Below are 115,343 nucleotides of genomic sequence, written 5' to 3' on the forward strand. Positions count from 1 at the left end.
TGGACCATCGCCGCTTGGGGGACCAGGCCGACGATCTCGCTGCCGACCACCTCCACACCTCGCTGTTCCGCCTGGGCGCTGACTGCCTCAAAGGCGGTTAGCATGGATGTGATGGTGTGATCGGTGAGATTCATGGCCACTTGCACCATCTTCTTGCTCGCGAGCGGGACGCCGATGGCTTTTAGGTGAGACACGCCGCCGTTCGATTGCCGGATCGTCGACGCGATCGACTTCGCCACGTCGAGATCGGTCGTCCGGAGGTTCACGTTGAAGGCAATGAGCGGAGGGCGGGCTCCGATCACAACAGCACCTGCCGTCGGGTGCAGATGCGACGGGCCACAATCCGGCGCCCAGTCTGGGTCGGACTGCATCCGAAAGGCCAAGCCATCGAGCCCGCCACGCCGAACCGACTCCAACGATGCATGATCGCGATGCGTCGCAGCCTGCTCATAGAAAAATACCGGGATGTCGAGTTCGCTGCCCACCCGCTGCCCTACTTGCTTGGCCAGCACCACGCATTCCTGCATGGTCGTTCCCTGAATCGGCACGAACGGCACGACGTCGGTGGCTCCGATTCGCGGATGCACACCCTGATGCTTCCGCAGATCGATGAGGTCGGCTGCGACGCGAATCGCGCGAAACACCGCTTCGGCCACGGCGTCGGGTGCGCCGGCAAATGTCAGCACGGCTCGATGATGGTCGTGATCTTTGGTATGGTCCAACAGCCAGACTCCCGGAACCGACGTCACGGCATTCATGAGGGCATGGACGGTCGTGAGATTCCGACCCTCACTAAAATTCGGAACACATTCCACGATTCGATCCACATTTCCCTCGTTCTAAACGACAAAGCCGGAGGTTGGCCTATTACCCCTCCGGCTTCCTCAGTCTCTATCTACTCCGCGCTGTTCGCGGTCGTTATTTCGTCTTTTTGACAAACGCCTTGTAGATCGGCCCGGACTTGGCCTGCTCTTCTTCGAGTCCGACCATTTGATGACCGGTGGTGTCGCACCAGGCCGGCATGTCTTTCTTAATGCCTTCATCGTCAGATACGACTTCGAGCACCTGCCCCACGGCGAGCTCTTTGATTTTTTTCGAGGTCATGATAATCGGCATGGGACAGAAATATCCGAGCGTGTCGAGCTTCACATCGGCTTGCATTATGAATAAATCCTTTAGCTGAACGCTGACAGCTGACAGCCGTCAGCTATATAAACAGATTGACGCTGCCTTGTTTCGCTTCGGCCAAATAGGTTGTCACACCGGCGAACTGATCAATCCCCTCGATCAACGTGTCCTTGGTGATTCCCATCAGGCCCATCGTCGTCGTACAGGCGATAAAACGTACGCCGAGATCCAGCGCGGTCTGCATGAGTTCCGGCACACCGGGCATGCGATTCTGCTTCATGACCTTTTGCATCATTCTGGTTCCGAGGCCCCCAAAATGAAACCGCGAGAGTGGCAGGCTCTCGGCACCGCCTTTATTGAGCAGGCCGAACATCCTGCGGAGCCAGTCCTTCGCCGCACTCGTCGCTCCTTTTCGGCGGATGGTGTTTAGACCCCAAAACGTGAAGAACATCGTGACCTGCATTCCCATCGCTGCAGCGCCGGTCGCGATGATAAAGGCTGCCATCGCACGATCCAAATCCCCGCTAAGCAGCACGATTGTGACTCGTTCCGGTTTGGAGGCCTGGAGATCGGTCAATGCGGCTGCGGGATCCAGTTGTGTGGTCGTCATCGTAGCCTCGCTTTGCTCAGTTGCGTGTCAATTCGTGCATTTCGAGACTTTTTGACTATAGTCTCCACATCTTTTTCTTGTCAAGAAAGGGGGGGCGGGAGCAGCCCGATTATCCTTCTTGCTCGCAGAACGCGCACGATAAGACAGTGCTCGTTCGATGCGCGCAGTCAAGTCTAGTCGGGCTGCTCCCTTCTAAAGAGGCATTGGGGGGAAACCAAACAGGTTTTGCCAAGAGGAGAATGAGGCTCGCTTGACGTTCAAAAACCTAGTCGTTATATTCACGAGCAAGCTGCTTCTGCAGTCTAGGCTGGTCCTTTCGCGCACGTCCTTCCCCTGTCAATGAGCACCGACCTCATTACCGAAATCAAACCCTCCAAGAATGCGCCGCTGCTTGGATTCTGGTACCCCGGCTGTTTGAGTTCAGACCTCCGCGCCGGAGCTCTGAAGGGTATCGTGCTGTTAGGCCTTCCAATCGTGGTGTGTCGGACCTCCCAAGGCGAGGTTGCGGCCCTGCGCGACATCTGCCCGCACCGCGGCATGCCACTTTCGTTTGGAAGGATGGAGGGGGACTGCGTTGAATGTGCGTATCACGGCTGGCAATTCGACAAGACCGGTCGATGCCGCAGCATTCCAGCGCTGGTCGAGGATTCACCGATTCAGCCCGAAAAGATCGGGATCATCAGCTATCCTTGCCGTGAACGTGACGGCTATGTGTGGGTCTTCATTCCTGACGGTCAGCAGCCCAACCAGATCGTTCCGGATGTCCCGCCGCTCCCGCTGCCGTCTTCCCCCTACAGGAAAATTCACATTTCGACGATCCTGGACTGCACGATTGACGACGGCATCGTCGGCTTGATGGATCCGGCCCACGGCCCTTTCGTCCATCAAAGTTCGTGGTGGCGTACGAAGGCGAGTATCCACGAAAAGGCCAAGACCTTCGAACCGCTGCCCCGCGGCTTTCGCATGGTGCCGCATGAGCCCTCGAAGAACAGCGGCCCATACAAACTCCTGAACTTCTTCTATGGCGGTCCCTTAACGACGACCATCGACTTCGTTCTGCCCAATCAGCGATTCGAATTCGTCCAGTGCGGCTCGCTCTTTGTCTCCACGCGCGCGACCGTGACGCCGATCACCGAACAGCAATGCCGCATCGATTTTACCGCGGCCTGGAATTGTTTTGGCTGGATGCCATTTTCCAAGTCACTGTTCCGCTACTTCGCCAACATCTTCATGACGCAGGATCGAGAGGCGATGGAACGCCAAGCGGTGGGCTTGCGATATAAGCCGGCCTTAATGTTGATCGATGATGCAGACACGCCGGCGAAGTGGTATTACAAACTCAAGGCCGCCCATCTGGCCACAATCCAAACAGGCCAGCCCTTCGATCATCCCCTCAAGGAACGAGTCACGCTGCGCTGGAAAAGCTGACGCGCGGGGTTCGGCGGGTGTTTTGAACCGACTTATTCGTCTCCGGTCTCTATCAACAGACCCATTGCCCGCCTGATTTGGGCCCTCGATCCCAGCAAGACCAGGATATCACCGGCCATCAGCCGGGTTTTCTCCGACGGGTTCGATTGGGTGACGCCGCTCCGCGTCCAAGCAATGACCGACACGCCGGTCCGAGGGCGAATCGACAACTCAGCCAAGGTCTTTCCCTGCGCCGGTGAATCGTCATCGATCCGGCAGGTCTCGACTTCCGCGTCAGTTAATGTCCCGCCGCGCAAATGATGCGCGAGTTCCGGCATTTCGCTGCGGCGGAGCAAGGCGTAACCCTCTCGGCGAACCTGCTCAGCCTTTCGCATGACGAAGTCCTGCGGCAGGTTATACGTGCGGAGCACCAAAGCGAAAATTTCGATCGACGTCTCGAATTCCTCCGGTACGACGTCGTCCGCGCCCAGCTGATGTAACTCTTCCAGCTCGCGTAGATAGCGGGTCCGGACAACGATGTGCAGTTTAGGGTTCAGACCTTTCGCAATCTGCACCGCCCGTCTGGTGATAAAGGGGTCGGAAATCGCCACGACCAGCACTTTCGCATCGTCGATCTTGGCGTGCCGCAAGACATTCGCGTTGGTCGCGTCCCCGTAATAAATCGGGACCCCGTGACGGGCTTCGCGACGGACCGTATCGCCGTCGAGATCCAGCGCTACAAAGGGAATTTCCGTCTCGCTCAAGACCCGGGCAAGGTTCCGCCCGTTTAACCCATACCCGGCGATAATGACGTGATCTTTGATACGAATCTGTTTCCCTTCACTTTGCAAGATGTGGGCGGTCGTCCGGCTCGGCAGCCAATGTCGCAGTCGTTGGACCGCCTCAATGCGACGAGCAATGTCCGGCGACCACTGCATGAGGAAGGGTGTGATGATCATCGACAGGACGGACACCGCCAGGAAGACCTGATAGGGATCGCCCCGCAGGAGCCCGCTCTCCTGCCCTTGCTGCGCCAGCAAGAAACTAAATTCCCCAACTTGGGCCAGGGCAATCCCTGCCATGAACGCGGAACGAGGCGGAGCCTCCACAATTAAGGCCGCACCGGCCCCCGTGACGAACTTCACTAGGAGGATGGCAGGAAGGAGGCCGGCGACCACGAAGGGATGCTCGACCAACACACGCCAGTCCATGAGGATGCCGATCGATACGAAGAACAGACTGTTGAAGCTGTCGCGAAACGGCAACACTTCAGCCATGGCCTGATGACTGTACTCCGACTCTGAAATGACGAGTCCGGCAATAAACGCTCCGAGCGCCAGAGAGAGACCACCCAATGACGTCAGCCAGGCGATACCCAAGCAGAGCACGATGATCGTCAATAGGAACAGTTCACGGCTCCGACTGCGGACGATATGCTCCAGCAGTCTCGGCACTACATACCACGCCGCTCCGACGACGAGACCGACGAGGAGGACGGAGATACCCAGCGTGACAAGGATCGAGAGATTTGCGCCTTCCCCCTGGCTGGCTAGAATCGGGGTCAGAAGCATCATGGGAACCACCGCGAGGTCTTGGAAAATGAGGATCCCGATGGTAACTCGGCCATGAATCGAGTCACTGTCACCTCGATCAGCGAGGGCCTTCAAGACAATGGCGGTACTGCTCAATGAGAGTAAAAATCCCCAGAAGATCCCCTGGCGCCACGAAAGACCGGCTAAGGTCGCCCCGAGCCAAGCTACGGCCAACACCCCGCCGACCTGAATCGGTGCCGCAAGAAATAGGAGTCGCCGCAACGAGGCCAGTTGGACGAGTGAAAACTCGATGCCGATAGTGAAGAGCAACAACACCACGCCGATTTCCGCCAGGACTTGCACGGTGCCGATATCGGCGATGAGGTGCAGCCCATTTGGTCCGATCAAGGCACCGGCGACGAGAAATCCTGCGATCGACGGGAGACGAAATTGGTGGAAGAGAAATACGACTGCGATCGACACCGTAAAGATGACGAGCAAGTTGCTGAGGACACCGTAATCAGTCATGCTGATCTCAGTACGGACTAAGAAGTGAAGGGTGGGGCGAGAAAATTCTGTGATCGCCTAACGTTTCACGCCTCACGTTTCATCGGTTCAGGGCGGAGAATACCCCAGCGGAAGGAATCGAACAAGGCAAAGCTGCTTGTCCGGCCCTCAACCGTTGGGTAGAGTCAGGTTCAGGAGGTGGCCGGGGCGAGTATGATTCGAGCGATCATTTTCGATTTCAATGGCGTCATTGCCGACGACGAGACGCCACACCTCATCTGCTTCCAACAAGCATTGGAGGAGCATGGGCTTTCGATCTCGAAGGAGGAGTATTACGGAGCTTATCTGGGGATGGACGAGCGCACCTGCGCGGCCGCCCTGCTTGCTGCAAGGGATGGTCACTGCGAGCGACAATTGCTTCAGACCATAATCGACCGAAAGGCGGAATTATTTAGGGAGTACACGGTCTCGCACCGACCACCGCTGTTTCCCGGAGTGATTGAATTCGTGAGACAAGCCGGAACGAGGTATCGACTGGCTATTGCCTCGGGCGGTCGTCGGGAACAGATTACGGACGCCCTGCGAGACACGCCGATCGAAGGGGACTTCGCGGTCATTGTCTCCGCGGATGATTGCGCGGTTGGCAAGCCGGACCCGGCAATCTATTCCTACACGCTCAAACTGCTCAATGCGAAAGAACCCCGCCCCCCTCTCGTCACGGCAGCAGAGTGTCTCGTCGTGGAGGATTCGATGGCCGGGATCCGGTCGGCGAAGGCAGCCGGCATGGGGGTCCTTGCGATCGCGACCACCTATCCCCTTGAAAAGCTGAGCGAAGCTGACCTCGTCCTTCCGGCTCTCAACGGAGCTGCACTTGGTCAGGTTATGGATCGCTTCTCGTCAAAGTAGCCACGGGAGCCATTTCACAGCAATCACCCCACAGAGCTATCCCCCCCGAAAGAAGAATGGAAGTATTTCTGCTTGGTGGCATAGCTTGTCACCACCATTAGTTAGTAGGATAGATGAAAAGCGGCGCGACGATGAAACGATTACCCATCCTCCAATATCGCGTGAGGTGTTTTATGTGGCCAACCCACCGAATTCTGCCGTTCATCATTATTGCGCTCCTGGTTTCTGCAGCACCAGCGCTCGCCGATACGACTGTGAAGGTCGACCCGACCAGAATGTGGGAATGTCCTCAAGCTGACGGGACCTCTCTCTATACCAACAAAGAACTGAATGGCTGCAAGCTGATGACCCTGAAGGAGCTGTCAGTTGTGCCGTCGCTCGAGCACATGCCGACCTACGTTTCTCCCTATCCTCCTGCGGCCCCGGTATATGAAGGAATTCCCATGGCAGCTGGCGGTGGCACCCAAGTGCCGGATTGGGCAAAGGACTGGCGAGCAAGCACCGCCTCGACCGGGTCGGTGTATACCAAAGTCTGTTCGATGTACGGAGAGTGGCTTGAGTTGAACGAAAAGACTCGAGGCGGGTTCTTCTTCGGATCGGATCCGTCATACGGAGGAGATCTGTCGCAGAGAAATCAGCGGGGTGCGAGTTACTCGTTCTATGACAACACTCGCTATCGTGCTTTAGCAGCGATCTTCGGAGCAGGATTCGTACCGATCGGCTGTCAGTAATCGGCGGTCAGAACATACGAGAAGGGGCGCCGGGCTTGCCAACAGGTTCGGCGCCTCTTACTTTTTGTAGAACTCGCGATACCACTTCACAAATCGCCCAATCCCTTCCTCTATCGGCGTCGCCGGTGCAAATCCCACGTCTCGCATAAGATCATCGACATCGGCATAGGTGGCGGGAACGTCACCGGGTTGGAGAGGCATTAACTTCTTTTCCGCCTTCTTTCCCAATGCCTGTTCCAGCACCTCGATAAAGCGCAAGAGTTCGACCGACTGGTGATTCCCGATGTTGTAAATCCGTGCTGGCGCAGAACTGGTTCCCGGATCTGGTCGGTCCCCCGACCATGTTGGGTCGGGCATCGCTGGATGATCGAGCGTCCGAATGACACCTTCGACGATGTCGTCGATGTAGGTAAAGTCGCGTCGCATCTTTCCGTGATTGAAGACCTCGATCGGCTTGCCGTCCAGGATCGCTTTCGTAAAGAGGAACAGCGCCATATCGGGCCTGCCCCAGGGACCATAGACGGTAAAAAACCGCAAACCGGTGCAGGGAATTCGATACAAATGGGCATAGCAGTGGGCCATCAATTCATTCGCTTTCTTACTCGCTGCGTAGAGTGACACCGGGTGGTCCACATTGTCGTGAATCGAGAACGGCATGTGCGTGTTTCCGCCATAGACGGAGCTTGAAGAGGCATAGACGAGATGCTCTACCTTCGCATGCCGACACCCTTCTAAAATGTTCATGAACCCTTCGATATTGCTGTCTGTGTAGGCGTGCGGGTTAACCAGCGAGTACCGGACGCCGGCCTGTGCTGCGAGATGGACCACGCGCTTGATCGGGTGCTTCGCAAAAAGCCTCCGCATCCCAGACCGGTTGGCCAAATCGAGTTTCGTGAACAAGAAGGACCGAAACGGTTTGAGCTGCGCCAGCCGTGCCTTCTTCAATCGAACGTCGTAATAGTTGTTGACGTTATCCAGCCCGATGACCCGATCGCCTTGTTCCAACAACCGCTTCGCCACATGAAACCCGATAAAGCCGGCGACGCCGGTTACGAGGATAGGGGCCTGTGCCATAGGTCGTCTTGTCATGGCTCGTCCGTACGATGATTTCGACGGTTATGTGCGGGCGCCCGATTTTAGAAAGGGAGGGTCGCCGTGGTCAAGCCGATAGAGTGTCATTGGGGCCAAGGTCTCACCGGTGGGAAGGTAATCGACATGTCCATCGGTCGTGACTCGATAAATATCGAGGGCCTGAGCGTAATGATAGCCGCATCCCTGTCTGCTCAAAAGATCTTTCAGCTTTTCCGGGTGTTCCCAATGCGCCGTCAGCAGCGCCGTCCTGGCTGGATTGCGCACACTGAACATGAACGAGAGATGGTCGGGATACCACTCGGCTCCGCCGGTGGCATACGACACGAAGAGCTTGGCCTGAGCGGCAGCACAAAGGTCAGCGAGGTAGGCGTTGGTGAGATAGCCGTTTTCTCCGACATCCAGCCATTTCCCCGGATGCGAGAGCGCCGCGTGGGCTGCATGGCTCCGCACTTCCAGCAATTGCTGTTGCGACGCCAGCACGAGCGGGATTGGTCCATGCTTCTGGACCAGCTGCTGGACGATGCCGTCTTTTAGCGGCGATCTCCCACTATTTGTCGGTCCGCTGTCCGCATGGACGAGGACGTTGTGGCCTCGATCACTAATCAAATAACAATTGCGAGGCATCTCGAGGTCGCAGGGATCCTCGCCGTAGAACGGCACCGCGTGGACAGCCCCGCCGTCGAACGACCACTGTTCGCCATGCGCCAGCTCGATGATGCGGCCAAACCCGAGCTCGCGCAAGAGAGAGAGGTAGTCATAGAACAGTGTGCGTCGGTTCCGGCGACTCGGCACGATGATCGGTGTGTCTTTTGAGAAATGCAGCAATGTGCGCGGATCGACGTGGTCGTCATGATCATGGGTTAAAAAGATGGCCGCCGGTCTGGGAATCAGCAGACCCCAGAGCGACGGGACCGAAGACTCAGCAAACCACGGAAGCAGCCAGGGATCGAAGAGCAACACATTGTCGCGCTGGCGATAGAGAACCGCGGCATGTCCGAGATGCACCGTATCGCGATCCTGAACGGTCTTCAACCAATGAGCCTTGACCGAGGAGCGACTCGAGCTCACCAAACACTCGTACTGGTGCAGGGATTCGATCAATCTGGTCAGTACGCGCTCCGCATCACGCCCTGAGGTAGTAACCACGGTTTTGATTTCCTCGGTCAGATGCGTACCGTCCAAGAATCCCAAGACCTTGCCGACTATCGGACCCAATGGACGTTGGTCGAACCCGATTGGAATTGCCTGACGCTTGACCGAATGAAAAATCCGAAGTCCCCCGTTGCTGACCATGGCGGATTTCGTCGGATCAGTTGGAAATTCCCAATGGAATGTCCCCTCCGCTTTCCGCCCGCATCGAATATGCTGTTTGAGATATGGTCGTCCGTTAACGAGTTCGGCATAGGCATCTTCCAGCCGTCGATGCCGATCCGGATCATCCAACGGAGCACGTTTGGAAAACACATCACTAATCGCCGTATCGATCGAGCTTGCCAGGAGACTGTGCGCTTCGTGGAGACTCGCCACGACTTCCGGGGCCACACCGGCAACGAAGGGAAACGGGCCAGGCGGCTCAGCGCTCTCCAGCTGCACCCAGCACCACGGCGCCAGCGCGAGGTATTGATGGCGCGGCAGACTGTCCCAGATCTTCATGATCGTGACCCGTGATACGTGACACGGGACGCGGGACACGGAAACGTTGGTTTTTCTTCCAACTGGTCACCCGTCACGAGTTACCCGCCACTTCCCATGTGAGCTTGCTGATCGCTGGTTCGTACAAGGCTTGGATGACGTTGCCGTCGGGATCGCAAAAATAGAACGAGTAGCTTCCGTCACGATGCTGTTTCGGTGGTTGAGCAATGCTGCCGCCAAGGCGACCAATCGCCGGCTCAACGGCCCGATACATCTGATCCACTGCTTGCGGGCTCTCCAGAATCACGCCGACGTGATCGAGCAACTGCGGTTTCAGCGGCTGGTAGTCGGCAAGTTCGTGCTTCGCAATCTGGTGGAGGGCAAGATTGTCGGTCCCGGAACTGAAATACACGTTGTCGGCATCCGGTTCCCAGACCACCTTCATTCCAAGCAACTGTTCGTAGAATGCGCGTGAACGGGCCAGGTTCGTCACGCGGAGCGCGAGGTGACGAAGACCACGATGGAGCTGGGTTTCCATACACTCCTCTGCAGTGACCGTATAGTAGGTGGCTCTTCGGACTCCCGTCAATTCGAATTTCCATGCAAGGAGCCGGCTGTGGTCCTTGTTGGAGCTATGTTAGGATGGGAGTCGATCCGATCGTGTGGAAAGGAGCCGTCGACCATGCGCCGCTTGTTCGCTGTCATGCCGCTCATCTTCACGTTTGGTTTATCACCTCAGCTCCAGGCTGCAGAATCTCCTTCCCATTCAGACCCTAAGACCATAACGGGGAACGATGGAGCACCCATGGTGCTCATTCCAGCGGGACCCTTCCCCATGGGCGTTCCACCCGGCGATCGAGACGGAGGCCGCGACGAATATCCCCGCCACGAGGTGCGGCTGGATGACTATTACATCGACAAATTCGAGGTGACGAACGGACGCTACTTGGAGTTCGTGAAGGCCACGAATCACCGCGTGCCGCAGAATCCCAGGAACCCGACCCGCAATCTCTGGGAAGGAGTCGCTATACGGGACTCCCTCGTGGACCGTCCTGTCGTCAACGTGGATTGGGCCGACTCCGACGCCTATTGTCGATGGACCGGCAAGCGTTTGCCGACCGAAGCCGAGTGGGAAAAAGCGGCCAAAGGCAATCACGATTGGCGCTTCCCCTGGGGAAACGTCGAACCCACGAACAAACATCTCAATTACAATCAGCAGTGGATCGGTGAGAAGACGTTGATGCCGGTGGGAAGCTACGAAGCAGGCAAGAGCCCCTATGGCGTCTATGATATGGCGGGCAACGTCTGGGAGTGGGTCACCGATTGGTATGATGCCAACTATTATGAAAAGAGCCCAGCTAAGAATCCCAAAGGCCCGGAAACCGGCACAAAGCGAGTGCTTCGCGGATCGGGATGGCAAAACGAAACCCCGACCGTCCGCATCTTCACGCGGGTTGACAGTGACCCTGCCATTCGGAACGAATCGACCGGATTTCGCTGCGCCAAGGATGCGAAATAGTCGTTTCCAGTAAGCCCGTTTCTGACCGGTATGGTACAACCGGTTCATGACCGATTCCGAACAGACGGAACAGCTCAGGACCAAGGCGAAACACTTCGCGATCGGCGTCCTCAAGCTCTTTGGCGGTCTGCCGAAAACCCCCGAAACTCATGCGATCGAAGCTCCGCTCGTGAAGGCCGCTACGACGTTAGCGGCTAACTGCCGGGCCCTTGCGCGGGCTTGGTCTGAAGACGACTTCCTCACCAAACGCGGTGTTGCGGCGGGAGATGCGGACGACTGCGTGTTTTGGCTCGAATTGCTGAGCGCCGCCGCAACCGACCATGAGCAGCCAGTTCATACACTGCTCGAAGACGTCGCGGAGATCGTCGCGCTCCTCTCGATTTGCGGCGAAGCGGACCCGCCTGCCTCGCCAGTCGCACCGGCCGATCCCCCCTCTGTCCCGGTTCAAAGCGACCCTCCACCGCCGCCTCTCCCCACCGATTTCCATGGCCTACGCGTGCTGTCGTTCGAGAGCCGCATGGCCACCGAGATGACGAAGCTGATCGAACGGCAGGGAGGAGTCGCGGTCGTGGTCCCCGCATTACGAGAGATTCCGATTCCCCTGCAGGACAACGGGGCTGTGTTCCGCTTTGGTGTGAGACTCATGCTTGGGCAAGTGGATATTCTGATTCTGCTGACCGGCACCGGTACCAAAGCCCTCTTCGAGGTGTTGCAAACCCGATATCCGATGGCGGAGATCGCAGCCGCCTTAAAGAAGGTCCTCGTCGTCACACGAGGGCCCAAGCCCCAAGCAGTGCTCAAATTACTGGGCCTCGAACCGAACATCACCGTGCCGGATCCCAATACCTGGGTAGAGGTTGTGTCGACGCTCGACGAGTACCGCCCCGTCAAGGGGTTCCGCGTCGCAGTTCAGGAATATGGTATGTCCAACCCGGATCTCTTGGAGGCTTTGAAGCAGCGAGGTGCGGAGGTCTTTCCCGTCCCAATCTATCGCTGGGCTCTTCCAGAAGAGGTGGGGCTGCTGAGGCATGTGATTAGCGAGCTGGTCGATGGGAAGATTGATGTGATGCTGATCACGAATGCTGCTCAGCTCGACCATGTGATGCAATTAGTCGAGCAGGAAGGGAAAACGGAGCTTTTCAAAGTGGCGTGCAAGAAGGTGGTGGTCGCCTCTATTGGCCCAACCGCCAGTGAACGTCTCCGTCACTACGATCTCCCCATCGACTTCGAGCCCTCCCGCTCAAAGATGGGCGTGCTCGTGAAGGAGGTCAGTCAGAAGGTCCATGCATTCCTGCAAATAAAACGCCCCTAATACCAAGCCTCTCTTCTCTCTTTCCTTAGCCTTGTGTGCCCGACGTTTCTATTCTATGACATCCCGTGCACAGCGGAATCCCAGCCAGTTCATTTTTGTGCTGGGATCAGTCCCGTTCCGCTGAGCAGGCCGCACAGAGGGTGTACTGTCAATCCATCCGCCGCCACGAAAGGCCTTCTGGGTTCCCTTCTCAAGCCCCTTGGGATTCCGGTTCGGTGCCGTCTTGTAATAGTCCGGGTCGTACCAGTCGGCCGTCCATTCTGCGACATTGCCGGCCATCTGAAAGACCCCGTACGGGCTGACGGCGTTTTCGTACTTGTCGACAGAGATGATCGGTGGATACAGCAGCAGCCGCTCCGGTCGGTCACGCACCGGCCCGGACAATCCCGTGCGGCCGAAGTTGGCGCGGCTCAATCCCGCCGGCTGGTTCCCCCAAGGATAGATGCGTCCATCCTCACCTCGCGCTGCCTTCTCCCATTCCGCCGAGGTGGGTAGGCGCTTGCCGGCCCATCGACAGTACGCATCGGCGTCGAACCAGGAGACGTGCATGACCGGATGGTTGGCCATGGTTTCCTGAAAGTTCCCACCGTCGTATTGCCAATCGATCAGCGGCGGGAGGTCCTTCGCCAGGACAAACTTCAGGAATTGCACGGTGGTTACTTCGTATTTGTCGATCTCATATGCATCCAAGTACACCTTTCGCTGCGGCAACTCCGGCTGGTAGGCGTTGCGATCGACTTTTTTATCGCTCCCCATGATGAACGAGCCCGCCAGGATGCGGACCATTTCGTCATGGGCCGGTAATTTGATGCGCTCAGCCGCAAGCTTCTTCCCTTCAGGCGTCCATTCCCTGGTCACGTCAGCGACATCCAACGCCGATACCAAGCCATTGATGCTCACCAACGCTGTGATGATCATACTGCCCGCAATTCCTGCCCTTCGCACAGCCTCCCTCCTTGTCTGCTACATCCCTTGTTCTTTCGGTTGCACACTTGGCTCTTTTTTAAAGTCCTCCAGCGGTTGGAAATTCACCGGCAATTGAAAGAGGTAGTCCGAGACCGACCGTAGCTTCACATGCTGGTATTCCACAATCCAACTGCCGTCCTTTTTTGCCAATTTCATCGGAAAATGAATGTCAGTGGCCAACCACTGGTAATAGACCTCGGTTCGTTCGCCCCGTTTCGTCGTCACTTCATAGAGGGTCGTCGGATGACCTTCGCGCGTTTCCGTTCCGATCTCTTCCCTCGACACCTCCCCATCCAGCTTCTCGGTCACCATAAGGTCCTGGTCGGCATCGTAGGGCACGGTCTTGAAATGTTTCATCCGTGACAGCAGCAGCCATACCACCTGTTTGTCCTTTCGCACGATGCTGACGTTGACGGGGCCCATCGAATGGTGCTCGATTCGCCACATATTGTCGCGATAATAGATGACGGCTTTTCTGGTACGGCCGTCGCTCTTCGTGATGCGATCGGCCGTGAATTCCAGGGCCTCGGCGGACAAGCCGACCACGAGCAGGCTGGAGACAACCATGAGAGCGAGGCCAAACTTTCGCATGACGGTGCATCGTAACATAGCCATCTTCGAACTTTCCTCTGTGGGGATTTACGAAACGGTCAATACGCCGGCTCCACTGTAGCGACCGGCCTTTAAATCCTGAAGGGCACGGTTGGCCTCGTCGAGACGGAACGAAACAGTGCGGGGTTTGATCGGGATCGCTGCAGCTTCGCGGAGTAGATCGAGTCCATCTTGCCTCGTATTCGCCGTGACACTGCGAATCACGCGCTCGCCAAAGACCTCGCGATCGTAGTCAAGTGACGGAATCGGCGACATATGAATGCCCGCGAGCGCCAGGGTCCCACCTCGTTCGAGCGCGCGCAGGGCGATCGGAACGAGTTCGCCGGCCGGAGCGAAAATAATCGACCCGTGCAGCGGTTCCGGGGGCCGATCGTTGACACCGCCGACCCATCTCGCACCCAATTCGCTCGCCAGCTGTTGATGCTCAGGCTTGAGAGAACTGACATAGACGTCACAACCCCAATGGTGCGCAATCTGAATCGCGATGTGCGCGGAGGCACCGAAGCCGTATAGGCCGAGCCGCTGGCCTGGCTTAATCCCGCTCATTCGCAGGGCCCGGTATCCGATAATGCCAGCGCAGAGCAGCGGGGCAGCTTCCTCATCGGAAAACACCGACGGAATTGGATACGCAAACTTGGCAGGAACGATCGCATACTCAGCATATCCTCCGTCGACTTGGTAACCGGTGAACCTTGCCTGGTCGCACAGGTTTTCCCGTCCACTACGACAAAATTCGCACCGACCGCATGTTCCCTGAAGCCAAGCAATGCCGACACGGTCCCCGACCGTGACTCCGTCGACCTCAGCTCCCTTCTCACTGACGATTCCCACGGCCTGGTGGCCTGGGATCAACGGCCGCTTTACATCCGGCAATTCTCCTTCGACCACGTGGATATCGGTCCGACAGACGCCGCAGACACGGATTCTGACCAACGCCTGGCCCGAAGCAGGAACCGGTAGAGGTACCTCGCGCGGCTGGAGCGGATTGGTGGAAACTTCTCCCTGCTTCGTAAGGACCATCGCCTTCATAGGCTCTTCTTATCCTGGCTGGTCTGGTCGGCCCCGAGGTGGATCCTGAGCGCTTCCCCGCCTGATTGCCTCCGCCCCATATCATCAGATGCTGGCTACGGTGTTTTTGCTTTGATGCATTCGATATCGAGCCGGATCTGGACCTCGTCACCGACGACGAGTCCCCCGCTATCGAGCGTTTTGTTCCAAACCATGCCGAAGTCTTTGCGATTGAGCTTCCCCTCGGCATTAAAGCCGGCTCTGGTATTGCCCCACGGGTCTTTCGTCGTTCCATTGAAATTGCCGGTCAACGTGATTTCCTTGGTCACGCCCTGCAGGGTGAGGTCTCCGATCGCGGTATAGCCTTCGCCGGTTTTCTTATAGCTCTTCATCCTGTAGCCCATCGTCGGGTACTTCTCCACGTCGAAGAAATCGGGATTTCGCAGGTGGGCATCCCGCTTTTCATGGACGGTGTTTACTGAGGCGGTTTTGATCGTCGCCTCGATCGCTTTTACAATCCCAGCTTCCGTATCCATGTCGATAAAGCCGGTATAGTCCATGAATCGGCCGGTGGTCTTGGAGACGACCATATGTGAGACGCGAAATTCGATCGTTGAATGATCAGGATCGACATTCCAGCGAGCCAACTCAGCCGGCGCCGGGGTAGCAGTCCAGATCAGTGTCTGGCACAGCACCGCCAGAACCCCTGCACACCGATATGCTCTCAACATTGCAGTCATCTCCTCCTGAAGAGACCTGAGAATTGATGGACGCCTGGTTACTTCTTGGGTGGGCTCTCAGGAGCATCCGGTTTGGCGGTAGGACTTGTGACCGACTGTACGTCGCGCTTCTTCGGCCGGAGGCCGGTGCGCATCCGAACATGCACGTCCACGGCATCCTCTCCCAACTCCGGCGGAAACGGAGGGAACGGTTGTGCGCTCACGACCGTGTGGATCCCTGCTTCGTCGATTTCGCGCGCGCCCGACCCCTTTTCGATCTCGACCAATTGTGCCCGACCGTTCGGGTAGAGCTTGAACCGAACTTTGACCGTTTCTCCGCCCGGCGTGTGCCGAATCCCCCGTACGTGACGGCTCCAGCTCCGACTGACCAGATAGCTGATTTGCTTCCAATAGGCTGTGCCCTCACCCGGAGAAGGAAAGGGCATCAGGTCCTCCTCAGCCATTTTCCCTATCGACACCGGTTCGACGTCCGGTTGAACTTCATCGATGGCCACATCCTCGTTGCGAGATTCGTCCGGCCGAGCCGGCGGCGGATCGGATGAATCGCCAGCCGGCTCTTGTGGATCCAAAGTCACATACACAATTCGCCGCATGATCCGTTCGGGCTTGTCTTGCCGGGATCGGGCAAAGGTGACCTGAATCCGTGCCACTTTGTGCGGCACCGACGTTCGGCTCGGGGGGATCGGCTCAAGAGTCACGGTGCCTTTTAGGACCATCGGCACCGTATCCGGCTCGAGCGTGATCGTCTGCGATTGAAAGTGGACGGATTCACAGATGGCCACGATGGGGGTGGACCCCTGCGCCACACCCCCGAGAGTCACCGTCAGCGTGATGGGTTTTCCGGAAAGAATGTCGGCGGCGGACTCTTCCTGGTCCAGATCGAATTGGACCCACCGTTTCGAGGGCGAAGAGAGAGGCGCTGACGAGGGAGCAGCGGGAAACGCGATCGGTTCAAAGGCCCACAGACAAACCGCGAACCCCAGCATCCCGATCCAACATTCGAGACATCGGAACCCTGGAGCCTTCATACTGTGCATCCTACCCAGCCCGTTAGCTTTCGCGCAACCCGTTTTTCTCGGATAAAGGTGCGCGATTGAGCGGTATAAGATAGAATGAAGCCATGCGTGCCCTCGTAAAGACCAGTGCCCAGCCTGGATTAACCTTGACGACGTGGCCCGACCCGACGCCTGCAACCGTCGATGTGGTGATTCGCGTGAAGGCCACCTCCCTCTGCGGAACCGATGCGCACATCTACAAGTGGGACGAATGGGCTCAAAGCCGCGTCCACCCTCCTCGGATTATCGGCCATGAGCTGTGCGGTGAGGTCGTCGAGACGGGATCGGAGGTGACGCTGGTGAAGAAAGGCGATTATGTCGCCGCGGAATCGCACCTCACGTGCGGAACGTGTTTTCAATGTCGCACCGGTCAGGCCCACGTTTGTAAAAGCTACCGCATCCTGGGAATCGACCGAGACGGCTCCTTTGCCGAATATGTCAGCTTGCCCCAGAACGTTCTCTGGAAAACCCCCCACGATATTCCACTGGAACACGCTTGCGTTCAGGAGCCATTGGGCAATGCCGTTGACGCAGCATTGGCGGAAGGGGTCGCAGGTCGAACTCTGCTCATCACGGGCTGCGGACCGACCGGACTGTTCGCTGCCGCCGTCGCGCGCACATCCGGTGCGGCCACGATCATCGCCTCGGACGTGAGTGAGTACCGTTTGGACCTGGCGAGGCAAGTGGGCGTCGATCATGTGCTCAACGCCAAGACCGAAACGGCGGAATCCCTCGCCGAGACCGTTCGGACGATCACCGCCGGTGAAGGCGTCGACGCCGCACTGGAAATGTCGGGCGACCCGACCGCCTTGCATCATGTCTTTCGGGCAGTCAAAAACGGAGGGCGAGTCACGCTATTTGGCATTCCTACCGGATCAGTTTGCTTCGACCTGCCGAATGAAATCATTTTCAAAGGAATCCGCGTGTACGGCGTCACGGGCCGGCGCCTTTTTAGCACCTGGTATCGATTGGCCGGGCTCTTCAAGGCCGGTCTGAACATCAAACCCATCATCACGCACACCTTGCCCATGACCGATTTCGCCAAAGGCTTCGACTTGATCAAATCGGGCCAGTGCGGCAAGGTAGTTTTATTTCCTTGAGACCGGCTAGAGGCCAAAGGCCAGGGACGAGCCGTTTGATAAGAAACCTTCCAACCCCTTGCCCCGAGCCCCTTGCCTAAATCTATGGCCTACAATTCCCTCAAGAAAATCCTCGACCAACAACTGGCAGAAATTCGGGCTGCGGGTCTGTACAAGACCGAGCGGCAGATTCTCAGTCCACAAGGCTCGGAAATACGGGTGACGCAAGGCACCGTACTGAACCTCTGCGCGAACAATTACTTGGGACTGGCGAACCATCCGGAGATCACGCGGGCGGCAAGCGAGGGGCTGAAGGACCATGGCTATGGCATGGCGTCCGTTCGCTTCATCTGCGGCACGCAGGATCTCCATCGACGTCTTGAACAGGCGATCAGCACGTTTCTCGGCACATCCGACACCATCCTCTATAGTTCGTGCTTTGATGCCAACGGAGGACTGTTCGAAGTCCTGCTCGACGAACGGGACGCAGTGATCAGCGACGCCTTGAACCATGCAAGTCTGATTGACGGGATCCGGCTCTGCAAAGCGCAACGCTTCCGATACATCCACTCCGATATGGCGGATCTTGAGGCGAAGCTCGCGGAGGCCAATGGTTTCCGATTGCGTCTCATCGCCACCGATGGCGTTTTTTCAATGGACGGTGACCTCGCCAAGTTAGATCACATCGTGGAACTCGCCGATCGCTACGATGCAGCAGTCGTGGTGGACGACAGCCATGCGACCGGGGTACTGGGCCCGCGAGGACAGGGGACACCAGCTCACTTTGGCGTGGCGGATCGTGTGGAGATTGTCACTAGCACGTTGGGCAAAACACTCGGCGGAGCGGCTGGAGGGTTTACGTCGGGACGGATGGAACTCGTCGAGCTCTTGCGGCAACGGTCTCGCCCATATTTGTTTTCGAATGCGTTGCCTCCCGTCATCGCCGCTGCGGCGCTGCAGGCGGTGAAGCTCGTGGCCCAAGGCGATCTCCTGCGCGCCACCCTGCGCGAAAATGCTGCCTTCTTTCGTGCGGAACTGACCGCTCTCGGATTCCGATTGATTCCCGGAGATCATCCGATCATTCCCATCATGTTGGGTGAGGCAACGCTTGCCACGAGGATGGCCGATCGGCTCTTGCAGGAAGGGATCTACGTGGTGGGGTTCAGTTACCCTGTGGTGCCAAAAGGACAGGCGCGCATTCGGGTCCAGATGTCCGCGGCGCACACGAAATCCCAACTGGAGCGGGCCGTGGACGCGTTTGCCAAGGTTGGCAAAGAACTCGGCGTAATCACGTAGACACGTTTGTCTGGTTTATCTCGTTTGTTTGGTCAGAGGTTGGACGGGGGAGAATCTTCCGATTGTGTCGATCGGATGAACTAGGGAAGCCGCTGGACCAAAGAAACCAGCTAGACCAGACGAACCGAACAAACCTTCCTTTCCTACTCGCGAATCGCTTTGGCGCGACTCTGCAAATAGGCGTTCCGGACGGCGGTGTATAGGTCTAGCGTCGCTTCTTCCACCCCCTGAAACTTTTCGAGATTGCGCGAGCGTTCATTGACGATTTCTCCAACGCGGGCTCCTATCTGGACGAACGTGGTGGTTGTTCGATTCTTGTGGGCGATGGCGGACGGGACGTTATTGACTTCGATGATCGGAGCGACGAGCCAGTTCACCGGATTGAGGAAAATATCGCCCATATATCCTACAAAATCACGGGCCGTAAAGGGCGGCAGAAACGGCAGGACGAGATAGGGGCCCGGTTTGACGCCGTAGTATCCAAGAGTCTGACCTGTGTCTTCATCAGGCGTGACCAGTTCGATCCCCGTCGCCACATCGACGAAGCCGGCTAACCCGATACTGGAATTGATCAGGAACCGTCCGGCTTCGATGCTGGCTCCTTTGATCTTCCCCTGAAACAAATTGTTGAGAAGACGTGGAGCGAACCGGATGTTGTCGAACATGTTGCTGATCCCGACTTGGACAAAGTCCGGCATGATGAAATTGTAACCCTTCGCGACCGGTTTTAAGATCCAGCGGTCCACCTGGCGATTGAATTCGAAGACCTTGGTATTGAACGATTCCCAAGGATCATACTCCTCGCCGACCGTCTCTTCAGGCTTTGCGAATGGATCGAATGGCTCCTCCGGCGTCGCCGGTACCGGGGCTTCGGCAGCTGCTGTCTTGTTCTCCGCCACACGGTGCAGAAGTGGGTTGTCCGGATGAGCTGCCCCGTTTGGGAGGGCGACATCCTGGGCAAGTACCGTCGACGAGATCCCATTCGACACCGATGCATCGGTGAGTGAGTCCGTACGGGAGGAGTTCCGGTCTTCGGCACAGCCTACCAACAACAACGCGGTGATTCCGAACGTCCCCAACGCGAAGCGACGCCATGATCTTCTCACCCGGCCCTCCTTGGTTTCCGGCGGTCGTCCGCACCCTCCTACTGGACGTACCGCAGGTATATGGCCGCGCACTGTATCAAAAGTCTCGGCCCGCGCCAATCTTTTCTTGCAGGGTCAGCCGGCGGAAGGGGAAATCACGAACCAATGGCGGATCGGACGAATTCCGCGAAACGATGAAAGTACGGCTCCCCGCCAACGTGATAGGTATTATTGTGATCGGCGCCCTTGATCACATAGAACGATTTGGGTGGCTTGGCTGCCTCGAACACCTGCCGACCGAGTTCGAGCGGAATAATCTCGTCCTGATCGCCGTGCACGACCAGTTTCGGCAGTGAGAGTTGGGGCAATCGATCGATCAACCGGAATTCGGCGCCGAGCAGCCAATGGACCGGCAAGCCTCCATAATGAAACTTGGCCACCGCCTCGATTGAGGGGAACGGTGATTCGAGAATAAGCCCCGCGGCCGGCTTATGCGACACCACCTCTGCGGCGACCGCTGCTCCGAGCGAGCGCCCGAACAGCACGATCCGGTCGGGTCGGATCAAGCGAACCCGTGTGAGGTAGTCATAGGCACCAAGAGCATCCTGGTAGAGCCCCTCCTCTGAAGGAGAGCCTTGGCTGCGCCCATAGCCACGGTAATCGAAGAGGAACACCGACAGACCGAGCCGGTAGAGTTCGCGAAGATTCTCGAGCCGGTTAATGATATTGCCCGCATTCCCGTGGCACCATAGGATCACAGCCGACGTTGCGGCCTGCTCGACGTACCAGCCGAAGAGCTTCGTGCCGTCGCTCGCATGAAACCAAACCTCTTCAAGCGGAAGGCCGCTGCGGGCCTTCCAGTCCTGATCGATCCACGGGTTCGGATGATAGATGAAGAACTGGTCGAGTAGGCTCATGATGGTCGCGGCACCATGACAGGAACCTTATAGCGTCAGTCCCAGAGAACATCAAATTGGCTCGGCTTCCCCTCATTCGTGGTATTGCTTGCCTGAGAATATACTTCTATAAATATCTGTCTTCCAACGTATGTGGGTCTGCAACGATGGCCCTTCCTAATTCCCCAGAAGGCCGCCAGTTTATCACCCAAGAAAGTCCACTATACGTTGCTCATTCCTGCTCCGTTCAATCCCGCAGCACACCAGGCGCCTTCGAGGAGGTCGCTATGGCAGCACAAATCATGACAACGATGTGCGGGCTCTCTGCGATGCTGATTCTATCGGGCTGCTCCATTGCGATGGCACTCCACGGAAATAAGGAGCCTAATTTCGAGCACATTACAGTGGGTGTCCCCAAAGAAGAGATCGACTTTGAGTTCAATCAACCAGGTACATCAAAAGATCTTGGTGATGGCAAAAGCGAGGTGACGTACAAATACGAGATGGGGAACTCTCCCAATCCTGCACGCGCGACTGTCTACGGCTACATTGACCTAGCCACTATAGGGCTGGCAGAGCCTATTCTGACGTTCATTGAATGGCTCCAAGGGCACGATGAAGAAACTCGAATTGTCTACGGCCCTGACAATAAGGCCCTGGAAGTCCTTGGCTACACCTCTCCGCCAATTTCCGCCCAGATGAAAGTGGCACAGGAGGAGCAAAACAAGTTTATCCGCAAACGGCCGGCACCCACGTCGTCTGATCAGACAAGAACACCTCTGCCTCCAAGCGCTCTCACTGTTTCTCCCTCGCCTCAACCAAGCGACGTGGATGTTTTGCCGGTCACACACATGCATGCGAGAAAGAATGCGCACGCGGTGGTCGTCGGGCTAGAGCGGTACCGAAACGAGTTGCCTCGGGCCAGCTATGCAGAACAGGACGCGCGAGTGGTGGCCCGCTATCTCTCTGGAACGATGGGATTTGAAGAAGCCAATGTTGTTCTTCTTCTCAACGATCGAGCAACAAAAGGCGATATGGAGAAATACTTTGAGACCTGGCTGCCCAACAGGGTGGAGAGTGAGGACACGGTCTTCGTATACTTCTCCGGCCACGGAGCACCGAACGCAAAGACTGGTGAAGCGTATCTCGTACCCTACGATGGCGACCCTCTGTATCTTGATAATACGGGCTACCGGCTTTCCAGGCTTTATCAGAGCCTATCCAATCTTCCCGCCAAAGAAGTGGTCGTCATCCTGGATTCATGTTTTTCCGGCGCCGGTGGACGCTCAGTTCTGGCTCAGGGCTTGCGACCGATCGTCACCGAAATGAAAAGTCCTCTGTTGGAAAATGGCAAGACCGTCGCTCTGGTAGCGAGTAGCGGGCAACAAGTTTCCAGCACCTATGAACAGAAAGCACATGGTCTTATGACCTACTTCTTCTTGAAGGGCCTGCAGGGGGAAGCAGATACCAACAAAGACGGGAAAATCGATATCACAGAGTTATTCGATTACCTGCGTCCTCAGGTCGAGCGAGTAGCGCGGCGAGATTTTAACAATGAACAGACACCCTTGCTCCTCGGCAACACGGACGTGCTCGCACGTGGCCTATATCTAACGCAATAGATGGTTGCCATCAGATCCGAAATCTTCCTCGCTCTTGGGTTGACGATTACTGCTGCCTTCCTCAATGCCTGTTCCCCGGTCGAGCACAGAAACCAAGATGCCTCGAGAACGACTACGCTGAGTATCGTTCAGAAGGATGCGCTCGCAGAGACCAAGATCCTCGAGACGGATCCCGATGGGTGTACGTGGGTGGCTGCAACGGGGAGTGTAAGATTTGGCGATCAGGACACGAAGCATCAAGCGTATGCCCAAGCGATAGCTGAAGCAAGGCGCAAAGCGATAGACACACTCCTGGGTGTGAGAATTGATCACCGTTTCATGGATTTTCAGGGCGAAAATACCCTTCGCGGGGAATTCGTGCTAACGGAAAAACTTTTGCGTGCAACGCAACTGGGTCGGGCGGTTAAAGAAAACGTGCTGTACGTTGGCCCCGTGGATGATCCTGGTTGTATAGCCTGTCGGGTCGAAGCTCGGATTCAGACTTGTCTGGTGCCAGAGCGAGAAAGAGGAGACAAAGATTTCCACGTACACCTGCAACTCAACAGATCTAGCTATCAGAATGGCGATGAAGTGATTATTTCCGCGACATCAACACGTGATTGCTATCTCTACTTTTACAACGTTGACATGGATTTCCGTGCCGCCCTCATTGCCCCAAACAAATATGTCCCGAGTGTGACGGTCAAAGCCGGGGAAGTGTGGGTGTATCCGAGCGACGACCTGCGCACCAAGGGTCTTCGTGCGACCGCACAACTTCTGCCGGGTTCATCCGTTTCCGCTGAAACCGTTCGCGTTGTCGCGTCAAAAGCCGCACTTCCTAGTTCGCTCGTCTCACTTACCACTCAGGGAGAAACTACCCGCCCGTCATTTTTTGAGTTCCTGCGCGCGCTTATCAGCACGGACGTTGAGTGGGTTGAAGACGTACAGGCCTTCACAATACGCCAACACTAGCCCCACAAACTCTTCTTGCCTCATTCCGTTGTCGCGCACTAGTGAATTGCGCGCTGGCATACATGGAAACGAGGGGCCGGCATATTCAGTTGCGCGCGTCTCCGTTAAAAATACGCCTGCACCGAAAACATCACGTCATTATCGTGGTCGCGGTGGTTGTATTCGATACGGAGCGCCCAATTCTGGCTCAACGTATAACGTTGACCGACAAACCAACGGATATCATCCGACTTATCGCCCAAGGCGTAGCGCAAGTATGATCCGGACGCCATCAGCTTCCATCGGTCGGTCAGATCCGCCAATAACCCGACGGATCCCCCGCCGCCGACACGATGGTTTTCTTCATAGGCATGGCTGTAATTAGCCTCTGCCTCCGCGAAGGCGAAGAAGACCTCCCGTTTCAGCCAGTGAGATTCTACCGCTGCGCCGATGCCACCATTGGCCACACCGTTACTGCAGAGCTGACAATCGCCGAATCGAATTGTGTTCATTCCCACATTGACCTTCCAGGACGGTGCATGGAACAACGCATCTATCGGCGAAAGCGACAAGACATTGGCAAAAGTTGCCCGCTCGATCCTGGTCTGATCGACGCGGTTGTAGTGACGCAGGCTGATCGAGGCCAACTCAATTTGCGCGTCCGGGGTGTACCCGATTTCCGGATCGAGCAGGTCGTGATACCCCGCTCGCACGGTGAATTCTTCGAACGTATCATTGTTCCTCCATCCGGCTCCCAAAGTGGCCCGTGAGGTCTTGTGACCAAGTTCCGGTTGTTGGGCGAACGGAACGACCGAGAAGGGTTCAGAGGGAATGCGGAGTTGACTGCGCGCCGTCAGCACCGCCCGATTGCGGTCTTTGAGTTCCTGCGGAGGCGAATCGATTGTCTCGATTCGGTACCTCAGATAATCCGACGCCAGGTCCAGGAGAAACGCCTGCCGTACCTGGCTCAAATCGGTAAATTCTCGAGACGTGATCTCCGAGACATTTGTCGCGATCCGTGCGGAGAGGTTCCGCTCTTTCGCTGGTAACGATTCGCGCTTCCGCCGGATCATCGTGCTGCGCGAAGGACGATAGGCGATGTCGCTGACCAGACCAGGTTGGGCGGCGATGAGTCGCACGGTGTCAGCCGGGACGGTCCAGAAGGTGAACTGATCGGTGAGATGGAGCGAGGGGTTGGCATACTCCAGCAATGCCAGGAGATGGTAGGAGCAGTTCTCTTTGAAGAAAAAATAGTCGAAATAGGCATTGCCGAGTTCCCACGCATGCATCAGGAACCGTCGCAACTGAACTTCCGTGAAGTTAAGTCGATATTCCCAGATGTCACGATTCTCGATGTCTCGGTATTCCTGAACTTTGAGATAGTAGGGAATGGTCGAGAAATAGCCCTTGTAGAAGCCGAAGATGCCCTTAATCGGATAGGCGATTCCGGAATCTGTCGGTACATCAGCGGCATAGTTGATCGTGTAGGCTAGGATGCGTGTCTGTTCGGTCTGGCCCCTTTGGTCGACCCGAAGCAGTGTGTGGCCGAACATGGAGGCTGGATTGTTCATGAATGCGGATGGAAAGATGAGTGTAACCGACCGGACCTCGAAGTCAGCATACCACCGATCGAACCGCTCGCACGCGACGGGCGGAAGGCGTGCGTCATCAAAGGCTAGCCGTTCCTTCAACCAATGATAGCGGGCGATGAAGGCGCATTGCGCCGGTTGCTTTGACCTCCCGACGAGGTCCTTTGAAAAGAACTGAGCCAGCGTGGCATCGAGCTCAGCCTGAGGGTCGGTCTTCCCCTTCGGAGACATAAAAAATCCCGGATCATCCTGCTCGCTCTCATATCCACCAAAGAGGCGGGGACGATAGTGAAGGAGAAGACGCCACTCTCGTTCGTCAGCCAAGCGGAGTGATCGAGCTTGGTCTTGAAGATGTTCGAGGTATGGTCTCGCCGGCAGTTCTTCGGCGCTCACCCAGCTAACGACAAAGAGGAACACAAAAGCAGAAATGATTGGCAGTACCAAGGTGGGCGGGCGAAGACAGAAAAGGCCCTGGCCCATAAAGGCCAGGGCCTCTGAGATTGACTTATTGAGCAGAAGCTTTGGCGAGGACCGGATTGCCCGCCACAGCCTCATTCAATGCCTTGACCATCGCCACCGGGGACGTTTCGCCAGCTTTCACCAGAGAGGTGTAGCGCTCCTGTGTCATCGCAAAGAAAGCGCCTTGGTGTTCAGCTGGAATGCCCATCAGAGTCGCCAGTGAGGCAAGGTGTTCACCCTGGCCCTGGGCCATTTCTTGTGACAAGTTGTCGAAGTTCAATTCAGCGAACATGATCGTCTTGCTGTCGCCCATGACCTTGCCGTCATTGGTGCAGCCGGAGGTTCCGCTGCTGATCCCGAAGGTATTACTGCCGAAGGTACCGTTGGTGGTCGCCATCATCACTTGTGGTGCGATTTCCTTCTGTCCCTTATAATCGCTCCAGGCAAGCTTGCCAAGGCCGCAGCCTGGTCCTGTATCCGGATTGGCCGCCATCGCGAGACCAACCTGCGTCCCGACAAACAGCACCGCCACTGAAAGCATGAACAGTTTCTTCAACATAAACCTCCTCCTATAAAGTAAGGTGAAGTGCGCTGAGACATGCTCGTCGATCGACTAGCTGATTATACTCAACCCTGAGCAGATTGCTAGAAAAAAATTTGCAAAACTTTTCCGCAGAGGCACGCTAGTGAGTCGCGATGACTTGCGCGAGCACTTGGTGGTTGACCATCGCAGCGCTGAGCGCTTTGATCATCGCCGCCGGTGAAGTGTCTCCTGCACGAACGAGTTCCTGATACCGTGCTTGAGCCAGAGCAAAAAACTGCGGATGCTGCTCTGCCGGCACACCCATCATCGTCGCCAACGACGCCAAATGCTCTCCTTCTCCTTTAGCCATTTCGGCCGTGAGACTGTCGAAGGTTGCGGCGACAAACACATCGGCCCGTTCCTCCGCCCACACTTTTCCGTCGTTCGTGCAACCGGACGTGCCGGTGGAGATCCCGAACGTCTGGCTGCCGAAGGTGCCGTTGGTCGTCGCCATAAGCACTTGTGGACCAATATTCTTGGGCCGCTTAAAATCCGACCACGCCAGCTTGCCGAGACCGCATCCTGGTCCGTTGTCAGGATTCATGGCGAGAGCTTGAGAGATAGACGTGCTGATGAAAACGAGTGTCAGAACAACCATCGCGACGAGCTTCATGCCGTCCTCCTCTTTCCCATGACATTGTCCGTCACGCTAAACGGGTTGAACCTCTGTCTCGGATCGATCATATACTTCTTCCCCCACTTCGTGAAGAATTCGCTGCAATTACAGACCGCTTCTCCTTCTCTTTGTCTCCACCTCTTGGCTTGTTATCCAGTTGGACGTGCGCCGGAACGACACAATCGCCGGTAATCGTCAGAATCCCGATCGCCCGAGGAAGGGTAAACCGTCGAGGGCCGGCCGATCCTGGGTTGAAGAGGAGTGTGCGCCCGTACCGTTCGATCGTCGGACGATGGCTATGGCCGAAGATACACACATCTGGCTGCTCCTCATTCAGCCACCTTGTCGCGTCTTCCGTTAGTTTTCCTTTTTCAAACAGCACGTGGCGCACAGCGATAGTCTTGCCACTGCGACGGATCACGATCTGTCGAGGAAATCCGCTCCGCTCATACTCGTCAACGTTCCCCGATACGGCGACCACCGGAGCAATCCTTTTGAGGGACTGAATCACTGCTCGATCACCGATGTCTCCCGCGTGCACAATCGCCACTACGCCAGAAAAATGTTCACGGACCGCTGGATCATAGAGTCCATGCGTATCGGCAATGACTCCGATGCGAACGGCTTCGCGTTGCTTCATGGCGCGGCGACCGGTTGAACACCCAAGGACTCTTGAATCTGCTTCCAATCGAACGTAAACGGCTCCGGGGCCATCTTTGGCAGAGATGTCAGTTCGGCCTTGAGCCGTTCGGCACGGACCGTACTCATCGGATGCGTCGAGAGCCATTCCATTCGGCCCTGGTCTTTTTCCGACAGTCGCTCAAAGAATCGAATCATGCCGTCTGGATCGATCTTCGCCCGTTGAAGAAGTTGCACCCCTTTCAGGTCGGCTTCAATTTCCTGTGCCCGGCCGAACTTCAGCGTCACCAGTTCGAGACCGACCTGTTTCATCAGGCCTGCTAACCCCTGCGGATCGCCGACAAGGATTGTCACGACCGCCATAAGGCCTAGCGTTTTCACGATGCGCTCAAGGCCGTGTCGCTGCAAGACGTGATTGAATTCGTGGCTGAGCACGCCAGCGACTTCTTCGCCGCTCTCGGCCTTTTTCATAAGACCTGTAAAGACGACGATATAGCCGCCCGGCAATGCAAAGGCATTGACCACGTCGCTCTTCACGACCGTGATCTCAAACGCGTACGGATTGTCGACCACTTGGTTTGTCAGTCGTTGGGTCATTTCGTTGACCGCAACAACGGCCGGCCCTTCTTTGAGCACGTCCTGTTTTGCGAGAAAATCGCGATAGGCCGATTCCCCGAGTTTCTGTTCCCACTCCACGGGAATGCGACTCACCGCGAAATCGACGAGCCAATCGGAACCCAGCCAGAGAAGCAGCGCGATCGCTCCCAGCGAGCCGACAACAATCCCCCACATCCTCCGTCGGTGGGTGCGAGCCTGCCGAACCTTGGTCGCCGCGGCTTCAAAGTGATGGGTCAGTTCGGGCGGCGCCGCTTCTCGAAATGCCCTGATAAGGACCGCGTCCTTTGTGTACAGCGTCCGAGTCGATTGTCCCTTTCCCCATTTCACCACCAGTTGATCATGATCGAGTCCGCCAGAGGACAATGTCAGCGACGAGAAGGGCACCGTGGCCTCATCAGGTTGGAGTGGGTGGTCTTGGATCTTGAACATGAGGCCGCGCGATGAGACTTCGACGTGACAGGGCACACCGGTCGCGGGAAAGTCAGCACCGAAGCAGAGGGCGTTGGCTTGAAAGGTCATAAGAAGTCGTCACACGTCAATCGTCATTGGAGGACGATAAAGTTCTGTCGCGCTCTGTTTCCAGAGTCTACGATTGACCATTGACGTTTGACGAATGACGCGAGTCATCACTCGGAAACGGGGATAAATTGCCGAATCCAGGCTCCAAAGCCCCCCGGGTTGCGGCTTTGGATATACACGACGCCTGGACCATGGAAGCGACAGACAAACCCCTCGCCCGAGGTGAAGCTCGCCACCCAGCCTGCAGCCGCTCGCTCAATGTTGTAGGAAGTGGTCGATGACCAGGCTACGAGATGGCTATTGTCCACGATATATTCCTGCTCTGGTTTCAATTCAATTTTGTGGATCGCGCCAAAGCTGTTCAGAATCAACTGTCCGGTCCCGCTGATCTTCAGGATGAAAAACCCTTCGCCTCCCAACAGTCCCCGACTGAAGCTTTGCATTTGGCTCTCGATTTTCACCGTCTCGGCACCAGCCAGAAACCCATCCTTTTGAACCAGGTATTCGTTCACTCCATCGAGTTCCAAAACCACGATCTCCCCAGGGACCGTCGGCGCCAGCAGGACTTCACCTGGCCCTCGGCTTGCTTTCAGCGTTTGAAAGAAGAATTTTTCACCCGTGAGTAACTTGCGTGATAGGGCTCCTAGAAAACCTCCTTCCATTTTACTTTCGATATCAATGGTCGGTGATGCCGACACCATGGCGCCCGACTCCGCCTTGATATGTTCTCCCGCCGCAAGTTCGACACGCACCATGGGGAACGCCCCAGGATACAAAATTTCACTCTTCATGAGCTTGGTCTCCCGTTCGCCTGACTAAAAAGGGACAGCGAACCATCCCTCGTTCCCATTTCATCTCACCCATCCGTACAGCCTGTGACTCGGTTCCGGCCCCTCTTGCAGATAGCTCATCCTGATTTTGCCGAGATAATCTTTAGGCACCTCGGTCCGTTTCGTCGTGACGTCAACCCGAAACACGCGAGCTGCATTTAACCCGAATATCTGCTCCTTTACCTCGCGCGTGAGCGATCGGTAATGATGCTTCTCGACAAGCTGATCCGGGATCTGGAAGCGCCGAAATGCTTCGATCTGCCACTGCGGGGTTCCGTACCAGATGGAATCGGTGCCCCAGAGGACGTGGTCTACGCCGAATGTCTCAATGATCTGCCCGAGCAGATGGGCGCAAATCATGGGAGATGTCGTCACCAGTTGACCGAACGTTGATCCCAGTTCCATATAGATATTCTGGATCTTTGGCTCGCCCTTCTTCATGCGACAGAATTCTGTCGTCCAGGGAATCTCTCCCGTCTTGGCAAAAATATCGTCCACAGACGCCGCACTTTTTAGCCCTGAGTGATAGACAAGGAAGTCCATGTCGGGAAAGTCCTTGGCCGCTTGGATGAGATCCTTGGGATGGTTGTAAGCGGGGACCGGCCCGAGCGGCAAGCCCTTGTGAACACAGACCCGCCTGACGTTCAGTTTCCTGGCTTGCTCCAACATCGGATAGGCAATCTGTTCATCGTCCATCCACCAACCGTGCTCGAACCCTGTCGGGCACGAACCGGTGTAACACTTCCAGGCATCGATCTTCAGCGTCTCCGCTTGCATCGCCATGAACTCTAGGTCGGCTGGACCGAGCTGTGGCGTGGCCAGCCCGTGTGCAAGCATCCGTTGCGACCCGGCAACGCGGTTCACTTCGTCGCGAATGTGCGCCATCTCGCTCGGGGGAACAACGGCCTCCTGAGGATAGGGGCCCGGCGGTGTACTGATGAGGCCGATCGACGTTTCGCTATCCAAGAACACTTCTTTCACAAAGTTCTGCCATGAGAGATCGTCGATCGTCCCTCGATCTGCCGCCAGCTTTGGATTGAGTCCTGCCTCACGGATACGGCGTCGCAACGCAAGGAGTCCTGATTTGGAGACAGCGCCTTTTCTTTTGTCCTCGGCATCCGTCGGATCGAAGTGTGAGCCGACGTAGTGTGTTTGTACGTCGAAGATGAAGTACGGCGAGCCTTGTCGTTCGGCAAAAGCCGACGGTTCAAAAAGTTCACTCTCGAACACATCGAAGAAACGACCGAACACGGAATTCATCGCTATCAGCGCGGCAGCCATCCCGCCGGACGTTCGGAGAAAGTCCCGCCGGCTGACCCCAAGTCGCATCGCAGCCTGGTGGCTCAGCATAGAAACGGCTACTTCGACACGGGCCTGATCCTGGGTCTGAGGGAGCGGAGCAAACTCTTCGTTGGAGACGATCTGCGTTGGAACGGGCCCGGCCGAGATACTGGCCCGCCTGAACCCTCGCTTGATTCCCCATGATGCGCCAGCAGCCATCCCGATCTCCCTTCGCAGAGGTTAGTCCTGGGAGATTCTGTGGAATGCCGCTCGACGTGTCAAGCAAGCGACTCATGAAATGCGGAGCGGTCGACAAGCCTGAGGTCGGAATGCCGACTAGCGGGTTGAGCGAGGGGGGTGAGGTTGCCGGGGACCGTCGTTAGGCAACGGTCGGTTGTTTCCACCACCATACTCCTTGCGAAGCTGCCGGCGGAATTCACGTCTTTCCGCCTGACTCATGTTGCGCCACCGGTCTCGCATCTCTTGACGCTGCTCGGGTGGTAAAGAGCGAAACCACTGGCGGGCGTTACGGATGGCCTCCCGCTGTTCGGGAGGAAGCTGGCGAAACCTCTGGAATCGCTCACGAAGACGCTGCTGCTGATCCGGCGACAATTGCTGCCACTGCTGAAAACGCTGGTGAGCCTCCTCACGCTCTTGAGGATTCATATTCTGCCATTGCCGCGCCCCGTTCAGAAGCCGCTGCTGCCGTTCCGGGGGCAACTGATCCCACGTTCCACTGAACCGCTGAAGAAGCTGTTGCTCATCCTGGCCTAATTGGCTCCAGGGAACCCCTGCGACATCGGACTGAGCCCAGGCCGTTCCGCTGAGGGCTGCAAGGATGATCATGATCATTAGCACCGACTTCATGGCGTCACTTCCCTCCGTGGAGGTGGGGAAGCCGGTTGACTCTCGCTCGCGGATGGTTCCTGCTCCAATCGTTTTGATCTGGATTGATCAGGAGAATCTCTTTGGGTCGGCGTTGGTGCTGGTGCTGGTTCATTTGCCTCGAGCGCGGGCGAGTCGTCCACCTGAAAGGGATCGATCCATTTGTCGTCGCCGGTATGCCAGGAACCGAGAAACTCCAAAAAATCCGTGTCCGGTGGCGAAGCAGCATCGCGCGGCGCGGCTTGTACCTGGTTGATGAGTAACCCCATCGTTCCCAGTGCTACCAGCGTCCATCTACCCCGTCGTGTCGGCATCAGCCAGCCAATGGTAGAACTCAAGATCTTCTGCAAGGTCGACGTTCTCAGCGGAGGTAATCAACTCCATGTCGTCGAGCGCCAGTGTATGAGGCCGCTCATGGGCTGGCTGCACAAGCCACATGGAGAACGAGAGTGCTCCGATAGCCGTCATCGCGAGTCCGCCGACCCAGACTCTCCATCGGCTGCGAACCGGCCTCGCATCGAGTGCCTGAATTCGTGCACGCTGGAGGCGCCGTGTGACGGCCACATCGAGATCTTCGACACTGCGGTCTAGGAGCTGCTTGGCTCCCGCAACAAACCGCTCATCGTCCTTATTGTAATCGGTGTTCACGGCCAGTGTTCTCCCAACAGTTGACGCAGTGCGCGCACGGCACGAAAATAATGGGTCTTGACGCTCCCCTCTGAACATCGCATGGCTGCTGCTGTTTGCGCAACGTCCAGCTCTTCCCACGCCCGCAAGATGAACGCTTGTTGTTGCCGGAACGGCAGGGTTCTTAAGGCTTGATCGAGTGCGGCCATAGCACGCTTCCGGGCGAGCTGTTCATCGCCCAGCAAACTACCAGTGTCCGCCACGGATTCGAGCGGATCGTCCTGCTCGGTGTCATCCTCACGCCGGCTTAACCAGGCTCGCCAACGGTTCCGAACCTTTGCTCTCCTGTACCAGTCGCGAATCCGGCTCTGCAAAATTGTATGGAACAGCGGACCCCATTCGACTTCCTTACGTCCACCATACTGCTGGACCAACTTCAACATCGAGTCCTGAACGAGATCCATCGCTTCATCGGCATCGCCGGTGGCAACCTGCGCCATGCGAAACGCTCGACGTTCGACTCCGGCTAGAAACCGATCCAGGGCCTGGTTTCGATCTAGGATTGCGCTCCTCCCACCGAGACAGAGCCCGCGAGAAAACTCAAGTGAAGCAAGCTCATACACCGTCGCCGACATGCGTATTCCTTATGCTCGCAGTGTCGCTCGGTTTTCCTCGTACCGAGTCATTGTTGACCTAATCTCATGTACGGTCAAGTCGATTGGGCTGAGGAAAATAGTCATCCTCGGGAAATATCCGTTCACACACGGGACCATCTCCTTCATCCCTTGTTTAGCGATAACGCTAGAACGGGCTTGCGGTTGACAGGAGTGGGCTGGCGAGGCTGCTTGGGAGGCTGACCGAATCAGAGAGGGCTCAAAGGGTTATTTTGCCCTAGAGACGGATGCGGTTCGGGAAGATCCGCCTGCTTCGGATCGGCTCGGCGGAATTATCGCAACCACATCGTGGGCCGGATCGCCTTCTTGGTCTTTTCCATCTCGCCCGACGCTATACATCAGACCCTTCTGTGAATTGACCAGCATAGGAAGACCGGTGAAGGGATCATAGTGCGATTGACCGGCTTTCGCCAATCGAGTGAGAAATGCTCCCTCCTGTGGGCCTCGCCTGATCCACACCTGTAGGCTCGCCAGACGAAGCTGGGCATCCGTCTCTACCATACGCCCAATGTAGGGATCCCACGAAGGAAGCGGTTCGATTCCGATGACATGTTCGATAGGATTGATCAGATAGTCCATGGTACTCGTTGGCTCGGTTCGAATGAAGCCGGACATCTTCGGCAAGCTCAGATATCGACCTTCCGCAACCGCTCGATTCGCAGCCTCATAATAATTGGCATAGTCGTTGGCTCGTCGTTGAACGGGAAGAGACATGGCTGCTGCAAAGGATACGTGGAGAGGACGTTCCTCCGTCCGATCCTGTTTCAATGCTGTTTTCACCGTTTTTGTGGCCCACGTGAAGTAACTCTGCATCGGCCATCGGACGGAGAGTTCAGCCTGATCAAGCGGGCGGACAACTTTCCCCAGACGGCTGATTGATGCATCGTCGAGATCAGGCCTGATCAATAATCCTGAGGCAATCGCGACATCATCCAACACAGCATCGGCGGCGAGCATCTTGATCATGAGGGTTTTAGATTGAACCAGGACCGAACGCCACGCTTCCATGTCCGTCTCCAAACGTTCAAGGCCGGTGGCCAGGTCCTGACCGAACCCTTCGGCGAGGTAGAGACGGTGAGTCAGAAGAATATGGGGACAATTAGGGCTAACAATCTCTCCGAATCCCCAATCCTCGAACGGCAGTTTGAGCCACTGTTGATACCGACCGAGTGCCGTCGATTCTTGAGCTGCCCAGGAACGAATCGAGTCCGCTTGTCCCTTAAACCTTGCAGCCGGGTCTGAACTCTTCAACCAACCTTTCATCACGCTGGACGAAGCGCTCGCAGTGGCAAGACTCCTCGCTTCATCTTCGTCTTTGAAACACACACGCGCGGCAGGAAGGTCATTATCTCCGGCTTTCCGCTCGTATCCCGCTTGGATCGCGTCTCGGCCCCGGGGAGCCTCGAATCCCAAGAGGAGAAAATAACCGTTCTTCTTTCCGTCCGTGCTCGAGCGCTGAGGACCTGTAGTTAAATTCACATACGTCTCGCTTGGAGGTTGTTCCATGACTCTCCATGCCACTTCGGTAGCGACGACTCCCCCCATCGCCATCACTGCGCAGACGACGACGAGCGTCAGGAGTGAAATGATGATGGAACGCGTGGTGGCAAAACAGGAATAGACGAACGACACAAGCCCGATTCGTAACCGGTGCAGACGGGCTATAAAGCGAGGACGTGGTCTCGACGTGGCCAATCGGTCGTAGGTACGGACCTGGCTTCTTTTTCCCGTTGATTCGAACAACACATCAACAGCGGACGCTGCCGCTGAGACAACTGGCTCTGGTTCCGGCTTTGAGGCCGTGAATTCGCTGGGACCCTCATCCCAAGCGACGGGAGATTGAGGCTCTTGCCGAACAAATGTGATGGATTCGCTCTCACGAATCCAGTCGGGCCTCGTGTCTGCCTCCGGAGTGATCGGGGCCGAAGGTGTCGAGACAGCTTCGGGTAATTGAGCGACTGTTTCATCGACTGGCTCTGTAACCGTTTCCTGAGGTGCATCAATCGACGGCGCTGGGACTGACTCGGGAGCTCGAGGCTCGGTGATCTCTTTTTCCCACCGCCGCCTTTTTCGGGAGGGACGGTGGTGCTGGACAGCCACTTCCCCGGTGCTCCAATGGGACAGAGGTTCCGTTGGAGGGGGCAACGCCGGGTCTGTCGAAGTCTCCGACACCAACTCCTCTGACGCCGCTTCGGCCTCCTGTGGCAGCGATTTTCGTAGAGTGGTTTCTTGGACGACGGATGAGACTGCGTGCTCCGGGGGAATGATAGTGGTTGGAGGAGTCGTCTCTTCCAAGTCGGGTGGCGGCTGATAGTCTTCCTGCACCGGCACCGGTTCAACTATGACGCGTTCTTCCGAATGGGCGGAGGCGACATCCAGAGCTTCCGTGGGCGCTGCTGTCTGCAACTCGGGTTCCGGCGATAACTGAATAGGGGGAGCCGCTGCTTCCCAAACCGGAGTCACTGGCTCCGGTTCTTGAACAGACAGCGGCTCTGATACGGATGGCGGGGCCACTTCCTGTGTTGATCCGGACTCACGCAAGAGGAATGTCGGCTCCAAACTTGTTCGGGATGGAGTAGTTGACGTTTGGATCTCGGGCATCGTTGTGGGTTCGATGCTGTTCGATTCGGTCGGCGGGTCCTTGACCGCAGAAGTGCCAGCACTCGGAGCTGCAGACGACAGAATTTCATCCGACGATGATTTTGTCGAGAACGCCCAAGCCTTCTGGAAAATAGCCTCCCAGGAAAATGGAGCGGACGAAGGCGAGTCAGACTCTGCAGGAGTTGCGGGAGTCGAAGGCTCAACGGAAATCTCAGCGGCTGCTTGGACCGTTGCCTGCTCTCCAATCGAAGATCCCTCGGATGGGTCAGTGGTTATCACAGGAGCTGCCGCCGGCTCTGGCTGAATCGAGCTCGTCAAGATAACGTCTGTTTCGCTATTCTGTGCAAGGATAGAGCCCTGTTCAGTGGTCACAGAAGCTGGCGGTTCGGAATCTGCAATGGGGATGGTGGTTTCTTCCACCTGTTCCCACGGCATAGGCGAGGTTAGTGATGATGAAGCTGACGTGATCGGGGCTTGTTCTGAAGGGAGAGCCTCAGGCTGATCGGACAGAGGCGGAATTTGTATGGACTCGTCCGATGGTGACAAGGTCGAGAGGCCATCGGTTGTTGCAGCCTCATTCTCGGAGAGGGATTCAGGTACGGCACTTGCGGTCAGTCCCGGTTCATCAGTCACGGGTTGGGATGGACTAAGCGCCTCAAGAGATTGGCCGTCACTCGAGTATTGGATGTCTGATTCGACTGGAGGAACGGACGTTGCCTCGAACTGACTTTCTTCTGGATTAACAGAGAATGGAGACGATGTGGACAAAGAAGTCGTGACTGCCTGAGACTCACCAGGTTGTTCCCACGGCATGACCTCTGTGTTCGATTCGACAGGACGAGACGGCACCGCTCCTTCCGAACTGGGAGGAGTATGGTCTTGAACGGGTTGTTGAGCTGCTGGGTTGACAGGGGATCTGAGAAATTCGCCGGTTTGAATGTCGAACATCGAGGCCAAACGAAAGGCCACGGGACTAGCCGGCGCGACTTCCCGGATCTTGGCATAAAGCTGTCCAGGTTTTTGAGGGCTGTCCGGGTCCGGATCCTCAACGAGAATGTCGATGGCCTTACCAAGCTCAGCCACCGCAGCCATGGCATCACCCTTCCCTTCGAAGACGTGCGCCAGAAGTTCGAGAAAGGGGACACAGCGGGGGCCCGCGGCCAAATACTCCCGTAATAGAGACTCGGCCAGCCAGTAATCCTGCCGCTCGATCGCTTCGCGTGCGAGCGATTCGAAGGCCTGCCGCGCAGTGACAAGGCTGCCGAGTCGAAGATGGAGTGTGGCAAAAAGTCGCCGAGCCTCGGTGTTATGAGGGTCGAGCGCAAGAAGTTCCTTGAGAGCCGCAGAAGACCGGCCATACTTGCCGGCGTTCATCTGGGTGATGGCGTCCTCGAGTAACGCGCTCTTTTTACTGTACCCGACAACACCTCGCTTGTGCCCCCTGGAAGGGTTCTTTTTGTCGGATTTTATGAAGGATTTTTTGTCAGTCCGCACGTTACAACTTTAGCAGATCTTTCAGTCACGGAACGCCGCAGTTCTGGGTATTTCAGGCACGATGCGGGTTCCACGCAACTTCGCAAATTCTTAACTGGTTCTTTACGGGGGTGAAACGGGACAGACGGGTGCAAGCCCAATGCCATTGCAAGTTCTAACCGAAGAAAAATAATCCTTTATTTTTAGCTGGTTAGACGCCGATGACCTGGGAGCAGACCGTCCGATTTCGCCAAAATTGAACGAGAGCGCCAAGAATCGTGAGGCCCTGAGTGCGGTTGTATCAGCTAAGAGGCATGTGGTACCGTCATTCCTCATTCAAGAACGAAGTCTGACAGTGAGGCATATTTCTCGGCTGCATGCCCTAGAGGTTACCTCTCGATGAACCCTGTCTTGAGTCGCAGACTCGCCGTTGCTTGCCTGGTGGCCTGTGTAGGCTTGCTGCCGCCTTGTCTGCTTTCGGCGGAGGTCACTCCAGTATCCATTGGGCGGGTGGCGCTGGATTTCAATGACGTCGAGCTTCCCGTTTTTGTCCGCTTCATCAGCGAGCTTACTGGGAAGAATTTCGTACTGGACGACACGGTGAAGAAAACCGGGGGAAAGATCTCCGTGTTCTCTCCGACGAAAGTTACGCCAGATCAGGCGTATGCCATGTTTGTCTCTGCTCTTGAAGTGAGCCGCCTCGCAGTGGTCCCGAAGGGTGCTGTCTATCAAATCGTTCCGATGGGAGAGCTTCCTCCGGAGCGCGCGGTCTTTGTTTACAAACTCAAACACGCTAATGCGACTGATCTTGCGGCCGTCTTGACCAATTTGGTCGCCCGTTCGCAGACCGTCGCGCAGGCCGCGCCCGGCGCACGACCGCCTATGCGGCCTTTGACGGAGTTCGAGGCGCCGGTGCAAGTATTCGCTGACAAGCCGACGAATTCTCTCATCATCAGCGCGACTAAAACCGCCTATGCCAAGTTGCAATCAGTAATCCAAGGCTTGGACACCAGACGTAACCAAGTGTTTGTCGAAGCGGTCATCCTCGAAGTCGAAGTGGACCGGCTCAAACAGATTGGCAGCGACCCACTGCAGGTCATCGCGGCTGGGAAAAGCGGTTCTCTTCAAGGAATTGCTGGATTCAATCTTGCCCCCGAAAACGCCTCGACCCTGGCACAAACCATCCTTGGTACTGGCGCTGTTGCCGCTGCTGGCGCTGCGACCGGCGGAACCATATCGATCCTAAACACCGTCAACGTTCGCGGATTCTTGCAATTGCTGATGAGCCTCACGGATACCAACGTGCTCTCGACCCCGCAGGTCCTCGCGGCCGACAATCAGAAAGCCAAGATTGTGGTTGGCGAGAATGTCCCGTTCCCAACCGGACAGGCACAAGGCATTACTGGGGGAACCCTCGTGACGATCGAGCGCAAAGACGTCGGGGTGACGTTGGAATTGAGCCCACAGGTCTTGGAAGACGATCTCATTCGCCTCGAGATCAAACAGGAGATCTCTGCAATTGAGGCTGGCACGGCGCAGACGATCGGCACAGGAACGTCAAGCGTACCGGTCGGGCCCACCCTTACCAAACGCTCAATGGAAACCACCGCGATCGCCAAAAGTGGGCAGACGCTCGTGATCGGGGGACTCGTCCGGGATAATGTACTGCTGACCGAGAACAAAGTTCCATTCTTCGGTGACATTCCCCTAATAGGGTGGCTCTTCCGATCTCAATCCAACCAGACACAAAAACTGAATCTGTTAGTGTTTTTAACCCCTCAGCTGGTCAAAAATGAGATCGACATGGTCGAACTCAATGCTCGCAAGTCCGCCGAGTTGAGTACGTTGCAGCGGGAAAACCGGATCGAGGAACCCACCAGAATCAAGCAGGAAGTCCTGGAGAAACTAGAACGTCCGAACGGCTCAAACCGTCCATCCCCGCCGAACGCCGAACTTCCGACATCGGCGCAACCCTAGCCTCCACTCAGAGTTGGTATCAAACCACACGAGTTGTTCGAAGGAGCACTTGGGGTGAGTGACGGGCTTCGAACCCGCAGCCTCCTGAGCCACAGTCAGGCGCTCTACCCTTGAGCTACACCCACCACTAAGAGAAGTCGGAGTGAAAACGCTTGCGAGGGAATCTTAGCAAAGAGCGGAGAAGGCCCGCAACCACGGCTGGATCATCAGCCCCGTGCGTCGAAAGCCGCTTGCATCTCCGAAAGAATAGCCGCTGCCGCAGCGGCGGGATCTGCCGCATCCCTGATGGGACGACCGATGACCAGATAGTCCGCCCCGGCGGCGATCGTTTGGGTCGGCGTCGTCACCCGGGCATGATCATCCACGCCCTTCCCGGCTGGACGGACTCCAGGCGTGACGATCAAGAAGCGAGGCCCGACTTTGGGACGAAGCACACCGGCTTCCTCACCCGAGGCCACAACCCCGTCGCATCCGACCTCTGAAGCCAGCAATGCTCGAGCACTGACCAGTTCTTGCACGCTGTGCTGAATGCCCATGTCACGCAAGTCCTGACTGTCAAAATTCGTGAGTACTGTGACGGCGAGGAGTTTGAGGCTCGAGTTTCCCCGGCCCTGTACGGCTGCTGCGAGAGCTTTGCGATTTGCGTGCACAGTCAGGAACTCCACTCCCATGGCCGCGACGCGTGTGGTAGCGCGACGAACGGTTTCCTCGATGTCCAGAAACTTGAGATCCAAAAAGACGCGTTTCCCACGATCGATCACACGCTTCACCATGTCCGGACCAGCAGCCGTGTAGAGCTCCAGACCAATTTTGACGAAACCGATCTGGTCATGGACATGATCCAACAATCGATCTGCTTCGACACTGGACGGCACGTCGAGGGCCAGGATCAGGCGGTCACGTGCGGCGATTTTCGACACTGGTGATTCCTTTCTGAGGGAGACTTATCTTGACGCCTCAATCGGCCCTATGGTACAAATTCGCTCCTCTTTTGTATAGGAGCGTGCAATGCCTGTTATCCACAAGTCGACAATTCGTCGAGCTCGCCAAGCGGAAAAACGTCAGGAGCGCAATCGCGCTACATTAAGTGCCGTGAAGGGGCTTGTGAAGAAGCTCCAAACTGCCGTAGCCGAAAACAAAATTAATGAGGCCAAGGCTTCATTGCGCGAAGCGACATCGGCACTGAGTAAGGCTGTGACGAAAGGCGTACTCAAAGCAAACACAGCGTCTCGCCGGATTTCCCGCCTCACTCTTCGGGTCAATGCTTTGACCGCTTCCCGCTCGTAATCGTCCGGATATTGGATACTAGCTTCGTCCGTATTGCCTCTTTCGGCTGAGAACCAGCCGATGATGAAGCGCGACCCTCGCCCGGGGCACGATCACAGAGCCTCAGCAAGAGTTGTTCAACTATCCGAGCTGGTTTTCCTCCGCTTCCTCCTTTGAGTTTTGCGTCAACTTCCAGAAACCACCCAAGCGCCTTACTCAAGTGGGACTCGGAAAACTGCCCCAGAAAGGTGCGGATCTTATAGGGGTCCATCCGGAGCATCCGGGCCGCTTCGGATTCACGCCCCCCCTGTTTCAGGAGATCTTTGACCTTCCAAATACGGCGATATTGCCACGCGAGCGAGCCCAACATTCGCAGCGGAGCCTCGCCCGCTTCGAGGTTTCGTGCCAGGATGCCCATGACACGCCCGCGATCGCGCACCCCGATCGCTATCGCTAAATCGAACACCGATGCACCAGGTTCGATTCCGCGTAACGTCTCCACGTCGTTGGCTGTCGCGGCTCGTTCGGACGAAACATAGGCCGCCAACTTCTCCAACTCGCGGCGCGCCGAATAGAGTGATCCTCCACAGGTTTCTTTGAGCATCTGCAGCGCGTCATCGCTGAGCCGAACCCCCACACGCGCGGCATCCTCTTTGAGCCACGGAGTCAACTGCGCATCAGACGGAGTCGAACAATCGACTGAAACGGCAACGCGCGCAAGCGTCTGCGTAAACTTCAGGCGGCCGTCCATCTTAGGCGCGGCGAATAGGAGGGCGGTCATGTCATTAGGCGTCTGAAGATATGGCAACAACGCCTCACATTCCCGTGCAGGTAATTTATCAGCCGCCTTCACCACAACGAGTCGTCGAAGTGCAAATACCGCCACCTCCGAAGCACAGGCCACAATGTCTGCTCCGCTGGCTTCATCTCCGTAGAAAACATCGCAGTTGAACGTATCTCCACCTTCTCCAAGCACCGCGGTCTTGAGCGCGGCTACCGTCGTATCCCGCAGAAGATCGTCCTCGCCAACGACGAGGTACAATGGAGCGACGGCACCCTGCTTGAGCGAGGCCTGAAATTGAGTCGGCGTGACAGTCGATGGCATTGGCCCGCTCGTCCTAATTGATCCCTGTCGTAGTCGGAGCCGGAGTCGGTGTGGGTTTAGAGAGTTTGCCCGACTCTATCTGCAACAGAAAGCGAGACGCCAAGTCTGCGGCGATGAACCGTCCTGCTTGCTCCAAAGCACGATTCTGGAGCGCTCGATTAAATTGAAGATCCGTCGTCACAAAAAATTCCGACGCTCCCTTGGCCGTTTGCATCCATACCACTTTCTTCGTACGCGTCTCCTCAACTTTCACGAGGACGATGACCTCTGTCCGACTTTCGAGGGTCGTCGTCTGAGTAAAGCTCAGCGTTGGAACGTTGACCGACAGGATTTGACCTGTAAGCACCAAGTCCGCGGCTTCCGATTCGGAGACGATCTGAGCACCACTCCCCGATGAAAATTCATGCCGCAAATAATTCGTATAGCGTGTTTCCAGGTTGGGTTCGAAACTCATATTCTGCAACGTTCTGATCACCAGGCGTGGCGGCGGCTCTGATGAGGCGGGAGCAGAGGTTCCGCCGATTGTAGGGCCGGCTCCTTCGACACGAAACTGATAGCCGCATCCGGCCAGCAAGAGCAGCGATAAAGCCACGGCCGAAGACCAAGGACTCAGGACTGAGAGAGTTTGAAGACCCCGGGTTCGCATACGTGACAACCTATTCATTCAGTCCTCGTAGCTCAGACCCGCTTTGTTCACACCACGAAGTTGATGAGCTTCTTCTCAACGTAGATGACTTTTTGAGGTGTTTTCCCCTGCATCCATTCACCGATCTGTCCTCGCGCGAGACGCTCGACCTCTACTCGGGACGTGTCGACTCCGATCTCGATTTTTCCGCGAAGCTTTCCGTTCACCTGGATGGGAATCGTCAACCTATCGCTGATCGTCAATGCGGAATCGAAGCCGGGCCAGGGCTGTTGTGAAACACTGGCCTGTCCACCCAATTTTTGCCAAAGTTCTTCGGCCAGATGTGGAGCAAACGGCGAGAGGATCAATACAAACGGTTCCAACAATGTCCGTGGCCGCTGATCAATTTTCGTCAGCTCGTTGGTAAACACCATCATCTGTGAAATAGCCGTGTTGAATCGGAGTGTCTCGATGTCTTCCGTCACTTTTTTGATCGTTTGATGCAGGAGACGCAGCTGATCGAGACTCGGTGCCTTCATTACAACCGCGCTCGATATATTGCCTTCTTCGTTCACCATCAACCGCCACACTCGCTCCAAAAACCTTGTGACGCCTTCGACCCCCCTCGTACTCCAGGGCTTCATCGCCTCCAACGGACCCATGAACATTTCATAGAGCCGCACGGCATCAGCGCCGAACTGATCCATCATTTCGTCGGGATTCACGACATTGCCGCGAGACTTCGACATCTTTTGGTTATCTTCTCCGAGAACAATGCCTTGATGCACGAGCTTCTTGAATGGCTCCGGCGTACTCACAACACCGATGTCGAAAAGCACCTTGTGCCAAAACCTCGCGTACAACAAATGCAAGACAGCATGTTCACTGCCACCGATGTAGAGATCGACCGGCATCCAGTAGCGTTCCTTCTCCGGATCGACAAGGCGTTGTGGATTCGTCGGATCAATGAATCGGAGGTAGTACCAGCAGGATCCTGCCCATTGGGGCATCGTGTTGGTTTCCCGCCGAGCGGGCTTTCCGCTTGTCGGATCGACGGTGGTCACCCAATCCTGGAGATTTGAGAGAGGGCTTTCTCCCGTTCCTGAGGGCTTGAAATTGCTTGTTTCCGGCAGTACCAGTGGGAGTTGCTCTTCCGGCAGTGGACGAGATTCCTCGCCTATCCACACGACCGGAAAGGGCTCACCCCAATAGCGTTGCCGTGCGAAAAGCCAATCGCGCAACTTGTAATTGACGGCTTTGCGTCCCCTGCCTTGAGACTCCAACCAGGCCGTGATCTTGGGAATCGCGTCGACCGGCGTGAGGCCGTTGATCGAAAAACTTCCGTCGCGTGTCGTTGAGTTGACGACAGTTCCATTCTCGGTTGTCACGAACGCTTCCTTCTCGATATCGCCACCCGCGATGACCTCTCGGATCGGAAGGGAATACGTTCGAGCGAAGGCCCAGTCGCGTTCGTCGTGCGCCGGTACCGCCATGATGGCGCCGGTCCCGTACCCCATTAAGACATAATCCGCGATCCAGATCGGGAGCCGTTCCTGGTTTACCGGATTGGTAGCGTACCCTCCGGTGAAGACACCGGTCTTCTCCTTGTCGAGTTCCTGCCGCTGCAGATCACTTTTACGAGCGGCAGCATCACGGTAGGCCGTCACGTCGGCACGACGGTCTGTCGTCGTCACAACCTCCACTAAGGGGTGCTCTGGCGCCATGACCATATAGGTGGCGCCGAACAGGGTATCAGGCCTGGTGGTAAAGATACGAATCGTACCCTTGGCACCGGCCAGTTCAAATTCGACCTCGGCTCCGATCGATCGACCAATCCAATTCTTCTGCATCTCAAGCGTACTGGGTGGCCATTCGACTAACTTGAGATCATCCAGCAATCGATCGGCATAGGCAGTAATCTTCAATACCCATTGCCGCATCGGTTTGCGGACAACGTCAAAGCCGCCGACCTCGCTCTTGCCATCGACAATTTCTTCGTTCGCGAGCACGGTGCCCAGCGCCGGACACCAGTTGACCGGTACCTCCGCTACATAGGCGAGGCCCCGCTCATAGAGTTTCAAGAAGATCCATTGCGTCCAACGATAATAGGCGGGGTCCGTCGTACTGAGCTCTCGATCCCAGTCATAGGAAAGCCCGATGCGTTTCATTTGTCGCTTGAAGGTTTCGATATTCTGCGCGGTCGTCACAGCTGGGTGGACGCCCGTTTTCACGGCATACTGTTCGGCCGGAAGCCCGAATGCGTCCCACCCCATCGGATGCAGCACGTTGAATCCCTTCATGCGCTTGTAGCGGGAAACGATGTCGGTGGCGGTATAGCCTTCGAGATGACCGACGTGCAACCCGGACCCGGAGGGATAGGGAAACATGTCGAGGCAATAAAACTTGGGCTTCGATCGGTCGTCGGTCGCCCGAAACAGCCGCTGCTGTTCCCAATAGGCTTGCCATTTTGCCTCGATGGCGTGGTGATCGTAGGTTTTGCTCATAACATAATAATCGTGCTGGGAAGCCGTCAGCCTTCAGCACTCAGCTGGAATCCTTTCAAAAAGCTTACTGCTGAAAGCTGACAGCTAATGGCCTATTTTGCAACTTGTGAATCTAACACAGCCCGCAGAGGGTCACAAGATTCGCACAGGCCGTTCGCCTCGTCTTTGCTATACTGCGGCGGCATGGGACTCTATAGCAGCTACATTTTCCCCCGTCTGATGGATTGGGTCATGAGCGGGGAGGAATTTCATCGGTGGCGAGCCCTGCTGCTTCAAGACGCGCAGGGTGAAACATTAGAGATCGGTCTGGGAACGGGACTGAATCTCCCTCACTACCCTCAAACCGTATCATTGTTGCATGCCGTGGATCCGGCATCGCTCCTGCCCGATCGCGTGAGGCAACGGGTCAAGTCCGCGGCGTTTCCGATTCACATCACCCGAGTCAGTGCGGAAACGCTTCCGTTTGCTGATCGAATCTTTGATTGCGTAGTCAGTACCTGGACGCTTTGCACTATCCCCGACCCGATCACAGCACTCAAGGAAATCCGACGTGTGCTCAAACCGACCGGCCGTTACCTCTTTCTTGAACATGGCCGAAGCGAGAATGAGAGGATCGCTGCCTGGCAGGATCGACTCAATCCGATCCAGCGAATAGTCGGGTGCGGCTGCAATCTGAACCGACGGATCGATCAGCTCATCTTGCAGGCTGGTCTCTGCATCACGAACCTCGACCGGTTTCAAATGGAGGGCATCCCGCGACTTGCGGCAGAGATGTACCGGGGCGTGGCGTCCTCCTCCTAGCTACCGGGGTGTCCGTTCATAAGGACGGAAAAGTGTTCGACGGAGGTGAAGATGGACGAAGGAGCAGGCTCGAGCTGTGAACTGGATTTGGCACTATGCAACAGATGAGCGACACCAAAATCCTGGGCGGCGACCAGGCAGCATTCATCGTCATCGATGTAGAGTGAACGCTTTGGTTCGAACCCTACGAGCCGTTGGCAGTTGGGCCAATACTCCGATCGCATCTTTAAATAGCCCACCTCAAACGCATTTACCACACGATCTACACATCGATCCACACCAGTCCTCGCAGTTTTGATGGCTACGCCCGACTCGTGGGCGTTGGTCACAATCGTCACCCGCTTACCCATCCGTCGCAGATTTCCCAAGAACGCCTCCGCCCCTGGAAGAAATCCGATCAGGTGATCAAGTTCCTTTGTCATGGCCACAACGTCGATACCGATTCGCTTGGTCCAGTAATGGAGGTCGGTCCAGGCTAACTCACCTTCGACCGACCGGTACATCGACATGAGCAGGTCGCGGGCTTCTTCGAAGGTCGTGTCGTGTAACAAGGCGTAGCGCCTCGGTAATTCCTCTTCGAAGAAGAAATTATCGAAATGGCGGTCGAGCAACGTCCCGTCCATATCGAGCAGAACGTCATCGATTTGAGACCAATCGGGAATGAGCTGAGTGCTGAGTGCTGAGAGCTGAGTCATGGGTTAAAGTATATCGAAGGTTGGGCAAGAAGACGAGCCTGTTGTCTTTGTGAAAATCCCTGTGTTACGGTCCGCGCGAGGCCGTATGGCACGCGCTAAGCCCAAGACTTCTTCTGCCTCGACCCTGCCGATGGCCGAGACGGGCCACGTACCGATCGTCGCCATCATTGGTCGACCGAATGTCGGGAAGTCCACGCTCTTCAACCGTATCCTCGGCAGCCGGATTGCGATTGTCGATGACGTCCCGGGCGTTACGCGGGACCGCAATTATGCCGATGCCACCTATCGGGGCCGAAAGTTCCGGTTGGTCGACACAGGGGGGCTTGAACCCTCGGCAACAGAGGGTATGCTGGCGTTGATTCGCCGTCAGTCGGAGTTGGCAATTGCCGAAGCTGATCTCCTCATCCTCCTGATGGACGGACGGGCCGGCTTAACGCCCCCAGACCAAGAAGTAGTCCGCTTGTTACGGGGTACGACGAAGCCTTTGTTTGTGGCTGTGAACAAGATTGATACCCCCAAATCCGACCCGCTGGTGGCTGACTTTTATCAGCTTGGCACGGATATGCTCTATCCAATCTCTGCGGAACATGGCATCGGCGTTGCCGAACTCCTCGATGCCCTATACCCCTTGCTCCCTCCGGTCGAGGAAGGCGAAATGCGGAGCGAGACACCCCGCGTTGCAGTTGTCGGACGGCCGAACGTCGGTAAATCGACCCTCGTGAACACTGTCCTGGGAGAAGATCGGGTTGTGGTCAGCGACGTACCAGGAACCACGCGAGATACCATCGATTCGTTGGCCACCTACCAGGGCCGGCAATATCTGTTCACCGACACGGCCGGCATTCGCCGCCGGGGGAAGATTGACCGCGGGATTGAGGGCTATAGTGTGGCTCGTTCGCTTCGCGCGATCGGACGATCCGACGTAGCCGTGCTGTTGCTAGATGCCGTCGAGGGCGTCACCGAACAAGATACGAAGATCGCCGGCCTCGCCTTGCGACAGGGGCGAGCCTGCCTCCTATTCGTGAATAAATGGGATCTTCGCGAAGGTGACGCACAGGCCCGCCAGCAAACCGAGCAAGATCTCCGGCGTCGATTTCCGTTTCTCCCCTGGGCCCCCGTCCTCTTCGGATCTGCGCTCAAACCCGACTCCTTGCGCCGGTTGTTCCCGGCCATCGACGAAGCCTTCGCCTCATTCTCGAAACGAGTCCCCACCGGACACCTCAACCAGTTCTTGCAACAAATTTTGGCGACCCACCCCCTGCCCGTTCGAAAGGGGAAGCCCACGAAGGTCACGAAGTCAGCTTTTATGACCCAGGTCGCCACGAAGCCGCCCGTCTTCGCCTTGTTTGTCGGCCATCCGGAAGACGTTACGCCTGCCTATTTGCGATACCTCGAGCATCAGATCCGAGAGGAGTATGGATTTTCCGGCACCCCCCTTCGGATCCTCGCCAGGAAGAAATAATTCGAACAGTTTCTGAACGACCATGAGCATCTCTGTACACATCCGCTCGCCTGCATGAATCGCTATGCCGGAATTCCCGCTATTTTCGCCAGACAGACTTTCCATGCTCTCAGGTTCAACATTTGCACGTCCCGATGGCCATTTTCACTAGAGGATCGGCGTGAAACAATCCGACAAACTAGCAAGCGGCCCAATCACCGCCCCGACATATCCGACCCATCCCTCCTCTACTACTGAATCTGGCATGATCGTGTTCTCCTCACCAACGCAAATCCTCCATATGAATGGCCCAGCTCGCTCTCTCATAACCCTCTTTGGGGAATCGGGCAGGGCCTGGAGCCCCCCGACTCACGAATCGTTGCCGTCAATATTTACAGAGTTTTGCCGCGATGTGTTGGAACAACTCCGCGGTCGGATGGACCCGCACGACTGGGCCCAATTCGAAATGCGCCGAGTGTGTTACATGGTGACCCCGCCAATTCTTATCCGTGGGTTCGGTATCCCCGATTCGGCCACTAAGCACCCTCGCATCATTCTCACTCTTCACAGCCTCGGTCACGCGGAGCATCATTCTGCCCTCGATACCGATCTTCACCGAACTGCAGCACTCTCACAGGCAATCGTGTAGGGAACATTGTGGCCGCTCACAGGGGGTGAAGGCTTTCGCCTTGACACTCCCCCGGCATCGTGTTATTCGCACAAGTACTCCAGGCGCCGACAGGGGCGGATCTCGGGATGTAGACTCATGGAGGTTTGCATCACATGATCGCCTTCGTTGTTCCATCGAGACGACGTCATGATCAGGCATACCCATCCCTGCGCCGTTCACGTCCTGCACAGCATGAGTCTTCTGGTTTGTGGGCTCGCGCTCTCAGCAGCCCTCACCGGCGTGAGCGCAGCCGAAGAGCCGCCGTCACAGACGGCCATTCCACCCAACACCCAAGCCAATCCAGCAGCCGCTGCGACAGATGAGGCCGACCCTTCCATTGTCTTGCGAGGATCGGTGTGGCGAACGAAAGCGGGTATTGTCTTTCTTAAGACTCCGATCGGGATGCTCACATTCAGCTCAAAAACGACCTTGAAAGATCTCAAGGCCTCTCAGGAAGTCCGGTTTTGGCTGCACGAAACCAGCTCCGTAGTCGAGATCCACAAAAAGGGAGATGACACATTGGTCCATCGCTATTTGAGCGGGCCGATGAAATCAGCGACTGACTCGAGCAAACGATTGCTCTGGTGGACCCCCACCGGAGAACAGGCCGTTCACCCCGGCACACACGAGGAACGACTTGCGTCGCATCACGATGGAGACCCGCTGACCGTTGAAGTGGATGGGGCGGATACCGTGATCGGAGTCCACGACCTTCAGTTCGATCTCCAAGTGGGCCAAGCCCCACCGTCCGGATCTGATACACATGTGTTGCTCTCCGGCACGGTCTCGAAAATAAAGTCTAATTTTGTCTTTCTCCGAACACCGATCGGCGTGGTGACCATCAACACCAAAATCGGGGTTCACAATGCGAAGGTCGGGCAGCGCATGACCCTGCACATCGACCAGGGCCATGTCGGCGTCGATCTCGCCGCGGCAGGATCGAGTGGCACGCGTCCAACCCCTCGCGCAAGCACCGCACCATCCCCTTAGCATCTTGTCTGACACGTTTGCTTTGGGTAGCAACGTCTCCCAGCTTGACAGCCCACGACCGACCTCCTAGACTCCGCGCCACCGATGTCGACTCAGCCTCCCAAGAATCTTCGTAAGCAAGCCAACCGTGCCACCGACGACGAGCGTTCCCAATTTGATAGGATCTATCGAGACCATGTCGATCTGATCTATCGCTACGCTAATCGGCTCTGTGGAGAGGTCGAAGCGGCGAAAGATTTGGTTCAGGAAACCTTTTTGAATGCTTACCGGGGTTTCAAGGATTTTCGGGGCGATGCCCAGATTTCGACGTGGCTCTATACCATCGCCTCACGCGCCTGTCTGCGCATGCGTCGAAAAAAGAAGGGGGAGCCGGAACGGGAGCTGTCGCTCGATGAGTTCGTCCCGACCTCGGAGGGTGAATTCCGACTGCAAATTCCAGTCGACGGGCTAACCCCGGAAGAAGCGCTTCAGAACAAGGAGCTCCGTCAGGCACTCGATCAGGCCATCGGGAAGCTCCCGAGAAAATATCGGATGGTCCTCGTACTCCGCGATATGGAAGGGCTGAGCGCCAAAGAGGTCGGGACAGTGATGGGATTAAACGAACGGGCCGTCAAATCCCGGCTTCATCGAGCTCGCTTGTTCGTCAGGCGGGAACTCAGCGCCCGGGGGATTCCAGAAGGCCACTCGGACGATGCGCCTGCGGCGATACAGACGTCAGGAGGATACGACCGATGACGAAAAAACCGACACCGCGAAAGAAAGCTGAGGCGCAGGGAGGATCCGCTCACAAACACGAGACAGGCCGGTGTCTGCACATTTTGCAGCGATTGTCCGCCTACATTGACGACGAACTCGCTTCAAATGTGTGCGATGAAATCCGCCGCCATCTCGGTACGTGTCCCAACTGCGAGGTGTTTGTGGAGTCACTCCGTCATACGGTCGCCCTTTGTCGTCATCGCCCCATCCCGGCACTCTCGCCGGCCGATCGTCAGGCAATGCGGGAAAACATCTTGCGCGTCGCACGTACGCAGACTCGGTTATGACAACATGGACCACGATGACTCGTCAGATGTGGAGCGTGACGCAGCGGATGATCTTCCTTGCCCTATGTCTGAGTTGGCATGTGCCCCCGGCCAGGGCGGCAGAATCTCTTGTCGTCACCGTGGATATCCAAAGCCGCGTCTTCATACCTCATCGCGCTGTTCTTCATCGTGGACAGGCGACGACATTCGTCATCAGAAACCATGACAGCGAGCTCCATGCCTTTGTGCCTTCTGATCTGTTTACTGGTGTGAATCTCAACGTCACCGGCAATGGAGCGCCAGAATTCGGACCCCATGGATTCAAACGAGCCATCGTCCCCCCTGAAGGGTCGGTGGAGATCCATTTCACACCGGAGCAGGTCGGCGAATTCTTATACATCTGCGACATGCCGGGTCACCAGATGGCGGCTATAATTGTAGTAGAGTGACGGACTATGGAACATACCCCGCCAGGAGGAGGGCGAACAGCTTTGGCCACGATCGTCTCCGGCCTATTAGGGATTGGATTAACGTGGGTCGCGGCTCCGTCTGATCAAGCGAAATGGGAACGTGGCCGGATCCTCTATGAACAACGATGTCTCGATTGTCATGGATCCGAAGGCCGCGGAGACGGGCGCAATGCATTGTCTCTCTCTCCCCGACCGGGAAACCTGATTTCGGCCGCCACGTCGGCCAAATCCGATCAGGACCTATTAAAGATCATCGCGAATGGACGCCCTCGTACGGCGATGCCGGCATGGGAGGACGAGCTATCCGACGAAGATCAACAAGCAGTCCTCGCATACATCCGCTCGCTTGTTCGTTTTAATCGCCCGCTGACGCCACAACCGCCCGCCCCATGACCGCGGGGATCTCGACCCAAGCCCCTTTCGGATTCTTCCGAGGCCATGTTAGAGTGGTTTTTTTGAGTCTTTCATTGTTTGGGAGGGCAGGGACTCGTTATGGCATGTCGCTTCACACGAATTTCGAACATTACGGTTCTTGCCGGTATTCTGACGGTCATCACCCTTGGACTCACTGGCCCTCTGGCTGCGGCCACAGCGAAACAGCAGAAGCCCGCCGTCACAAAAAGCACCCCTGCCTCGGATACGGCGCGCCGTTACGCCGAAGCGATCGCCAAAGGAGACCGTGTGACCGTCGGTCAACTGGATTTTGCCTGTCAGTATAGAATCGTGGCCGCTTCTCCTGCGGCAGTGAAATCCTATCCGCCGGAAAACGACCCCTCTTACGACTCCTGCTGGCAAACCCTCAAAACAGCCCACGCACCCGTGCTGAAACGGGATGATGTAGCCATGACGGTCCTTTGGCCGAGCGCCGGGCTGCTGGCGTTCTTCGGCGACGAATTGCCTCGCATGCCGGCCTCCGCCTTCGTGATGGAGGAATTGGGGATTTCCCCGCCAGGAACCGGTCTGCACGTAACCGTGGCCAAGAGTCAATCCATTCCTTCTGGATCGTTCCGTCTCAAACCCAACGGCAAGGTCGTCGAGGTTCCCACCACCCTGGTATTCTTGACCGTGAGTTATCAGGATCTCCTCACCTCGCCGGTCACCTACGCAGCAGGAGTGGTGAAACGGGCCAACACGATCAAACGCGCACGGGCGGCGCTGAAGTCGGTCACAACCCAATGGGTAATCTTTACTGGTCTCAAGAAGCACGGGTTCCCCGGCGATGCTGCCGTCTTTAATTTACCTGTGAGCGCACGGCCCGAAACCCCTGGCGTGGTGCCTGAGCAAATCCCCTTTACAACCGAAAAGAGCCGGGCTCTTCCCGATTCGCTTCTATGGTGGGGACCGACTGATCAGCCTGGCACCCTGACGGCGGCTGCCGCTCGGGCCGCCACGTTTCCTGATCTGCGTGATCGGGTGGCGCTGCTCAATCGCATTCTCATCATCGATCCGAACCAGCCGGACGCGTTGACCGTCTTGACACGCCATCTGTATGCGGTGTTCCTCCGCGAAGGAAAGAACAGTCACCAAGTCATGGTTAAAGACCCGGCCCTGTCGCTGGTCGTCGACGAGTTTTACTGGAACGTCTATGCCCAATCGATCCGGATGGATCTGTCGAATGACATGGAAATGGGCGGACTGCCACAGCCGACGCCCGCGGATTATCTCTTTCGTATGTTGCCGGCGCTGGAAACCTTGGCCAAGGTCAGACCGGAACAACTCGACAATCGTTTCCGGCTCGGTGCGGCGTATCGATGGAACAACGAGCAACAGGCGGCGATCGACACGGACGAAGCCCTGGTCAAGGACATACCGGAAGGGCGTAAGGCAGCTAAGGCCGAGGCCATGCTCCAGCTTGCCTGGTCGCGTATGCACAAAGTGGCGTGGAATCGAATCCTGGACGATCCGGAAATCAATCGAGCCTACGGAGACGCCGAGGCATCTCTCGCGATGGCCGAACTCCCGATCGACAAGTTTCTCGCCGAATACACGATGGCCTACTGCATGATCTTCATGCCGAACTACGGCGACAAGGCTAAGTTGCTCCATCACTTGACGGAAGCGAAACGCTGGTTCGATGAAGTGCCGGGGAAAACCGACGAGGTCTGGCGTTATTTTCTGCACTCGGAACTGCTCAAGGCCGTCCTCGACGCCGATCCAAGCTTTAAGCCGATTTTGGCATCGGCAGAAGAGCACAAATCATAGAGACGGCGGAGCACCACATGGTGCTCCGCCTCGGACCCACCGAGATCGACGGACAGGCAGTCCACAGGCACTCGTTATAGTCTTTCCCTGCCGCCTGCGGTATCGTGCAGTAGCATGTTCAAACTGAACCAGCGCGGCGATGACCTGCGCTTTCCTCCGGTAGAACTGGCGTCGCCCGAGGGCCTGCTTGCCGTCGGCGGCGATCTGCGCACGGAGCGATTACTCGAAGCCTATCGCCATGGCATTTTTCCTTGGTACAACGACGACCAGCCGATATTGTGGTGGTCACCCGATCCTCGAGCTGTACTGTTTCCGGACAAGCTCCACATTTCTCGCAGCCTGAAGAGAAAGCTGCATCTCGGCGGGTTTACCGTTACGCTCGACACGAGGTTTCGCGACGTGATGCAGGGATGCGCGGGACCGCGGCTTCAGTATCCCGAGGGAGGAACCTGGATTACGGACGCCATGGTCGATGCCTACGGGACACTTCACGAACTGGGCTACGCCCATTCTGTTGAAACTTGGCGGGAAGGACATCTGGTTGGCGGGCTCTACGGCGTCGCGCTCGGCGGCATCTTCTTCGGAGAATCGATGTTCACGCGCGTGCCGGACGCCTCAAAGGTCGCGCTGGTCTCACTCGTGCGGCAGCTCCGGGCTTGGGACTTTCGGATCTTCGACTGCCAGCAATCCTCGCGCCACATCAAAATGCTCGGCGCCGAAGAGATCCCTCGGCACGAGTTTCTCGATCACCTTACCAAAGCGCTCACCCTGCCCGATCGATGCGGCCGATGGAAGTTCGACCGGGATTGAGTTCAGAATGTATTGCAAGATGAGGAGCAAATAATTCAGCGATTCGAAAAAGCAGCTAGTGTCACAAGTCCGCCGTCAAACTTTGGTTTCACCCTGCTCGGCATCTGATCCCATGTTCTTCCATCAAGGGTCCGGCCCGTTCTGCTCTTGAATACTCCACCCCACTGCTTAAAGAAGAAAGGCACCTTTGCGGCGATACATTGAGCCCTTATTTGACGAACCCACTGCGGTTTCATTGGCCGAGAATAGGGACCGGATTCCCCTCCAACAATAACCCAATTGATTCCATTCAAGTCGAGACGCGGCAACGGGCCCAATAGGGGTTCTAGGGATAGGAATTTGATTTTCGCGCTCGTTTTTTTAAGGTGATCGATCCTAAATAGGTAATCGCTGCTCTCGACGCTTACTCCCATCCAAACGTTGTCTCCCCATGTCAGTTGGTCATCTAGCTCTGCCACTCGTTCTGCACGCTTTGTAAGGATTTGGAATTGATGCTGAGGTGTTGCCCGCATGACACTAAAAACTCGCTTAATGAATTCAAATGGAACGTCTCTGTGAAATAGGTCGCTCATCGAATTCACAAATATAACTCTGGATTTTTTCCAGCTTAATGGTATTTCCAGTGCTTCAGGGTGAAGCGAAAGGATGAACCCATTCTTGTACTGAGACGTACCCGCCGCTCGCAATCGTAAAGCCAAGCGCTCGGCATAGCAGTTCTTGCATCCTGGACTGATCTTGTCGCAGCCTGTCACGGGATTCCACGTTGCCTCTGTCCATTCAATCTTCGTAGGACCTGCCATGCTCTAGCCTAAAGCCTCTTTTCATGTTTCTTGAAGATATCGTCGATGATCTCGAGAGCCACTGGCTTAGGAGATGCGAAGAAGAGGTAGTAAACAACAGCCTCCCGTGAGTTTCGCATGGCCAGTGGCCGAGACACATGTTTGAAGCCAGCGATTCGGAGCAATCGCTCTCGGAAAGCTTCTGTGACAGCCTCGTTGTCGGTTTTCTCTTGGTAGCCGAAAAGATTTCCAGCCGGTGAGTATGCTGCAGTTTTCCAACTTTCGTCGCCCCAGAATCGAGTCATCCTTTCCGCCTGGTCAGGTGGGACAGAGTCCGGATTGTGCTTTAACACATTCATATTCATATCCATAATTGGAAAGTTCAAAAATATCTCGATTGATTTCATCTGGCCAGCAGTATAGATCACTCGCCAATCAAGATGCAGCCCATACGGATCCAGCAGGCAGAGTCCGCGGCGATAGTTTTTGAACTGGATTTTGGGGAATACTTTCTCAAGAAGCACCTCGTTACAGTCGCCTTCGTGCACGAATACATTAGCCCGTTTTTCGGCGACTTGTTGAAGAGAGTCAATCCGTGCTTGGTTTATGTCAATGAAGTGATATTCCGAAAATGGCGGGCGCACATTCAGAGCATTGAGTGGGGAACCCGCAACAAACTCTTTTGTTGAGCGAGATATGTGTACTCCAGGTCCTGCAAAAGCATCAATGTAGACATGATGAAGCCTCAGCTTCTTTTGGCCAGAAAGTATTCGAGAGTAGGCCTGCGCGTACTCTCGTACGATGTCGAGTTTTACTTCAGACCAAGGACCAATCTCGTCAAGATCTGAACCTGCCACGAGGGCAAGCTACTTGCTTCAGAATATTACGTCAACTTTCCCTCAAGAGTAATACTGGTATTTTGCGGGCTGCTTTGCCATGCCTGCGAATGCCGCGGAGGATCGGTGTTTGTATTTTTGACCACTGCTCACTTCGATAGGGCGGCCTGGTTGATCCTCGAATGCTCGCGTCGAACGAGGCCCTTCTGAGGGCGCGCGTTCCGCGAGCAGGAGGACGACCAGGCTGCCCTACCCCTTCCCCATTGTCGCCAGCTCCGCGAAATAATGTGCGAAGGCTTTCATCCCGCCGGAGGCCTGACCCCAATCGAAATATTCGTTCGGGGCATGATACCCGTGTTCGGGGAGGCTGAGGCCCATAAAGAGGATCGGCACCTTCCAGGCTTCCTGCATCGTCACCACGGCGCCGATCGATCCTCCTTCCCGAATAAAAGCAGGTTCTTTGCCGAATCCCGCCTTGACCGACCGTTTCACGCATTCGACATAGGGTCCGTCGAAACTTCCTTTATAAGGATGAAGCATGCTCTCCCGTTCCACCTTCACATCGGGATTGAGCTTCGCCACATACTTCTTGAACAACGCAAGCGCCTTCTCCGGCGTCTGGTTCGGCACCAAGCGCATGCTGACTTTCAGCTCGCCATGACCAGGCACGATGGTCTTCAAGCCCGGGCCGTGGTAGCCGCCGGTGAGCCCATGGATCTCGAAGGTCGGGGCAGCCCAAATCCGCTTGGTGATCTCGGCCGGATCGTGCGTGCGAAGCGTGTGAAATCCGTAGGCCTCTTTAAATCGTTTCACTTGAAATCCCGATTTGAGAAAGCTTTTAATCTCGTCTTTCGATGGTTCAACGACATCGTTGTAGAACCCGGGAATCTTCACCTTGCCGGTTTTCGCCTCCACACAGGCATGTGCGACTTCCATGAGTTCCGCCAGCGGATTACGCGCCGCACCGCCCGTGACGCCTGAGTGAGCATCCTTGCTGCCGGTACGCAGGGTGAGCCGCGCGCCGAGCAAGCCACGCAGCCCGTATGGCATGGCCGGACGACCCTTCGCAATCCAGATCGTATCCGATACCACAACAGAATCCGGTCGCCGAATCGCCGCCTGATTCTTTACGCCGACCGCGAAGTGCGGGCTGCCGATTTCCTCCTCGAGTTCCCACACGAAACGGATATTGATCGGAATACCTTGCTCAATGGCATAACGCGCCCCCAACACCGCTGCGAGAGCCGGGCCTTTGTCATCGGTTGCGCCGCGACCATGATAGAAGCCACCGTCATTTTTAAAAACAAACGGCTCCTGTCTCCATTCCGGTTCCTGTGCCGGCTGCACGTCGAGATGGTTGTAAATGGTGACGGTCGGATGCTTCGCGCCGGTCATCCAGCCACCGGACACGATCGGATAGCCGCCGGTTTCGACGATCTGCGCCGCCGCACCTTGATCGATCAGAATCTGTACCGCAAGATCGGCCATTCTCCTGATGTCCCCAGCTTTAGCTGGGTCCATGCTGATCGACGGAATCTCCACCATCTGACCGAGCAGGTCTTCAAACCTTGGTCGGGTTTCCACCACATAGGCGTTGAGTTGTGGCGCTTGCACAGTCATCATGGTCCTCCATAAAGAAAGCCGCCGCGAATTATAGCGACTGCATACGTTCTGCGGAAGGGACTTCTGCTCTGACGTTCTGTAAAATGGGGCGATGATGAGACGGCTGGTGCAACTCTTGGCCTGTGTGTGGCTCGGATGGTCGGTCGGTTTCTCGTCGGCTGCGGCCGGTGAACCAGTCACGATCCGCCAGATCCTGGACGAACCGATGTCGTTCCACTTGCGGCAGGTCACGTTGCAGGGGACCGTTCGGAATGTGACACCGCTCGATCCCTACAAGTTGCCGGCTGGCACGGCCTGTTACGGAGCCTATCTGTTCTACCTGGAGGACGAGACCGGCGTGATCAACGTCGCCGTCTATGGCCTCTGCGGCATCCCGACTGTGAAGGATCCTGACGTTGAGGACGGCCAACGGATTGAACTCATCACCACAATCCAAGCTCCCAGTCACGGCGGATTCTATTTGAGTTTTGAGGGGATCAAGGTGGCGAGAGATCAGGAGGGAATCATCCAGGCTGTGGCGGATAGGATTACGCCCCTGCCAGACTAGTCAAGCGCTCGAATGATGACAACGCTACCCATCACGCCTCTCGGTACAAGTATCGGGTGGATCGGCACCGGGGTGATGGGTGCTGCCATGTGTGAACATTTGCTCAGGGCCGGCTACCGAGTGACAGTCCATTCTCGTACACGAGCAAAAGCTCAGCCGCTGATTGATCGAGGTGCCCGCTGGGCGGAGAGTCCACATGAGGCCGCCGCCACATCTGATGTCGTCTTTACCATGGTCGGATTTCCTCAAGATGTCCGGCAGGTCTATTTCGAAGCAGACGGACTCCTCGCTGGCGCTCGCCCGCGAACATACCTTATCGACATGACGACGACACAACCATCCTTGAGCCGTGAGATTGCTGACGCTGCCGAAGCCAAACGTCTCCACGCCATCGACGCGCCGGTGTCCGGTGGCGATGTCGGTGCGCGCAACGGCACACTCTCCATTATGGTGGGAGGCGAGAAGCCCGTGGTTCAGGTCGTGATGCCTTTGTTTGAAGTACTAGGGAAGAAGATTGTGCATCAGGGTGGGCCCGGTTCTGGTCAGCACGCGAAACTGTGTAACCAGATCGTGATCGCTGGGACGATGGTGGGCGTGTGCGAAAGTCTGCTCTACGGGTATCGAGCCGGTCTTGATCTCAATCGACTGTTGGACGTGATCCGAAGCGGAGCCGCGGCCTGTTGGACCTTGGAGAATTTGGCGCCGCGAATCCTCCAGCGGAATTTTGATCCAGGCTTCTTTGTCGAGCACTTCATCAAGGATATGGGTATTGCGTTGGAAGAATCGAGACGGATGGGACTCACGCTGCCGGGGCTTTCTCTCGTACATCGGCTCTACGAGAAAGTTCAAAGCTTAGGTCACGGCCGATCCGGCACCCATGCGCTGATGATCGCTCTCGAAGACCTCTCACACATCACGATCAGCACACCGGCCACATGACTGAGCCGCGCGTTATAGCTGTGCTCCTGTGCGTTCTGACCGGTTGTGCGAGTAGCCAAGGACTGGATCCGAAGCCGCTCAACGACCTGCTGCGTTATGAAGAAGAGCGCTTCATCGGGGAGCAGCCGATGTCCTCTCACGCGGCTCGCTCTTCGAGGCCTTCTGCTCTTAAGCTCGGGCTCTACCTGAAACCGACGGGATTCATCAAACGGGAATTTGATTGGACGGACGACGATCGTGACACAGTACTGGCTTGGGCAAATGGTCTCCGTTCAACGGGAGTCGTGTCCGGCTCGACTTTCGTGTCGCAATCTTCGATCAAGGGCAACACACTCACCGAGCTCCGAGAGTCCGCGTCGCGCTATGGCGCAGACGAGCTCCTAATTCTAGACGGGGCCGCGGCGATCGATCGGTACAATAACTACAAAGCGTCTCTTCTCTATTGGACGATTCTGGGAGCATATTTCGCCGACGGAACTCACAGTGATGCTCTGTGCCTTCTCCGTAGCTCTGTATGGGATGTCAAGACGGGAACTCAACTCCATACGGACGACGCGCAGAGCACCGCGAAGCAGGTTGGGCCAGCGACACAAATAGAGGATCGGGCAACAGTTTCACACGCGTGCCGGCAGGCACTCACGCAGCTCTTGGCTACCGTGAAGAATCGGCTGGTGCATCCTCAGAATCCTTAAGCGGACTCACGCTATGGGGAGTCGAAGGTCCAGAGAATCCCGAGTAACAACATCTGTTGGCCTGGCGTTAGCCCGATGACGCCGGGACTCACTTGGTTTCGTGTAAAGAACCCGCCTTGGGCACCGGTCGAATCGTCGTACCGATATTCGAGCCGGACAACCGTGTTTGTCCACATATAGGGGAACTTGTACTCAACGGTGGTGGTGATCGCCTTCACGAACTGCTGATTCCCCGTCCACCTTCCGTTCCGGTCCCAATAAAATTCTGGACGAAGGGCCACGCTCCAGGGGCCGGCGATATGCCACCTGCCTTGCAACACTCCGGCCATGACGAAGGTCCGGGGATTACCCACCTGATTGAGGATGCGTTCCGTGCCGATGTCATAAATTAGAGTGACCGTCACATCGTCCCCTTTCCATTCCACGCTGTTGTCGCTGAAGAGCCGCCAGAACTCCAATGAGGTACTCTGCTGGTCCGGCCCATAATAGAGGGTGTTCGTCACCGTGAACCGCTGAATCGGTTTCCACGTGACTTGTCCGCCATAGCTGGGTTGATCGTTGGGGGTCGACAGGTGATAGTAGTGATTGACGATGAACGCCGCAATCGTGAGATCCTCGTTCACCGGATACTTAGCGTTCACACCGAACATCATGTACGGCGTATTATCCGCTGCCCAGGACCGAGTGTAGTTGAAATTGTCCTTCGCGTAGAGCGACTCGTACCCGATCAAGCTGTTGAACAGCCCAGCGGTGACGGTCAGCCCGTTTCCGACCGGCGCCAGATACGACACGTTGGCGCGATGGATATGGCGCAGCGTATCGGCACCATCGACCTTGGGCTCATTGTTGAGAAAGGCGAAATCATCCGTGTCATACCCGAATTGGACACCCAGTTCCGTCCCCCAGCGGGAGGATTCCGTCGCGTCCTTCCTGACATAGACAAGCCCCATGTTGGGGGTCAGTTCATTGTTGCGCTCAGTCGTGGTTCGGCTGCGCCATCGGCGGTTCTCGGGAAAATTAAAGTTCACGATGTAGCTCAGGTCGAGATAGGCGCCATAGTGCCAGTCGTCTGTTGATGACTCGCTGGCTGTGGATGGAGGAGGCTGGGGTTTGGCTTGCTTCTCAGGCTCCTGATTCACATCCTGAGCCTCACTGACAGACACCGGTGCGACCAACGTCCATCCAACGACCAACCAGCAGAATCTGCTCAACCGGCGATAGGGCGGCTTCGGTGACAGGATTTCAGAAGGTTCCCTCTTACGTGTGCATATGTTGATCTCTCGCACAATGCTCTCCCGCTGAATATCCGGAAAGCTCTCCTCTGTTCGACCCTGCGAACTATACCCCGTCGCATTTCAAAAGGGGATGAAAACTGACAGTGTGAAGATGAAGGATATGCAGACGGTGAGGAAGTGAGGTCATTCCGTCCGGAGTCGATACCCGACTCCGAGTTCGGTCACCAGATAACGGGGATGGGCCGGATTGGATTCCAGCTTGTTGCGTAGCTGCCGCATGTACACTCGAAGATAATGCCCCTCGTCGACGTGGAGAGGACCCCACACTTCTTTCAGCAACTGTCGATGGGTGAGCACTTTTCCAGCGTGCCGAACGAGCGTAGTGAGGAGCTTGTACTCTATTGGCGTAAGATGAACCTCCTTGCCAGAAACAAATACCTGCCGTCGACCGAGATCAACTCGCAATCCACCGAACGAAAACACGGATTCACCGCCAGCCTCAGTTACTCGGGCAACGTGCCTGAGGGCAGTGCGCATCCTTGCAAGCAACTCATCGATCCCGAACGGCTTCGTCACATAATCATCAGCGCCGAGGTCGAGCGCCACCACTTTCATCTTTTCCTGATCTCGTGCCGAAAGCACGATAATCGGCGTGGCAGTCCATTCCCGCACCTGGCGAATCACTTCGTTTCCGTCAAGATCCGGCAGACCAAGATCGAGCAGGATGAGATCGGGATTTCGGGATTTGGCTTCGGTCAGACCGTCCCGTCCCGTCGTGGCCTCGTACAAGCGAAAGCCGTGCGCGGGCAAGGTCGTCCGCAGGAACCGGCGAATCTCCGGCTCATCCTCTATCACAAGGACTATGACTTCATGTCCGGACGTCACGCAGAGGCCTTCGACCATAAACCTTTCCCGGAGTCGATCAGACCGGCTTCGCTGCAGCCTGTTCCGATTCGACAGAGGGTTGACGCTCCATCAATGGGATCGTAAAACGGAACACCGCTCCCCCTCCACGGCGGTTCTCGGCCCAGATGCGCCCGCCATGCGCTTCAACGATACCCCGACAGATCGTCAGTCCGAGGCCGACTCCTCCTTCACGAGCGGGCTTGGCACGGTAGAACTTGTCGAAGATGCGGATTTCTTCGCCGACTGGGACCCCCGGACCTCGATCTGCAACTTCGACAACCACTTCGCGATCGGTCGCCGATGCGGACATATCGATCACACTTCCTGGAGGCGCGTACTTCACAGCGTTTTCCACGAGATTGATCACAACTTGTTCCAACAGCACTCCGTCCACGAGCACCAATGGCAGATCGGGAGGAAATGTGGTGTTGATAGCATGGTCGCGCAACCGTCCTTCCAACCTGGCCAGACCCGCACCGACGACCTCATCCACGGGGTGCCATTCCTTACTGAGTTGAACGGCCCCCGCTTCGATGCGCATCATGTCAAGAAGGTTCTTCAGCAAGCGATCGAGTCGATCAGCCTCCCGATAAATGGAACGCGACAGCTCGCGTCGCGCATCAGAGTCGAGTTCTCCCTGTTCTTCCACCAAACTACTGGCCGCACCCGTGATGGTCGCCAGCGGTGTCCGTAGATCGTGAGACACCGAGCTGAGAATGGCATTCCGCATGCGCTCCGTTTCCACCCGCACATGCGCCCGCTCTGCTTCCTCGGATAAACGCGCCCGTTCGATCGCCAATGCGACTTGGTTCACGAGAGAGTCGAGCAGATGTATCTGATCGGGCTCCAGGATTCGGCTGGATTCAGACGGCCGGACCGCCACAACACCTATCGGTCCGACTGACCCAACCAAGGGCAGGTACAGGGCGCTGGCCCCGGGCAGTGTATCGGTGCCTAGCCCGGCTCGCTCGTTATGTTCGAACACCCATTGGGCCACTCCGGCTTCTTTGGGGTCGAACTCAAAATAGAGCGCCTCCCCCCGTTGCAACTGCAGCCGTCTATCGGCATCAGCAAGAAAAATCGCGACCTGACTGTCGAACACATCACGAAGATGTTTCGCTGCAAGTTGAGCCAGTATGCTCGTCCCGCGATGAGTCGCGAGATCGCGACTCATCGCATACAGCACTCCCATTCGTTTTTCCCTGAAACGCGCCAACTCGGCTTGCTCTCGAGTACGGACGGCGAGATTGCTGATGACCAACGCCACAACCAGCATAACACCGAAGGTCAGCAAATATTGAATGTCGGAAACGGCAAACGAGAAGTAGGGCGGCACAAAGAAAAAGTCGAATGCCGCCACGCTCAGCACTGAGGCGAGCACCGACGGCCCGCGGCCCCAGCGAATAGCAACCACGACCACGGCAATGAGATAGACCATTACGAGATTTGTCACCCCGAAATAGGGGAACATCAGCCACGCAACCGCTGTAGCAATCAGGACTCCGATCGAGGCATAGCCATACCCTGACATGTCCCTTGTTTTGCGGAGACTCCGACGGACGAGCGATTGGCTTTCCCCTGCTTCCCCCGTAATGACATAGATGTCGATCTCTCCACTGTGATGGACAAGGTCCGACACGACGGAGCCGAATATCCATTCCTTCCACCACGACCGAAGCGGTTTTCCGACGATAATCTTGGTGACGTTCCGGCTACGCGCATAATTCAAGAGCTCCTGGGCCACATTGTCGCCGGTCAATGTCACCACTTCGGCTCCCAGCTGTTCAGCCAGTCGTAGAGTCTGCACCAAACGATCCCGCTCGGTCTGAGGTTGACGGAGATGCCGGGGAATCTGAACGTAGACCGCGATCCATTTGGCGTGCAGGCCGGCAGCCATCTGGCGCGCCGCCCTGATCAGGCGTAGCCCCCGCGGCTTCATATTGATGCACACCATAATCGTTTCCGCAGCCGGCCAGGTTCGGATGACCGCGTGGTCGCGCCGGTAAACTTCCATCTGCTGATCGACGCGCTCGGCCGTTCGCCGCAACGCCATCTCGCGCAGCGCGATCAGATTCCCTTTGGCAAAGAAATTTCGGATGGCGTGCTGGATCTGTTCCGGAACGTACACCTTTCCATCCTTCAGGCGCTGCAGAAGGTCGTCGGGTGGAAGGTCGATGAGCTCCACGTCGTCCGCCCGTTCCAGCACGGAATCCGGGACAGTCTCGCGTACACGCACACCGGTAATCTGTGCCACCACGTCATTCAAGCTTTCCAGATGCTGTACGTTGACCGTGGTGAAGACATTGATGCCAGCGTTCAAGAGTTCTTGGACATCTTGCCATCGCTTCGCGTGACGCATGCCAGGCGCGTTGGTGTGAGCAAGTTCGTCGATGAGGATGATGGTAGGACGACGCGCGAGTGCCGCATCGAGATCGAATTCCTGGAGGACCGTTCCTCGATAGTCGAAGGCGCGGCGCGGCAAGACTTCGAGGCCCTCCACCAAGGCTTCGGTTTCCACCCGCCCGTGCGTCTCGACGACGCCGATGACGACGTCTACCCCATCGCGACGTTGCTCGTGCGCTGCCTCGAGCATGGCGTAGGTTTTCCCCACGCCAGGGTTGGCGCCAAAGAAGATCTTGAGTTTGCCCTGTAGCTGCCGGGCTTCTTCGGCCTGCACTCGCTTGAGGAGCGCGTCCGGATCTGGTCGCTTCTGGTTCATCAAATATCCGAGTTCCGGACCACACGGTGTGGTCGAACGATGCTTACGACCCAACAAATCCTAGAGATTGGCCGGAAATCCGTCAATGGCGGCATGTCCTTCACCATCATGAATTTTTACAGAAGCTTTACAGGTAGCGGCTATCTTCTTACCACATTTTGAGGCCTTTCGCGTTATGTTGTGCCCTGGGCATACAAGGAGGTCCCGTTATGGAAGCCATCGACCTGGCAACGCTGATCGTAGGGGGAGTCATTGGTGTCGGAGTGATCGAGCTGATTATATGGCTTGTGGTCATCCTTAGACATCCCGGCTTCGACGATTTTCGACCCGACCCGGTTCCGGCTGCTTCCACTAAACCGAGTGTGGCCGGCAGTTATCGAGGAACCCGTTCTTCAGACATGGGACAATGAACCGCCCGAAGATCCGAGCTGAGACCCCGCCTAGCTCGGCATCGAGCTCCATTTAGCTAAGACCTCGTCGGGTAATGTATCGAAGGAAGTCTCCTGGTAAACCGAGCGGCTGCTCGATCCCCTGCTTCCACGACTACTGCCTTCTCTACAGTCAAGTTATCGGCCAGTGAAGGCTCGCCGATCCTCCTGGTTCTCTTCCAGGCGAGCCGGTCTTGTGCTTGGGGTTGAGTGGTACTCGAAGTCAACCGCGGGCATTTCTCTCTCGAAGGAGTAACAACGTTCGTATCAGTGGGGCCCTGGAGGAAAATCCGCGCTCGGTCACCGTAAGCGATGGGCGAGCAGGCGTCCTTCACCGCCAGGCAGGACCAAAAGCAGCGGGCTCGCGACGAAGACGGACGAGTACGTTCCGATGATCACGCCCCACAGCAAGGCCAGAGAGAAGTCGTGAAGCACTTTCCCTCCGAACAGCGCGAGGGGGACCAGTACCAGCACGACGGTGAGACTGGTTACGATGGTCCGGCTCAAGACCTGATTGATTCCATTGTTAATGGTGATCTCGATCGCCTCGCGACGTCGCACGCGCACATTTTCACGAATCCGATCAAAGACCACCACCTTATCAGTTAGTGAATACCCAGCTAGCGTCAGCAGCGCCGTCACGACCAGCAGCGTGATCTCTTTGTTCAGGAGATAAAACACGACGAGCACGTCGTGTACCATCGCCAGAGCCGCAGCAATGCCGAAGCGGAGTTCGAACCGGGCTGAGATATATAGGATGATTCCAGCTAGGGAAATGACTATCGCGATCAGGGCATCTTGCCGGAGTTTGTCGCCAATGGTCGGACCGATCTCCGCTGTGGTTTCCACCGTCACCTGATGGCCGGGAAAGGCGTCGCGAAGTGCGGAGATGATCCGATCGGTCATTTTCTCTTCGACAGACATCGACGATTTTATACGGACCAGCAAACGGTCGCTCCCGGAAAACTTCTGCAATTCAGCCTCTTGCAACCCCGCCTGTTCCAAAGCGCGCCGCGCGCCGTCAATCTGGATCGGCTGATTGAATTTCACCTGCACAGAGGTGCCTCCGGTAAAATCGATGCTGAGATTCGCCGCGCCACGACCGATTTGAATGAGCGCAAACAGTCCGGTCAGGACAAGAGCGCCTGAGAGTCCGAAGGCCACCCGGCGGGCACCAAGAAAATCGATGTTCGTCTTGCCGATAATTTCAAGCATTTACTGTCCTCCAGAATGGGAAAAAGACTGAGAGCGGTTGCTCGGATAAAACAGAGTTCGTAATTGGGACCGGGTGCCTGTGATCATGATGAATGATTACCCCGCTGTACAACCGTGGCCCGTCACAATCTTACTCGCTCTGCTGAATGGCTGATAGGAGCCACTTTCCTTCCCGATGTTTGACGAAAGTCCAGGCTTCAACAAAATCTCTCGATTCCCGGTCCTCATTCTCCCTCTCATAGCCTGGGTCACTTGACGGCTTGGCAAGAGATTGGGCACAGTCCCGTGCCTTCCATTGCAGAAGCACCGTCGCATACAGCCGAGTATCCTCCGCCCACGCTTCACGGATCTCCGCGCCCATCACGACAATGTCTTCGATTCGATTCTCGACTCCCACGCTGATATCCTCGGTGAGCTTTTCACTAAAATATTGAACCATCTCCGGTGTCGCGATCTGGCGCAAACTTTGAATATCCTGTCGACCCCAGGCCCTCTGGATTTGAACTAGGCGGCGGCGGAACTCTTCTTCATCAGTGACCGTCAAGGTGGGCTCTGATGCAGAAGGATGCAATAGCCCTGCAGAAGCCGGAACCCAGGCCGGTGGGTCGCTCCTTGGGACTGGGCCTGCGCTTCCAAACCTGGTAAACGACGGGCGAAGACCTCCATTGCGCCTCCTGTAAAGATAGTAAACGGCTGCCACCGATATAGCCATCACCATGACGAGCAGGCCTGCGAATGGCCCCAAGGAACCCGACGCATTGGGCTCCTCTTGCCGTGAGAGATCCCCCATGCCGTCCTGCTCGGCCGCGGGCGCGGTCGTCGTGCCAAAGAGCATATGGCCAATCCATGATCTGTCCAATCCTGCGGCAAGGCCGGACAGCATGGGGTTCCTCTGCAAGAAAGACGGCTGAACGGCCGGTGACGATGCAGAAATCGGGCGAGCGGTAGGTCCGGCAGCGTTCGTTGTCGCAGTAGCAGATGCAGGTGGTGTAGCAGAGCGCTCAATCGGTTTGAAACCGTATTGGTCGAAGGTTCGAATGCCGCGACTCCCGACACTGCTGGAAGACAAACCGCCGCCCTGTGAAGACGCTCGACCTCCGCGATATCCGCTTCCGGCCTTCACCAAGCTCAAAACCGGGGTTCCGAGGAGCGGCAACACGACACCGAGCGTGATCAGCCGTATCTTGTAGCCCTTCATGGTTCTCTTTTGTATTTCGATCGCTGGCAGCCAATAGGCTTCTTCAGAGAAGGTGGGCAATGGCTACCACCAGCATCACCGCCACCCATGCCATCAGGCAGATGACGTACACGTTGAGTACGATGGCACCATTGTCGCTTGTCACCTCGAGCCCTCACAATCTTGAGAGCCGAGCCTCGACCACAAATGATTACTGTATAGGCTGGCGTGTCAAAAGGGTGTAAAATCGACCGGAGTCAGGCCAGCTTGGGCGATGTGGCGAGGCCCTCCCGCAACGGGAGGATCACGATATAGGGAATAAGGATAGGAGCAATGGTTAAGTGGCCATGAGCAGATGCTCTACGATGGGTCCCAACGCAAGGGCGGCGAAAAATGTCCTCGGTTATGGGCTATGATGTGGTCCATACCGTTTGGAAAGCTCGATGTTGATTTCCAGCACGTTCACGATCTTTCCCCCAGCGAGCCCTCCAAACGGAGCCGAAGCGTTCTCCTGCAGCACCTGCTCGATCTCACTCCGGAGTGCTGCCGGGTCGCGTTCTAAGTTAGCGGCCCACTTGGTGGAGATCCGATCCAATTGGTGTTCGGCATTCTCAAGCGTGATGTGCGGGTCGAGACCCGAACCGGAAGTCGTCACCATGTCACCGGGAATCTCGTAAAGGTCCTCGTCAGGATGATCCTGCCTCCACATGTCGAAAAATATCGACTGAATCTCGGAGCCTTCCTTAATGGGTTTGACCTTCCTGTGGCTTTGAGGACTTAAGCCCGTGCCCACGGCGGCGGATGGGAACCTCCCTGGATTGTTCCGGGAAAAGTCTTCAAAGAACAGCATTGCCAGGTCCTCAGCCGTTGGCTGTGAGCTCCCCGGATTCATCTCGATCCACTCGGCTGCTACGCCTGGGTGCGTTCTTGCCCAATCCTGAACATACGCGCTGTGGCTCGGGTCGGCCGTAACCCAGGCCTTGGCCAGACCTTTGTGAAGAGTCGCCCATTGGGCAACGATGTGCGGGCGGCCCTGGTGGCGATCGTTCTGAAACCACGCTTCAACATCCGGCCCCACGAATTGTCCGGCCTTCGATCCACTTCGGTATTTCACGAATGGGCCCAATGCGCGTGCCACCCGATCCCGAAGCAAATAATTCGACGCAGCCAAGGTTGAAGACGCCGAGGCTGACGCGTCATAGGCCGCTGCCGAAGGGCGTGGATGGAAATATTCGTCCTTTGTGAAGGGTTGTGCAATCAAGCGTGAGCCCACTATGGCGCCATCGGGTCCTCGCAGCAGGCTGCCGTTCGCCTGGAAGGGAAGCAGGGTCTGACCGATTAGCCAAAGCAGCAGCGGATAGATCCCGCAGCAAATAACGACGCTGACTGACAGCAATACGATGCTCTTCGAAAGATAGCCCGATGCGTTCATGCCGTCGTTTCCCATGGAAAAGTCATTGGACCAAATGCAAGCCGACCATGATGAGATCGATCATCTTGATGCCAATAAAGGGGACGATCACGCCTCCCAATCCCCAAATCAGCAAGTTCCTGCGCAACAGGACATCAGCACCAAGCGCTCGGTAACGGACGCCCTTGAGCGCAACCGGGATGAGCGCAGGGATGATGAGCGCATTGAAGATCACCGCAGACAGAATGGCTGAGGTCGGTGAATGCAGATGCATGATGTCGATCGCCCCCAGCCACGGTAATGTGCCAGCGAACAATGCGGGGATAATCGCAAAGTACTTGGCCACATCATTGGCGATCGAGAAGGTCGTCAGGGCGCCTCGTGTCATCAGGAGCTGCTTCCCGATTTCGATGACCTCGATCAACTTGGTGGGATCGCTGTCCAGATCGACCATGTTCGCCGCTTCCTTCGCCGCCTCCGTGCCGGCGTTCATGGCCAGCCCCACGTCTGCCTGAGCCAGGGCAGGAGCGTCATTGGTGCCGTCACCCATCATGGCTACCAGTTTCCCTCCAGCCTGCTCCCTCCGGATATACGCAAGCTTGTCCTCTGGCGTGGCGTGGGCAAGGAAGTCATCCACGCCCGCTAGTTTGGCAATGGCCGCAGCCGTGAGAGGATTGTCTCCGGTAATCATGACAGTCCGGAGCCCCATATTTCTGAGTCGCTCGAAGCGCTCATGCATGTGGGGTTTTAGAATATCCTCCAGTGGGATCACCCCTATGACGTGAGCCGTATCGGCGACGACCAGAGGAGTTGAGCCTTTGGAGGCGACGCTATTGACCAAGGCGCTGAGCTCACCCGGCACGCTGCCATGATGCTTCTCGACAAATTTGATGATCGCATCCGGGGCTCCTTTTCGTATGCGCCGGCCATCCGGAAGATCTATCCCGCTCATGCGCGTTTGCGCGGTGAACGCCACGAACCGCGCGTCCAGTGGCACGTTGAGCGCCGTGCGACTTTGCCTCTCGAACAAGTTCACGATGCTTTTCCCCTCAGGCGTCTCGTCAGCGGCGGATGCCAGGGCAGCTAGCTGTCCCACGTCGGCAGCCGCATACCGTTCGACCGGCAGGAATGCGGTGGCATTCCGGTTGCCTATCGTGACCGTGCCAGTCTTATCCAACAACACGACGTCGATGTCACCAGCCAACTCCACCGCATTGCCGCTTTTGGCGATCACGTTGGCCTGGAGGGCGCGATCCATGCCGGCGATTCCGATGGCGGCAAGCAAAGCGCCGATGGTCGTTGGAATCAGGCAGACGAGGAGCGCAACGAGGGTCGGAATATCGGTCCCGAGGCTCTGCAAGGGCTCTTGCACACCCAGGTAGCCCATCATGTATTGCTCCGCATTTCGGGCCATAGGCCACAACGGAACGATGACGATGAAGAATGCCAGGGTAAATGCCGAGAGCACCAATGTCAGAGCGATCTCATTGGGAGTCCGCTGGCGGATGGCGCCTTCGACCATGGCGATCATCCGATCGAGAAAGGATTCACCGGCACCGGTGGTGATTTGAACGACGATGCGATCGGAAAGCACGAAAGTGCCCCCGGTCACGCCGCTTCGGTCACTGGCCGCAGCGCGAATGACCGGCGATGATTCGCCGGTAATCGCGGATTCGTCCACGGACGCTACCCCTTCGACGATTTCACCATCGCCGGGAATGGTCTGTCCTGTGCGCACCACGACACGATCGCCCGGTTTCAAAACCGCCGAGGATACTTCCTCGACGCCATCGTTCTCGGTCAAGCGATAGGCTACCGTCTCATGGCGGGCCCGTCTGAGGGAATCGGCTTGCGCTTTCCCACGAGCCTCAGCCAGGGCAGTCGCAAAATTTGCAAACAACACGGTCAAGAATAGCCATGCGTCAAGGGCGACAAAATACGTGATTGGTACTCGGCTTGTTGAGCGTCCCAGGGCTGCCTCGCCGACGTACAAGAGCGTCAAGAACGCGCCGATCTCCACCACGAACATCACAGGATTTTTCCATTGGATGTCCGGTCGCAACATGACGAACGCCCGCTTCAGCGCTTCCGTCGTCGTGTCCTTCTCCAGCAGCCGTTGAGGTTTCTTGCGGCGAAGATACTGTGGTTGTGGCAGAGGCTCAAATGGTGTCTGTACACCTTCTGCGAAATCAGATTCTTTATTCAGCATGAGCGATGCTCAAGGGTTCGGTCATCCACCGAACGGGATGGGGCCCAGGTGCTCCGCCACCGGTCCAAGGGCGGCGACCGGTAGAAAGAGAAGGGCCCCGATGATGAGAACCGTCCCGAGCAAGAGAATGCCAAAAGTGGTGCCGTCATCGCGCAGGGTTCCTAAGCCATATGGGCTCGCCTTCTTCGCCCCAAGCGACGCCGCCATCGCAATGGGGGCGATAATGGGAAGATAGCGGGCGAAGAGTATGACCATGCCCCCAGCAACGTCCCACTGCACGACAGTTGGCGCTGGATTCGGATTATCGTTGAAACCGTAAGTTACTCCCAGCCCGTTGAATGCCGAGCCGTTATTGGCGGAGGATGAAGAGAATTGATAAACAATCTGGGAGAGGCCGTGCGGGCCGGGATTACTGACAGCCTTCTGCCCCCAATCCGTGGCGGCAAAGAGGCCGCTCGGTCCGAGAATCAAGAGCGGATGAATCAGGAGGGCGATCATGGCGAGCTTGATCTCACGGGCCTCGATTTTCTTGCCCAAATACTCGGGCGTCCGTCCCACCATCATGCCGGCAACGAAGATTCCGATTACCACGTAGAGCAACATGTTGATCATCCCGACACCCTTGCCGCCGAAGAGACTGTTCAGCCACATTCCAATCATGGGCGATAGGCCGGCGATCGGGTTCAGGCTGTCCGCTTCGGCGTTCACGGCCCCACACGTCACGTCAGTCGTCACTGCTGCGTAGGTCGCGCCTGCCGAGATGCCGAATCGGAGTTCTTTGCCCTCGAGATTGCCTAGATGCTGATCCACCGGCAAGCCAGCGACCGGCGGCAAAGTCAGCACCCGTTTTCCGCCTGGTGCTGTTGCGCTGGGAATCTCGTAGGATCGTGCCACGGGATGGCGTGTCAACCCCGGATTAGGGTTCAGCGTGTCAAAGTATACCGACCACACGATGGTGCCGGCCATCATGGCCAACATCACCGAAAAGATGACGAGGCTGTGCCGTAGGCGACCGAGCATCCGGCCATACATCAGGACGAGCGCGTATGGGCCGATCATCATGGACAGCGTGTTCAAAAAGTTCGCCAATGCCGTGGGGTTTTCATAAGGGTGTGTGGAGTTCATCCCGTAAAAGCCGCCCCCGTTGGTGCCGAGCATCTTGATGGACTCAAAGGCCGCTACCGGCCCAACCACAATGGTCTGTTGCCTGGCTTCGCCCGTGTCCGTGTTTCCCAGAGCCCCGGGTTCGAGTGTCGGCACGTGATAAGAGCTCTGAAGGGTCATGGGGCTGCCTTGGTGCAGAAAAACGAGGGCTACCACAATGGCGCCCGGCATGAACACGTAGACCAAGACCCGCCACACGTCGACGAAGAAGTTGCCAACCGACGGGTCGCCGCGCAAGGCCCGGATGATCGCCGCGAGTGCGCTCATTCCGATTGCCGCCGACATGAATAGATTGGCGATGACAAAGACAATCTGACTGAAGTTCGACAAATGCACTTCCCCCGCGTAGTGTTGGAGGTCAGTGTTCGTCATGAATGAGAGGACGCTATGAAAGATGGTGCTCGGGGCCAGCATCCCCTTGCCGTCCGGATTCAAAGGCATCCACGGCTGGAGAGCGAGAATGACGAAGCCAAACGCAAAGAGCACCGTGTTGAAGATCAACAGGGAAGCTGTGTATTGCTTCCAGTTTTGTGGTCCGGTTGTGAGACGGTCCTCGAACCAGCGAAAGATTGGCCATGGCCGGTATTTCGCGTCTATGATCCACGCGAAATAGCGACTTAACGGGAACGCGATGAGGGTCGCCGTGGCAAGAAGCGAGAAGGGAAGCAACCAGGTTTGAGCGAACATTTTCGTCGCTCCTTTGACGTGCTCGGTTTCCTAGCCGCTCTTACTCAAAACCATTCCGGCCGTATGAGGGACACAACAAGGTAGATGAATAAGAATGCCGCGAGTGCTCCTGTCAGATAGATCATGATCGACATTGCCCCGCTGTTTTAAATTTTCTCGCACGCTTCCATAAACAGGTAACAGAGCCCCATGAGCACAATACCGAGAAAGAACATCGCTGGGAGCCACAATACAAGGTTCATTGTGGGGAGCCGAAGTTCAAGAGATGCTCGGCAACGGGGCCCAAGGCCAGCGCGGGTAGGAAGGTCATTCCCCCTATGCTCAGCGTCACGACCATGAGCCAAATAGCGAACATCGGAGTGTGCGTCGGCAGCGCGCCTGCACTGACATAGATGGTGGGCTTTCTGGCCAACGAACCTGCAAGCGCCAAGGTCGGAATGGCAATCCAGAAACGCCCCATCAACATCACCAACGCGCCGCCGACGTTATAGAAGAGGTTATTCGCGTTCAACCCAGCAAAGGTACTGCCATTGTTGTTCGCCATGGAGGTATACCCATAGAGGATTTCGCTGAACCCATGGGGACCAGGATTAAGAATCGCGCCTCTCCCGACATCCGTCATCGACGCGAGCGCAGTCGCGGCTAACGTCACGATTGGCATGACCAAGATGGCGATCGAGGCCATCTTTATATCATAGGGCTCTAATTTCTTCCCCAAATATTCCGGCGTGCGGCCGATCATCAGACCGGAAATAAACACGGCAATGAGGACGAGTATCACCATGCCGCTGAGTCCCGAGCCAATGCCTCCGAGAATCACTTCTCCGAGTTGCATCATCACGAGCGTGACAAGGCCCCCGATCGGGGTGAGAGAGTCCTGCATGCCATTCGGCGCCCCCGTGGACGTCGCAGTCGTCGCCGTTGCCACCAAGGCAGTTCGGGCGATCCCAAACCGGACTTCCTTGCCTTCCATATTCCCGCCTGTCTGCTGGTCCGTCATAGCCACGTCCACTCCCAGTTCGGAGATGTGTGGATTGCCGGCCGCTTCCGACTGGTGCACGATTCCCACGCCTAAGGCCAGGACAACGAGCATAACCGACAGGATCGCCCATCCCTGACGCGTGTCACCGACCATCTTCCCGTATGTATAGGTCAACCCGGCAGCCAGGACCGTTTGCACCAGCAGCAGCAGGAAGTCACTCAGTGGGGTCGGGCTTTCGAAGGGATGGGCCGAGTTCGCGTTGAAGAAGCCTCCTCCGGACGTTCCCAGATCACGCGCGATCACTTGCGACGCAGCTGGGCCAACCGCGACCACCTGCTCGGTCCCCTCAACACGGTCGTTCACATTCGATTGACCGCCGGGGCCCGTGACCGGATGCGCATCAATCGTGGATTGCAACCATGGGGTGGCCACGGAACCTTCGAGCGACTGAACGGCACCCTGAGAGACAAGCACGAGCGAAGACACAACCGCCAGTGGCAGCAGGATGTAGAGAATAGTACGGACCAGATCCACCCAAAAATTTCCCACCGTGCGGATGCCCCGACGGGCGAGCCCGCGAATCAGTGCCATCAGGACGGCCATGCTGGTCGCTGCCGCCATAAAATTCTGTGCCGTCAATCCGGCCATCTGGGTGAAATGACTCATCGTGGACTCACCGCCGTAGGCCTGCCAATTTGTATTGGTGACGTAACTGGCTGCCGTGTTGAAGGCGAGATCGGAGCGGAGTGGACCAAAGTGTTGCGGATTGAGCGGCAAGCTCTGTTGACACCGCTGTAAGACATAGAGCAACACCATGCCAAACGCGCTAAAGAGGATAAGGGAGGTTGCATACCTTTTCCATTCCATTTCCTCCTCGCTACGCAGACCACACAACCGATAGATTCCACGTTCGAAGGGGCCCAACAAGGCGGAGAGCCCTGGCGGGCGTCCCTCATACACCCGAGCCATATACACACCCAGTGGTTTTGTGAGCAGGAGAAGGAAGGCGAAGAACAGTGCGATTTGAAGGAGGGCGTTCAATGTCATGTCGGCCTGAAGTTGATGTTCACAGCTTACTGGAGGGACTTTGCATCGGACGATGCACCTTTTCGTCCGGCGGCTTCCATTGCCACAGTGCCCAAATGGTGAAAGCGATGGCCCAAAGAGTGCCTAGAAACACGAGGGATAGGAACCACATGTCAACACCATTTCATAGACAATGAAAACGGCAGCTCGATACTGAAGATCTATGCGTGAATACCTCTATACCACCCTCCGAACAAACCAGCGACGAACACGAGGACACCCAAGATCAAGAGAAAGGGTTGCGTCGCCGGAAGGGCCGGGTCGGAAGGAAGAGGCCACTCAACCATCAGCGAGAGAGCAATCAGCGCCGCTCCAACTCCCTGCAGCAATTTCCATCGGAGAGACAATCGGCGCGAGATCGCGGCGATTTGCTCGTCGGATGATTCAGGTTTCCGTTCCTTCTCTGACAAGATCATACCTCCGGGAGAACTCTTGGCCGGAACGGACTCATGGCTTCAAGGCGTCGAGCGCGAGATTCAGCTGCAGGACGTTGACGCGTCGCTCTCCCAGTAATCCGAACTGGCGCCCTTCCGTGTGCTGAGCAACCAGCCTCAGCACGCTATCATCATTCAGGCCTCGAGCGCGGGCGACCCGCTTCAGTTGATACAGGGCAGCAGCCGGGCTGATGTGGGGATCGAGTCCGCTTCCGGAGGCCGTGATCAAGTCAACTGGGATGGGCAACTCGTTGCCCGGATCCGCGGCTCGTAAGGCAGCCACCCGCACTTTCACTGCCTCGATGAGTGCCGGGTTCGTAGGTCCGAGATTCGATCCGCCCGACGCGGCGGCGTTATAAGGAAACGGCGAGGTCGCAGATGGACGGCTCCAAAAATATTCCGGCCTATCAAAATACTGTCCGATCAATTTCGACCCGATCACTTTGCCATTCTGAACGATCAAGCTTCCGTTCGCATGGTCGGGAAAGAACAATTGCGCCATCCCGGTGACTGCTAGCGGATAGACCAATCCCGTAAGAACGGTCAGGATCAGGAGCAGCGTCAGCGCGGGTCTTATCTGGTCTTTCATATGTCTCTCCTATGACGACCCAAGGATGAACAAAAAGGCCGATTGGCAAGGCCGCAAGCGACGCCAGCGGCCTTTTTCATCATCCTGCCTCAGACTAAATGCAACGCGACCAAGATCATATCGATCAGCTTGATGGCGATAAACGGCACGACGACACCGCCCAACCCGTAGATCACCAAATGACGCCGTAATAATGGTCCGGCGCCGATGGGACGATACTTGATTCCTCTCAAGGCCAGCGGAATGAGCGCGATAATGATCAACGCGTTGAAAATGACTGCGGAGAGGACCGCGCTCTGCGGGGTCGCCAACCGCATCACGTTGAGCGCATTCAAAGCCGGATAGGTCGTAGCGAAGGCCGCCGGAATGATGGCAAAGTACTTCGCCACATCGTTGGCGATGCTGAACGTGGTCAAGGCTCCGCGGGTCATGAGCAACTGCTTGCCGATTTCTACGATCTCGATAAGCTTCGTCGGGTTGGAATCCAGATCAACCAGATTGCCGGCTTCTTTCGCAGCTTGCGTTCCGGTGTTCATTGCCACAGCGACATCGGCCTGAGCCAGCGCTGGCGCATCGTTTGTCCCGTCGCCCGTCATCGCGACAAGCCTGCCTCCGGCCTGCATGTCCCGTATCAGCTTGAGCTTGGCTTCAGGCGTGGCCTGGGCCAGGAAATCGTCCACGCCGGCCTCCGCGGCCACCGCGGCAGCGGTCTGTGGATTGTCGCCGGTAATCATCACGGTCTTGATGCCCATGCGCCGCAGCTCTCCGAATCGTTCCTTGATCCCCCCTTTCACAATATCTTTGAGTGCGATGACGCCCAGCACATTCGGTCCCTCCGCCACAACGAGCGGTGTTCCGCCCTGGGTGCAGATGGCGTCCACGCTCGACTGGACAGCGACAGAGAATTTTCCCTCTCTCGCTGTGACATAGGACTCGATGGCATCGGCTGATCCCTTCCTGATTTCCCGGCCGGTCAGGTTAACGCCGCTCATGCGGGTCTGAGCCGTAAAGGGAATGAATGTGGCGCCTAACTCGTGAATCTCTCGCGCACGTAGTCCATACTTTTCCTTTGCCAGAACGACGATGCTTCGGCCCTCCGGCGTCTCATCCGCCAAGGATGACAGTTGGCACGCATCGGCTAAGGCTGCGTCGCTGACTCCCTCGGCCGGAATAAAAGTCGTAGCCTGCCGGTTACCTAACGTGATGGTGCCAGTCTTGTCGAGCAGCAGGACGTCCACATCGCCCGCCGCTTCGACCGCCTTTCCCGACACAGCAATGACGTTGGCTTGCACCATACGATCCATGCCAGCAATCCCGATCGCCGACAACAGCGCTCCGATCGTCGTCGGTATGAGACAGACCAATAAGGCGACCAAGACGGTGACTGTGACAGGGGAACCCTTGCCGGCAGCCGCCACGCTGTACAGGGAATACGGCAACAACGTGACAGTAGCGAGCAAGAAGATGATGGTCAGAGCCGCGAGCAGAATCGTGAGCGCGATTTCATTCGGTGTCTTCTGTCGCTTGGCTCCTTCCACCATGGCGATCATCCGGTCAAGAAAGCTTTCCCCCGGGCTGGCGGTCACGCGAATAACGAGCCAGTCCGACAGGACTTTCGTCCCCCCCGTCACCGCGCTCCGATCACCGCCGCTTTCCCGGATCACCGGCGCGCTCTCGCCGGTGATCGCGCTCTCATTCACAGAGGCCACACCCTCGATCACCTCACCGTCGGCTGGAATGAAATCTCCGGCCTCGACGAGGACAACATCTCCTTTTTTGAGCTGATTCGCGGATACCAGGCTGAAGGTGTTGTGCCGCTGAAACATCCCGCTCGTCACGACCACATAATCTGTCCCTGGCTCCACACCCCCGAGCTTCTTTGCCGTGAGTTCCTGCCGCGCTCGCCGGAGCGAGTCCGCCTGCGCCTTGCCACGCCCCTCCGCCATGGCTTCGGCAAAGTTGGCAAAGAGCACAGTGAACCACAGCCACAGGGTAATGGAGAGTATGAAGCCGGCCGGCGCTTCTCCGGTCCCCACCAACGCCTGCACAAACAGGAGAGAGGTCACGATACTACCGACCCACACGATGAACATCACCGGATTCTTGATCTGGTGACGTGGGCCCAGTTTCCGACAGGCATCGGAGATCGCGTGTCGGATTATGGTCGGATCGAAAAGAGAGTAAGTCTTGTGGGTTCTCACTTGTGTCATCATAAAACCTAGGCTCCGCGACTTTCGACTTGTCCCATCACATCAGCAAGTGCTCGATGATTGGCCCGAGGGCCAGAGCCGGCAGAAATGTGAGGGCACCGACCATAATGACCACACCGATCAAGAGCGCGACAAACAGCGGGTTGTGAGTCGCCAGTGTGCCGGGGCCAGCCGGCACCACCTTCTTGCGCGCCAGCGACCCGGCCAGGGCCAGGGTCGGAATAGCCAACCAAAACCGGGACATCAACATCGCAACGCCTCCCGTAAGGTTATAGAAAGGAGTATTGACGTTGAGCCCAGCGAATGCGCTCCCGTTGTTATTGCCTTGGGAGGTATAGGCATAGAGAACTTCGCTGAACCCGTGCGGACCGGGATTCAAGATGGATGACCTGCCTGCCTCGATGCTGACCGCGAGAGCCGTGAAGCTCAGAACGACGATGGGCATGATGAGGATGAGCAACGAGGCCATCTTCATTTCGTAGGGCTCGATTTTCTTTCCGAGATATTCGGGCGTTCTCCCGACCATCAGTCCCGCAATAAACACGGCGATGATGGCAAAGACGATCATGCCATAGAGCCCTGAGCCGACTCCGCCAAAGACAACTTCGCCAAACTGCATCAGGAACAGCGGCACAAGTCCGCCCAGAGGGGTATAGGAATCGTGCATCGAGTTCACCGACCCATTGGACGCGGCAGTCGTAACCGCGGACCACAAGACCGAATGGACAATGCCGAAACGCAGTTCTTTCCCTTCCATGTTGCCACCGGTTTGACCGGCTCCGACCTGCTGATTTGCGCCGACGCCGGTCAGCAACGGGTTGCCGCTTTGTTCAGCCCAGAGCCCGATTGGAACGAAACAGAGCAGGAGGATGGTCATGGCGGCGAGAATAGCCCAGCCCTGGCGGGTATCTCCGACCATCACGCCAAAGGTGTAGCACAGGGCGGCGGGAATCAAGACGATGGCCAAGACCTCAAGAAAATTAGAGAACGGCGTCGCATTCTCGAACGGATGGGCGGAGTTCACGTTGAAGAAGCCGCCGCCGTTGGTCCCCAGTTGTTTGATTGCAATTTGCGACGCGGCTGGTCCGACCGCAAGGATCTGCTCCGTTGACGTTGCGGATTCCGTCTTCGCTTTCCCCTGGTCATCCAAAACCGGTTGCCCGTTCGCGTCCGTGACCGGTTTATCGTAACTGACGGGTTGTGTCATAGCGGCGCTTTGATACGCGCCGAATGTCTGCACCACGCCCTGCGACACGAGGGCCACCGCCAACACGAGCGAGAGTGGCAATAAAATATATATCGTGCTTCTGGTGAGATCGACCCAAAAGTTTCCGATGGTCTGCGCGCTTCGTCGTGCCAAGCCCCTGATCAAAGCTACAAGGACGGCCATTCCCGTCGCAGCTGAGACAAAGTTCTGCACCGTGAGTCCCAACATCTGGGTCAGATAGCTGAGCGTCGTCTCACCACCATAGGCCTGCCAGTTGGTGTTGGTCGCGAAACTTACGGCTGTGTTGAAGGCCAAGTCGGAGCCGACGCCGCCGAGTCCCTGCGTGTTGAGCGGAAGCCACCCTTGGACGCGCTGCAGACCATAGAGCACCAACAGACCTGCTGCGTTAAACAACAACATAACGAGCCCATAGCTCCTCCAGTCCATTTCATCCGTGCGTTGGACGCCGCACAAGCGATAGATACCTCGTTCGACAAAACCCAGCACTCGATCCAGCCTACAGGGTTGCCCCTCATAGACTCTGGCCATGTACCAGCCGAGCGGCTTGACCAGCGCCAGCAAGACCACAAAATAGAACCCGGTCTGGAAGAAGCCGTTCATGGACATCAGAACCACTCCGCTTTCAGCAACGCAATCATGAGATAGACCAACAGACCTATCGACAGAATGCCGCCGAGCACGTACATCGCATTCATAGCCGTACTCCCTTAGAGTCGATCTAGCGCGGAGATAAGCCAACCAGAGAGGATGAAAAAGCCCACTGCGAGCAAAATGAAGACAACGTCCATAGTCACTCCTATCCGAGCAGACTAGATTACCAAAAGAGGGTGTAAAAAGTGTGTCAAAATCTGAGCGGGTTTCAGGTTCCTTACGCCGCTCGCCTCGGCTTGTCAGTCCCTTGGCCGATAAGTCGACGAGCGTCGTAGCGAGCCTTTAATCGTAGAAGTGCTCGACGGAGTTCTTCCTTGGTTTTGGGATGATTAACCTCGTGACCGCGCTGCAGCCGTTGATTGACGATGCGCGATGTATCCACTCGTGACAGGTCAACACTTCGCCATTCCCTTACGGTCCCTACGATTTTTGTGAACCTTGGGAAGATCTTGCCTTTGAAGGTCACCGCTGTCATGCCAACTCTCCTTGCATCTCTTCACCATCATATTCGTCGGCGAATCAAAATGCTGTTAAGATGCGTAGGCATGAGATAAGAACTCTGTTAAGACGGACACGGACGAGTAAGGGAAGAAGCAGGGATCCGTTTGATTATCTGAGCTTGATCGAACGATCTAGCGCGGCCAGTACATAATCACAGCAACCCCGAGCAGACAAATACCGCCGCCGAGAAAATCATAGCGGTCAGGCCGTATCGCATCAATACCCCACCCCCACGCAATCGACAGGACGACAAACCAGCCCCCGTATGCGGCGTACACGCGACCAAAGTGAGCCGGTTGATAAGTCGGAACAATACCGTATAACACCAGGATCATAGCTCCGATTGCGCCTATCAGCCATGGAGACCCGTTCCGCCACCATTGCCAAACGAGATAGCCGCCGCCGATTTCACAGAGACCTGCAACAAAAAACAGTGCAATCGAATGATAGATCGCGAGCATGGAGCCTCCGTATAGCCCTCAATGAGCCAAATGCAACTAGTCCTTGCCGTCCAGGTTCGTGCCACTTTTTCCTCCGGCGCTGGCAACGCATTAGCGATCGCTCCCTCTCCCTAGCTACTAACGTCCCGGGTTTGCCACGATACGTTACGACGCCTTTGGTAAGAGATACTCCTCTTCGAACCGATGACGCTCGCCGGAAAATCCCCACTCGAGCGCGAGCGCTTCTGCTCTCTCCTCCTGAGTTGTCGTTGAACTCACTTTGCATCGCCAGGATTGACCGGGTTCAGAAAGCACGCGGGTAAGCTCTCGTGCGAGGATCCAGCGCACGGCTTCGTCCGAAAGCGTGTCGAGGCAAGATGTGTAGAACGTTACAATCCACGCTTCGTCCGACTTGAACTGCAGCCGGGCAGCACAAGCGACGGCAGGCCGTCCCTGCGCGAGATCCAAAGTCTCTCGTGATTCTTCAAGCCGCACTACTCGGTTCGCATGCCAACCGGAAGGCAACCGGCGCAAGACTTCGTATGCCAGACGCTGATATCGTGTCGATAGCACCATGGAGATGTTGTTGTCATTCATGGAAGCCTCCTTGGGTTCGTGTAGCACTAACTGTTCCTCACTTTAGAACCGCAACGTCATGTCGGCACCGGCCATAAGCATGTCCCTTTCTTTTCCCAGATCGAAAGCCGGACCTGACCAATTCCGGTAATAGCCGATCTCTGGCCGGATCGTCACTATGTCGTTGAACTGGTGGCTCCACCCTAGCGTATTGCTGGAATAGTTACCGGCGAAGCCTGAACGAAATCCGGTTTCGTCCCGCCACCATTCGTTCCGGACAGTAATGTAATCCCGCTGAGTGATGCCAAACAGCGTGTAATTGACGAGGCCATACGCATGGGATGTTCCGGGAATGATGGGTCCTCGGCCCCCGCCGCCGCCGAACGGTTGGGCCGGTCCGATGCTCGGCGAGCCACCTACCGGCGCATCCACCTCCCACATGTAATAGCCTTCCAGCTTGGTATGGATCTCTCGCGTGAACCGGTGCTGCCATGTCCCGACGAGGTAATTAAAATTCGTATGACCATCGGGCTGACCGTCCACTTCAAAATTCCGGAACTTGGCATTGTTGATCGAATTCAACACGAGATAGACCGAATCGTTGTTGTCTAGGGCCACCCACCGGACACCCGCCATGCCCGTCGGTGTCGCGCCTTTGTACCAGGGCGCCATGTCGGTGCCGGAATGGACGCCGCCCTGAACGGACCATTGCTGGTTCAGCATTACAGTCGCCATGACGCCGGTCTGCGTGTATGTGTCATACGTGAACAAAATCGAGTGTGTCCCCAAGTAATTGTCCGGCGCGAACTGCGTTTCGATGTCGGGTGTCGCGACCCAACGGCCAACGCGCAGCACCAACCCCTGGACTACACCCGGAACATAGGTATCCACGTAGAGTTCGGTGGGATCGAACCCATAGCGAAAATTGTGTTTGTCGTATTGGTTGTAAAACCACCCTCCTGCCGTCATATATCTATAATCAATTCCGTACAGGCCTGTGGCACGAAATCCAAAGTCGACATGATCGGTCTGCACCGTGTCGACTTCCCGCTCCACTCGGAAGACGGCCTGGTTCAGGACAATGGAGTTCGGAACAATCCAATAGGACGTCGGCATGTTCGAATTCTTATTCGTGCTCCAGTTATAGGAACCGTTGACCCATCCGTAGGTCCTGATGCGGTTGTCCGTCAGCAAATTCCCGAACTGCCCGCCTTTGAGCGCCTTCTCCAACGGATACTCTTTCGTACTCAAAGGAATCCCTAGTACGGGCACTCCTTGATATTCGGACATCGGAAAGGGCGGCGCATCCCAAGGGGAAGGCAAGGCTCGCCTGGCCGGTTCGGGTGCTGGTTCGCCTGTCGAAGGAGGCGGATTGAATTCATCGATATATGCATTCAGCAGTCTTCTGACAAACCATGGGCGTTCCTCGTTTGATCGGCTATCCTCCGGCCGATTGATTGTGCCCTGAGTGCTGGCTTCTGTGGACTCGCGCGCCTGGAAGTCTGGGCCGACCGCCGGCTCCGCCCAAGCGATGGCGGAAAAACCCCACAGCACAACCGTGACACACACATTTCCGGCAAATCGTTTCCTGATGCCCATTCCCTGCCCCTTTCTTTCGAAACCTGCCCATTCGATTCTGCATGCATCCCCGCTGGCTCTGCTCACTCTATCGAATGTAGTATCAAAGCCGAATTAAACCGGAAGGACAGAGCGTCAAGAATCCGTAAAAACGGCGCTGGTCTAGCCACGTGCCCGACGGAGAGCACCAAAGACACTGTTGTGACTAATAGAGGTGGGATCGACTCCGAGGGAGGTAAAAATCTGCCGCATGAAACAGGATGAGATTGAGTAGGAGGTAAATCAGCCCTCATTCCTGTGGCCCATCACTCACTATCACAGGGAACGTCGCTCGAATTGGCGCTCTGCTGGGAGATTGGACTGTCACCATCAGGCTCCATTCTCCGGCCTTACTCAAGTAAAGTTTTGAAGAAAAAATACCGATGTCTGTATTCCGCAAGGGCGTCGTCATGGGGCTGACTGATGGTTCCTTATAGGTCAGAAGCACGTGAAATTCTGATAGGACTTTCTCGGATCCGGCCGCAAGTTCCACGAAGACGATGTTTTCGCCAACTCGCGCAGGACTCGGCACAGTCCAGAGCACGATACCGACACCTCCCGCGGTCTGTTCTTGCTTCTGGTCAGCCTTCACATAGCTTTCACGGTCAGACACGCATGAAACCAGACAACAAGCTAGGGGCAGGACCGTAGCCAGACGAATCGCTGATCCTCTTTTCCAGATTGCAGCCATCAGGCAAATCCCGACTTTCCCATAAGAAAAATACCTGCTGCTCTATTACAAAGGCATAAAATCTGAGACCGATTCCGTCAAAATGTTGTGAAGTCTGATGGCGAATTTCATTCTTTGGCTATGGAACAGTCAGGCACTCTGCTTTAGTGCAATGCGGTACCTGCATAACGTCGAAGCGCTAAAGAAGAATAGGCTGCGGTGTGGGACGCTATGTTTCTAGCTACGGGGAATCGTAGGTCCACAGAATGGCAGCAATCAGCAAATGCTGAGCTTGCACAAGGCCGGGCACGCCGGGGCTGACTTCCCCCCCTTTGAAAAACCCGCCTTGCGGGCCGGTCGAATCATCGTATCGGTACTCCAGCCTCAGTCTTGCGATGGTGGAGGCAACGGGCAACTTGTATTCGAGCGTCGTCGTGATGGCCTTAATGAATTGTTCCGCTCCAGTCATTCTTCCGTTACGGTCCCAATAAAACTCAGGCCGAATAGACGCCCCCCAGCGGTCGGTAATCTGCCACCACGAATAGATTGCTCCTCCCGTCCAGAAGGTTCTGGGGGACCCGGATTGCTCCGCGGCATTTTCTGTTCCGACGTCGTAGGACATCGCGAGAGTGAGGTGATCACCCTTCCATTGGACGATGCTGTCGGAAAAGAAACGCCAGTACTTCAGATCCGTATTGCTTTGATCGGGACCGTAGTAGAAGTTTTGGGTCAACGTGAGTTGTGAGTTGGGCGTCCAGCTGAATTGGGTTCCATAGCTCGGTGCGTCATTGGGCCGCGAAAGCCAGCTGTACCCGTTGATCACGTATAGTACATGTTTGACGTTCTCACTCAGATAATATTGCGCACTGACGCCCATCATGAAATATGGAGAGTAATCCGGCAGATACGTTCGGGTGTAATTGAAGTTATCCTTGGCGTAGAACGACTCATACCCGATAAAACTATTAAAGATCCCGGCGGTGAGCGTTACGCCGCTGCCGACGGGAGCCAGGTAAGACACGTTGGCGCGGGAAAAGTGCTTGAGCGTGTCTGCGCTGGCTAGTGGACGATCTCGACCCGGAACGTCATTCGGTACTTGGCCGTTCGGATCGTTGCCGCCTTGAACGGCAAGCTCCAGACCCCAACGCGACGATTCATTCACATCCTTCCGCACGTAACCCAGCACCATATTGGGCGTCAGCTCATTCATGTTCTGCGTCGTGACCTTGCTGCGCCAGCTGTGATTCTCCGGAAAATTGAAGTCAACGGGATAACTCAGATCCAGATATGCACCATAGCGCCATGACGAATTGAGCCAGGAGGGTAAGCTCAGCCCTGTCGAGAGCTCTGGCGGCTGCGATACGGGCGGGGTTGCTTCCTCGGCGACGGCAGGAAGAACTAGAGCCACTATCATCACCAACTGCCACAGACACTCCCAGCAAGCCAGATACACGCTTATCAACGCACGCGTTCTCTTCACTTCAGTCTCTTCTTCTCCCAGAGCCCTTGCTGTGCGACACTATACTTTCTCCCGTGCTTTGAGAAAAGCAGTTGCGTAGATCGTGCGTGCTGCCGATCGGTACCTGGGCTCCGTTCGCAGAACTTTCCATGCCGGGCCGCGATGTCGTCGTTGGGGTCAGGCGTGGCTATCCAGTGGATCTCAGATTTGATTTGGGGAACGATATCCGGGCGGCAACGAAGGATCTCGTTGAGGTGTCAAACACTCTTTGTGTAGAGTATGATGCTTCGCGAGCTGCTTAAGCGGTAATTGTCCGCTGGAAGATAAAAATCGATCTCTATGTCTGATCCGAACGCTCCTCATACCGATAAAATTGTTCGGCACTTCCGGCAGATCCTGCTCTGGCCCGTGCAGCTCATGCCCATCCGCGACGCCGCGCCGATCCAGAAACACTGGGAACTCCTGCAGACGATGGAGCGAGACAATCCCTGGCGGGCGTTGGTGGACGAGTTCACGGGTGACCCGAATCAATTCCAGGAGCGCCATTACAGCGAGTTCGTGACGTTTCTCCCCTACGTTCAGCGGTTCCTCTACGGAGAAGGGAAAGGGAGCGACGTGGACGTCCGTCAGGAATCCTGCATTCGCGTGTTTCGCCGTTGTGATGTCGCCAAGGTGCGGGTGACCTTCCCCGGCCCCCGCACTGTCCCCGTAACCTTTCGTGTGGCGCACGTCGATCTGTATTTTTTCTATGACATTGACGTGGCAATTCTCGTCGTGGAGGTCTATGCCGACGATCTGCCGTTGCCTCAGGCACAGAACGCGCTGTTCCGACTGGGCCGCTGTTATCCCACGTATTGGGAGCCGGACGGGCATGGCGGCCACTGTCCCAAGTTTGTGGAGTGGCTGTCTTCCGAGGACAAGGTGCTCGCGGTATCCGACTACGAGAACCAGGAGAAATATCTCTCCTTCGTCTGCCAGTATCGGTCGCCGAGTCTCGCCTCCCACTGGGAATTCTTGCTTGAACCGCTGGTGCTCCACCATTCTGGGAAGAAGGGCCTCATCCGGTACCGACAGATCGAATACCATCTGATGCCTGTGATGGCTTATCTGGTCATAGACGATCCGGGAGCGTTGACCCGCGCCGAATTCGTGCGGGTAGGGTTGGCCAGCGCGCCGGGTGCACCCGATGCCTTGCCCTATTCCGACCGCCATCTGCGCGACTTCGAAGAACGCTACTGTTACGACCGCTACTGGAACGGATCGGGAATGGATCCACCTGGGACGCGTTTCATGTGTACCGGGCGCGTATTCACGATGGTGGGGGATTGCGGCGAGCGTGTGTTCGTAGACCGCAAAACCGACCTCGAACAGTTTCGACACGAATACTTTCTGTTGTTCCTGATCCCGCACTTTCACAAGGCCGCCCTGCTGATGTTGGCGAACCGCCTGGTGGAAGCAACGAACCAACTGGATGTAACCCAGCGGGACTCCGTGCGGCAGTTCCGGCGCGTCATACGTCAGACGCTAGGGGTCTTTCTGCGCTTCACCCATCGCTATTGGTCCCATCAGGTCTCGGATCACGGGCAGGTGAAAGAGCTGTATCGAATGATCAGCGAGCATCTGGGCACGGATCGGCTCTTTGCCGAACTCAGGTCCGAGATCGAAGACATGAGTCAGTATCTCGACAGCGAGGCGCTGCGGCGCCAGGGCGAGACCATGGTGCGCCTGAGCGTCGTGGCCACGATCGGCTTGATCGGTGTCGCGACGACCGGTTTTTGGGGCATGAACTTGTTTGTGGTGACTGAGGAGCCGCCTCTGACACGGTTCGTCTATTTTTTGATCATCCTGACTCTGGCCATCGGCTTGACCTTCTACACGATGTGGAAATCCAGGCGACTATCCGACTTCCTGGAAACGCTCGCTGACGAGCGCCAATCATCGCGAGCAAAGCTTGCAGCATTAGTGAACGTCTGGAAAACAGCCGGGGATCTGGAGCGACAGCGTTAGTATCTTGACCCGAGGCGCGCCGGCATTCCAAACATATCCACAGCAATCTCTTCTTATTCTTGTCGATTCCGCACTGACGGATGTGTTTGCTATCTCACAATCGCTCACGCTGACCCATGGGAGGAAGAAAAAAGAAGGGCTCAGTTGGATGGATTAACCACCATACACCACATGCGACGGGTGCCGGATTTTTGATCCGCCACCGGTTTGTCGCTGAAAAAAATGACCTGCCTGGCAACGCTGTCGTTTTCTTGATCGGGCGTGGCCGTTCAGTGGATCTCAGATTTGACCTTGGGGAATGGACGTCCAAGCGGCCACGAAGGATCATGCCGAGGTTTCCAACGCCGTTGTCCTGGAGTATGATGGCTCCTGCTTTGGCTGGTGCAAGACCATCAAAGTGTTGCAGCCCATCCGTGAACAGGCAACCAAGCAACATGAGGACTATTTGAGGTAAGGTATGCCTCTCCCCGATGCTCTACCGTTTAGATCGACTGTGCAGGGTGTGGTGCCTATGAGCTGGCCTCCCCTGGTCGTCATCGTCGCGCTCTGTATGGGGGCTGTCCTTCTCGTCCTCGGCTGTGCCTCCACAGAAGATCGGCAGCGTACAGCACGCGCAGCTGACTTTAACCAATGGCTCGGGCAAGACAAACAAAGCCGGGTCAAACAGGCAGGCCCACCAGCCAGCTGCACCCAGACTGGCGGTGGCGAGCTCTGTGAATGGCACCCCGAGGGGAATACGTTGCGGTACCGCTATGACACCAAAGGGATCGCGCAAAGTTGGGCGTATACGAATCGGCAATCGGGCGTGATGGAACGGGCCGAGGATTCGGCAGCACAGGGGGGCGTGTGGGAGTCATTCACCGGCTGGTTTATGGAGCCGAAGCGCGCTCCTGGAGGCCCTAGTCAGTGATCGCTCTATTCCGCGGTTTGCACAGAAGGTGATGTGCGGCCTAGACAAACAAGAGAAGTTACACTTTTTGCATCCGTCATCATGACCATCCTCGTCGCAGTCGCTGCGGTGATAGGTGGGGGCGTTGGGGTCTGGTGGATTCATCAACCACTTCTTTCATCAGCGCTACCGGAGATCAACACGGCAACGGTGAGTGAGCGGACCACCTTATCTGGAATTGACCAATCGACAGGGGAGAAGATTGTCACTGAACGCCCCGATATTCGAATCGATGATCTCGTAGGGAAAAACATCATCCCCTGAGCAACCACCAACAAGATCAAGGGCCAAGTGGTAGCGAAGCAGAAGTAATTCGTATACAGTGCGCTCGGTGTGGCAACCGCGACGCGGCGACGTTCAAAGAGCCAAGAGACTCGGGCGATGAAGGTCAACCGGCTGATGGTTCTCATACTTGGCCTGACGATTGTGGCCAGCACCTCGGTCGTGGCTGAGCCAGGCCCAGGCAATCTCAAACAGGGTCAGGCCCTCTACCAGCAGCACTGTCTGCGGTGTCACGGCGCGAGGTTGGATGGGAAAGGGCCAGAGGCGGTGAAACTGAGTGTGAACCCTACCGACTTTCATCAATACCTCTCCCGCGTCAAAGGAGAGCTGGAATTGGAGGTCACGATCCGACGAGGCCGAAAGGCCACCGCGATGCACGAGTGGGACAGCCTCTTAACCGATCAGCAAGTTACAGATCTGATCGCGTACATCCGAAGCGCCGTTCCGCATCTAGAGGTGAACCCCTAAACCTCGCAAGCCCTGCGGGTTGCGTCTAGCTGTTTGACGACAACAAGATGAGCATCTGATGAAAGAGACGTCGCGAGTCCCTTCCGAGAGATGGACCAGAACCTAGACCTGTAGATGGAGCTTGACCATGAACGTTGCGCGTATTGGTGTGCTGCTCGTGAGTCTTGGAATACTAATCACCGTGGGGTGTGCGAGTCAGCCCCCCTTCCCCGAATCGTCTTTAACCGGAGGACTGTTTGAGGTCAAGATTGGTGAATCGGTGACGCCTCCGGTGGTTACTGCGAAACGAGGCGATGAAGTAAGGTGGGTCAATATGACGAGCGGCCCGGTCGACATCTTCTTGGTGCAAGCTCAGGATGATCTCATCTCTTGTCAGAAGGGATTTGCCTCAACCGGATGGGGCTATCTGTTCGGATCGCAGGCACACGAGACTATCTTGGTCGCCACGGTTCACCCGAACGACTCCGTCAGCCTTTGCTTCGCCGTCCCCGGGACGTACGACTATACGGTGCGTAGGCATCCGCCCATACCGGGCCTTGCAACCAAGCTCACCGGCACGATCACGATCCAGTAGTCTCTGCCGCGATCGGTAGGAGGAGTGACCATGTGATAGGGACAGGCCGCCAGGGCTTCAGTTTGCTCTCGGCCTCGCCTTGCTGCTCCTTCCGTCCTCGCTCCATGCCTGGGCACAGGAAGGCCATGAGATCATCGCCCTGATTGCAGAGCCACGACTTCACGCCGACGTGCGAGACATCGAGCGCCTCCTCGCGATCATGGAACGGATGCGGACCGAGCCGGTGACGAATGAAGAACTGAAAGAAACGAATACGGGTGGTCGAGCTGACGAGGGAAGAGATCCTGACCGTGAGCGAAGAATGAACGAACAACGCTGGCTGACGGATACTCAGAGCAGATCCAGACCTACTTTGCAGGTTGTCCGAGCACACACCACATGCGACGGGTGCCGGATTTTTGGTCTGTGACCGGCTCACCGCTGAAGAAGCTGACCTGCCAGGCGACAATGTCGTCTGTCGGATGCGGCGTGGCAGTCCAATAGATTTCGGACTTGATGTTGGAGAAGGGATGACCCGTTGGTAAGGCAGGGTCATGCTGAGATGAATCGATCAAGGTCTTGAGTTCGTCGACCGACGGAGCACGCCAGCCGGTTTTCCCCCCAACCGTTTCCGTCCCGCAGCGGGCCACGGAGGCATTCCACACATCATGGATGCGATCCGGCTCTTGTTCCCAGATGAGACCAGTCTGGTTGTCCTTTACGCCAGCCCCGTCCAGAACGACCGTAAATCGTTCTGGAGCGTCTGCGCCTGCCACGCCCCCGTACCACGCAACACATACGATCCCTGCAGTGAGCCCAAGGGCTCGCGATAAACTTTTCATCGTCGCCCTCCTCGTGAGGAAGATAGACGTATCCTAAGAGAGTCATCCAGACGGCGCAAGCGGCGGCTGTTCAAGAAGAGAGCCGGCGGTATTGTCGGATTAAGAGGAGTCCGCCCCAAAGAAATGAGACAAGCATGAGCAGGATACCGAGATTGTAACACAGATGCGCGAGCCGATGATCGTACGGAAGCCAGCCGAGCATACTCAGAATATTCTCCCAGTCGTGTCCGTCGGTTTCTTTACCCGTCACGCCACCCAACAGCATTAAATCCAGCGCTCGGGCATCGTTGACATATGGAGCGATGTCCATGAAATTTTCCGCCGTCCACCAGAGAGCCACCGAGGCCCCGAACGGATCCCGCGTCTTGAGGAGAAACGTCGCGAGACAAATGAGCGGCATCAGGATCTGTCCCAGAGTCCCGCCGAGAAACATCATGAACCGGCCAAAGGGCATGAAGAGCAGGTGGCCGGCTTCATGGAACGGCAAATTGATGAGATGAAGAAACGACTCGCCTGTGTCGTTCGTTTCAAGTGGCGTCGTGATGAACTTCCAACCCCACCACAAGAGCAGAAGCAGGACCAGGCCGCGGCCGGCGAGGGTCAGGGCATCATCGGCCTGATCGGACTCGATGAACCACTCTTTCACGAACAGTCTCCACTGCGAATGATTCGAGATCGATGTCCGATGCTGAAGCTGAATGCCCATGTCGACCGGTCGATACTTGGCAAACACGATTCCACATTTCGGGCAGTCCACTGCTCCATTCTGTTGCTCAAACTGACATTTGGGACAAACAACGGTTGCTGTCGCCGGAGTTGCCATACCTCACCCTACGAAGGAAGGCGAAATTGGGCAAGGATTTGACTAGATTCCTACCGCGAAACGGAGGGCACTCATTAATGGAAGGAAAAGGGAACCGGCGCAAACGTGACAACGAAAACGATGAGCGCCAACCAGCCGACCAGGATCCTGGCGATCCCTAACGGAAGCTGCGGATTACGAACCGGCGGATGACCCAACCCCCAGAGACCTGCCATGAAGGCCCACACGAACCACCCGGGCCAGCCGACAAATCCCAACACGATCAACACCGGCACGATGGCAAACGCCATGGTCCGCTGCCGTGACCCCCAGAGTGCATAGGCGACGTGGCCTCCGTCCAATTGCCCGATCGGAATGAGATTGAGCGAGGTCACGAAGAGTCCGAACCAGGCGGCGAATGCGATGGGATGGAGCAACACATCCGCTTGCGGGGGAAGCGATCCGATGATAATCCACGAGGCAAACTGTAGGAGGAGCGGCTCGCCCAATTGCAGACCGTAGGTCGAAGTCCGATCGACGATTGTGGAGAGCTTGAGACCAATGACTAACGCGATGACTGCCACAGCGAAGCCAGCCAACGGCCCAGCCACGCCGATATCGAAGAGGGCGCGGCGGTTCATGATCGGCCCGCGCATACGGATGATCGCTCCAAACGTGCCGATAAAATGCGGAGGCCCTGGAATGAACAACGGCAACGACGCCGGTACTCGATGGATTCGAGACAACAGATAATGTCCGAATTCATGTGTGACGAGGATGGTCAGTAGGGTAGCGGCGAAGGGAATCCCGCGCCAGAGTGACTCCGGAGAGTCCAGCAAAAACTGCAATGGCCCCCGCGCCGGACCGGTATGCGTCTGATAGGCCCCGGCCCAGAGAGTCGTAAAGATCGTGACGATGAACAGGCCGGTAGGCAGAATATAGTCCGAGAAGGGTCTGTCTTCGATCTCCTCGTCGTGCGAGAGATCCTGCGTCGTCTCGAACGGTCGGCCAAGAATCTGGATATCTTCCCTACGAATCAGCTGGTCGGTATTTCGCGTATCGCGATCCATGATGCGTCCATCTCATTGATCGAGGGCGAACGGGTTGTGGTCGATCTCTTCCTTCACCGTCGTCGCCGGTCCGTGGCCCGGCAGCAGCACAGAGTCCTGGGGTAATTTCAACACGCGCTGCCTCACCGAGTCCAGATGCGTGGCGTAAAGCGTGTGAGGAGACGATCTCCCGATTGATCCGGCAAAGATGGTATCGCCGACGAAACAGACTGGGTGTGATTGCGAGTCCGTCACAAAACAGATTCCGCCAGGTGTATGACCAGGTGTGGTCATGCAGCGGACTGTTCGCCGCCCAACCCTAAGCGTGAGTCCCTCGCTGGGACCGGCAAGCCGATCGTCAGACGGCCGCCAGTGAAGGAGCGAGATATCTTCCGGTCCCAAGTACACCGGCACGGGCCATCGTTTCAGCAATTGTTGGATGCCATCTGAATGGTCCGAGTGGCCGTGCGTGAGACAGATTCCCACGAGACGTAGGTGGTGCGACTCCAAGAACTCGATCATTGCCGGAGCATTGTAGGCGGTGTCGATGAGAAGGGCCTCTCCGGCATCATGAACGACATAACCCTTTACGGCATAGCCGTTCACATCGCCATGCATAGTTTCGATGCCAGAAAGCGGCGGCGTGGGCTGAGGCATCCACTTGTCGAGCACAATGTGCTCAAGCGGACCCAGTCGGAGGCCCAACGTATCGGCGAGCGCCCGTACTTCCGCACGATCCCGAGGTTGGTCGCCCCGTTCAAGCGCCGTAATGTCCGCCCCGGGCAACCCGGTCATCCTCGCCAGGTCTGGTACGGACAGGTTTTGTCCCGCCCGCGCCTTCTTGATGATGTCGCACAAATCGTCTTCGAGGGGCATGAAGAGGCTTTCAGCGATCAGCTCTCAGGAGATAACTTGATTTCCTTGGCGTCACCGAATACCGAGAGGACTTTAGGCAATGTCTCACCGATTCCAACAGCCACGATCGTGAGCCGGTCCGGGTGCCAGTGTTTCTTCGCCGCGGCCAGGATCTCTTCCTTCGTCAGCTTAACCACCCGTTCACGCAGTTGTTGGAGAAAATCTTTGGGCAATCCGTCGTACTCCAGTTCAACCAACCGATTCACGATGGCCGAGGGGCTCGCGAACGAGAACACGAACGAATTCACATACGCTTCTTTCGCTTCTTCCAGTTCTTCGTTCGTCACCGGCTCGGTCCGCATCCGCTCCATGTTCGCGACGAACCGCTCGATGACCTCCTGAGTCGACAGTAACTTCGTTTCGGCCCGCATCAGCCAGACACCTTGATCGTGGACCCCCGCGTTTAGTCGACTCCCGACCGAATAGGCCATCCCCCGCCTGGTCCGCACGTCGTTGAAGAGACGGCTGCGGAATGAACTGCCGCCGAGGATGTCGTTGGCGATCGCCAGCGCCACATAGTCCGGATCGTTCTCTTTGATCGAGAGGTGGCCGACGCGCAAGTGCGTCTGCGAGGTCTCTTTGTTGATGAAGCGGACGGTTCGACGGCCGCCGATCGGCTCAGGCGCATCCGTAATCGTGAGCTCCGGCACCTCCCCTTTCTTCCAGTCGCCAAATGCGTCGCGCAGCGAGGCCAGCATGGCCTGCTTGTCGAAATCCCCGGTGACGCCCAGGATGATGCCGTTCGGATGAATCGTCCGTTGGTGAAACGCCGTCACATCGTCGCGGGTGATGCGCGTAATGGACTCGATCGTGCTCTCACGGGCGGAAGGATGATCCGGCCCGTACAGTACCTTCACAAATTCGCGACTGACGACTGAACCCGGATTATCCTGCCGGCGGCGAATCGATTCGATCGCCTGAAGTTTGGCTAATTCGAGCCGGGCCGGTTCAAATGCCGGACGGCGCACCAGCCCCGTCAGGATGGCAAGACCTTTCTTGAAGTCCTTCGCCAGGACATCGAGTGAGGCGGCCCCGGATTGCCGACCGATTGAAATATTGAGAGACGCAGCAACCTGCTCCAACTCTTCATCGACCTGCTCCGACGAGAGACCCCCTCCTCCGCCAGTTCGCATAACCGATCCGGTGAGTGCCGCCAGACCAACCTTGTCCGTCGGATCGAGCCAGCTGCCCGTTCGCATGGTCGCGGAGAGACTGATCAACGGCAGTTCATGGTCCTCGAGAAGATAGACGACCATGCCGTTTTCGAGCACGACGCGGTCGGCATCGGGAGGCGTGAATTCGACCGGCTTGAACTTCATCTGCCGCGGGTCGCCAAGCACCATGCCGCCGGCGTAGGCATCCAACACTGGGACAAGCAGCAACATGACGATCATGCCGCAAACAATTCCCCGACGGTTGACGCGCATGGTGCCACCCTTCACGCTAGTCATCGCGCCACCTCGCTCGTTGGGACCACCGCCATTTTCTTATCCGGTTGTTTTTTGACCACCATTGCTACTGTCCGATTCGACTTCGTGAAATACTGGGCTGCCACTCGCTGGATATCCGTCGGCTTCACCGCGGCAATCTTGTCGCGCGATTTCAAGACATAGCGCCAATCGCCGGCCACGGTTTGGAAGAGCGCCAGTTGGGACGCCAAGCCGCCGTTGGATCGAAGGGCGCGGACCAGATCGGCATCGAGATTGTTGACCACTTTTTCGAGTTCCTTTGCCAAAACGGGCTCGGTTTTCAGCCGTTCCAATTCTTCGTAGATTGCGGCTTCGACCTCCGCCGTCGTGTGCGGCGCCAGCGGCGTGGCGGTGAGGATGAAGAGATTCGGTGCACGCACACCGGGGTAATTCGCATCCGAACCGATCGAGGCTGCCAGTCGTTTCTCCCGCACGAGCTTGGAATACAATCGCGACGTCAGCCCGTCGCTCAACACGGCGTCGATCACGTCGAACACGTAATCGTCGGCATGGCCGAGCGCCGGCTTATGGTAGCCGATCGCCACGGACGGCTCAGCATCGAATTCCACCTCGACACGACGCTCCCCCCGTTGCGGCGGTTCGACCGTGACGATCTGAGGCGGAGGGGGTGCGGCTGGGATCGTACCGAACGTTTGTTCGATCAGCGCAATGACCTCTTTTGGATCGATATCACCCACGATGGCGATCGTGGCCCGGCCGGGACCATAATACGTCTTGAAGAACGCCTGCGCCTCAGCCGGCGTCAACGAAAGAATGTCCGATTCCCAGCCGATCGTGGGAATCCCGTATGGATGCGCGCGGAAAGCCGCCGATGTGAATGTTTCGAACAAAAGCCCGTTCGCACTGTCGTCGTTGCGCAGGCGCCGTTCCTCCATGACAACGCCCCGTTCTTTGTAAAATTCCCGAAGGACCGGGTTCGCCATGCGATCCGACTCAAGTGCGGCCCAGAGAGGGAGACGATTCGACGGAAGGCTGATCATGTAGCGCGTAAGGTCCTTGCCGGTCGAGGCATTGAGCCCGATCCCGCCGTGCCGCTGGTAGAGCAACGCCATTTCGTTGCCCATGACAAACTGCGCTGCCTGTTCCTGTAACGAGGTGAACCGTTTTTGGAGCGCCTCGATGCCCGCGGTTTCCTCGGAGCTTGCCGGCCCATCTGCGATTCTCCTGGTCAGCTCACGCTGCCGTTGTTCGAGCTCGGTGCCGACTCGACTCAGCTCCTCAAGTATTGGACGTTCTTTTTCATAATTCTTGGTCCCGAGCGTCCGCGTACCTTTGAACGCCATGTGTTCATAAAGATGGGCGAGACCGGTCTGGCCAACCTGCTCGTTTACACCTCCGACCCCGAAGGTCATATTGATCGAGACGACCGGTGTCTGGTGTCGTTCAACCATGAGAAGGGTCAATCCGTTGGCCAGCTTGTGTTCGATCACACGATCGGCAAGACCGGACGCACTTGCCAATTCGCTGATCACGGGCATGAAGCCTATGACGAATATGAGCATGAAGATGACGTTGAGACGTAACGGTTTGGTCATACGAAAAGCTCCGTCAGTTCTTCCGGTCGTTCGATAAACCAATCGGGTTGACAGGCAACCATTCTCTCCCGGTTGCCCATCCCGTATCCCACTGCACAAACCCGGATTCCTGCGTTGTGCCCCCCATTAATGTCGTTGGTGCTGTCTCCCACCAGGACGGTTCGATCTCTTGGCACGTTCAATTGCTCCATCACATGAAGCAACATCCCAGGCTCCGGTTTTAAACCAAAGCCATTGTCCCCGCCCACGACACACTGGAAATGGTCGCCGCCGAGTCCTTGCAGGATGACCGTGGTGTACTCGATCGATTTATTGGTCGCCACGGCCTTACGCTTCGTTCCGAAATGCCTGAGTATTTGCTCGACGCCCGGATAATAGGTCGTGCGATCCAGGCAATGGGCCAAATAATGCCCGCGAAACACGTACAGTGCCTCTTCGAAGCTGACGCGGTTATTGTCGCCTACGGCCAACCGCAACAGCTTCTTGACCCCGTCACCCACGAAACCAAAAATTTCTTCCAGCGGCCGTTGCGGGAGCCCCAACTCCTGAAGGGTCAGGTTTACCGATTTGGCGATGTCCCACTTGGACTCGATGAGTGTTCCGTCCAAATCGAAGATGAGCAGATCCACCGGGGTCTTCGCCATTACTTTGCCTTTCGCAGTTCCTCTTGCAACGTCGCGAGCGCGGCGCGCTTTTCCGAATCGGTTTCTTTGATCCAGGCTTCCCGCACAAAATTCACCATGCGCTTTTGACCGACGTGCGGTGGAAGCAGCGGATCGACAATTGTCCACCGGTTTTTGATAGCTTTCACGCGAAAACGAACTTCTTCCGTCTCGGGCTTCGACACAAATCCGGCCGTTTCGAAGTACACAAGCCCCATCACATGAAAGGTGACGGGAATGACGACCTCCATCCGGTCGATGACTTCCCACTGACGGTAATCCTCAGCCACCACGAAGTCCTGTGTCACGACCGCCCGGCTCCAGAGAGGCTCTTCCTTCCAACTGGTGTACGGCAACATGGCATCGATGGTCATCGATTCGAGGCGGGCTCCTTTCTTGTCCAATCCCAGATAGCGCTTCACGACCTCTGCCGGAGAATTAGTCAATGATCCGGTTTGCGCCGACCCAAGAGCCGGAGTCATCACCAGAGCTGCGAGCAACGTCAGAATGATGGACGCGCTTCTTCCTACCATTGTCGTGCCTTCGTCCCCATCTCTTGCTGAAACGACCGAGCCTCTCCTGCTCACTCCACTTCGTGCAGCTTCATGAGGTTCGTACGCCCCGGCTGGCCGATTCGAGTTCCCGAGAGAATGACGATCCGTTGACCGGGCTTCACCAGTCCCTCGGCTTTCAACCGACGTTCCGCTTCATCGACACGTTCGTCCGTCTGTGCGATCTGTTGCATGGTGTGGGGAATGACCCCCCAGTAGAGCGCCATCCGTTGCCGGATCGACTCAAACGGGGTAAAGGCGATGATCGGAGCAGCGGGACGCTGTTTGGAGATCAACCGAGCCGTCAATCCCAATTCGCTGAACGCCACGATGGCGTTGGCCGTGATCGCAGCGGCCGCGGTTGAGGCAGCCGTGCAAATCGCTTCCGAACAGGAGATCTCATCATGGTTGTGAACACGCCGCTGCGTCGGGGTTGGCTCGATCCCTTCCTCCGCGGCTCGAATGATCCGATCCATGACGTGGACTGTCTCAACCGGATATTGGCCGATCGCGGTCTCAGCGGAAAGCATGACGGCATCGGATCCATCGAACACGGCATTGGCGACATCCGACGCTTCTGCTCTGGTCGGGCTCGCGCGCTGCGTCATTGACTCCAACATTTGGGTCGCGGTGATGACGAGACGGCGACGACGGTTGGCCTCCGCGATGATACGTTTCTGTAAGATCGGCACGGCTTCTGGTCCCATTTCGACGCCCAAATCGCCGCGCGCAATCATCACACCGTCCGCCTGATACAGGATGGCGCTCAGCGTGCTCACCGCTTCGGATCGTTCGATTTTCGCGATAATTGGGAGATCCCCGTTGCATTCGGAGACGACCTGTCTTGCTGCGACCACATCCTCAGGACCGCGAACAAACGAGAGGGCCAGATAATCGACACCCGCCGCCACGCCAAATCGAATGTCCTCTCGATCCTTTTCCGTCAGAGTCGGAGCGCTGACGCGCGTCCCGGGAAGATTGATACCCTTATGTGATGTGATCCTTCCACCCGTGATGACCGTGCACTCGACGACACCACCGGTGATTCGGTTCGCGACCAGTTCGATGAGTCCATCGTCGATCAGAATCCGGGCACCAGGTTGAACATCACGGACGAGGTACTGATAGGTCACGGAAATCTCCGGAACGCCGGATGAAGCCACGGAGGAGGCGCCGAGCTGTCCTCCGGACCGCGCAAGCACGGTCTGTAATCGCACGGACTGGCCGCTGGTTACTTGGACCCCGCTCTCACCCAGATCGCCGACACGGATTCGTGGTCCTTGCAGATCCTGGATGATCGCGACCGCCACTTGTCTGCGAGCCGCAGCTTCACGGATCGTCTGAATGGCGCGGCCGTGCGACTCGTGAGTACCATGAGAAAAGTTCAGCCGGGCCGCATCCATGCCGTTCTCGATGAGCCGGTCCAGCGATGCCAGCGAATCACTGGCTGGACCGATCGTGCACACGATCTTCGCTTTTCTCATGATTCCTTCTTCTTGCTTGACAAGACGGGAACAGGCACCCAATCATTGTAGACCAGCGCCAGCAGAAATCGGGTATCGGGGTGGCTGAAGGGCCATTCGTCCTCGCGCTCTGCGCACGGAAGTCATTCTAGCAAACGAGAATTCTGGCCGCAAAGGTTCTTCGAGACGCTGACGAGCGGTGAAAGGGTGGCAATGGGAAGTGACACGGGACGACTCGATTTCGTAACGATCGACGGGTTACTGGCATACGGGGCTGCGCTCGCACAACGCCAACCGGGCGAAGGCGCACTCCTCCCTCCGCCTCCTTCTCCATCCGTCGACCGACTTCATCTAGTTCATCGCGCGATGGATCAGATACGCGGTTTTGTCCAGCGCGCTCAAACCGGGTTTCCCGGAGCCGAAGCGTACCGGTCAGCCCGTCAGGCAATTCTGCGGGAAAGTTGCGCGGGTGACGACCTGGTATTTTTCGCCGCGTGGAACCGGCTCCTTGCCGAAGGTGAACTGTTGCCCTTGCTTCATGCTTCCATCGGATCGGTGTTGAAGCCGCCCCACCGCCGGCCGGTGGCGATTGTCCCGCGGGCTCACCTCACGCCGCAGTTGGCCGAGGGTCGCATCGTGCTGGACTTGGGCGATGATCGGTTCTGGCTGCTGCCTCGCGATTTGACAGGCCGAACGTTGCTCTTCACGATGCGCCACGGCATTTCCCGCGTCGAGAGCAAAACGCATCGGGTCGGGCGCCGCTTGATGAACCAACTCGATGCTGAGCAGGGCATTCCGCGAGCAGACGCGGTTGGTGCCGCGTTGGCCCGGATGGTCGGCGTGGTGGCCCAGCAACTCGATTTTCTCCATCTGTCAAATTATCTCGATCCGCACACGTTCCTTCACTTCATCAGTCACAGTCCCAACACTCGACAACTCTATAACCGAGTGATTGGTGCACTTCTCCCCGAATCCGTTGCACCCCCTGAACCGCTGCTCGAAGCAGCGCTGGAGTCGTCGGATTTTGGGTGGGTGACCGGCATGGAGAAAACGATGGAGGCGGAGGAGGCGGCCAAGGCCTTCGGCGTGGACGTCAAAACAGCTAAGCGCCTTCTCAAGGACCCTCTGTACTGTTATCCGGGCGGCAATTCGTTTTTCGATCTGTACGTGGATGTGATCGACGGCCTGCACGAGGTAGGACGATCCCATCCTGGCAAAGTCGCCTGCCTGTACACACACAGTTCGACCTTGCGGGCGCTCATGATCTATCTGGACCCGCGTCCTTTCCACGAAGCCTTCACCGAATTCAGCGACTACAAAGAGAGCCAGGATAACGTCGTGCTCCTGACGTTTGAACATGGGCGCTTATCCGGTTATTCCACTGCCGTGGGATTGTCTGAACGAGAACGGATTGCACGGGAGGCATGGATCGCCGTCGAACGGGAACGGAAGGATCGGGTCACCCTCAAGCCGCGGCAAATCAAGCGGATCGTCGCCCTGGTGTCCGGTGGCGATTTTGCCGGCGCCGGCGCTGCCTTAAAGGAACTGCGTGTGACGGGGAATCGGCTCGGCCTGGAGGTGTACTTCGTCCGTCACGGTTTCCTCGGGCTCGCGAACAATTGGATCGAGGCTGTCCGGGAGGACGATACGCGCGGGATGAGCAGCCTTGCCAGCAGTCCGATCGGCAGCAGTCGGTTCGAAGATTTCAAGGAGGAGCAGGTCCAACAGGCCGCCATGCAACACCTTGAACCTTACATGAAAGACAGTGCGTTGATCGTGCTGGGGGGCGACGGCAGTCTGCGAGGAGCCCGCGCGATCTATGAAAGCTTCGGCGTTCAAGTCGCCGGAATTCCCGGGACCATCGATAACAATATCGACGGCACGACCGCGCTCGGCTTCCATTCGGCCGTGGCACTCGCAAATCAGTCGATCGAATCGTTGAAAGCGACCAGCTCCGCGATGGGCAGCATCTTCTTCGTCGAGGTGATGGGGGCCGGATCAGGTCATCTTGCGTTGGCTTGCGCCTATCAGGCGAGGGCCGAAGGGGTACTGGTAAACGAACATCCTGATCCTGATGCCTATATCGACGAGTTTATTCTTGGAACCCTCAAGAGGACGTTAGGCGTACCCAATAAGAGCCATTTATTTGTGGTGGCGGAACGCACGCCTCATCGGCACCACCGTGAGGGCGGAATCCACGGCTTGGTCGATTATGTGGCCGCAACGATTGCGCAGTGGCCACAACGCCAGGGGAACGCCAATCAGTATCCTCTCACTGTGGCCACTAAAGCCACCATTCTCGGCCATACGCTCAGAGGAGCCCCACCCACGCCGGAAGATAAAACTATCGCCCAGCACCTGGCGTATGAGACTGTTCGACGATTGGTCGAGGACCCAGAGACTGTGGTCGGTTGTATGGTGGCCTACCGAGATCAGGCCACGATTCAGATGATTCCCCTCCATGCCGTCGCGGCAAAACCCTTCAATTGGGAACTCTTCGCTCGGATGCACGGGAGCGAATTGTCATAAAAAGAAGCGGCGCCGTGGCTTCCCTCGTACCTGGTGATTGAGAGATCCAGGTTATGGTCCCCTCTCCACGAGCCGCTTTCCGTTCGTTGACCTCTGTTCAGAGCGCGTGGTAGCGTTTCGCCCTCAACCTCCATCGACTCCATAATGATGTGTCTGAACTCACGACTTTTCTCGCCGGTGTTCCTTGGGCTGGCGCTCGCGGTCGGTTCCACCGGAAGTTTGGTCGCGCAGATCAACAATCCTGCTGCAACCGCGGCACAACACTCTGATGCTTTTCACGTTCGAACGAGTGATCCCGCATCATCTGTCACGTCTGAAACGAGTATTCCAGCGAGCACACAGGCGGAAGAGCCTCCTCAAAAAGCGAGAGATCTGTTGCATGCGATTCAGGGGCGTCAAGGCGAGCCGCCCATGGGATATGTCGGCGGACGTACGTTTCACAACCGAGAGCGACACCTCCCCAAGGGCCGATATCGCGAATATGACGTGAATCCGAAACTGCGTGGAAGACCGCGCGACGAGGAACGTATCGTGATCGAACAAGACACAGGCAAGGCCTATTACACTGGCGACCATTATCGAACCTTCATCCCGCTGAACTGAATACCGATGAAATCCCCGTTGTCTCTCTCAAAACATCTGCAATCGACGAGAGCTCCCTGGACCTCGCTGTTGGTCCTGAAGCCGAGAGATTCCGTCGAATCTCTCGTCAAGCCTCCTCTCGGGTTCGTGCTGAAATCGATCAAAGGCGCGAAGTGCAAGACCCCGGCTGCCCTCTTTACCGAATTCGCCAAGGTGATGGAGCTCCCTGATTACTTTGGCCACAATTGGGATGCGCTCGAGGAATGTTTGGCTGACTTGGACTGGATGCCGGCGAAGGGCTATGTACTGCTCCTCACCGATGCAGAACAGATCCTGCCCGAGGACGAAGAAGATTATGCCACGCTGCTCGAAGTGTTGAGCGATGCCGGAGAGGCTTGGGCATCGGGACAGGCAGGGATGGGCGAGCGACCGGTCACACCTTTTCACGTGCTGTTTGCCGTCACGGAACGGGGAAAGGCGTCACGAGCCCATTGGGGAATGCAAGAGATTGCTGTCTCGGAGGATCGAGAGCCAAACGGGCAGAGACGGACTTCCAAAAAACGGACCTAACGCGGCAGCAGATACCCCCACCTCGCTCACGATTTTCCCATCATCAAGTTCGAACTAGGATCACGCGACCATCTGTTCAGGTAATGTCATCAAAGTCGGTGTCTGAATGGAGCCGGGGAGAATTGCGCGTGGAGTCGCATGAAGATGGGTTCGGTCAAAAAATGTTAGCTTCTGGAGAGATGCAAGAGGTTCCCCCAACGTCGCAAGGTGGACAGTACGACGTTACGGCTGTTGCGTCGGACACCCAATGGACCATGTACGCGAACCGTTTCCTGCCACTGGGTCCGGACTTCACGATGATGGATGATACAGATTCCGTGTGTCTCGCGCTGGTCGTCGAGCGGTGTCTTCTCTCCGAGAAACTCGTTGTTTCCTTCCTTACGACACCAGGAACAGACGATGATCATCTTCAATCCTTTGAGAAGAATGAGCGCTATCATCACGCAAGAGTCAGGCCGCAGCCTGTGGATAAGCTCGCCTCAAGAGTTTCAAGTGATTACAAAGCTTTTAATGATTAGGAATCCACTTTCATGTATCAAAAAAGATAGAACTGAATCTGATCAGACACTTTTTGACCTCACCTGAGGCGTTCGTCCTCACGGCTTTCTCCAAGTTTCGCCTTTCTTGACCCCTTTCTTGTTCCATGATACGGTGCGCCCCCGTTATGAACACCCTTCGCTCCGCCAAACTTTTTGCACGCGCACAACAATTGATTCCCGGAGGGGTGAATAGTCCGGTTCGAGCATTCCGGTCTGTCGGTGGACAACCGCGTTTCATCCAACGGGCCAAAGGCGCGCGCCTCTACGACGTCGATGGAAACAGTTACCTCGACTACGTCTTGTCATGGGGACCGATGATCTTGGGACACGCACCAACGACCGTGATCAGCGCGATCAAGAAAGCTGCTGCCAACGGCACCAATTATGGCGCGCCGACCGAGTTGGAAATCACACTGGCACAGATGATCCGCGAGGCGCTTCCTTCGATGGAGAAAATGCGGCTGGTCAGCTCAGGGACCGAGGCAGTGATGAGTGCGATTCGCGTCGCACGCGCGTTCACCAAACGTGACGCCATCCTAAAGTTTGAAGGTTGCTACCACGGGCACAGCGATTATTTGCTGGCCAAAGCTGGATCGGGGCTCGCGACCTTGGGCATACCCGATTCACCAGGCGTACCGGCCGACTTTGCGAAACACACCCTTACCGCACCATACAACGATCTTCAGGCGGTTCGCCGCATCATCAACGAGCATCGAGACAAGCTCGCCTGCATTATTCTCGAGCCGATTGCGGGAAATATGGGGGTCGTGCCTCCTGCGCCGGATTTTCTTTCCTCACTACGTCGGCTCACAACCGAGAACGGTATCCTGTTAATCTTCGATGAGGTAATTTCAGGCTTCCGTGTCGTGTACGGCGGCGCACAGACATTGTACGGCGTGACGCCGGATCTCACGGTGCTGGGGAAAATCATCGGCGGCGGCCTGCCGGTCGGTGCCTACGGAGGGCGAGAGGAGATCATGGATCTGATTGCCCCGTCCGGGCCGGTGTATCAGGCCGGCACCTTGTCAGGCAACCCCTTGGCCGTCTCGGCCGGCATTGCCACTCTGAAACAACTCAAAGTGCGTGGGATTTACAAGAAGCTGGAAGAACGATCAGCCGCTCTGGCCAAAGGATTGGGCGAAGCAGCCAAGAAAGCCGGCGTGCCGTATACGCAAACACGAGTCGGCTCGATGCTCTGCGGATTCTTTACGTCAGGGTCAGTGGTGGATTGGAATACCGCGAAACAGTCAGATACAAAGCGCTACGGAATATTCTTTCATATGATGTTGGAGCAGGGCGTGTATTTTGCCCCCTCTCAGTTCGAAGCTGCCTTCCTCTCGACTGCCCATACCTCAGCCGACATCGAGAAGACCGTCCGAGCCGCGCATGCGGCATTCAAAACCCTGTGACGTAGCCGTTCGCCCTTCGATGGGACTCAGGACCGTGAGCCTGTCGAACGGTATCTCGCCGGATACAGAATGCATCGGTTCAGATACAGCGCCGCGGAATGTTCAAAGGGACTGTTCAGCAAGGCCGCAGTGAGCGAGAGGCTGACTCGTACTCTTTGCCGTACGTCGAGGCCTTGAGCGAGACGAGAACGAAGCTGACAGCCCCTTTCAACATTCCGCTTTATTCGTCGTCCTCGTCCGCTGCTTCTAGTGCCTCCTGCCGTTTCTGTTCTTCCATCGCGTTGTGGAGCAGCATGCGGATAAACATGGAATAGAGCGAGCCTTTTTCCAAGGTTCCCCCCGGCGGAATCGCAATCTTCCCTTCTTTGATCATGCGGTCCATCCAGACCTTTTGATCCGGAGCGATTAATACTGGAATTTCGACCAACCCCACACGTCCCATCATGTCCATCTTCAAATCCTCCGTGAAACGTAGAGTACTAAGAGCTAATAGCGTATAGCTAATGGCTGATGGCACGGATATAGTAGCGGTCTGCACCTCTTGTCCGTACCATATGCGATAAGCCATAAGCTCTTCGTCACCCGCTCATTCCAGCATGCGATTTTCCCGGTTGTCAACCGCAGCGCCGTGGCGCGGTGGGACCAGCATTAGCCACATCGATCACCATGAGGAGATGCCCAAGAGGTTACCCGAGCGTCGTCGTCTGGCCGATCATGCTCATGTTGTTCACTCCCCAAGTCTTGCCGGCTCAGCAGTCCACCGCTCCTCCATCGTCATTGTCCACCACGCCCTTGACGCCAGGTGACTATGGCTCAGGCCAACTGCCACTCTGTGATCTCTGCCGGAAACCAGACTCGCGGGCAGGAAGCGATGTCCGCCCCCATCGACTTCCCCGTGACAAGGCTCTTCGCCCACACAAGAAGCCAAAGGGAATGCATCGTCCCAGTCGTCACAGCCTCAGATCTCTCCTGCCACACCATAGCCCCGAATGGGTCAGTCCAGGAGAGCGGACCTTAGAAAGTGATCGGACCCAAGCCATTGACGGCGATACGATTCGATATGGGTCAGAGCGGATCCGCATTCGCGGACTCAACGCTCCGGAATTAACGGAACCAGGAGGACGAGAAGCGCTGGATCGACTCACTCAATTGTTGCGCGAAGGCACCATCCATATCGTGCCTCACGGCAAAGATGTGTACGACCGAACGGTCGCCGACGTGTTTGTGAACGGACAGGATGTGGCGGAGACGCTCGCACGAGATGGCTATACCAAGCCCCGGTCGTAAATCGTCTCGCGCCCGTGATGAAATCACAAGGGATTTATTCGGTGCTGCAATGCAATGGGCACCTCTTGCAGAACAAATAAATTATTAGATGTTGAAATCATGACCTCTGAATACGCACCATCGAGTGGAAAAGCGTTGGGCATATCACTAGGTGCGGCAATCGTCATTTTTCTATTGCCCTACATCGTCGAGCCAACCGTAGAATATGTTCTAGGGTATGACCCATTGTTGGTAGAGCACAACCCGTCTCGTGCTCTAAAGCAAGAGCTGCTTAAAGCAACTTTGGTTGCGGGAAGCCTTAACTTTGTGTGCCTCGTATTGGGCATTGGAGCCATTCTTGTTGGAGCAAAGTCTATTTATGGTCGGCGCTTTCCACCAGCTGGTATGCCGGTGCCATTTCGAATCAAAGTTCATAGCGGTAAGACTGCTCTTATTACTGGGGTTGTATGGTGTATCTTGGGCTGCGCATCGCTACTTAGGGCAGCGAGCTTCGTAATCTTTTGGCCGTGGAAACTTCTGTGACATTCAACCTCGCGTTCGAGGCTGACACGGCGAGACAACGCACCATGTTCTGTGGGCATTGTGGCTCGCGCGGCTCAACGAGGCGCTATACCCAATGAATTCAAACAAAGCGTTAACTCTAGTTCACGGCTTTATGGTTATCCTCGGGATTTACGCTGGCTATTGGCTCGGCGCATCAAGGGCACAGACTGTATATGAGAATATGAAGTTTCTTCTCAATTCCGACAGGAATTTGGAAATTGTCCAAAACATTAAGGCTCTTGAGGGGCTGAGAGAGAATCGAATGGAAGAAACAATTCAGTTCATGCATGTGCGCCTCGAAAGCGCCTTGAAGTATGATGGGATTCAACAGGCCACCCTTGCTCGAGCCAGAGAGTACCAGCGCAAGTACTGCAAAACTCTCTGTCTTGGTCTTCAATGAAACATATCGGGCATAGCAAGACCTTCCTTCAGCGGAATTAAGGGGGACATGCTGAATTCCTACGCGCGACTACGAAGGAGACTTAAGGAGACATTCTGAGCTAGCCGCACGGAGTGAGTCATTGTCTTCCGCCGTTGAGAATGTTCCCCTTTTTGTTAAGCTGAAAGCATTCGACGCGTATCATTCTAGGCCTAGCCCTTAACCAACGTGGAAATCGCGGGCGCCTTTCCGCGCGGCGCAGCTTCCCCTGAGCGAGACTCACATGCGCTATCTCACCCCGAATAAGTTTTCGGTGCCCATTAACCGCGAAGAGGTGACTCAAGACTGGGGCAAGCGGGGGTACTCCTGCGATTTATTCGTCGATCCTCCGGGACGAGAGTGGAATAATTTCGTCCATGCGACCAATGAGCTTGTGACCGTTGTAAGTGGCAGGTTACGACTAACCATCGATAGCGAAGAGATCATCGCCGAACGGGGAGACGAGGTGTTCATTCCAAAAGGCATCTGCCACTCGGTCAAAAATATTTCTCCTTCCACAACTCATTGGCTGTATGGCTACGATTAGCTCGCTATAAGAAGGGAATTAAGGGGTCGGGAGTCTATTTTCAGGATCAGCGAGGACAATTAGTCTTTCTTCTTTTTCTTGTCCGAAGGATTTTCTGAGAATAGCAACCAGGCCAGTACGATGAACCCGATTGAGACACCTGCGATCGCCAACCAAGTGCCCAACTTTTCCATTATTTGACCTTTCCTGCTCCCGATTCCAACGCGACCGCCAAGGACTTGTCCAACCGCTTGACCTTTCCTTCCAGATTCACGGTGACGAGTTTCGCCGACCCTTCCACCACGATGCGATGGCTGGCCCGCTCACGGATCACATGCGAGAAGGTAAGCGAAGCGTTCCCGATCGAAGTTAATTTTGTCGCGATGGTCAACGTGTCACCGTAGCGGGCCGGCGAGCGATAGTCGAGCTCGGCGTGCACTACCAGAAACTGCGTCCCTTGTTTCAACAGGCCCGCCACGGAGAGGCCTCGATCTTCCAGGTACTGCGTCCTCGCCCGTTCGAAATACTTCAGGTAGTTGGCATAGTACACCACCCCGCCGCAGTCGGTGTCCTCATAATAGATGCGAACTTCCATTAGAGCTTATGGCGTATGGCCAATGGCTTATGGCACGGACAATGAACTGATACCCTTTTGCGAAATTCTCAAGACAACAAGAGCGTGTTTCGAAAGGCATTGATGCTTTTCGCCAATCGCTCACCATCCTCGTACAAACCCTTATGCTCAACTTCGCTGACGTAGGCACGTTCCATTGCCAGAGATGATCCAGCAATCACTTCAAACGTTGAACACAATGCGACCTCCAGATGGTAATCGAAGGCATTATTGGAGTTCTTGGCAGAACCTTCTGCGATATTGAGACCGATTGAATTGACTGCGCGATTCAGTTGGGATTTCAATCCATAATCTTCATGCCTCGGGAACTTAGCGGTCACGGCATAGACCTTCGTCGCGTAATCTTTTGCCATTTGCCAATTTTCAACGTTTCAAACCTGAACGCCATCTCTGTTCTTTATTAGCTCGTGCTATACGCCATAAGCCATACGCTCTTAAAGACTGAGCGCCGGAAACCTCGGCAGCGAGGTCTCGGTGACGCCCGATAGCTTGAAAACAACTTCATACAACTGCTGGACCCGCTCGACCTTAATCGGTTCGAAGCCGTGGCCGAGGACGGCGTGGCTGGCCGCGTCGAGCAGGGGCTTCATGGTCGGCCACTCGCGAAGAAACCCCTGCCCGAGTTGATCCCCTAATCCGGCCAGCGTTCGAAACTGTGCCTGCAACGGTAACTTGTACTTCCCATCCACATCGTCCAAGAAGCAGGTCCGGCAGGTCTCTTGGAGCGCTTGCGGCAATTGTTCCGGCTGAAGATCCCACGTTTTGATCCTGTGCTGTTTGAACAGTTGTCGCTGGGCGATTGCTTCGAGGGCTCGCATGAGTGCAATCATGGCCCGCTCAGGATCACGATCCATATCGAGGCGCCGACGGACGTGGGCGAGGAGGTCAAGGGCGGCAAAATCCTTCACCTCGGCCGGATCGAGCACGAGCTTTTCCAGAAAACCCGCGTTCGCCTTAATCGCGGACACTAGCTCTTTCAAGCCAGGAGGTCCACCCCACAGAGAGGCCATCTCTAACGCTTTGACCGATGTCTTCAGCTTGTCCCATGCCTGTCGGTAGTGAAATCGTTCCCAGAGATCGTAGCCTTCGGCGAGGTCGAACAATGCTCGGTAGAGCGGTTTCTGCCCGCCGCTCACCCTCATTTCGATCAGTCGAAACATCGCTGCAGCAGCCACGAAGGTCCCGCGGTTAAAGTAATCGCGGGCTTCTTGGCGGGATACCGTCGCGGCTTCGTCCCAGGGATTCACCTGGACCCAGAGAAACGCCTGACCGTCGATGGTGACCGCATCGCCCTCCCGTCCTTCTGCGACTGGAACGAGCGACACCACGCGCGACGTGAAGGGTCTCGTGACCAGCGCCAGACTGCCGCTCATCGCGGCTGTGGCTCCGGTCAGGTCCACAACCAATTCACCAGGCTGGACTTCCCAAGCCTTGAGGATCGACGGCACTGAACGAGCCATCGTTTGGTAGCAAGAGGGAAAGGGCTCGACATCCGCGAGCGTCACCCAATCCCACCGGCGAGGCATCTGCTCGATTTTCGGCTGCACCGATGACTCGACGAGCGATTTCGCCGACTCGGGCAGGACAAAACAGAGCGATTCGGGACGGAGGCGATTAATCGAATAGACGGCGGGGGCGGGATGATCGGTCAGGGTAATGACAAGAGATTTAATTGGTTGGTCTGGTGCCATCGCGCGCGGAATATATCACCCGCCTGGACCCTGTTCAATTCCTGTCAGGTATACATCACGCCCGCGCAACTGTTTGACAGGATGGAGCCCCTCGCCTAGAATCGCGGTCGATGAAAGAGCAGGCGATCCAAGCGTTCGAGGAGAGCGCCGCGGTCAAGCAACAGTTCGTCCGCGATCACGCCGGCCGCATCGAGCAAGTGGTGAAATTGATCGCGACGGCGTTCCGCGAAGGCCGCAAAGTGCTCCTGTTTGGTAATGGCGGCAGCGCGACCGACGCGGCCCACCTCGCGGCCGAGTTTGTCGGCCGGTACCATCGCGAACGGGCCCCGCTTCCCGCAATCGCCCTCGCAACCGACATCGCCGCCATCACGTGTATCGCGAACGATTATGGTTACGACGAGCTGTTCGCTCGCCAGGTTCGCGCCCATGGGCAAAAAGGCGATATCGCCATTGCGATCAGCACGAGCGGAAACTCCGCCAACGTGCTCAAGGGCGTCGAGGCCGCTCGAACAATCGGCATGGCGACCATTGCCTGGACCGGCGGCAGCGGAGGCAAGCTCGCCGCGATGGTCGATCATCCATTCGTCGTGCCATCCAAGGTCACAGCGCGCATTCAAGAGACTCATATCACGCTCGGCCATGTCCTGTGCGAACTCATAGAGGAACAGCTCCTTGGCAAAGCGTCCTAGACGGACTCCTCCTCGCCTTCCGACTCCTCCTCTCATTCCCCCGATCAACGTATCGGATCTCAAGACCTATCCATTGAAGAAACGGCACAGTAAGGTGCGTGTCTCGGACTTCGCGAAACCCTGGAAGCGAGGAGGGAGTTTCACCCAGTTCTATCGCACCCTGCCGGATATTCTGGCCGTAAAGACCTTGCGAGCCGTCGCCAAGACCATGGCTGCCACGCACCGACAAGGCCGGCCGGTGATCGTCGGTGTCGGCGCGCACGTCGTGAAGGTGGGACTCAACCCGATTGTCGTCGATTGGATGAAACAGGGCATTGTGTCCGCGGTGGCGATGAACGGAGCCGGGATCATTCATGATTTCGAACTGGCGTTGATGGGCCATACCTCGGAAGAGGTCGATGCGGAAATCGATGAAGGACGATTCGGTATGGCGGAGGAAACCGGACGTATCCTCAACGAAGCGATTACGCGCGGCGCGCGCGACCGTCAAGGCCTTGGCGAGACCGTCGGCCACCACATCAATCGGCACACAGGACAATTTCCCCATCGCGAGACAAGTATCCTCGCCACCGGAGCGCGACTCGGCATCCCCGTGACCGTGCATGTGGCCGTCGGGACCGACATCATTCACATGCACCCCTCGGCTGATGGAGCCGCGATCGGCGCGACGTCGCTGCTCGACTTCCGCCGGCTCGCCGCCGTGGTGGCAGGCATGGAAGGCGGCGTCTACCTCAATCTTGGTTCTGCGGTGATCCTTCCGGAAGTTTTCCTCAAGACCGTGTCCCTAGGGCGCAATCTGGGTCACGCTCTCACGAAGATCACCACCGTCAACATGGATTTCTTGTCCCACTATCGTCCACTCACGAATGTGGTGCGGCGCCCTACCCAGAAAGGGGGCAGGGGCTACTCGTTGATCGGTCACCATGAGATTATGGTGCCGTTATTGGCAGCGGCACTCCAAGAAGAATTGGCAGACCGCTGATAAATGTGTCCCGCGTCGTTCTCAGTCGCTCGAACCACTCAACGTACGGCCCGGGAAAGAGCTGCTGGGAGCTCGGGGCGGGCGGGTGAGAAACGTCTACGCCTCGCGGTCCTCGCTCCTTGCGGCCTTGCTGGGTAACATTTTTGAGCGGTCTAACGCAGCGTATGAGTACACACGACTCTATACGACCTCTGCCCTATTCCACGGAAAAACTTGCGAGGATCTGGTCCGATCTCAATATTCGATACTTCAACGGGACTCTGCCTCCCATCGACATCGTATGGAGCACTCGCCTGACCGCGTCGGTCGGCTTGTTCGTGACGACCGTCGGCCCCCGCAAGTTGGCCCAGCGCTGGGGCATGAGTACGACGCGGCGACGGGAAATTCGGCTCTCGGTACCGTTACTGTCGCAAGCCTTCGCGAAGTCTCCGTATGGCGAGCACGAAATCACGAGTACGCTGGCTCACGAAATGATTCACCAATGGCAGTACGACATCCTCAAACGACGTCCCAACCATGGGCTCGACTTCCTGAAGAAGATGGCTGAGATGAATCGTGATGGCATGCTGGCCATTACGACGTACCATTCGTTACAGGACGAGGTGATTGCACTGACACGCTTCGCCTGGCGCTGCCGGCAATGCGGCCGCGTGTATCGACGCCAGCGGCGAACGATCGAACCTCGCCGGCACCATTGCGGCGTGTGCCGCGGCTCGCTTCAAGAACTGAGGGCGGTGACGCGACGACACGACCTGTCGAACGAGCTGGAGTCACGAGATGGTTGTCGCATGCGCTCTTCGACCTCCTTGCAACCGGCCCAATTGTCTTTTACCTTTTAGGCTTCACGACTGGGGAACGAGGAATGCGCTGGTCCCGCCGGATTCTGTTCGGGGATGTGGATGCTATGTTCGCTGCCGCGGCTGTCGTCGCCGATCCCACTCTCGCCGGCAAACCGGTCGCCGTCGGAGGACAACCTCCGCGCGGCATTATCGCCGCCGCCAGTTATGTGGTACGTCCTTATGGCGTGCGTTCTGCCATGCCGACGATCGAAGCATTCCGGCTCTGCCCCCATTTGGTTCTGATCCCGCTGGACCGGCCGTTGTATCGCCGCCTGCATGACCAGATGCGAATCGTCACGGATCGCCTCTTTCCCTTGACCGAGTGGAGCAGCATCGACGAATTCTACGCAGACACCACAGACCTGCAATCCAGCCATCCCGACCCCCGGTCGCTCGGCCGGCTGGTGAAACAATCAATTTTCGACGCGACTGGGTTGCGATGCACCGTGGCGCTGGCCACGGGAAAAACCGTCGCCAAGATCGCGGCAGATTCTCATAAGCCTGATGGACTCGTAACGATTGACCCTGGGACCGAACAGGCGTTTCTCGCTCCCCTACCGATCCGGGCCCTACCGGGAATCGGTCCGAAGACCGCAGCACGATTGGAGCCGCTCGGCTTGCGGACGATCGGGGGTCTTCTGGACACGCGCTGGGAAGGGGTCCTACGCGGCCTTTTCGGCTCCCGTCTCCTAGAGGTCAGGGAATTGGCCCGTGGGATTGATCGTGAACCGGTCTGTGCCGATCGCGAATCGAAGAGCCTCAGCCACGAGACCACCTTTGAGCATGACACGGATGATCGTGCCTTCATCGAACAGACGCTCCGAGGGTTCCTGCGTAAACTCGCGCATGAGCTTCGACAAGAAGGACTCGCTGCCAGCTGCTGTACGGTGAAGTTAAAGGATGCCCGTTTCACGATTACGACGAAACAGCGGCGCTTTCCCGGTCCCTTGAACTATGACCCCGCAATGTGGCCGATCGTCCAGCGGATCCTGCAAGAGCTCTTTATACCGGGGACGAAGTACCGCCTCGCCGGACTATCCCTCTCGTCGCTGAATCCTGCGTCACCCGGGCTCTTCGATCAGCGGCGCGCCAAGGCTGTCGAGGCGATGGATGCCATCATCGCACAACATGGATCATCGGTGATGGGCCTCGGCGGCGTGACACGTGACTCCCCCCTGAGCCGCTCGATCTCTTTTCATCTGTCCTTCGACTAGGTATGATGGCCTCATGACAAACAAAGTCGTGACTAAGAACCAACTCGCACCGTTGTTGGCGGAGGCGCGAGCACAGCGGAAGCGAATCGTCTTCACGAACGGGTGTTTCGATCTTATGCATGTCGGCCACACGCGTTATCTCCAGGCCGCGAAGGGACTGGGGGACCTGCTCGTTGTTGGAGTGAACAGCGACGCTTCCGTGAAAAGTCTGAAGAAGTCCCCCGACCGCCCGATCGTTCCGGAGTCTCAACGCGCGGAGATTCTCGCAGCGCTGGGCTGCGTCGATTATGTCGTCCTCTTCTCCGAACCGGACCCGCACAAGCTCATCCACGCCGTACAGCCCGACGTGTTGGTCAAAGGGGGAGATTGGTCGGTCGAGACCATCGTCGGACGGGACATCGTCGAAGCTCGCGGGGGCGTGGTAAAAACGATCCCGCTGGTCCCCGGCATCTCCACGACGACCCTCATTCACCGTATCCGTTCAACCCACACGTAAGCCGTGTCCATCACCCGCGGGCCGGCTGGCCCCCAGTGGTTCGCTCCGATTGTCGCCGCACTGACGAGTGAAGGGGGACGACCGTGCTTGACGGGATTGCATGGCTCGACGGCGGGGTTTGCCCTGTCGGCGCTGGTTGATCCTCAGGCAAGTTCCCTGGCAACCAGGCCCTGGCTCATCGTCAGCCGTTCAGACGAAGCCGCCGAGCGTCTCTACGACGACCTCCGTTTCTTCTCGATGCTGTCCGGTCTCCCGACTGACTCGCTCGCCTTCTTCCCCAAATGGGAAACCTTGCCCTACGAAGCCACAGAGCCGCACGTCGGCTTGATCGCTCGTCGCATGAACGCCCTCTATCGCGCCAGGACGATGCCCCGGATTCGGCTCATCACGTCAATCGACGCCCTTATCCACCGATTACTTCCGGTCGAGACCTTTACCGCTATGACGCTGCAATTCGCGCTCGATGGGTCGCTCGAGCGCGAGGCTCTTACGGGAGGATTGCTCCGGTTGGGCTATCGTCGCGTATCGGTCGTGGAAATTCCCGGCGAGTTCAGCATCCGAGGGGGAATCGTGGATATATTCTCCACCGCGTATGCCGACCCGCTTCGTGTCGAGTTCCTTGGCGAAACCATCGAGTCTCTCCGGCTTTTCGATCCTGCAACGCAGAAGTCCATCGTTAAGCTCGAGAGCGCGCTGGTGCTCCCGGCCCGAGAATTTCTGCGGTCCGAGAACGATCCTGATTCGCTGGCGCCGATTCCTCCGGAGGCCGAATGGCGGACGCCCGATCTGTATCCACGGTTGGCGACGCTCTTCGACTTTTTTCCTGAACGACCGTTGTTGGTCTTCGACCAGCCGGCTGCTTTACAAGCGGAGTGTGCCGCCCTGTGGGACAGGATCGACGATGGATACCGGCATCATGCCGACCTGGAGGAGTCAACTCCGTACCCGTCACCAGAAAAACTGTTTCTTTCATGGGAAGGGCTCACGGACCGGATCTCGGGCTGGCCCGTTCTCGCTCTCGAACCGGTTGCACCGACCGATGCATCATGGGTACCGGTCGAATCGTTTTCTGCCCAAACTCCATCCAGTGCTGGGCTTGGCGCGCGGGGTACGCCGTTCAGCGAGACCCTGAACATCCTCGATCGTCTGCGGAACGAGTGTCGCGTGATGCTCGTCGCGCGAAGCCGAGGCCAAGTCGACCGGCTCCTCGCGCTTCTGCGCGAGCACGACGTCCCGGCAATGGAATGGACATCCGCTGCCTGGACAAGACCGTCCACTACCAGATCGCCGTTCTACATCTTGCACGGCGATCTGTCTGCTGGGTTCGTCTCGACAGAGCTCCGTCTGGCTGTCTTGACCGAAGAGGAACTCTTCGCCAAAGGTGCCCGCCACAAGCCGCAGCCCAAGAGTAAGACTGCCACGTTCCTGTCGTCCCTTGAAGATCTCCACGTCGGCGACTACGTGGTTCACGTGCAACATGGCATCGCGAAGTATCAGGGGCTCAAGCGCCTGTCCGTTCAAGATTTCGACAGTGACTATCTCATCCTGGAGTTCGCCGGAAGCGACAAATTGTACGTCCCCCTCGATCGGCTGAATCACGTGCAGCGCTATAGCGGAGCGGAAGGGCATGTGCCGCGACTCGACCGACTAGGCGGAACCAGTTGGGCGAAAACGACGGCCCGGGCCAAGAAAGACATCGAGGAAATGGCGCACGAGCTGATCGACCTCTACGCCAATCGCGAGCTTGTCAAGCGGCAGTCGTACGGGCTTCCTACGACCTTGTATCACGAGTTCGAGGCTGCCTTCGAATACGAGGAAACACCGGATCAGATGAAAGCCATCGACGACATTGTCCGTGACATGGAAGCGAGCAGGCCGATGGATCGGTTAGTCTGCGGAGACGTCGGCTACGGGAAAACCGAGGTGGCGATGCGGGCGGCCTTCAAAGCGGTCGAGGACAATCGTCAGGTCGCCGTCCTCGTCCCGACGACACTCCTCGCTCACCAACACTACGAGAATTTTGCCGACCGATTCGCTCCCTTCCCCACTCGCGTCGGGTTGCTCTCTCGATTCCAATCATCAAAGGCCACGCAGGCGATTCTGAAAGACGTGGCCGCAGGCACGATCGACGTCGTCATCGGAACTCATCGGGTGCTGCAAAAAGACGTCGTCTTCAGAAA

General features: G+C 56.7%; 111 protein-coding genes and 1 tRNA gene (2 of these 112 cut by a window edge). 43 read left to right on the forward strand and 69 right to left on the reverse strand.

The genetic code is table 11. The features are described 5' to 3' along the window. From ftcD to VEI50_07190, 3 genes are all read right to left on the reverse strand, one after another. A protein-coding gene (gene ftcD, locus VEI50_07180) for a glutamate formimidoyltransferase (GenBank protein HXX74895.1) crosses the window boundary here: on the reverse strand, positions 1-827 show its 5' portion. Its footprint begins 847 nt before the window's first position; 827 of the gene's 1,674 nt are visible here — the first part of the coding sequence; its start codon is at positions 825-827; its stop codon lies off the left edge, out of view. A 91-nt stretch (positions 828-918) separates the two neighbouring features. After that, positions 919-1,161 carry a sulfurtransferase TusA family protein gene (locus VEI50_07185; GenBank protein ID HXX74896.1) on the reverse strand — a complete coding sequence of 81 codons (243 nt, stop codon included), beginning with the start codon at positions 1,159-1,161 and terminating at the stop codon, positions 919-921. A gap of 46 nt (positions 1,162-1,207) precedes the next feature. Then, positions 1,208-1,738 carry a DsrE/DsrF/DrsH-like family protein gene (locus tag VEI50_07190; GenBank protein HXX74897.1) on the reverse strand — a complete coding sequence of 177 codons (531 nt, stop codon included), beginning with the start codon at positions 1,736-1,738 and terminating at the stop codon, positions 1,208-1,210. Between the two features lie 339 nt (positions 1,739-2,077). Between VEI50_07190 and VEI50_07195 the strand changes: the two genes are divergently transcribed. Further along, positions 2,078-3,166 (forward strand): aromatic ring-hydroxylating dioxygenase subunit alpha, encoded by a 1,089-nt coding sequence (locus VEI50_07195; protein HXX74898.1) that lies wholly within the window; start codon positions 2,078-2,080, stop codon positions 3,164-3,166. A gap of 32 nt (positions 3,167-3,198) precedes the next feature. Here the strand turns inward: VEI50_07195 and VEI50_07200 are convergent, their stop codons facing one another. Next, a complete protein-coding gene (locus VEI50_07200) occupies positions 3,199-5,205 on the reverse strand; it encodes a cation:proton antiporter (protein HXX74899.1) in 2,007 nt (668 codons plus the stop codon). 192 nt (positions 5,206-5,397) lie between these two features. Here VEI50_07200 and VEI50_07205 point away from each other — a divergent pair, with 192 nt between their 5' ends. Both VEI50_07205 and VEI50_07210 read left to right on the forward strand, forming a co-directional pair. After that, positions 5,398-6,090, forward strand: coding sequence for an HAD family phosphatase (locus tag VEI50_07205; GenBank protein ID HXX74900.1), 693 nt, complete (start codon positions 5,398-5,400; stop codon positions 6,088-6,090). Positions 6,091-6,263: 173 nt separating this feature from the next. Continuing rightward, positions 6,264-6,821: a hypothetical protein gene (locus VEI50_07210; GenBank protein HXX74901.1), complete on the forward strand. Its 558-nt coding sequence runs from the start codon at positions 6,264-6,266 to the stop codon at positions 6,819-6,821. A gap of 57 nt (positions 6,822-6,878) precedes the next feature. Here VEI50_07210 and VEI50_07215 read toward each other — a convergent pair whose 3' ends face one another. From VEI50_07215 to VEI50_07225, 3 genes are all read right to left on the reverse strand, one after another. Next, a complete protein-coding gene (locus VEI50_07215; GenBank protein HXX74902.1) occupies positions 6,879-7,895 on the reverse strand; it encodes an NAD-dependent epimerase in 1,017 nt (338 codons plus the stop codon). 42 nt (positions 7,896-7,937) lie between these two features. Further along, positions 7,938-9,566 carry a hypothetical protein gene (locus VEI50_07220; GenBank protein HXX74903.1) on the reverse strand — a complete coding sequence of 543 codons (1,629 nt, stop codon included), beginning with the start codon at positions 9,564-9,566 and terminating at the stop codon, positions 7,938-7,940. 73 nt (positions 9,567-9,639) lie between these two features. After that, on the reverse strand, positions 9,640-10,083 hold the full coding sequence (locus VEI50_07225; protein HXX74904.1) for a VOC family protein: 444 nt from the start codon (positions 10,081-10,083) through the stop codon (positions 9,640-9,642). 144 nt (positions 10,084-10,227) lie between these two features. Here VEI50_07225 and VEI50_07230 point away from each other — a divergent pair, with 144 nt between their 5' ends. Continuing rightward, a complete protein-coding gene (locus tag VEI50_07230; GenBank protein ID HXX74905.1) occupies positions 10,228-11,064 on the forward strand; it encodes an SUMF1/EgtB/PvdO family nonheme iron enzyme in 837 nt (278 codons plus the stop codon). Positions 11,065-11,110: 46 nt separating this feature from the next. Further along, positions 11,111-12,376, forward strand: a complete 1,266-nt coding sequence (locus VEI50_07235) for a four helix bundle protein (GenBank protein HXX74906.1) — start codon at positions 11,111-11,113, stop codon at positions 12,374-12,376. 48 nt (positions 12,377-12,424) lie between these two features. Here the strand turns inward: VEI50_07235 and VEI50_07240 are convergent, their stop codons facing one another. From VEI50_07240 to VEI50_07260, 5 genes are all read right to left on the reverse strand, one after another. Next, the gene (locus VEI50_07240) at positions 12,425-13,321 is read right to left on the reverse strand and encodes a formylglycine-generating enzyme family protein (GenBank protein HXX74907.1); all 897 of its coding nucleotides are present in this window, start codon (positions 13,319-13,321) and stop codon (positions 12,425-12,427) included. Positions 13,322-13,339: 18 nt separating this feature from the next. Beyond that, a complete protein-coding gene (locus tag VEI50_07245) occupies positions 13,340-13,957 on the reverse strand; it encodes a hypothetical protein (protein HXX74908.1) in 618 nt (205 codons plus the stop codon). 24 nt (positions 13,958-13,981) lie between these two features. Then, entirely contained in the window at positions 13,982-14,983 is a 1,002-nt protein-coding gene (locus tag VEI50_07250) for a zinc-dependent alcohol dehydrogenase family protein (GenBank protein ID HXX74909.1), read from the reverse strand. A gap of 95 nt (positions 14,984-15,078) precedes the next feature. Continuing rightward, complete coding sequence (locus VEI50_07255) at positions 15,079-15,693, reverse strand: YceI family protein (GenBank protein HXX74910.1); 615 nt, start codon at positions 15,691-15,693, stop codon at positions 15,079-15,081. A gap of 47 nt (positions 15,694-15,740) precedes the next feature. Further along, positions 15,741-16,730 (reverse strand): energy transducer TonB, encoded by a 990-nt coding sequence (locus tag VEI50_07260; GenBank protein HXX74911.1) that lies wholly within the window; start codon positions 16,728-16,730, stop codon positions 15,741-15,743. A gap of 92 nt (positions 16,731-16,822) precedes the next feature. Here VEI50_07260 and tdh point away from each other — a divergent pair, with 92 nt between their 5' ends. Both tdh and VEI50_07270 read left to right on the forward strand, forming a co-directional pair. Beyond that, positions 16,823-17,857, forward strand: coding sequence for an L-threonine 3-dehydrogenase (tdh, locus tag VEI50_07265; protein HXX74912.1), 1,035 nt, complete (start codon positions 16,823-16,825; stop codon positions 17,855-17,857). 84 nt (positions 17,858-17,941) lie between these two features. Continuing rightward, entirely contained in the window at positions 17,942-19,132 is a 1,191-nt protein-coding gene (locus tag VEI50_07270) for a glycine C-acetyltransferase (protein ID HXX74913.1), read from the forward strand. Between the two features lie 143 nt (positions 19,133-19,275). Here VEI50_07270 and VEI50_07275 read toward each other — a convergent pair whose 3' ends face one another. Next, complete coding sequence (locus tag VEI50_07275) at positions 19,276-20,238, reverse strand: VacJ family lipoprotein (GenBank protein ID HXX74914.1); 963 nt, start codon at positions 20,236-20,238, stop codon at positions 19,276-19,278. A 134-nt stretch (positions 20,239-20,372) separates the two neighbouring features. Continuing rightward, positions 20,373-21,134: an alpha/beta hydrolase gene (locus tag VEI50_07280; GenBank protein HXX74915.1), complete on the reverse strand. Its 762-nt coding sequence runs from the start codon at positions 21,132-21,134 to the stop codon at positions 20,373-20,375. Positions 21,135-21,400: 266 nt separating this feature from the next. On the opposite strand from VEI50_07280, the gene VEI50_07285 reads away from it, so the two are divergent. Together VEI50_07285 and VEI50_07290 are read left to right on the forward strand one after the other, a co-directional pair. Next, the gene (locus VEI50_07285) at positions 21,401-22,735 is read left to right on the forward strand and encodes a caspase family protein (GenBank protein HXX74916.1); all 1,335 of its coding nucleotides are present in this window, start codon (positions 21,401-21,403) and stop codon (positions 22,733-22,735) included. Next, complete coding sequence (locus VEI50_07290) at positions 22,736-23,686, forward strand: DUF4384 domain-containing protein (GenBank protein ID HXX74917.1); 951 nt, start codon at positions 22,736-22,738, stop codon at positions 23,684-23,686. Between the two features lie 104 nt (positions 23,687-23,790). On the opposite strand, the gene VEI50_07295 is transcribed toward VEI50_07290, so the two are convergent. The 12 genes from VEI50_07295 to VEI50_07350 form a co-directional block, all read right to left on the reverse strand. Then, positions 23,791-25,734, reverse strand: coding sequence for a DUF4105 domain-containing protein (locus VEI50_07295; protein ID HXX74918.1), 1,944 nt, complete (start codon positions 25,732-25,734; stop codon positions 23,791-23,793). A gap of 25 nt (positions 25,735-25,759) precedes the next feature. Continuing rightward, positions 25,760-26,272 (reverse strand): DUF3015 domain-containing protein, encoded by a 513-nt coding sequence (locus VEI50_07300; GenBank protein HXX74919.1) that lies wholly within the window; start codon positions 26,270-26,272, stop codon positions 25,760-25,762. A 124-nt stretch (positions 26,273-26,396) separates the two neighbouring features. After that, on the reverse strand, positions 26,397-26,909 hold the full coding sequence (locus VEI50_07305; protein ID HXX74920.1) for a DUF3015 domain-containing protein: 513 nt from the start codon (positions 26,907-26,909) through the stop codon (positions 26,397-26,399). Positions 26,910-26,976: 67 nt separating this feature from the next. Beyond that, complete coding sequence (locus VEI50_07310; protein HXX74921.1) at positions 26,977-27,552, reverse strand: metallophosphoesterase family protein; 576 nt, start codon at positions 27,550-27,552, stop codon at positions 26,977-26,979. Then, a complete protein-coding gene (locus VEI50_07315; GenBank protein ID HXX74922.1) occupies positions 27,549-28,688 on the reverse strand; it encodes a M48 family metallopeptidase in 1,140 nt (379 codons plus the stop codon). Before VEI50_07315 ends, VEI50_07310 begins: the two co-directional genes overlap by 4 nt. A 107-nt stretch (positions 28,689-28,795) precedes the next feature. Beyond that, positions 28,796-29,479, reverse strand: coding sequence for a TIGR00266 family protein (locus tag VEI50_07320; protein HXX74923.1), 684 nt, complete (start codon positions 29,477-29,479; stop codon positions 28,796-28,798). Positions 29,480-29,539: 60 nt separating this feature from the next. Continuing rightward, positions 29,540-31,018, reverse strand: coding sequence for an amidohydrolase family protein (locus tag VEI50_07325; GenBank protein HXX74924.1), 1,479 nt, complete (start codon positions 31,016-31,018; stop codon positions 29,540-29,542). Positions 31,019-31,135: 117 nt separating this feature from the next. Further along, positions 31,136-31,666, reverse strand: coding sequence for a DUF3106 domain-containing protein (locus VEI50_07330; protein ID HXX74925.1), 531 nt, complete (start codon positions 31,664-31,666; stop codon positions 31,136-31,138). After that, positions 31,663-31,998, reverse strand: a complete 336-nt coding sequence (locus VEI50_07335; protein ID HXX74926.1) for a hypothetical protein — start codon at positions 31,996-31,998, stop codon at positions 31,663-31,665. The genes VEI50_07330 and VEI50_07335 overlap by 4 nt, the downstream gene beginning before the upstream one ends. After that, positions 31,979-32,332: a DUF3619 family protein gene (locus tag VEI50_07340; GenBank protein HXX74927.1), complete on the reverse strand. Its 354-nt coding sequence runs from the start codon at positions 32,330-32,332 to the stop codon at positions 31,979-31,981. The genes VEI50_07335 and VEI50_07340 overlap by 20 nt, the downstream gene beginning before the upstream one ends. Next, complete coding sequence (locus VEI50_07345; protein ID HXX74928.1) at positions 32,329-32,946, reverse strand: RNA polymerase sigma factor; 618 nt, start codon at positions 32,944-32,946, stop codon at positions 32,329-32,331. The genes VEI50_07340 and VEI50_07345 overlap by 4 nt, the downstream gene beginning before the upstream one ends. Positions 32,947-33,192: 246 nt before the next feature. Then, the gene (locus VEI50_07350; GenBank protein HXX74929.1) at positions 33,193-37,080 is read right to left on the reverse strand and encodes a tetratricopeptide repeat protein; all 3,888 of its coding nucleotides are present in this window, start codon (positions 37,078-37,080) and stop codon (positions 33,193-33,195) included. A 378-nt stretch (positions 37,081-37,458) separates the two neighbouring features. On the opposite strand from VEI50_07350, the gene VEI50_07355 reads away from it, so the two are divergent. After that, the gene (locus VEI50_07355; GenBank protein HXX74930.1) at positions 37,459-39,036 is read left to right on the forward strand and encodes a secretin N-terminal domain-containing protein; all 1,578 of its coding nucleotides are present in this window, start codon (positions 37,459-37,461) and stop codon (positions 39,034-39,036) included. Positions 39,037-39,086: 50 nt separating this feature from the next. Here the strand turns inward: VEI50_07355 and VEI50_07360 are convergent. After that, positions 39,087-39,161: transfer RNA gene (locus tag VEI50_07360), tRNA-His, on the reverse strand. A gap of 81 nt (positions 39,162-39,242) precedes the next feature. Continuing rightward, positions 39,243-39,956 carry an orotidine-5'-phosphate decarboxylase gene (gene pyrF, locus VEI50_07365; protein ID HXX74931.1) on the reverse strand — a complete coding sequence of 238 codons (714 nt, stop codon included), beginning with the start codon at positions 39,954-39,956 and terminating at the stop codon, positions 39,243-39,245. Between the two features lie 88 nt (positions 39,957-40,044). On the opposite strand from pyrF, the gene rpsT reads away from it, so the two are divergent. Further along, positions 40,045-40,323: a 30S ribosomal protein S20 gene (gene rpsT, locus VEI50_07370; GenBank protein HXX74932.1), complete on the forward strand. Its 279-nt coding sequence runs from the start codon at positions 40,045-40,047 to the stop codon at positions 40,321-40,323. On the opposite strand, the gene holA is transcribed toward rpsT, so the two are convergent. From holA to leuS, 3 genes are read right to left on the reverse strand one after another with little or no spacing between them, the layout of a single operon-like run. Continuing rightward, entirely contained in the window at positions 40,295-41,407 is a 1,113-nt protein-coding gene (gene holA / locus VEI50_07375) for a DNA polymerase III subunit delta (protein ID HXX74933.1), read from the reverse strand. The two genes, rpsT and holA, sit on opposite strands and share 29 nt — an antisense overlap. A 13-nt stretch (positions 41,408-41,420) precedes the next feature. Beyond that, a complete protein-coding gene (gene lptE / locus VEI50_07380) occupies positions 41,421-42,071 on the reverse strand; it encodes an LPS assembly lipoprotein LptE (GenBank protein ID HXX74934.1) in 651 nt (216 codons plus the stop codon). 29 nt (positions 42,072-42,100) lie between these two features. Further along, the gene (leuS, locus tag VEI50_07385) at positions 42,101-44,536 is read right to left on the reverse strand and encodes a leucine--tRNA ligase (GenBank protein HXX74935.1); all 2,436 of its coding nucleotides are present in this window, start codon (positions 44,534-44,536) and stop codon (positions 42,101-42,103) included. A gap of 183 nt (positions 44,537-44,719) precedes the next feature. On the opposite strand from leuS, the gene VEI50_07390 reads away from it, so the two are divergent. After that, a complete protein-coding gene (locus tag VEI50_07390) occupies positions 44,720-45,337 on the forward strand; it encodes a class I SAM-dependent methyltransferase (protein HXX74936.1) in 618 nt (205 codons plus the stop codon). Here the strand turns inward: VEI50_07390 and VEI50_07395 are convergent. Next, the gene (locus VEI50_07395) at positions 45,334-46,032 is read right to left on the reverse strand and encodes an HAD family hydrolase (GenBank protein ID HXX74937.1); all 699 of its coding nucleotides are present in this window, start codon (positions 46,030-46,032) and stop codon (positions 45,334-45,336) included. The two genes, VEI50_07390 and VEI50_07395, sit on opposite strands and share 4 nt — an antisense overlap. An 85-nt stretch (positions 46,033-46,117) precedes the next feature. On the opposite strand from VEI50_07395, the gene der reads away from it, so the two are divergent. The 8 genes from der to aat all read left to right on the forward strand — a co-directional run bounded on the left by der (position 46,118) and on the right by aat (position 53,637). Continuing rightward, entirely contained in the window at positions 46,118-47,494 is a 1,377-nt protein-coding gene (gene der, locus VEI50_07400) for a ribosome biogenesis GTPase Der (GenBank protein HXX74938.1), read from the forward strand. Positions 47,495-48,335: 841 nt separating this feature from the next. Then, positions 48,336-49,133, forward strand: a complete 798-nt coding sequence (locus VEI50_07405; protein ID HXX74939.1) for a hypothetical protein — start codon at positions 48,336-48,338, stop codon at positions 49,131-49,133. 84 nt (positions 49,134-49,217) lie between these two features. Next, positions 49,218-49,868 carry an RNA polymerase sigma factor gene (locus tag VEI50_07410; GenBank protein HXX74940.1) on the forward strand — a complete coding sequence of 217 codons (651 nt, stop codon included), beginning with the start codon at positions 49,218-49,220 and terminating at the stop codon, positions 49,866-49,868. Further along, positions 49,865-50,176: a zf-HC2 domain-containing protein gene (locus tag VEI50_07415; GenBank protein ID HXX74941.1), complete on the forward strand. Its 312-nt coding sequence runs from the start codon at positions 49,865-49,867 to the stop codon at positions 50,174-50,176. Before VEI50_07410 ends, VEI50_07415 begins: the two co-directional genes overlap by 4 nt. After that, entirely contained in the window at positions 50,173-50,604 is a 432-nt protein-coding gene (locus VEI50_07420) for a cupredoxin domain-containing protein (GenBank protein HXX74942.1), read from the forward strand. The genes VEI50_07415 and VEI50_07420 overlap by 4 nt, the downstream gene beginning before the upstream one ends. 42 nt (positions 50,605-50,646) lie before the next feature. Beyond that, positions 50,647-51,018, forward strand: coding sequence for a cytochrome c (locus tag VEI50_07425; GenBank protein HXX74943.1), 372 nt, complete (start codon positions 50,647-50,649; stop codon positions 51,016-51,018). 99 nt (positions 51,019-51,117) lie between these two features. Then, complete coding sequence (locus VEI50_07430; GenBank protein ID HXX74944.1) at positions 51,118-52,827, forward strand: hypothetical protein; 1,710 nt, start codon at positions 51,118-51,120, stop codon at positions 52,825-52,827. A gap of 114 nt (positions 52,828-52,941) precedes the next feature. After that, a complete protein-coding gene (gene aat / locus VEI50_07435; protein HXX74945.1) occupies positions 52,942-53,637 on the forward strand; it encodes a leucyl/phenylalanyl-tRNA--protein transferase in 696 nt (231 codons plus the stop codon). An 808-nt stretch (positions 53,638-54,445) separates the two neighbouring features. Here the strand turns inward: aat and VEI50_07440 are convergent. After that, positions 54,446-55,273: a three-Cys-motif partner protein TcmP gene (locus VEI50_07440; protein HXX74946.1), complete on the reverse strand. Its 828-nt coding sequence runs from the start codon at positions 55,271-55,273 to the stop codon at positions 54,446-54,448. Between the two features lie 228 nt (positions 55,274-55,501). Further along, positions 55,502-56,875, reverse strand: coding sequence for a M20/M25/M40 family metallo-hydrolase (locus VEI50_07445; protein ID HXX74947.1), 1,374 nt, complete (start codon positions 56,873-56,875; stop codon positions 55,502-55,504). Between the two features lie 91 nt (positions 56,876-56,966). Here VEI50_07445 and VEI50_07450 point away from each other — a divergent pair, with 91 nt between their 5' ends. Genes VEI50_07450 through VEI50_07460 form a run of 3 tightly spaced genes read left to right on the forward strand, consistent with a single transcriptional unit; the run spans position 56,967 to position 59,053 of the window. After that, a complete protein-coding gene (locus VEI50_07450; protein ID HXX74948.1) occupies positions 56,967-57,422 on the forward strand; it encodes a hypothetical protein in 456 nt (151 codons plus the stop codon). Positions 57,423-57,434: 12 nt separating this feature from the next. Further along, on the forward strand, positions 57,435-58,361 hold the full coding sequence (locus VEI50_07455; GenBank protein HXX74949.1) for an NAD(P)-dependent oxidoreductase: 927 nt from the start codon (positions 57,435-57,437) through the stop codon (positions 58,359-58,361). Next, positions 58,358-59,053, forward strand: a complete 696-nt coding sequence (locus VEI50_07460; protein HXX74950.1) for a hypothetical protein — start codon at positions 58,358-58,360, stop codon at positions 59,051-59,053. Before VEI50_07455 ends, VEI50_07460 begins: the two co-directional genes overlap by 4 nt. A gap of 11 nt (positions 59,054-59,064) precedes the next feature. Here the strand turns inward: VEI50_07460 and VEI50_07465 are convergent, their stop codons facing one another. The 3 genes from VEI50_07465 to VEI50_07475 all read right to left on the reverse strand — a co-directional run bounded on the left by VEI50_07465 (position 59,065) and on the right by VEI50_07475 (position 63,913). Then, complete coding sequence (locus tag VEI50_07465) at positions 59,065-60,192, reverse strand: outer membrane beta-barrel protein (protein HXX74951.1); 1,128 nt, start codon at positions 60,190-60,192, stop codon at positions 59,065-59,067. A 279-nt stretch (positions 60,193-60,471) separates the two neighbouring features. Beyond that, a complete protein-coding gene (locus tag VEI50_07470) occupies positions 60,472-61,191 on the reverse strand; it encodes a response regulator (GenBank protein HXX74952.1) in 720 nt (239 codons plus the stop codon). A 19-nt stretch (positions 61,192-61,210) separates the two neighbouring features. Then, on the reverse strand, positions 61,211-63,913 hold the full coding sequence (locus VEI50_07475; GenBank protein HXX74953.1) for a sensor histidine kinase KdpD: 2,703 nt from the start codon (positions 63,911-63,913) through the stop codon (positions 61,211-61,213). Between the two features lie 209 nt (positions 63,914-64,122). Here VEI50_07475 and VEI50_07480 point away from each other — a divergent pair, with 209 nt between their 5' ends. Continuing rightward, the gene (locus VEI50_07480; GenBank protein HXX74954.1) at positions 64,123-64,323 is read left to right on the forward strand and encodes a hypothetical protein; all 201 of its coding nucleotides are present in this window, start codon (positions 64,123-64,125) and stop codon (positions 64,321-64,323) included. A 318-nt stretch (positions 64,324-64,641) separates the two neighbouring features. On the opposite strand, the gene secF is transcribed toward VEI50_07480, so the two are convergent. The 17 genes from secF to VEI50_07565 form a co-directional block, all read right to left on the reverse strand. Continuing rightward, positions 64,642-65,556: a protein translocase subunit SecF gene (secF, locus tag VEI50_07485; GenBank protein ID HXX74955.1), complete on the reverse strand. Its 915-nt coding sequence runs from the start codon at positions 65,554-65,556 to the stop codon at positions 64,642-64,644. Positions 65,557-65,686: 130 nt separating this feature from the next. Beyond that, on the reverse strand, positions 65,687-66,754 hold the full coding sequence (locus VEI50_07490; protein ID HXX74956.1) for a TIM44-like domain-containing protein: 1,068 nt from the start codon (positions 66,752-66,754) through the stop codon (positions 65,687-65,689). Between the two features lie 382 nt (positions 66,755-67,136). Beyond that, the gene (locus tag VEI50_07495) at positions 67,137-68,180 is read right to left on the reverse strand and encodes a potassium-transporting ATPase subunit C (protein HXX74957.1); all 1,044 of its coding nucleotides are present in this window, start codon (positions 68,178-68,180) and stop codon (positions 67,137-67,139) included. 7 nt (positions 68,181-68,187) lie between these two features. Beyond that, positions 68,188-70,353: a potassium-transporting ATPase subunit KdpB gene (gene kdpB, locus VEI50_07500; GenBank protein ID HXX74958.1), complete on the reverse strand. Its 2,166-nt coding sequence runs from the start codon at positions 70,351-70,353 to the stop codon at positions 68,188-68,190. Positions 70,354-70,374: 21 nt separating this feature from the next. Then, a complete protein-coding gene (gene kdpA / locus VEI50_07505) occupies positions 70,375-72,204 on the reverse strand; it encodes a potassium-transporting ATPase subunit KdpA (GenBank protein ID HXX74959.1) in 1,830 nt (609 codons plus the stop codon). A gap of 238 nt (positions 72,205-72,442) precedes the next feature. Further along, entirely contained in the window at positions 72,443-74,233 is a 1,791-nt protein-coding gene (gene kdpA, locus VEI50_07510; GenBank protein HXX74960.1) for a potassium-transporting ATPase subunit KdpA, read from the reverse strand. Positions 74,234-74,433: 200 nt separating this feature from the next. Then, positions 74,434-74,688, reverse strand: a complete 255-nt coding sequence (locus tag VEI50_07515) for a hypothetical protein (GenBank protein ID HXX74961.1) — start codon at positions 74,686-74,688, stop codon at positions 74,434-74,436. Positions 74,689-74,719: 31 nt separating this feature from the next. Then, entirely contained in the window at positions 74,720-75,295 is a 576-nt protein-coding gene (kdpC, locus tag VEI50_07520; protein HXX74962.1) for a potassium-transporting ATPase subunit KdpC, read from the reverse strand. A gap of 89 nt (positions 75,296-75,384) precedes the next feature. After that, the gene (kdpB, locus tag VEI50_07525; GenBank protein ID HXX74963.1) at positions 75,385-77,508 is read right to left on the reverse strand and encodes a potassium-transporting ATPase subunit KdpB; all 2,124 of its coding nucleotides are present in this window, start codon (positions 77,506-77,508) and stop codon (positions 75,385-75,387) included. Positions 77,509-77,542: 34 nt separating this feature from the next. Beyond that, positions 77,543-79,339: a potassium-transporting ATPase subunit KdpA gene (kdpA, locus tag VEI50_07530; GenBank protein HXX74964.1), complete on the reverse strand. Its 1,797-nt coding sequence runs from the start codon at positions 79,337-79,339 to the stop codon at positions 77,543-77,545. Continuing rightward, positions 79,339-79,428, reverse strand: a complete 90-nt coding sequence (gene kdpF / locus VEI50_07535) for a K(+)-transporting ATPase subunit F (protein ID HXX74965.1) — start codon at positions 79,426-79,428, stop codon at positions 79,339-79,341. The genes kdpA (VEI50_07530) and kdpF overlap by 1 nt, the downstream gene beginning before the upstream one ends. Before the next feature lie 173 nt (positions 79,429-79,601). After that, positions 79,602-79,859 (reverse strand): hypothetical protein, encoded by a 258-nt coding sequence (locus VEI50_07540; protein ID HXX74966.1) that lies wholly within the window; start codon positions 79,857-79,859, stop codon positions 79,602-79,604. Positions 79,860-80,016: 157 nt separating this feature from the next. Then, positions 80,017-80,346, reverse strand: a complete 330-nt coding sequence (locus VEI50_07545; protein ID HXX74967.1) for a YnfA family protein — start codon at positions 80,344-80,346, stop codon at positions 80,017-80,019. A gap of 144 nt (positions 80,347-80,490) precedes the next feature. Continuing rightward, complete coding sequence (locus VEI50_07550; GenBank protein ID HXX74968.1) at positions 80,491-80,922, reverse strand: hypothetical protein; 432 nt, start codon at positions 80,920-80,922, stop codon at positions 80,491-80,493. A gap of 42 nt (positions 80,923-80,964) precedes the next feature. Continuing rightward, complete coding sequence (locus tag VEI50_07555; GenBank protein HXX74969.1) at positions 80,965-82,500, reverse strand: outer membrane beta-barrel protein; 1,536 nt, start codon at positions 82,498-82,500, stop codon at positions 80,965-80,967. Between the two features lie 268 nt (positions 82,501-82,768). Further along, positions 82,769-83,131, reverse strand: a complete 363-nt coding sequence (locus tag VEI50_07560; GenBank protein HXX74970.1) for a hypothetical protein — start codon at positions 83,129-83,131, stop codon at positions 82,769-82,771. Between the two features lie 298 nt (positions 83,132-83,429). Then, positions 83,430-84,668 (reverse strand): outer membrane beta-barrel protein, encoded by a 1,239-nt coding sequence (locus VEI50_07565; GenBank protein HXX74971.1) that lies wholly within the window; start codon positions 84,666-84,668, stop codon positions 83,430-83,432. 318 nt (positions 84,669-84,986) lie between these two features. Here VEI50_07565 and VEI50_07570 point away from each other — a divergent pair, with 318 nt between their 5' ends. The 6 genes from VEI50_07570 (at position 84,987) to VEI50_07595 (ending at position 88,927) form a co-directional block, all read left to right on the forward strand. Continuing rightward, the gene (locus VEI50_07570) at positions 84,987-86,654 is read left to right on the forward strand and encodes a CorA family divalent cation transporter (protein ID HXX74972.1); all 1,668 of its coding nucleotides are present in this window, start codon (positions 84,987-84,989) and stop codon (positions 86,652-86,654) included. A 298-nt stretch (positions 86,655-86,952) separates the two neighbouring features. After that, positions 86,953-87,108: a hypothetical protein gene (locus VEI50_07575; GenBank protein HXX74973.1), complete on the forward strand. Its 156-nt coding sequence runs from the start codon at positions 86,953-86,955 to the stop codon at positions 87,106-87,108. A gap of 57 nt (positions 87,109-87,165) precedes the next feature. Continuing rightward, on the forward strand, positions 87,166-87,564 hold the full coding sequence (locus VEI50_07580) for a hypothetical protein (protein ID HXX74974.1): 399 nt from the start codon (positions 87,166-87,168) through the stop codon (positions 87,562-87,564). A gap of 81 nt (positions 87,565-87,645) precedes the next feature. Next, a complete protein-coding gene (locus tag VEI50_07585; GenBank protein ID HXX74975.1) occupies positions 87,646-87,867 on the forward strand; it encodes a hypothetical protein in 222 nt (73 codons plus the stop codon). A 69-nt stretch (positions 87,868-87,936) separates the two neighbouring features. Further along, complete coding sequence (locus tag VEI50_07590) at positions 87,937-88,353, forward strand: cytochrome c (protein ID HXX74976.1); 417 nt, start codon at positions 87,937-87,939, stop codon at positions 88,351-88,353. Positions 88,354-88,480: 127 nt separating this feature from the next. Beyond that, positions 88,481-88,927, forward strand: a complete 447-nt coding sequence (locus VEI50_07595) for a hypothetical protein (protein HXX74977.1) — start codon at positions 88,481-88,483, stop codon at positions 88,925-88,927. Here the strand turns inward: VEI50_07595 and VEI50_07600 are convergent. The 10 genes from VEI50_07600 to pyk all read right to left on the reverse strand — a co-directional run bounded on the left by VEI50_07600 (position 88,914) and on the right by pyk (position 98,236). Beyond that, the gene (locus VEI50_07600; GenBank protein HXX74978.1) at positions 88,914-89,240 is read right to left on the reverse strand and encodes a hypothetical protein; all 327 of its coding nucleotides are present in this window, start codon (positions 89,238-89,240) and stop codon (positions 88,914-88,916) included. The two genes, VEI50_07595 and VEI50_07600, sit on opposite strands and share 14 nt — an antisense overlap. Before the next feature lie 34 nt (positions 89,241-89,274). Beyond that, on the reverse strand, positions 89,275-89,748 hold the full coding sequence (locus VEI50_07605; protein HXX74979.1) for a DUF1566 domain-containing protein: 474 nt from the start codon (positions 89,746-89,748) through the stop codon (positions 89,275-89,277). 70 nt (positions 89,749-89,818) lie between these two features. Next, positions 89,819-90,571, reverse strand: a complete 753-nt coding sequence (locus VEI50_07610; GenBank protein HXX74980.1) for a hypothetical protein — start codon at positions 90,569-90,571, stop codon at positions 89,819-89,821. Between the two features lie 74 nt (positions 90,572-90,645). Next, a complete protein-coding gene (locus VEI50_07615; protein HXX74981.1) occupies positions 90,646-91,620 on the reverse strand; it encodes a site-2 protease family protein in 975 nt (324 codons plus the stop codon). A gap of 12 nt (positions 91,621-91,632) precedes the next feature. After that, entirely contained in the window at positions 91,633-92,475 is an 843-nt protein-coding gene (locus VEI50_07620) for an MBL fold metallo-hydrolase (protein HXX74982.1), read from the reverse strand. Positions 92,476-92,492: 17 nt separating this feature from the next. Continuing rightward, positions 92,493-93,965 (reverse strand): pitrilysin family protein, encoded by a 1,473-nt coding sequence (locus tag VEI50_07625; GenBank protein ID HXX74983.1) that lies wholly within the window; start codon positions 93,963-93,965, stop codon positions 92,493-92,495. Beyond that, the gene (locus tag VEI50_07630; GenBank protein HXX74984.1) at positions 93,962-95,539 is read right to left on the reverse strand and encodes a pitrilysin family protein; all 1,578 of its coding nucleotides are present in this window, start codon (positions 95,537-95,539) and stop codon (positions 93,962-93,964) included. The genes VEI50_07625 and VEI50_07630 overlap by 4 nt, the downstream gene beginning before the upstream one ends. Further along, the gene (locus tag VEI50_07635) at positions 95,536-96,183 is read right to left on the reverse strand and encodes an HAD-IA family hydrolase (protein HXX74985.1); all 648 of its coding nucleotides are present in this window, start codon (positions 96,181-96,183) and stop codon (positions 95,536-95,538) included. The genes VEI50_07630 and VEI50_07635 overlap by 4 nt, the downstream gene beginning before the upstream one ends. Continuing rightward, positions 96,183-96,734, reverse strand: a complete 552-nt coding sequence (locus VEI50_07640) for a hypothetical protein (protein ID HXX74986.1) — start codon at positions 96,732-96,734, stop codon at positions 96,183-96,185. Before VEI50_07640 ends, VEI50_07635 begins: the two co-directional genes overlap by 1 nt. A gap of 50 nt (positions 96,735-96,784) precedes the next feature. After that, the gene (pyk, locus tag VEI50_07645) at positions 96,785-98,236 is read right to left on the reverse strand and encodes a pyruvate kinase (GenBank protein ID HXX74987.1); all 1,452 of its coding nucleotides are present in this window, start codon (positions 98,234-98,236) and stop codon (positions 96,785-96,787) included. 192 nt (positions 98,237-98,428) lie between these two features. Between pyk and VEI50_07650 the strand changes: the two genes are divergently transcribed. The 3 genes from VEI50_07650 (at position 98,429) to VEI50_07660 (ending at position 101,896) form a co-directional block, all read left to right on the forward strand. Beyond that, complete coding sequence (locus VEI50_07650; protein ID HXX74988.1) at positions 98,429-100,744, forward strand: 6-phosphofructokinase; 2,316 nt, start codon at positions 98,429-98,431, stop codon at positions 100,742-100,744. A 144-nt stretch (positions 100,745-100,888) separates the two neighbouring features. Then, positions 100,889-101,347 (forward strand): ribonuclease domain-containing protein, encoded by a 459-nt coding sequence (locus VEI50_07655; protein ID HXX74989.1) that lies wholly within the window; start codon positions 100,889-100,891, stop codon positions 101,345-101,347. Between the two features lie 6 nt (positions 101,348-101,353). After that, positions 101,354-101,896 carry a barstar family protein gene (locus VEI50_07660; GenBank protein ID HXX74990.1) on the forward strand — a complete coding sequence of 181 codons (543 nt, stop codon included), beginning with the start codon at positions 101,354-101,356 and terminating at the stop codon, positions 101,894-101,896. 164 nt (positions 101,897-102,060) lie between these two features. Here VEI50_07660 and VEI50_07665 read toward each other — a convergent pair whose 3' ends face one another. Continuing rightward, positions 102,061-102,339 carry a hypothetical protein gene (locus VEI50_07665; GenBank protein HXX74991.1) on the reverse strand — a complete coding sequence of 93 codons (279 nt, stop codon included), beginning with the start codon at positions 102,337-102,339 and terminating at the stop codon, positions 102,061-102,063. 221 nt (positions 102,340-102,560) lie between these two features. Here VEI50_07665 and hemL point away from each other — a divergent pair, with 221 nt between their 5' ends. Continuing rightward, positions 102,561-103,844, forward strand: a complete 1,284-nt coding sequence (gene hemL / locus VEI50_07670) for a glutamate-1-semialdehyde 2,1-aminomutase (GenBank protein HXX74992.1) — start codon at positions 102,561-102,563, stop codon at positions 103,842-103,844. A gap of 220 nt (positions 103,845-104,064) precedes the next feature. On the opposite strand, the gene VEI50_07675 is transcribed toward hemL, so the two are convergent. Continuing rightward, positions 104,065-104,412, reverse strand: a complete 348-nt coding sequence (locus VEI50_07675) for a hypothetical protein (GenBank protein ID HXX74993.1) — start codon at positions 104,410-104,412, stop codon at positions 104,065-104,067. Positions 104,413-104,564: 152 nt separating this feature from the next. Between VEI50_07675 and VEI50_07680 the strand changes: the two genes are divergently transcribed. The 3 genes from VEI50_07680 to VEI50_07690 all read left to right on the forward strand — a co-directional run bounded on the left by VEI50_07680 (position 104,565) and on the right by VEI50_07690 (position 106,639). Further along, a complete protein-coding gene (locus tag VEI50_07680; GenBank protein HXX74994.1) occupies positions 104,565-105,131 on the forward strand; it encodes a thermonuclease family protein in 567 nt (188 codons plus the stop codon). A 616-nt stretch (positions 105,132-105,747) separates the two neighbouring features. After that, a complete protein-coding gene (locus VEI50_07685; protein ID HXX74995.1) occupies positions 105,748-106,074 on the forward strand; it encodes a hypothetical protein in 327 nt (108 codons plus the stop codon). 262 nt (positions 106,075-106,336) lie between these two features. Then, positions 106,337-106,639, forward strand: a complete 303-nt coding sequence (locus VEI50_07690; GenBank protein HXX74996.1) for a cupin domain-containing protein — start codon at positions 106,337-106,339, stop codon at positions 106,637-106,639. Positions 106,640-106,811: 172 nt separating this feature from the next. On the opposite strand, the gene VEI50_07695 is transcribed toward VEI50_07690, so the two are convergent. The 3 genes from VEI50_07695 to VEI50_07705 form a co-directional block, all read right to left on the reverse strand. Continuing rightward, on the reverse strand, positions 106,812-107,213 hold the full coding sequence (locus tag VEI50_07695; GenBank protein HXX74997.1) for a thioesterase family protein: 402 nt from the start codon (positions 107,211-107,213) through the stop codon (positions 106,812-106,814). 68 nt (positions 107,214-107,281) lie between these two features. Further along, positions 107,282-107,605 (reverse strand): four helix bundle protein, encoded by a 324-nt coding sequence (locus VEI50_07700; protein HXX74998.1) that lies wholly within the window; start codon positions 107,603-107,605, stop codon positions 107,282-107,284. Positions 107,606-107,686: 81 nt separating this feature from the next. Further along, a complete protein-coding gene (locus tag VEI50_07705) occupies positions 107,687-108,943 on the reverse strand; it encodes a TIGR02710 family CRISPR-associated CARF protein (GenBank protein ID HXX74999.1) in 1,257 nt (418 codons plus the stop codon). A gap of 110 nt (positions 108,944-109,053) precedes the next feature. On the opposite strand from VEI50_07705, the gene VEI50_07710 reads away from it, so the two are divergent. The 6 genes from VEI50_07710 to mfd all read left to right on the forward strand — a co-directional run. After that, on the forward strand, positions 109,054-109,632 hold the full coding sequence (locus VEI50_07710; protein ID HXX75000.1) for a D-sedoheptulose 7-phosphate isomerase: 579 nt from the start codon (positions 109,054-109,056) through the stop codon (positions 109,630-109,632). Beyond that, positions 109,616-110,614, forward strand: a complete 999-nt coding sequence (locus VEI50_07715) for a hypothetical protein (GenBank protein ID HXX75001.1) — start codon at positions 109,616-109,618, stop codon at positions 110,612-110,614. The genes VEI50_07710 and VEI50_07715 overlap by 17 nt, the downstream gene beginning before the upstream one ends. A gap of 164 nt (positions 110,615-110,778) precedes the next feature. Beyond that, on the forward strand, positions 110,779-111,453 hold the full coding sequence (locus VEI50_07720) for a SprT-like domain-containing protein (GenBank protein ID HXX75002.1): 675 nt from the start codon (positions 110,779-110,781) through the stop codon (positions 111,451-111,453). 23 nt (positions 111,454-111,476) lie between these two features. Then, positions 111,477-112,667, forward strand: coding sequence for a DNA polymerase IV (locus VEI50_07725; protein HXX75003.1), 1,191 nt, complete (start codon positions 111,477-111,479; stop codon positions 112,665-112,667). A 13-nt stretch (positions 112,668-112,680) separates the two neighbouring features. Continuing rightward, the gene (gene rfaE2 / locus VEI50_07730) at positions 112,681-113,163 is read left to right on the forward strand and encodes a D-glycero-beta-D-manno-heptose 1-phosphate adenylyltransferase (protein HXX75004.1); all 483 of its coding nucleotides are present in this window, start codon (positions 112,681-112,683) and stop codon (positions 113,161-113,163) included. Positions 113,164-113,166: 3 nt separating this feature from the next. Continuing rightward, positions 113,167-115,343 carry the 5' portion of a transcription-repair coupling factor gene (gene mfd / locus VEI50_07735; GenBank protein ID HXX75005.1) on the forward strand. The gene runs 1,288 nt beyond the window's last position, so 2,177 of the gene's 3,465 nt are visible here — the first part of the coding sequence; it begins with the start codon at positions 113,167-113,169; the stop codon falls past the right edge of the window.

Source organism: Nitrospiraceae bacterium (assembly GCA_035623075.1).
Taxonomy (GTDB): Bacteria; Nitrospirota; Nitrospiria; order Nitrospirales; family Nitrospiraceae; genus DASPUC01.

Bases quoted from the DNA above. Each gene is read 5' to 3' on its own strand.
- VEI50_07185 (HXX74896.1), bottom strand. From the start codon at position 1,161: ATGCAAGCCGATGTGAAGCTCGACACGCTCGGATATTTCTGTCCCATG.
- VEI50_07190 (HXX74897.1), bottom strand. From the start codon at position 1,738: ATGACGACCACACAACTGGATCCCGCAGCCGCATTGACCGATCTCCAG.
- VEI50_07195 (HXX74898.1), top strand. From the start codon at position 2,078: ATGAGCACCGACCTCATTACCGAAATCAAACCCTCCAAGAATGCGCCG.
- VEI50_07200 (HXX74899.1), bottom strand. From the start codon at position 5,205: ATGACTGATTACGGTGTCCTCAGCAACTTGCTCGTCATCTTTACGGTG.
- VEI50_07205 (HXX74900.1), top strand. From the start codon at position 5,398: ATGATTCGAGCGATCATTTTCGATTTCAATGGCGTCATTGCCGACGAC.
- VEI50_07210 (HXX74901.1), top strand. From the start codon at position 6,264: ATGTGGCCAACCCACCGAATTCTGCCGTTCATCATTATTGCGCTCCTG.
- VEI50_07215 (HXX74902.1), bottom strand. From the start codon at position 7,895: ATGGCACAGGCCCCTATCCTCGTAACCGGCGTCGCCGGCTTTATCGGG.
- VEI50_07220 (HXX74903.1), bottom strand. From the start codon at position 9,566: ATGAAGATCTGGGACAGTCTGCCGCGCCATCAATACCTCGCGCTGGCG.
- VEI50_07225 (HXX74904.1), bottom strand. From the start codon at position 10,083: ATGGAAACCCAGCTCCATCGTGGTCTTCGTCACCTCGCGCTCCGCGTG.
- VEI50_07230 (HXX74905.1), top strand. From the start codon at position 10,228: ATGCGCCGCTTGTTCGCTGTCATGCCGCTCATCTTCACGTTTGGTTTA.
- VEI50_07235 (HXX74906.1), top strand. From the start codon at position 11,111: ATGACCGATTCCGAACAGACGGAACAGCTCAGGACCAAGGCGAAACAC.
- VEI50_07245 (HXX74908.1), bottom strand. From the start codon at position 13,957: ATGGCTATGTTACGATGCACCGTCATGCGAAAGTTTGGCCTCGCTCTC.
- VEI50_07250 (HXX74909.1), bottom strand. From the start codon at position 14,983: ATGAAGGCGATGGTCCTTACGAAGCAGGGAGAAGTTTCCACCAATCCG.
- VEI50_07255 (HXX74910.1), bottom strand. From the start codon at position 15,693: ATGTTGAGAGCATATCGGTGTGCAGGGGTTCTGGCGGTGCTGTGCCAG.
- VEI50_07260 (HXX74911.1), bottom strand. From the start codon at position 16,730: ATGAAGGCTCCAGGGTTCCGATGTCTCGAATGTTGGATCGGGATGCTG.
- tdh (HXX74912.1), top strand. From the start codon at position 16,823: ATGCGTGCCCTCGTAAAGACCAGTGCCCAGCCTGGATTAACCTTGACG.
- VEI50_07270 (HXX74913.1), top strand. From the start codon at position 17,942: ATGGCCTACAATTCCCTCAAGAAAATCCTCGACCAACAACTGGCAGAA.
- VEI50_07280 (HXX74915.1), bottom strand. From the start codon at position 21,134: ATGAGCCTACTCGACCAGTTCTTCATCTATCATCCGAACCCGTGGATC.
- VEI50_07285 (HXX74916.1), top strand. From the start codon at position 21,401: ATGGCAGCACAAATCATGACAACGATGTGCGGGCTCTCTGCGATGCTG.
- VEI50_07290 (HXX74917.1), top strand. From the start codon at position 22,736: ATGGTTGCCATCAGATCCGAAATCTTCCTCGCTCTTGGGTTGACGATT.
- VEI50_07295 (HXX74918.1), bottom strand. From the start codon at position 25,734: ATGGGCCAGGGCCTTTTCTGTCTTCGCCCGCCCACCTTGGTACTGCCA.
- VEI50_07300 (HXX74919.1), bottom strand. From the start codon at position 26,272: ATGTTGAAGAAACTGTTCATGCTTTCAGTGGCGGTGCTGTTTGTCGGG.
- VEI50_07305 (HXX74920.1), bottom strand. From the start codon at position 26,909: ATGAAGCTCGTCGCGATGGTTGTTCTGACACTCGTTTTCATCAGCACG.
- VEI50_07310 (HXX74921.1), bottom strand. From the start codon at position 27,552: ATGAAGCAACGCGAAGCCGTTCGCATCGGAGTCATTGCCGATACGCAT.
- VEI50_07315 (HXX74922.1), bottom strand. From the start codon at position 28,688: ATGACCTTTCAAGCCAACGCCCTCTGCTTCGGTGCTGACTTTCCCGCG.
- VEI50_07320 (HXX74923.1), bottom strand. From the start codon at position 29,479: ATGAAGAGTGAAATTTTGTATCCTGGGGCGTTCCCCATGGTGCGTGTC.
- VEI50_07325 (HXX74924.1), bottom strand. From the start codon at position 31,018: ATGGCTGCTGGCGCATCATGGGGAATCAAGCGAGGGTTCAGGCGGGCC.
- VEI50_07330 (HXX74925.1), bottom strand. From the start codon at position 31,666: ATGAAGTCGGTGCTAATGATCATGATCATCCTTGCAGCCCTCAGCGGA.
- VEI50_07335 (HXX74926.1), bottom strand. From the start codon at position 31,998: ATGCCGACACGACGGGGTAGATGGACGCTGGTAGCACTGGGAACGATG.
- VEI50_07345 (HXX74928.1), bottom strand. From the start codon at position 32,946: ATGTCGGCGACGGTGTATGAGCTTGCTTCACTTGAGTTTTCTCGCGGG.
- VEI50_07355 (HXX74930.1), top strand. From the start codon at position 37,459: ATGAACCCTGTCTTGAGTCGCAGACTCGCCGTTGCTTGCCTGGTGGCC.
- rpsT (HXX74932.1), top strand. From the start codon at position 40,045: ATGCCTGTTATCCACAAGTCGACAATTCGTCGAGCTCGCCAAGCGGAA.
- holA (HXX74933.1), bottom strand. From the start codon at position 41,407: ATGCCATCGACTGTCACGCCGACTCAATTTCAGGCCTCGCTCAAGCAG.
- lptE (HXX74934.1), bottom strand. From the start codon at position 42,071: ATGAATAGGTTGTCACGTATGCGAACCCGGGGTCTTCAAACTCTCTCA.
- leuS (HXX74935.1), bottom strand. From the start codon at position 44,536: ATGAGCAAAACCTACGATCACCACGCCATCGAGGCAAAATGGCAAGCC.
- VEI50_07390 (HXX74936.1), top strand. From the start codon at position 44,720: ATGGGACTCTATAGCAGCTACATTTTCCCCCGTCTGATGGATTGGGTC.
- VEI50_07395 (HXX74937.1), bottom strand. From the start codon at position 46,032: ATGACTCAGCTCTCAGCACTCAGCACTCAGCTCATTCCCGATTGGTCT.
- der (HXX74938.1), top strand. From the start codon at position 46,118: ATGGCACGCGCTAAGCCCAAGACTTCTTCTGCCTCGACCCTGCCGATG.
- VEI50_07405 (HXX74939.1), top strand. From the start codon at position 48,336: ATGAGTCTTCTGGTTTGTGGGCTCGCGCTCTCAGCAGCCCTCACCGGC.
- VEI50_07410 (HXX74940.1), top strand. From the start codon at position 49,218: ATGTCGACTCAGCCTCCCAAGAATCTTCGTAAGCAAGCCAACCGTGCC.
- VEI50_07415 (HXX74941.1), top strand. From the start codon at position 49,865: ATGACGAAAAAACCGACACCGCGAAAGAAAGCTGAGGCGCAGGGAGGA.
- VEI50_07420 (HXX74942.1), top strand. From the start codon at position 50,173: ATGACAACATGGACCACGATGACTCGTCAGATGTGGAGCGTGACGCAG.
- VEI50_07430 (HXX74944.1), top strand. From the start codon at position 51,118: ATGGCATGTCGCTTCACACGAATTTCGAACATTACGGTTCTTGCCGGT.
- aat (HXX74945.1), top strand. From the start codon at position 52,942: ATGTTCAAACTGAACCAGCGCGGCGATGACCTGCGCTTTCCTCCGGTA.
- VEI50_07445 (HXX74947.1), bottom strand. From the start codon at position 56,875: ATGATGACTGTGCAAGCGCCACAACTCAACGCCTATGTGGTGGAAACC.
- VEI50_07450 (HXX74948.1), top strand. From the start codon at position 56,967: ATGATGAGACGGCTGGTGCAACTCTTGGCCTGTGTGTGGCTCGGATGG.
- VEI50_07455 (HXX74949.1), top strand. From the start codon at position 57,435: ATGATGACAACGCTACCCATCACGCCTCTCGGTACAAGTATCGGGTGG.
- VEI50_07460 (HXX74950.1), top strand. From the start codon at position 58,358: ATGACTGAGCCGCGCGTTATAGCTGTGCTCCTGTGCGTTCTGACCGGT.
- VEI50_07470 (HXX74952.1), bottom strand. From the start codon at position 61,191: ATGGTCGAAGGCCTCTGCGTGACGTCCGGACATGAAGTCATAGTCCTT.
- VEI50_07475 (HXX74953.1), bottom strand. From the start codon at position 63,913: ATGAACCAGAAGCGACCAGATCCGGACGCGCTCCTCAAGCGAGTGCAG.
- VEI50_07480 (HXX74954.1), top strand. From the start codon at position 64,123: ATGGAAGCCATCGACCTGGCAACGCTGATCGTAGGGGGAGTCATTGGT.
- secF (HXX74955.1), bottom strand. From the start codon at position 65,556: ATGCTTGAAATTATCGGCAAGACGAACATCGATTTTCTTGGTGCCCGC.
- VEI50_07490 (HXX74956.1), bottom strand. From the start codon at position 66,754: ATGAAGGGCTACAAGATACGGCTGATCACGCTCGGTGTCGTGTTGCCG.
- VEI50_07495 (HXX74957.1), bottom strand. From the start codon at position 68,180: ATGGGAAACGACGGCATGAACGCATCGGGCTATCTTTCGAAGAGCATC.
- kdpB (HXX74958.1), bottom strand. From the start codon at position 70,353: ATGCTGAATAAAGAATCTGATTTCGCAGAAGGTGTACAGACACCATTT.
- kdpA (HXX74959.1), bottom strand. From the start codon at position 72,204: ATGTTCGCTCAAACCTGGTTGCTTCCCTTCTCGCTTCTTGCCACGGCG.
- kdpA (HXX74960.1), bottom strand. From the start codon at position 74,233: ATGACATTGAACGCCCTCCTTCAAATCGCACTGTTCTTCGCCTTCCTT.
- VEI50_07515 (HXX74961.1), bottom strand. From the start codon at position 74,688: ATGATCTTGTCAGAGAAGGAACGGAAACCTGAATCATCCGACGAGCAA.
- kdpC (HXX74962.1), bottom strand. From the start codon at position 75,295: ATGAAAGACCAGATAAGACCCGCGCTGACGCTGCTCCTGATCCTGACC.
- kdpB (HXX74963.1), bottom strand. From the start codon at position 77,508: ATGATGACACAAGTGAGAACCCACAAGACTTACTCTCTTTTCGATCCG.
- kdpA (HXX74964.1), bottom strand. From the start codon at position 79,339: ATGTCCATGAACGGCTTCTTCCAGACCGGGTTCTATTTTGTGGTCTTG.
- kdpF (HXX74965.1), bottom strand. From the start codon at position 79,428: ATGAATGCGATGTACGTGCTCGGCGGCATTCTGTCGATAGGTCTGTTG.
- VEI50_07540 (HXX74966.1), bottom strand. From the start codon at position 79,859: ATGACAGCGGTGACCTTCAAAGGCAAGATCTTCCCAAGGTTCACAAAA.
- VEI50_07545 (HXX74967.1), bottom strand. From the start codon at position 80,346: ATGCTCGCGATCTATCATTCGATTGCACTGTTTTTTGTTGCAGGTCTC.
- VEI50_07550 (HXX74968.1), bottom strand. From the start codon at position 80,922: ATGAATGACAACAACATCTCCATGGTGCTATCGACACGATATCAGCGT.
- VEI50_07555 (HXX74969.1), bottom strand. From the start codon at position 82,500: ATGGGCATCAGGAAACGATTTGCCGGAAATGTGTGTGTCACGGTTGTG.
- VEI50_07570 (HXX74972.1), top strand. From the start codon at position 84,987: ATGTCTGATCCGAACGCTCCTCATACCGATAAAATTGTTCGGCACTTC.
- VEI50_07575 (HXX74973.1), top strand. From the start codon at position 86,953: ATGGACGTCCAAGCGGCCACGAAGGATCATGCCGAGGTTTCCAACGCC.
- VEI50_07580 (HXX74974.1), top strand. From the start codon at position 87,166: ATGAGCTGGCCTCCCCTGGTCGTCATCGTCGCGCTCTGTATGGGGGCT.
- VEI50_07585 (HXX74975.1), top strand. From the start codon at position 87,646: ATGACCATCCTCGTCGCAGTCGCTGCGGTGATAGGTGGGGGCGTTGGG.
- VEI50_07595 (HXX74977.1), top strand. From the start codon at position 88,481: ATGAACGTTGCGCGTATTGGTGTGCTGCTCGTGAGTCTTGGAATACTA.
- VEI50_07605 (HXX74979.1), bottom strand. From the start codon at position 89,748: ATGAAAAGTTTATCGCGAGCCCTTGGGCTCACTGCAGGGATCGTATGT.
- VEI50_07610 (HXX74980.1), bottom strand. From the start codon at position 90,571: ATGGCAACTCCGGCGACAGCAACCGTTGTTTGTCCCAAATGTCAGTTT.
- VEI50_07615 (HXX74981.1), bottom strand. From the start codon at position 91,620: ATGGATCGCGATACGCGAAATACCGACCAGCTGATTCGTAGGGAAGAT.
- VEI50_07620 (HXX74982.1), bottom strand. From the start codon at position 92,475: ATGCCCCTCGAAGACGATTTGTGCGACATCATCAAGAAGGCGCGGGCG.
- VEI50_07625 (HXX74983.1), bottom strand. From the start codon at position 93,965: ATGACTAGCGTGAAGGGTGGCACCATGCGCGTCAACCGTCGGGGAATT.
- VEI50_07630 (HXX74984.1), bottom strand. From the start codon at position 95,539: ATGACCAAACCGTTACGTCTCAACGTCATCTTCATGCTCATATTCGTC.
- VEI50_07635 (HXX74985.1), bottom strand. From the start codon at position 96,183: ATGGCGAAGACCCCGGTGGATCTGCTCATCTTCGATTTGGACGGAACA.
- VEI50_07640 (HXX74986.1), bottom strand. From the start codon at position 96,734: ATGGTAGGAAGAAGCGCGTCCATCATTCTGACGTTGCTCGCAGCTCTG.
- pyk (HXX74987.1), bottom strand. From the start codon at position 98,236: ATGAGAAAAGCGAAGATCGTGTGCACGATCGGTCCAGCCAGTGATTCG.
- VEI50_07650 (HXX74988.1), top strand. From the start codon at position 98,429: ATGGGAAGTGACACGGGACGACTCGATTTCGTAACGATCGACGGGTTA.
- VEI50_07655 (HXX74989.1), top strand. From the start codon at position 100,889: ATGATGTGTCTGAACTCACGACTTTTCTCGCCGGTGTTCCTTGGGCTG.
- VEI50_07660 (HXX74990.1), top strand. From the start codon at position 101,354: ATGAAATCCCCGTTGTCTCTCTCAAAACATCTGCAATCGACGAGAGCT.
- hemL (HXX74992.1), top strand. From the start codon at position 102,561: ATGAACACCCTTCGCTCCGCCAAACTTTTTGCACGCGCACAACAATTG.
- VEI50_07675 (HXX74993.1), bottom strand. From the start codon at position 104,412: ATGGCTTATCGCATATGGTACGGACAAGAGGTGCAGACCGCTACTATA.
- VEI50_07680 (HXX74994.1), top strand. From the start codon at position 104,565: ATGTTGTTCACTCCCCAAGTCTTGCCGGCTCAGCAGTCCACCGCTCCT.
- VEI50_07685 (HXX74995.1), top strand. From the start codon at position 105,748: ATGAATTCAAACAAAGCGTTAACTCTAGTTCACGGCTTTATGGTTATC.
- VEI50_07690 (HXX74996.1), top strand. From the start codon at position 106,337: ATGCGCTATCTCACCCCGAATAAGTTTTCGGTGCCCATTAACCGCGAA.
- VEI50_07695 (HXX74997.1), bottom strand. From the start codon at position 107,213: ATGGAAGTTCGCATCTATTATGAGGACACCGACTGCGGCGGGGTGGTG.
- VEI50_07700 (HXX74998.1), bottom strand. From the start codon at position 107,605: ATGGCAAAAGATTACGCGACGAAGGTCTATGCCGTGACCGCTAAGTTC.
- VEI50_07705 (HXX74999.1), bottom strand. From the start codon at position 108,943: ATGGCACCAGACCAACCAATTAAATCTCTTGTCATTACCCTGACCGAT.
- VEI50_07710 (HXX75000.1), top strand. From the start codon at position 109,054: ATGAAAGAGCAGGCGATCCAAGCGTTCGAGGAGAGCGCCGCGGTCAAG.
- VEI50_07720 (HXX75002.1), top strand. From the start codon at position 110,779: ATGAGTACACACGACTCTATACGACCTCTGCCCTATTCCACGGAAAAA.
- VEI50_07725 (HXX75003.1), top strand. From the start codon at position 111,477: ATGCGCTGGTCCCGCCGGATTCTGTTCGGGGATGTGGATGCTATGTTC.
- rfaE2 (HXX75004.1), top strand. From the start codon at position 112,681: ATGACAAACAAAGTCGTGACTAAGAACCAACTCGCACCGTTGTTGGCG.